This window comes from Arthrobacter sp. D3-18 (assembly GCF_054408525.1).
Map to the genome: position 1 here is coordinate 512,844 of NZ_CP096440.1, position 111,966 is coordinate 624,809.

The 111,966-nt window shown below is 62.4% G+C and carries 111 protein-coding genes, 1 tRNA gene, 1 pseudogene and 2 riboswitches (2 of these 115 running past the window's edge); of the genes and pseudogenes, 45 read left to right on the forward strand and 68 right to left on the reverse strand.

What is annotated here, in order from left to right:
* Nucleotides 1–798, reverse strand: partial view of a LysR substrate-binding domain-containing protein gene (locus tag M1D89_RS04445; RefSeq protein ID WP_024818365.1) — the 5' portion only. Its footprint begins 57 nt before the window's first position; 798 of the gene's 855 nt are visible here — the first part of the coding sequence; the start codon lies at nt 796–798; its stop codon lies beyond the left edge, outside the window.
* Between the two features lie 166 nt (nt 799–964).
* Here M1D89_RS04445 and M1D89_RS04450 point away from each other — a divergent pair, with 166 nt between their 5' ends.
* The gene (locus M1D89_RS04450; protein WP_498648397.1) at nt 965–2,350 is read left to right on the forward strand and encodes an MFS transporter; all 1,386 of its coding nucleotides are present in this window, start codon (nt 965–967) and stop codon (nt 2,348–2,350) included.
* Between the two features lie 48 nt (nt 2,351–2,398).
* Here the strand turns inward: M1D89_RS04450 and M1D89_RS04455 are convergent, their stop codons facing one another.
* From M1D89_RS04455 to M1D89_RS04475, 5 genes are all read right to left on the reverse strand, one after another.
* Nucleotides 2,399–3,571 carry a N(5)-(carboxyethyl)ornithine synthase gene (locus M1D89_RS04455; RefSeq protein WP_498648399.1) on the reverse strand — a complete coding sequence of 391 codons (1,173 nt, stop codon included), beginning with the start codon at nt 3,569–3,571 and terminating at the stop codon, nt 2,399–2,401.
* Complete coding sequence (locus tag M1D89_RS04460) at nt 3,568–3,702, reverse strand: hypothetical protein (protein ID WP_011776304.1); 135 nt, start codon at nt 3,700–3,702, stop codon at nt 3,568–3,570. The genes M1D89_RS04455 and M1D89_RS04460 overlap by 4 nt, the downstream gene beginning before the upstream one ends.
* A 129-nt stretch (nt 3,703–3,831) precedes the next feature.
* Complete coding sequence (locus M1D89_RS04465; RefSeq protein WP_498648401.1) at nt 3,832–4,293, reverse strand: nuclear transport factor 2 family protein; 462 nt, start codon at nt 4,291–4,293, stop codon at nt 3,832–3,834.
* Between the two features lie 172 nt (nt 4,294–4,465).
* A tRNA-Gly gene (locus tag M1D89_RS04470) sits at nt 4,466–4,539 on the reverse strand.
* A gap of 79 nt (nt 4,540–4,618) precedes the next feature.
* Nucleotides 4,619–6,151, reverse strand: a complete 1,533-nt coding sequence (locus M1D89_RS04475) for a M15 family metallopeptidase (RefSeq protein ID WP_498648403.1) — start codon at nt 6,149–6,151, stop codon at nt 4,619–4,621.
* A gap of 242 nt (nt 6,152–6,393) precedes the next feature.
* Between M1D89_RS04475 and M1D89_RS04480 the strand changes: the two genes are divergently transcribed.
* Complete coding sequence (locus M1D89_RS04480) at nt 6,394–6,837, forward strand: SRPBCC family protein (protein WP_498648405.1); 444 nt, start codon at nt 6,394–6,396, stop codon at nt 6,835–6,837.
* A 165-nt stretch (nt 6,838–7,002) separates the two neighbouring features.
* On the opposite strand, the gene M1D89_RS04485 is transcribed toward M1D89_RS04480, so the two are convergent.
* Nucleotides 7,003–8,994: a CAP domain-containing protein gene (locus M1D89_RS04485; protein ID WP_498648407.1), complete on the reverse strand. Its 1,992-nt coding sequence runs from the start codon at nt 8,992–8,994 to the stop codon at nt 7,003–7,005.
* Between the two features lie 134 nt (nt 8,995–9,128).
* Between M1D89_RS04485 and dcd the strand changes: the two genes are divergently transcribed.
* Nucleotides 9,129–9,704: a dCTP deaminase gene (gene dcd / locus M1D89_RS04490; RefSeq protein ID WP_011776299.1), complete on the forward strand. Its 576-nt coding sequence runs from the start codon at nt 9,129–9,131 to the stop codon at nt 9,702–9,704.
* Nucleotides 9,705–9,784: 80 nt separating this feature from the next.
* Here the strand turns inward: dcd and M1D89_RS04495 are convergent, their stop codons facing one another.
* The 3 genes from M1D89_RS04495 to M1D89_RS04505 form a co-directional block, all read right to left on the reverse strand.
* The gene (locus tag M1D89_RS04495) at nt 9,785–10,984 is read right to left on the reverse strand and encodes a cation:proton antiporter (protein WP_498648409.1); all 1,200 of its coding nucleotides are present in this window, start codon (nt 10,982–10,984) and stop codon (nt 9,785–9,787) included.
* Nucleotides 10,985–10,989: 5 nt separating this feature from the next.
* On the reverse strand, nt 10,990–11,472 hold the full coding sequence (locus M1D89_RS04500) for a cation:proton antiporter regulatory subunit (RefSeq protein WP_017199499.1): 483 nt from the start codon (nt 11,470–11,472) through the stop codon (nt 10,990–10,992).
* Nucleotides 11,473–11,536: 64 nt separating this feature from the next.
* Nucleotides 11,537–12,940 (reverse strand): MFS transporter, encoded by a 1,404-nt coding sequence (locus M1D89_RS04505; RefSeq protein ID WP_498648412.1) that lies wholly within the window; start codon nt 12,938–12,940, stop codon nt 11,537–11,539.
* A 203-nt stretch (nt 12,941–13,143) separates the two neighbouring features.
* Between M1D89_RS04505 and M1D89_RS04510 the strand changes: the two genes are divergently transcribed.
* Genes M1D89_RS04510 through mnhG form a run of 6 tightly spaced genes read left to right on the forward strand, consistent with a single transcriptional unit; the run spans nt 13,144 to nt 19,488 of the window.
* Nucleotides 13,144–16,161, forward strand: coding sequence for a Na+/H+ antiporter subunit A (locus M1D89_RS04510; protein ID WP_498648414.1), 3,018 nt, complete (start codon nt 13,144–13,146; stop codon nt 16,159–16,161).
* Nucleotides 16,158–16,658 (forward strand): Na(+)/H(+) antiporter subunit C, encoded by a 501-nt coding sequence (locus M1D89_RS04515; protein ID WP_498648417.1) that lies wholly within the window; start codon nt 16,158–16,160, stop codon nt 16,656–16,658. Before M1D89_RS04510 ends, M1D89_RS04515 begins: the two co-directional genes overlap by 4 nt.
* Nucleotides 16,655–18,268 (forward strand): Na+/H+ antiporter subunit D, encoded by a 1,614-nt coding sequence (locus tag M1D89_RS04520; protein WP_498648419.1) that lies wholly within the window; start codon nt 16,655–16,657, stop codon nt 18,266–18,268. Before M1D89_RS04515 ends, M1D89_RS04520 begins: the two co-directional genes overlap by 4 nt.
* Nucleotides 18,265–18,831, forward strand: coding sequence for a Na+/H+ antiporter subunit E (locus M1D89_RS04525; RefSeq protein ID WP_498648421.1), 567 nt, complete (start codon nt 18,265–18,267; stop codon nt 18,829–18,831). Before M1D89_RS04520 ends, M1D89_RS04525 begins: the two co-directional genes overlap by 4 nt.
* Nucleotides 18,828–19,106 (forward strand): MrpF/PhaF family protein, encoded by a 279-nt coding sequence (locus tag M1D89_RS04530; RefSeq protein ID WP_017199493.1) that lies wholly within the window; start codon nt 18,828–18,830, stop codon nt 19,104–19,106. The genes M1D89_RS04525 and M1D89_RS04530 overlap by 4 nt, the downstream gene beginning before the upstream one ends.
* Nucleotides 19,096–19,488 (forward strand): monovalent cation/H(+) antiporter subunit G, encoded by a 393-nt coding sequence (gene mnhG, locus M1D89_RS04535; protein ID WP_498648424.1) that lies wholly within the window; start codon nt 19,096–19,098, stop codon nt 19,486–19,488. The genes M1D89_RS04530 and mnhG overlap by 11 nt, the downstream gene beginning before the upstream one ends.
* A gap of 70 nt (nt 19,489–19,558) precedes the next feature.
* On the opposite strand, the gene M1D89_RS04540 is transcribed toward mnhG, so the two are convergent.
* On the reverse strand, nt 19,559–19,819 hold the full coding sequence (locus tag M1D89_RS04540) for a DUF4235 domain-containing protein (protein ID WP_017199491.1): 261 nt from the start codon (nt 19,817–19,819) through the stop codon (nt 19,559–19,561).
* Nucleotides 19,820–19,855: 36 nt separating this feature from the next.
* Nucleotides 19,856–20,548 (reverse strand): NUDIX hydrolase, encoded by a 693-nt coding sequence (locus tag M1D89_RS04545; RefSeq protein ID WP_498648428.1) that lies wholly within the window; start codon nt 20,546–20,548, stop codon nt 19,856–19,858.
* Between the two features lie 302 nt (nt 20,549–20,850).
* A riboswitch (TPP riboswitch) is annotated at nt 20,851–20,987 on the forward strand.
* 76 nt (nt 20,988–21,063) lie between these two features.
* On the opposite strand from M1D89_RS04545, the gene M1D89_RS04550 reads away from it, so the two are divergent.
* The 3 genes from M1D89_RS04550 to M1D89_RS04560 are packed head-to-tail and all read left to right on the forward strand — an operon-like array spanning nt 21,064 to nt 24,067.
* Nucleotides 21,064–21,684 carry an ECF transporter S component gene (locus M1D89_RS04550; protein ID WP_498648430.1) on the forward strand — a complete coding sequence of 207 codons (621 nt, stop codon included), beginning with the start codon at nt 21,064–21,066 and terminating at the stop codon, nt 21,682–21,684.
* Entirely contained in the window at nt 21,684–23,276 is a 1,593-nt protein-coding gene (locus M1D89_RS04555; RefSeq protein ID WP_498648432.1) for an ABC transporter ATP-binding protein, read from the forward strand. Before M1D89_RS04550 ends, M1D89_RS04555 begins: the two co-directional genes overlap by 1 nt.
* Nucleotides 23,273–24,067, forward strand: a complete 795-nt coding sequence (locus M1D89_RS04560) for an energy-coupling factor transporter transmembrane component T family protein (RefSeq protein ID WP_498648434.1) — start codon at nt 23,273–23,275, stop codon at nt 24,065–24,067. Before M1D89_RS04555 ends, M1D89_RS04560 begins: the two co-directional genes overlap by 4 nt.
* 84 nt (nt 24,068–24,151) lie before the next feature.
* Here M1D89_RS04560 and M1D89_RS04565 read toward each other — a convergent pair whose 3' ends face one another.
* Together M1D89_RS04565 and M1D89_RS04570 are read right to left on the reverse strand one after the other, a co-directional pair.
* A complete protein-coding gene (locus M1D89_RS04565; protein ID WP_498648435.1) occupies nt 24,152–24,751 on the reverse strand; it encodes a GNAT family N-acetyltransferase in 600 nt (199 codons plus the stop codon).
* 84 nt (nt 24,752–24,835) lie between these two features.
* A complete protein-coding gene (locus tag M1D89_RS04570; RefSeq protein ID WP_498648437.1) occupies nt 24,836–26,962 on the reverse strand; it encodes a penicillin acylase family protein in 2,127 nt (708 codons plus the stop codon).
* Between the two features lie 101 nt (nt 26,963–27,063).
* Here M1D89_RS04570 and M1D89_RS04575 point away from each other — a divergent pair, with 101 nt between their 5' ends.
* Nucleotides 27,064–27,798 (forward strand): siderophore-interacting protein, encoded by a 735-nt coding sequence (locus tag M1D89_RS04575; RefSeq protein WP_498648438.1) that lies wholly within the window; start codon nt 27,064–27,066, stop codon nt 27,796–27,798.
* Between the two features lie 11 nt (nt 27,799–27,809).
* Here M1D89_RS04575 and M1D89_RS04580 read toward each other — a convergent pair whose 3' ends face one another.
* Together M1D89_RS04580 and M1D89_RS04585 are read right to left on the reverse strand one after the other, a co-directional pair.
* Nucleotides 27,810–28,289: a hypothetical protein gene (locus M1D89_RS04580; RefSeq protein ID WP_498648440.1), complete on the reverse strand. Its 480-nt coding sequence runs from the start codon at nt 28,287–28,289 to the stop codon at nt 27,810–27,812.
* Nucleotides 28,286–29,227, reverse strand: coding sequence for a WXG100 family type VII secretion target (locus M1D89_RS04585; RefSeq protein ID WP_498648442.1), 942 nt, complete (start codon nt 29,225–29,227; stop codon nt 28,286–28,288). Before M1D89_RS04585 ends, M1D89_RS04580 begins: the two co-directional genes overlap by 4 nt.
* 212 nt (nt 29,228–29,439) lie before the next feature.
* Between M1D89_RS04585 and M1D89_RS04590 the strand changes: the two genes are divergently transcribed.
* Together M1D89_RS04590 and M1D89_RS04595 are read left to right on the forward strand one after the other, a co-directional pair.
* Nucleotides 29,440–30,963 (forward strand): UDP-N-acetylglucosamine 1-carboxyvinyltransferase, encoded by a 1,524-nt coding sequence (locus tag M1D89_RS04590; RefSeq protein ID WP_091469865.1) that lies wholly within the window; start codon nt 29,440–29,442, stop codon nt 30,961–30,963.
* Nucleotides 30,964–31,099: 136 nt separating this feature from the next.
* Entirely contained in the window at nt 31,100–32,296 is a 1,197-nt protein-coding gene (locus M1D89_RS04595) for a glutamate--cysteine ligase 2 (protein WP_498648444.1), read from the forward strand.
* Here M1D89_RS04595 and M1D89_RS04600 read toward each other — a convergent pair.
* The 6 genes and pseudogenes from M1D89_RS04600 to M1D89_RS04625 all read right to left on the reverse strand — a co-directional run.
* Nucleotides 32,283–32,903, reverse strand: a complete 621-nt coding sequence (locus M1D89_RS04600) for a hypothetical protein (RefSeq protein ID WP_498648446.1) — start codon at nt 32,901–32,903, stop codon at nt 32,283–32,285. The genes M1D89_RS04595 and M1D89_RS04600 overlap by 14 nt on opposite strands.
* A gap of 10 nt (nt 32,904–32,913) precedes the next feature.
* Nucleotides 32,914–34,122 carry an O-succinylhomoserine sulfhydrylase gene (locus tag M1D89_RS04605; protein WP_017200108.1) on the reverse strand — a complete coding sequence of 403 codons (1,209 nt, stop codon included), beginning with the start codon at nt 34,120–34,122 and terminating at the stop codon, nt 32,914–32,916.
* The gene (locus M1D89_RS04610; protein WP_498648448.1) at nt 34,123–34,533 is read right to left on the reverse strand and encodes a rhodanese-like domain-containing protein; all 411 of its coding nucleotides are present in this window, start codon (nt 34,531–34,533) and stop codon (nt 34,123–34,125) included.
* Complete coding sequence (locus M1D89_RS04615) at nt 34,530–34,796, reverse strand: DUF1737 domain-containing protein (RefSeq protein ID WP_054808796.1); 267 nt, start codon at nt 34,794–34,796, stop codon at nt 34,530–34,532. Before M1D89_RS04615 ends, M1D89_RS04610 begins: the two co-directional genes overlap by 4 nt.
* Nucleotides 34,797–34,809: 13 nt before the next feature.
* A riboswitch (SAM riboswitch) is annotated at nt 34,810–34,921 on the reverse strand.
* 83 nt (nt 34,922–35,004) lie between these two features.
* On the reverse strand, nt 35,005–36,129 hold the full coding sequence (locus M1D89_RS04620; RefSeq protein ID WP_498650895.1) for a SulP family inorganic anion transporter: 1,125 nt from the start codon (nt 36,127–36,129) through the stop codon (nt 35,005–35,007).
* Nucleotides 36,130–36,214: 85 nt separating this feature from the next.
* A pseudogene (locus tag M1D89_RS04625) lies at nt 36,215–36,709 on the reverse strand (SulP family inorganic anion transporter); the annotation flags it as partial.
* 154 nt (nt 36,710–36,863) lie between these two features.
* Here M1D89_RS04625 and M1D89_RS04630 point away from each other — a divergent pair.
* The 5 genes from M1D89_RS04630 (at nt 36,864) to M1D89_RS04650 (ending at nt 41,762) form a co-directional block, all read left to right on the forward strand.
* Complete coding sequence (locus M1D89_RS04630; RefSeq protein ID WP_498648450.1) at nt 36,864–38,192, forward strand: NtaA/DmoA family FMN-dependent monooxygenase; 1,329 nt, start codon at nt 36,864–36,866, stop codon at nt 38,190–38,192.
* A complete protein-coding gene (locus tag M1D89_RS04635; RefSeq protein ID WP_498648452.1) occupies nt 38,192–39,733 on the forward strand; it encodes an aromatic amino acid ammonia-lyase in 1,542 nt (513 codons plus the stop codon). Before M1D89_RS04630 ends, M1D89_RS04635 begins: the two co-directional genes overlap by 1 nt.
* 14 nt (nt 39,734–39,747) lie before the next feature.
* Entirely contained in the window at nt 39,748–40,812 is a 1,065-nt protein-coding gene (locus tag M1D89_RS04640; protein ID WP_498648454.1) for a PLP-dependent cysteine synthase family protein, read from the forward strand.
* 314 nt (nt 40,813–41,126) lie between these two features.
* Nucleotides 41,127–41,270, forward strand: coding sequence for a hypothetical protein (locus M1D89_RS04645; RefSeq protein WP_402935985.1), 144 nt, complete (start codon nt 41,127–41,129; stop codon nt 41,268–41,270).
* A 9-nt stretch (nt 41,271–41,279) separates the two neighbouring features.
* Nucleotides 41,280–41,762 carry a carboxymuconolactone decarboxylase family protein gene (locus M1D89_RS04650; RefSeq protein WP_498648456.1) on the forward strand — a complete coding sequence of 161 codons (483 nt, stop codon included), beginning with the start codon at nt 41,280–41,282 and terminating at the stop codon, nt 41,760–41,762.
* 508 nt (nt 41,763–42,270) lie between these two features.
* On the opposite strand, the gene M1D89_RS04655 is transcribed toward M1D89_RS04650, so the two are convergent.
* A complete protein-coding gene (locus M1D89_RS04655; RefSeq protein WP_498648458.1) occupies nt 42,271–43,725 on the reverse strand; it encodes an amino acid permease in 1,455 nt (484 codons plus the stop codon).
* 256 nt (nt 43,726–43,981) lie between these two features.
* Nucleotides 43,982–44,923, reverse strand: a complete 942-nt coding sequence (locus M1D89_RS04660; protein ID WP_498648460.1) for an aminodeoxychorismate lyase — start codon at nt 44,921–44,923, stop codon at nt 43,982–43,984.
* 158 nt (nt 44,924–45,081) lie between these two features.
* On the opposite strand from M1D89_RS04660, the gene cls reads away from it, so the two are divergent.
* Nucleotides 45,082–46,482, forward strand: coding sequence for a cardiolipin synthase (cls, locus tag M1D89_RS04665; RefSeq protein WP_498648462.1), 1,401 nt, complete (start codon nt 45,082–45,084; stop codon nt 46,480–46,482).
* A gap of 22 nt (nt 46,483–46,504) precedes the next feature.
* Here cls and pabB read toward each other — a convergent pair whose 3' ends face one another.
* The 3 genes from pabB to M1D89_RS04680 form a co-directional block, all read right to left on the reverse strand.
* Entirely contained in the window at nt 46,505–48,553 is a 2,049-nt protein-coding gene (gene pabB, locus M1D89_RS04670; RefSeq protein WP_498648464.1) for an aminodeoxychorismate synthase component I, read from the reverse strand.
* Entirely contained in the window at nt 48,550–49,110 is a 561-nt protein-coding gene (locus M1D89_RS04675) for a low molecular weight protein-tyrosine-phosphatase (RefSeq protein ID WP_498648466.1), read from the reverse strand. Before M1D89_RS04675 ends, pabB begins: the two co-directional genes overlap by 4 nt.
* A 107-nt stretch (nt 49,111–49,217) precedes the next feature.
* Nucleotides 49,218–49,823 carry a TetR/AcrR family transcriptional regulator gene (locus M1D89_RS04680; protein WP_498648468.1) on the reverse strand — a complete coding sequence of 202 codons (606 nt, stop codon included), beginning with the start codon at nt 49,821–49,823 and terminating at the stop codon, nt 49,218–49,220.
* A gap of 99 nt (nt 49,824–49,922) precedes the next feature.
* Between M1D89_RS04680 and M1D89_RS04685 the strand changes: the two genes are divergently transcribed.
* Complete coding sequence (locus M1D89_RS04685) at nt 49,923–50,234, forward strand: hypothetical protein (RefSeq protein WP_498648470.1); 312 nt, start codon at nt 49,923–49,925, stop codon at nt 50,232–50,234.
* 79 nt (nt 50,235–50,313) lie between these two features.
* Here M1D89_RS04685 and M1D89_RS04690 read toward each other — a convergent pair whose 3' ends face one another.
* From M1D89_RS04690 to uriH, 3 genes are read right to left on the reverse strand one after another with little or no spacing between them, the layout of a single operon-like run.
* Nucleotides 50,314–51,270 carry a ribokinase gene (locus M1D89_RS04690; RefSeq protein ID WP_498648472.1) on the reverse strand — a complete coding sequence of 319 codons (957 nt, stop codon included), beginning with the start codon at nt 51,268–51,270 and terminating at the stop codon, nt 50,314–50,316.
* A complete protein-coding gene (gene uriT, locus M1D89_RS04695) occupies nt 51,267–52,712 on the reverse strand; it encodes a uridine transporter UriT (RefSeq protein ID WP_498648474.1) in 1,446 nt (481 codons plus the stop codon). Before uriT ends, M1D89_RS04690 begins: the two co-directional genes overlap by 4 nt.
* Entirely contained in the window at nt 52,712–53,737 is a 1,026-nt protein-coding gene (gene uriH / locus M1D89_RS04700) for a uridine-preferring nucleoside hydrolase UriH (RefSeq protein WP_498650896.1), read from the reverse strand. The genes uriT and uriH overlap by 1 nt, the downstream gene beginning before the upstream one ends.
* 200 nt (nt 53,738–53,937) lie before the next feature.
* Between uriH and M1D89_RS04705 the strand changes: the two genes are divergently transcribed.
* The gene (locus M1D89_RS04705; RefSeq protein ID WP_498648475.1) at nt 53,938–54,981 is read left to right on the forward strand and encodes a LacI family DNA-binding transcriptional regulator; all 1,044 of its coding nucleotides are present in this window, start codon (nt 53,938–53,940) and stop codon (nt 54,979–54,981) included.
* An 11-nt stretch (nt 54,982–54,992) separates the two neighbouring features.
* On the opposite strand, the gene M1D89_RS04710 is transcribed toward M1D89_RS04705, so the two are convergent.
* The 4 genes from M1D89_RS04710 to M1D89_RS04725 form a co-directional block, all read right to left on the reverse strand.
* The gene (locus tag M1D89_RS04710; protein ID WP_498648477.1) at nt 54,993–55,349 is read right to left on the reverse strand and encodes a hypothetical protein; all 357 of its coding nucleotides are present in this window, start codon (nt 55,347–55,349) and stop codon (nt 54,993–54,995) included.
* A gap of 77 nt (nt 55,350–55,426) precedes the next feature.
* Nucleotides 55,427–56,050, reverse strand: coding sequence for a LysE family transporter (locus M1D89_RS04715; RefSeq protein ID WP_498648479.1), 624 nt, complete (start codon nt 56,048–56,050; stop codon nt 55,427–55,429).
* Nucleotides 56,051–56,237: 187 nt separating this feature from the next.
* The gene (locus M1D89_RS04720) at nt 56,238–56,693 is read right to left on the reverse strand and encodes a hypothetical protein (protein WP_498648482.1); all 456 of its coding nucleotides are present in this window, start codon (nt 56,691–56,693) and stop codon (nt 56,238–56,240) included.
* A gap of 113 nt (nt 56,694–56,806) precedes the next feature.
* Nucleotides 56,807–57,433, reverse strand: a complete 627-nt coding sequence (locus M1D89_RS04725; RefSeq protein ID WP_498648484.1) for a hypothetical protein — start codon at nt 57,431–57,433, stop codon at nt 56,807–56,809.
* Between the two features lie 501 nt (nt 57,434–57,934).
* On the opposite strand from M1D89_RS04725, the gene M1D89_RS04730 reads away from it, so the two are divergent.
* Nucleotides 57,935–59,008 (forward strand): DNA polymerase IV, encoded by a 1,074-nt coding sequence (locus M1D89_RS04730; RefSeq protein WP_498648486.1) that lies wholly within the window; start codon nt 57,935–57,937, stop codon nt 59,006–59,008.
* 28 nt (nt 59,009–59,036) lie between these two features.
* On the opposite strand, the gene M1D89_RS04735 is transcribed toward M1D89_RS04730, so the two are convergent.
* The 5 genes from M1D89_RS04735 to M1D89_RS04755 form a co-directional block, all read right to left on the reverse strand.
* Nucleotides 59,037–60,020 (reverse strand): aldo/keto reductase, encoded by a 984-nt coding sequence (locus M1D89_RS04735; protein WP_498648488.1) that lies wholly within the window; start codon nt 60,018–60,020, stop codon nt 59,037–59,039.
* An 18-nt stretch (nt 60,021–60,038) separates the two neighbouring features.
* Nucleotides 60,039–61,217, reverse strand: coding sequence for an RNA polymerase sigma factor (locus M1D89_RS04740; RefSeq protein ID WP_498648489.1), 1,179 nt, complete (start codon nt 61,215–61,217; stop codon nt 60,039–60,041).
* Between the two features lie 45 nt (nt 61,218–61,262).
* Nucleotides 61,263–61,637: a YciI family protein gene (locus tag M1D89_RS04745; RefSeq protein WP_091469918.1), complete on the reverse strand. Its 375-nt coding sequence runs from the start codon at nt 61,635–61,637 to the stop codon at nt 61,263–61,265.
* 117 nt (nt 61,638–61,754) lie between these two features.
* Nucleotides 61,755–62,570 carry a methyltransferase domain-containing protein gene (locus M1D89_RS04750; RefSeq protein ID WP_498648491.1) on the reverse strand — a complete coding sequence of 272 codons (816 nt, stop codon included), beginning with the start codon at nt 62,568–62,570 and terminating at the stop codon, nt 61,755–61,757.
* A 29-nt stretch (nt 62,571–62,599) separates the two neighbouring features.
* A complete protein-coding gene (locus tag M1D89_RS04755) occupies nt 62,600–63,136 on the reverse strand; it encodes a MarR family winged helix-turn-helix transcriptional regulator (RefSeq protein WP_498648494.1) in 537 nt (178 codons plus the stop codon).
* Nucleotides 63,137–63,302: 166 nt separating this feature from the next.
* Here M1D89_RS04755 and M1D89_RS04760 point away from each other — a divergent pair, with 166 nt between their 5' ends.
* On the forward strand, nt 63,303–65,477 hold the full coding sequence (locus tag M1D89_RS04760) for an MMPL family transporter (protein WP_498648496.1): 2,175 nt from the start codon (nt 63,303–63,305) through the stop codon (nt 65,475–65,477).
* 3 nt (nt 65,478–65,480) lie between these two features.
* On the opposite strand, the gene M1D89_RS04765 is transcribed toward M1D89_RS04760, so the two are convergent.
* Complete coding sequence (locus tag M1D89_RS04765) at nt 65,481–65,990, reverse strand: GNAT family N-acetyltransferase (protein WP_498648499.1); 510 nt, start codon at nt 65,988–65,990, stop codon at nt 65,481–65,483.
* The gene (locus M1D89_RS04770; protein WP_498648501.1) at nt 65,987–66,337 is read right to left on the reverse strand and encodes an ArsR/SmtB family transcription factor; all 351 of its coding nucleotides are present in this window, start codon (nt 66,335–66,337) and stop codon (nt 65,987–65,989) included. The genes M1D89_RS04765 and M1D89_RS04770 overlap by 4 nt, the downstream gene beginning before the upstream one ends.
* A 112-nt stretch (nt 66,338–66,449) precedes the next feature.
* Here M1D89_RS04770 and M1D89_RS04775 point away from each other — a divergent pair, with 112 nt between their 5' ends.
* Nucleotides 66,450–67,022, forward strand: coding sequence for a pyridoxamine 5'-phosphate oxidase family protein (locus tag M1D89_RS04775; protein WP_498648502.1), 573 nt, complete (start codon nt 66,450–66,452; stop codon nt 67,020–67,022).
* 230 nt (nt 67,023–67,252) lie between these two features.
* Here M1D89_RS04775 and M1D89_RS04780 read toward each other — a convergent pair whose 3' ends face one another.
* On the reverse strand, nt 67,253–67,990 hold the full coding sequence (locus M1D89_RS04780) for an aquaporin (RefSeq protein ID WP_498648504.1): 738 nt from the start codon (nt 67,988–67,990) through the stop codon (nt 67,253–67,255).
* A 45-nt stretch (nt 67,991–68,035) separates the two neighbouring features.
* Here M1D89_RS04780 and M1D89_RS04785 point away from each other — a divergent pair, with 45 nt between their 5' ends.
* From M1D89_RS04785 to M1D89_RS04800, 4 genes are all read left to right on the forward strand, one after another.
* On the forward strand, nt 68,036–68,710 hold the full coding sequence (locus tag M1D89_RS04785; protein WP_498648505.1) for an arsenate reductase/protein-tyrosine-phosphatase family protein: 675 nt from the start codon (nt 68,036–68,038) through the stop codon (nt 68,708–68,710).
* A gap of 132 nt (nt 68,711–68,842) precedes the next feature.
* Nucleotides 68,843–69,277, forward strand: coding sequence for an arsenate reductase ArsC (locus tag M1D89_RS04790; RefSeq protein ID WP_498648507.1), 435 nt, complete (start codon nt 68,843–68,845; stop codon nt 69,275–69,277).
* A 37-nt stretch (nt 69,278–69,314) separates the two neighbouring features.
* Entirely contained in the window at nt 69,315–70,292 is a 978-nt protein-coding gene (trxB, locus tag M1D89_RS04795) for a thioredoxin-disulfide reductase (RefSeq protein ID WP_498648509.1), read from the forward strand.
* Between the two features lie 27 nt (nt 70,293–70,319).
* On the forward strand, nt 70,320–71,693 hold the full coding sequence (locus tag M1D89_RS04800) for an FAD-dependent oxidoreductase (RefSeq protein ID WP_498648511.1): 1,374 nt from the start codon (nt 70,320–70,322) through the stop codon (nt 71,691–71,693).
* Between the two features lie 21 nt (nt 71,694–71,714).
* On the opposite strand, the gene M1D89_RS04805 is transcribed toward M1D89_RS04800, so the two are convergent.
* Nucleotides 71,715–72,572, reverse strand: coding sequence for a prephenate dehydratase (locus tag M1D89_RS04805; protein WP_091471048.1), 858 nt, complete (start codon nt 72,570–72,572; stop codon nt 71,715–71,717).
* A 110-nt stretch (nt 72,573–72,682) separates the two neighbouring features.
* On the opposite strand from M1D89_RS04805, the gene M1D89_RS04810 reads away from it, so the two are divergent.
* A complete protein-coding gene (locus M1D89_RS04810) occupies nt 72,683–73,210 on the forward strand; it encodes a hypothetical protein (protein WP_498648513.1) in 528 nt (175 codons plus the stop codon).
* A gap of 56 nt (nt 73,211–73,266) precedes the next feature.
* Here M1D89_RS04810 and M1D89_RS04815 read toward each other — a convergent pair whose 3' ends face one another.
* A complete protein-coding gene (locus M1D89_RS04815; RefSeq protein WP_498650897.1) occupies nt 73,267–74,679 on the reverse strand; it encodes an aldehyde dehydrogenase family protein in 1,413 nt (470 codons plus the stop codon).
* Nucleotides 74,680–74,840: 161 nt separating this feature from the next.
* On the opposite strand from M1D89_RS04815, the gene M1D89_RS04820 reads away from it, so the two are divergent.
* Nucleotides 74,841–75,494, forward strand: coding sequence for a LysE family translocator (locus M1D89_RS04820; RefSeq protein WP_498648514.1), 654 nt, complete (start codon nt 74,841–74,843; stop codon nt 75,492–75,494).
* Here M1D89_RS04820 and M1D89_RS04825 read toward each other — a convergent pair.
* Nucleotides 75,491–76,081, reverse strand: a complete 591-nt coding sequence (locus tag M1D89_RS04825; RefSeq protein WP_498648516.1) for a TetR/AcrR family transcriptional regulator — start codon at nt 76,079–76,081, stop codon at nt 75,491–75,493. The genes M1D89_RS04820 and M1D89_RS04825 overlap by 4 nt on opposite strands.
* Nucleotides 76,082–76,204: 123 nt before the next feature.
* Between M1D89_RS04825 and M1D89_RS04830 the strand changes: the two genes are divergently transcribed.
* The 3 genes from M1D89_RS04830 to M1D89_RS04840 are packed head-to-tail and all read left to right on the forward strand — an operon-like array spanning nt 76,205 to nt 79,568.
* Nucleotides 76,205–78,184: a primary-amine oxidase gene (locus tag M1D89_RS04830; protein ID WP_498648517.1), complete on the forward strand. Its 1,980-nt coding sequence runs from the start codon at nt 76,205–76,207 to the stop codon at nt 78,182–78,184.
* An 18-nt stretch (nt 78,185–78,202) separates the two neighbouring features.
* Entirely contained in the window at nt 78,203–78,697 is a 495-nt protein-coding gene (locus M1D89_RS04835) for a hypothetical protein (RefSeq protein WP_498648519.1), read from the forward strand.
* 58 nt (nt 78,698–78,755) lie between these two features.
* Nucleotides 78,756–79,568 (forward strand): hypothetical protein, encoded by an 813-nt coding sequence (locus M1D89_RS04840; RefSeq protein WP_498648521.1) that lies wholly within the window; start codon nt 78,756–78,758, stop codon nt 79,566–79,568.
* A gap of 4 nt (nt 79,569–79,572) precedes the next feature.
* On the opposite strand, the gene M1D89_RS04845 is transcribed toward M1D89_RS04840, so the two are convergent.
* The 16 genes from M1D89_RS04845 to M1D89_RS04920 form a co-directional block, all read right to left on the reverse strand.
* Nucleotides 79,573–80,901: an Ig-like domain-containing protein gene (locus M1D89_RS04845; protein WP_498648523.1), complete on the reverse strand. Its 1,329-nt coding sequence runs from the start codon at nt 80,899–80,901 to the stop codon at nt 79,573–79,575.
* Entirely contained in the window at nt 80,898–81,638 is a 741-nt protein-coding gene (locus tag M1D89_RS04850; protein WP_498648525.1) for an RNA polymerase sigma factor, read from the reverse strand. The genes M1D89_RS04845 and M1D89_RS04850 overlap by 4 nt, the downstream gene beginning before the upstream one ends.
* 84 nt (nt 81,639–81,722) lie before the next feature.
* Entirely contained in the window at nt 81,723–82,976 is a 1,254-nt protein-coding gene (locus M1D89_RS04855; protein ID WP_498192335.1) for a pyridoxal phosphate-dependent aminotransferase, read from the reverse strand.
* Between the two features lie 52 nt (nt 82,977–83,028).
* A complete protein-coding gene (locus M1D89_RS04860; RefSeq protein ID WP_498648528.1) occupies nt 83,029–83,958 on the reverse strand; it encodes a PASTA domain-containing protein in 930 nt (309 codons plus the stop codon).
* Nucleotides 83,959–84,072: 114 nt separating this feature from the next.
* Complete coding sequence (locus M1D89_RS04865; protein ID WP_498648530.1) at nt 84,073–84,546, reverse strand: hypothetical protein; 474 nt, start codon at nt 84,544–84,546, stop codon at nt 84,073–84,075.
* The gene (locus tag M1D89_RS04870) at nt 84,539–85,075 is read right to left on the reverse strand and encodes a phage tail protein (RefSeq protein WP_498648533.1); all 537 of its coding nucleotides are present in this window, start codon (nt 85,073–85,075) and stop codon (nt 84,539–84,541) included. Before M1D89_RS04870 ends, M1D89_RS04865 begins: the two co-directional genes overlap by 8 nt.
* On the reverse strand, nt 85,068–87,725 hold the full coding sequence (locus M1D89_RS04875; protein WP_498648535.1) for a baseplate J/gp47 family protein: 2,658 nt from the start codon (nt 87,723–87,725) through the stop codon (nt 85,068–85,070). The genes M1D89_RS04870 and M1D89_RS04875 overlap by 8 nt, the downstream gene beginning before the upstream one ends.
* A complete protein-coding gene (locus M1D89_RS04880; RefSeq protein WP_498648537.1) occupies nt 87,722–88,156 on the reverse strand; it encodes a GPW/gp25 family protein in 435 nt (144 codons plus the stop codon). The genes M1D89_RS04875 and M1D89_RS04880 overlap by 4 nt, the downstream gene beginning before the upstream one ends.
* Before the next feature lie 30 nt (nt 88,157–88,186).
* Nucleotides 88,187–88,525 (reverse strand): hypothetical protein, encoded by a 339-nt coding sequence (locus M1D89_RS04885; protein ID WP_498648538.1) that lies wholly within the window; start codon nt 88,523–88,525, stop codon nt 88,187–88,189.
* Nucleotides 88,526–88,559: 34 nt separating this feature from the next.
* Nucleotides 88,560–90,080 carry a phage baseplate assembly protein V gene (locus M1D89_RS04890; RefSeq protein ID WP_498648540.1) on the reverse strand — a complete coding sequence of 507 codons (1,521 nt, stop codon included), beginning with the start codon at nt 90,078–90,080 and terminating at the stop codon, nt 88,560–88,562.
* Between the two features lie 10 nt (nt 90,081–90,090).
* A complete protein-coding gene (locus tag M1D89_RS04895) occupies nt 90,091–90,849 on the reverse strand; it encodes a CIS tube protein (RefSeq protein WP_498648542.1) in 759 nt (252 codons plus the stop codon).
* 977 nt (nt 90,850–91,826) lie between these two features.
* Nucleotides 91,827–92,306: a phage tail protein gene (locus M1D89_RS04900; protein WP_159708998.1), complete on the reverse strand. Its 480-nt coding sequence runs from the start codon at nt 92,304–92,306 to the stop codon at nt 91,827–91,829.
* Between the two features lies 1 nt (nt 92,307).
* Entirely contained in the window at nt 92,308–93,585 is a 1,278-nt protein-coding gene (locus tag M1D89_RS04905) for a phage tail sheath family protein (RefSeq protein WP_498648545.1), read from the reverse strand.
* 32 nt (nt 93,586–93,617) lie between these two features.
* A complete protein-coding gene (locus M1D89_RS04910; RefSeq protein ID WP_498648547.1) occupies nt 93,618–94,310 on the reverse strand; it encodes a hypothetical protein in 693 nt (230 codons plus the stop codon).
* 88 nt (nt 94,311–94,398) lie between these two features.
* Nucleotides 94,399–95,019 carry a DUF1345 domain-containing protein gene (locus tag M1D89_RS04915; protein ID WP_498648549.1) on the reverse strand — a complete coding sequence of 207 codons (621 nt, stop codon included), beginning with the start codon at nt 95,017–95,019 and terminating at the stop codon, nt 94,399–94,401.
* Nucleotides 95,020–95,119: 100 nt separating this feature from the next.
* On the reverse strand, nt 95,120–96,715 hold the full coding sequence (locus M1D89_RS04920; protein ID WP_498648551.1) for an alkaline phosphatase D family protein: 1,596 nt from the start codon (nt 96,713–96,715) through the stop codon (nt 95,120–95,122).
* A gap of 133 nt (nt 96,716–96,848) precedes the next feature.
* Between M1D89_RS04920 and M1D89_RS04925 the strand changes: the two genes are divergently transcribed.
* A complete protein-coding gene (locus M1D89_RS04925; protein WP_498648554.1) occupies nt 96,849–97,259 on the forward strand; it encodes a hypothetical protein in 411 nt (136 codons plus the stop codon).
* Here M1D89_RS04925 and M1D89_RS04930 read toward each other — a convergent pair.
* Nucleotides 97,241–99,670, reverse strand: coding sequence for an HAD-IC family P-type ATPase (locus tag M1D89_RS04930; protein ID WP_498648555.1), 2,430 nt, complete (start codon nt 99,668–99,670; stop codon nt 97,241–97,243). The genes M1D89_RS04925 and M1D89_RS04930 overlap by 19 nt on opposite strands.
* A gap of 388 nt (nt 99,671–100,058) precedes the next feature.
* Here M1D89_RS04930 and M1D89_RS04935 point away from each other — a divergent pair, with 388 nt between their 5' ends.
* On the forward strand, nt 100,059–100,838 hold the full coding sequence (locus M1D89_RS04935; RefSeq protein WP_498648557.1) for an alpha/beta fold hydrolase: 780 nt from the start codon (nt 100,059–100,061) through the stop codon (nt 100,836–100,838).
* A 50-nt stretch (nt 100,839–100,888) separates the two neighbouring features.
* On the opposite strand, the gene M1D89_RS04940 is transcribed toward M1D89_RS04935, so the two are convergent.
* Nucleotides 100,889–101,821, reverse strand: a complete 933-nt coding sequence (locus tag M1D89_RS04940; protein WP_498648558.1) for an NAD-dependent epimerase/dehydratase family protein — start codon at nt 101,819–101,821, stop codon at nt 100,889–100,891.
* Between the two features lie 153 nt (nt 101,822–101,974).
* On the opposite strand from M1D89_RS04940, the gene M1D89_RS04945 reads away from it, so the two are divergent.
* The 3 genes from M1D89_RS04945 to M1D89_RS04955 are packed head-to-tail and all read left to right on the forward strand — an operon-like array spanning nt 101,975 to nt 104,413.
* The gene (locus M1D89_RS04945; protein ID WP_498648560.1) at nt 101,975–102,718 is read left to right on the forward strand and encodes a TetR/AcrR family transcriptional regulator; all 744 of its coding nucleotides are present in this window, start codon (nt 101,975–101,977) and stop codon (nt 102,716–102,718) included.
* Between the two features lie 17 nt (nt 102,719–102,735).
* Complete coding sequence (locus tag M1D89_RS04950; protein WP_498648563.1) at nt 102,736–103,527, forward strand: oxygenase MpaB family protein; 792 nt, start codon at nt 102,736–102,738, stop codon at nt 103,525–103,527.
* Nucleotides 103,520–104,413, forward strand: coding sequence for a DUF817 domain-containing protein (locus tag M1D89_RS04955; RefSeq protein ID WP_498648566.1), 894 nt, complete (start codon nt 103,520–103,522; stop codon nt 104,411–104,413). Before M1D89_RS04950 ends, M1D89_RS04955 begins: the two co-directional genes overlap by 8 nt.
* Here M1D89_RS04955 and M1D89_RS04960 read toward each other — a convergent pair.
* The gene (locus M1D89_RS04960) at nt 104,388–104,945 is read right to left on the reverse strand and encodes a hypothetical protein (protein WP_498648568.1); all 558 of its coding nucleotides are present in this window, start codon (nt 104,943–104,945) and stop codon (nt 104,388–104,390) included. The two genes, M1D89_RS04955 and M1D89_RS04960, sit on opposite strands and share 26 nt — an antisense overlap.
* A 252-nt stretch (nt 104,946–105,197) precedes the next feature.
* On the opposite strand from M1D89_RS04960, the gene dnaK reads away from it, so the two are divergent.
* The 4 genes from dnaK (at nt 105,198) to M1D89_RS04980 (ending at nt 109,235) form a co-directional block, all read left to right on the forward strand.
* Entirely contained in the window at nt 105,198–107,063 is a 1,866-nt protein-coding gene (gene dnaK / locus M1D89_RS04965; RefSeq protein ID WP_498648570.1) for a molecular chaperone DnaK, read from the forward strand.
* 2 nt (nt 107,064–107,065) lie between these two features.
* Nucleotides 107,066–107,725 (forward strand): nucleotide exchange factor GrpE, encoded by a 660-nt coding sequence (locus tag M1D89_RS04970; RefSeq protein WP_402935870.1) that lies wholly within the window; start codon nt 107,066–107,068, stop codon nt 107,723–107,725.
* Nucleotides 107,726–107,815: 90 nt separating this feature from the next.
* The gene (locus M1D89_RS04975; RefSeq protein WP_498648572.1) at nt 107,816–108,796 is read left to right on the forward strand and encodes a DnaJ C-terminal domain-containing protein; all 981 of its coding nucleotides are present in this window, start codon (nt 107,816–107,818) and stop codon (nt 108,794–108,796) included.
* A 10-nt stretch (nt 108,797–108,806) separates the two neighbouring features.
* Nucleotides 108,807–109,235, forward strand: a complete 429-nt coding sequence (locus M1D89_RS04980; RefSeq protein ID WP_498648574.1) for a heat shock protein transcriptional repressor HspR — start codon at nt 108,807–108,809, stop codon at nt 109,233–109,235.
* Nucleotides 109,236–109,244: 9 nt separating this feature from the next.
* On the opposite strand, the gene M1D89_RS04985 is transcribed toward M1D89_RS04980, so the two are convergent.
* Entirely contained in the window at nt 109,245–109,724 is a 480-nt protein-coding gene (locus M1D89_RS04985; protein ID WP_498648577.1) for a hypothetical protein, read from the reverse strand.
* Nucleotides 109,725–109,991: 267 nt separating this feature from the next.
* Between M1D89_RS04985 and M1D89_RS04990 the strand changes: the two genes are divergently transcribed.
* Nucleotides 109,992–110,294 (forward strand): DUF3040 domain-containing protein, encoded by a 303-nt coding sequence (locus M1D89_RS04990; protein WP_498648578.1) that lies wholly within the window; start codon nt 109,992–109,994, stop codon nt 110,292–110,294.
* Between the two features lie 96 nt (nt 110,295–110,390).
* Here M1D89_RS04990 and M1D89_RS04995 read toward each other — a convergent pair whose 3' ends face one another.
* From M1D89_RS04995 to M1D89_RS05005, 3 genes are all read right to left on the reverse strand, one after another.
* Entirely contained in the window at nt 110,391–110,813 is a 423-nt protein-coding gene (locus tag M1D89_RS04995) for a hypothetical protein (protein ID WP_498648581.1), read from the reverse strand.
* Between the two features lie 83 nt (nt 110,814–110,896).
* Entirely contained in the window at nt 110,897–111,547 is a 651-nt protein-coding gene (locus M1D89_RS05000; protein WP_498648583.1) for a CG0192-related protein, read from the reverse strand.
* A gap of 71 nt (nt 111,548–111,618) precedes the next feature.
* Nucleotides 111,619–111,966 carry the 3' portion of a TetR/AcrR family transcriptional regulator gene (locus M1D89_RS05005; RefSeq protein WP_498648584.1) on the reverse strand. The gene runs 288 nt beyond the window's last position, so the window shows 348 of its 636 coding nt (coding positions 289–636); the start codon falls outside the window, past its right edge — the gene reads right to left on this strand; it ends in the stop codon at nt 111,619–111,621.

A 111,966-nucleotide genomic window follows, 5' to 3' on the forward strand; every position in this document is an offset into this window, starting at 1 on the left:
TTCGGCGTTGGCCAACGGATTCCGGATCAGGGTGAAATCGACGTCGCCTACAGGCGGCAGCCCGAACCGCTGCGTAATGACCTTCAGGTCCTCGGGCACCAGCGACGCCGGCATCACTGCAACTCCGATGCCGGCACGCACGGCCGCGAGCACTCCACTGATTTGCTTGGTGCTGCACGTGATCCGCCAGGTCCGGCCTTCGGCTTCCAGCGCATCAATGGCCAGTTTTCGGCTCAGGCTTGGCGCGGGGTAGGCGATGAGGGGGACGGGTGCCCCGGGTTCCAGCACGGTCTGCTCGACGCCGACCCAGGCGAAGTTGTCGTGCCGGACCACCGTGCCTTCCTTCGCCCCGGCCACCCATTTCACGAACACCAAATCAAGCTGGCCGGCATTGAGTCGTTTGTAGAGCTGGTCGCTTTGGCTGACGGTGAGCTCCAGGTTGATCTGGGGGTACAACTGCCGGAACTCGCGGAGGATCCGGGGGAGGCCGGTAATGGCGAGGTCGTCGGCGGTGCCAAACCGGAGGCGACCTCTCATGGCCGAACCGGAAAAGTAGCGGGCGGCGGAGTCATGGGCGGCGAGGATGCTGCGGGCAAAACCGGCCATGGCGTCGCCGTTGTCGGTGAGCCGGACCTCGCGCGTATCGCGGGCAACCAGCACCCGCTTGGCAGCGGCCTCAAGCTTGCGGACATGCTGGCTGACGGTGGGCTGCGCGAGCCCAAGGCGCTCTGCGGCCTTAGTGAAACTCAGCGTTTCTGCGACGGCCAAAAAGGAACGTAGCTGGACAGGTTCGAACACGGAACTCCTAAAGCGCAGGTCAACGCCGGGCCGGAGTACTGCGCCGATGAAGAGAGCTCATTGCGTTCCGCAATGCTAGTTATAGGCGCAATACGCTTCCATAATTGCTGCTCGCAACCCTAGCGTTAAACGCATCCCACCGAAACTCTCCATCCGAGGACTACCTTTGGCACCCCCACCGCCTTCAGCGGCAAACGTCAGCCAGCCCGTCATCGATTCCCTATCCGCACCTCAGCCCGCGGACACCGTCACCCAGCCACTCGCCGTCGTGAGTGAAAAGCTGCCCTGGCGGCATACCTTCATCTCCCTGAAGGTCCCCAACTTCAGGATCTTCGCGATCGGCCATTTCATTGCGGTGATCGCGATCTGGATGCAGCGCATCGCCCAAGATTGGATGGTGCTGCAGCTTTCCGGTTCCGTCACCGCCGTAGGAATTACTGTGGCATTGCAGTTCATGCCTTCACTTTTCCTTGGCCCGTGGGGCGGCATGATTGCCGACCGCTTTGCCAAGCGAAAAATCCTCATCATCTGCCAATCCGCGGCGGCTGTGCTCGCGGCCGTGTTGGCGGTGCTCTCCCTGAGCCAACGCGTTGAAGTCTGGCATGTGTACGTCATTGCTCTGGTCTTGGGTTTTGTGACGGTCCTGGACCAGCCGGCCCGGCAAGTGTTCGTCAACGAGCTCGTCGGCCCCAAATACCTCCGGAATGCCATCAGCGTTAACTCCACGACGTTCCAGCTCGGCGGACTAATTGGTCCCGCCTTGGCCGGTGTGCTGCTCACCGCCGTGGGTGCCGGATGGGCCTTCGCTGCGAACGCCGTGGCGTGCTGCTCCACTGTTGCGATGCTGATGATCCTCCGCAAGGACCAGTTACACCTCAGCCAGCCGACCCCTCGCAAGAAGGGAATGCTCCGCGAAGGACTCAACTACGCGCTCAGCAAGCCCACTATTTACTGGCCGTGGTTGATGGCCGGCTTCGTGGCAGTTTTCGCCATGAGCCTGCCGGTGCTGCTGGCCGCGTTTGCGGACCACGTGTACGACGCCGGCGCCGGAGGCTACGGCCTGCTCAATGCGATGGTTGCGCTCGGTGCACTGACTGGCGCTGTGGCGTCCACCCGCCGTCGTCAGCTGCGGTTGCGGTCGGTGGTGACGTCCGCCGGGTTGTATGGCTTGATGCTCTGCGTCTCTTCGCTCATGCCAACCATGGTCTGGTTCAGCGTCACCATGGTCCTCGCCGGATTCTGGTGCCTCATGTTCCTCACCGCGGCCAACCAAATGGTGCAGACCAGCTCCAACATGAGCATTCGAGGCCGCGTCATGAGCCTGTACCTCGTGGTGCTGATCGGTGGGCAGGCAATCGGCGGCCCCATGATGGGTTGGCTCGCCGAGCACCTCGGCCCGCACCTGGCCGTCCTGATCTCCGGTGGGGTGCCGGCCATCGCGGCTGCGGTAGTCGCCGTCGTACTGGCCCGGAAGTCATCCCTGCACATCAAAGTGGACCTGCGCGATCGGCGTCGGGTCCTGCGGATCGTGCAGGAGCCGCAGACGGTTTAAAGAGAATGAAGCGCCCCCGGCAGCCGGGGGCGCTTCATTCTTTGTGGACTATCTTGGCTGAAGCTGTGCCACAGGCAGGTGCGGGTACTCCGTTGAGCGTCCCTGGAACTCCAGGACGTCCGGATTGCGGATAACACCTTCACGGATCTCAATGGCACGTGAGACGGTCTCGTTGGCATCCCAGCCCTGCGGTCCCGCCACTACGGTGTCCAGGAACGGAAGCAGGGCTTCGCTGATCTCCCAGCTGGCCGAGTTCCAAAGGTATGACGGGCTGTGGTCAACGGCGTAGTAGTTAACGTGCCCGCCCACACGGAACATGGGCTGGTGGAACGTGGTGGTCCGCGCCCAGCTGAAGCCCATGCCTTCGTCGCAGGACACATCAACGATCAGGCTGTCCGGCTGGAATTCCGCCAGGTCCTCCGTGCGGAGGTAGGTCAGCGGGGCGTTCGGGTCCTGCAGGGTGCAATTGACCACGATGTCCGCCGCGGCCAGGAACGGCGCCAAGGGCTTGCGTCCCTTATCCGTGATGACTTCGCTGAGGAACGGCGCCTTGCTGTCATGGTCGAACTGCACGATCCGCACTGAATGAATCGGGGACCCGACGGCGGCGACGCCCCGGTTGGTGAGCACTTGGACGTCGTGGACGCCGTGGGCGTTGAGCGCGGTGACGGCACCACGGGCGGTGGCCCCGAAACCGATGACCACGGCGCTAAGGCGTCGGCCGTAATCGCCGGTGGAACCAGTCAAGGCCAGTGCATGCAGCACGGAGCAGTAGCCGGCGAGTTCGTTGTTCTTGTGGAAGACGTGCAGGCCGAAGCCGCCGTCGCCCGCCCAGTGGTTCATGGCCTCAAAAGCGATGAGCGTGAGCTTCTTGTCAATCGCCAACTGGGTGATGGCCCGGTCTTGGACGCAGTGCGGCCAGCCCCACAAGGTTTGGCCGTCACGGAGTTCTGCCAGGTCTTGGGCCTGTGGCTTGGGCAGGAGGATGACGTCGTTGTTGGCGATTAGCTCCTGGCGTGTGCCGAGGCCGCCCACCAATGATTCCAGCTTGCTGTCGGGGACACCGAACCGCTCGCCGTAGCCGTACTCAAAATGAAGCTGCTGGCGTACTTCCGGAGCAATGCGTTCCAAATGCTGCGGGTGGATCGGCAAGCGCCGCTCATTGGGTTTCAGCGAAGTAGCAAGGACACCAATGCTCAGCTGGCCGCTTGGTGCGGTCACTTCTTGTTGCCGGTTGAAGGCTTCGCAGCCTCGGTGGCGGAGGACTCGGAAGCCCGCTTATCCGCTCGCTTTTCCTTGATGGATTTGCTGGATTTCTTTGACGCAGTTTGGCGCGGTGATTTGTCGCCCATGATGGCTCCCTTAGAGCGGAGCCGCGATGGCTCCTGACTCCTGACGATACACCTCCCCGGATAGCGTTGTGGTCGGAGTCACGCACGCTGTACCGCGGGCCCCTTGCTGACTGGACAGGCTGCGCCGGTCTACTGGGCTGGCTGAACCGCCGGACGGCCATGCGTTACACGGTGAGTGACACGATCCGCGGTGTCGTCCACGGTCACAACCTGTTCCACAGGCTCCAAGTAGAAGCGGGCACTGCTGATGATGCCCTCTTCTACGCCGAAGATAATGACGCCGGTCATCTCATGCGGGGTGCCGTCACGGCGTGCGCCCTTCAAATGCAACTCGGTCCACACACTGCTCCCCTTCACGCTGTGCGACAACATGCGGGCTGCGATGTCCGGTACGCCGGCGAAAAGTTGCTCCCAATTGCTGCGGATAGTGTCCCGTCCCGTGAATCCCCGGGTTGGGTGGGCCGGTGTTTCATTGACGTAACCCGGCGCGAAACACTCAGCCAGGGCTTCAAGATCATGCTTGTTCGTGGCTTCCAGCAGGCGGTTGATGACGGCGAGTGGACCCGCCTCACCATCGTCGGTGAGAGTCATTGGAGGACCTCCCGGATAGGTGGATGTACGTAAGAGTTTAGGCTTACGAGGCCTCCCGGTCGACGGGTAAGTGGCCCCCTTTGGTGAGTGCCGTCGTCGAGGGTTCACTGCGGGGTGGGGGTTCAGTCCTCGGACAAAGAAAAACCCCGGATCGCTGGACCCGGGGTTTTCTTGGAGCGGGCGACGGGAATCGAACCCGCGTATCGAGCTTGGGAAGCTAGCGCTCTACCATTGAGCTACGCCCGCACTGCCCGGGAGAAACTCACCCGAGCGAGTCCTAGCTTAGCGCAGTTGCAGGACTCCTCATGACCGGCGCACCGGATGCCTACTTGAACAGCTTCATACCATTCCAGCCGTTGCCCACCTGGCGCTGAGCGCCCCAGGCTCCGGTCCCCAGCCTGTAGTCCACGAGGTAGCCGTCCACGGTTTGGGCAGTGATGCTGCGAGTGCCCGGACCGGACAAACCGAAGCTCGGCACGAGTGCCTTCATGGTTCCCCAACCGGAGCCCACTGTGGTGGGCAAGCCAGCGAAGCCACCCCCTCCGTTGCCGGGGTAGCTGAGCAGGTGCCCGGAGGTAGTGGTGGCCAGAATGTCGTTGGCGCCGTCGGCATTCCAGTCGGCCATGGTCAGACCCATGCCCGCCCAGCCGCTTCCGATGTCCACACGGTAGGTCAATGCCCTGCCAGAGGTGTTGGGGTAATACCGGAGCCCGCCATCCGGGAAATAGCCCACGATGCCCGGATACCCCTGCGCGGCTGACCATTTACCCACAGTGATGGTCATCTTGTCCCAGTCACCTGTGCCCACGACGATCTGCGTGGAGAAAGCACCGCCGGGCCAACCCTTGAACAGGCCCAAGGTGCCGTTGTCCCATTGCGCCAAAATGTCGTAGACGCCATCAGCGTCCCAGTCCACCACGAAGGCCTGCTTCAAGCCCTGCCAGTTGGAACCGATCACCGTCGGAATGCCATAGCCGCCACCACCATGTGCAGGGTAGCGAAGCAGCCGCCCGGAGGAGTCCGCAGCAACCAGGTCTGCACCAGAGGTGATGCTCGCGTACGCGGTAGGGTTGCCGGCGAAATACTGCTCCATGGTGGGGAAGCCACGGCGTTTCATGTCGGTGGCGAGGTCCACCCCGACGTAGCGCAGGTGCCACGGCTCATAGCTGTAGCCCGTGACATTCGTGTAGCCGTTGGGGTACCGGACAATGAAGCCGTACTTGTGGGCATTCGCCGCCACCCAGATCCCAGCTGGTGTGTCCCCGAAACAGGTGCTGAGGCCGCAGGAACCATTGGCGTTCCCGACGTCAACGGCCAACCCGGTCTGATGCTCGCTGTGCCCCGGACGCGCGGAGATCAGGTCCGCCTGTGCCTGGCCGTAGATGCTGACGTAATAGGAGTAGACCTGCTGCTGCTGCGCATAGGAACGGTAACCGCTCACCACGGCCAGCCCGCCCGTGCCGGCATCAACCGCACCTTGGAACAGGCCATTGAGCCAGGCCGCAGCCTCGGCCCGCAGATACTGGCCGGAACCGCGGGCATTGACCAGGTCGCCGGGAGCGTAGCTCACAGGATTCAAGGGCCGGGACTTGTTGACCAGGACAGAGAAGTTCGCGGGGTCGCCCACAGGATCGACGCTCGGCAGTGGATTCGCAGTGGTCGGTATCGCTGCTTGCACGACGGCGGCGCTTGCGTTGGCCGGTGCCGCCGTCACGGCCGCGGTGGCTGGCACGGCTGTGGTGGCTTGCACGGCTGTGGTCGGCGCAGCCGTGGCAGGAGCCGCAGCAATGACGCCGCCAGCCACGGCCAGGCTGAAGAAAGCAGCGCAAGCCGCCAGCCGTCGTCGTGCGTTCCTCATGGAACCCGAGTGGATTTGACCTCGCATAACGCCCCCAATTTGCTTGTAGTCAGCCGCAGGCACTCTACCGGGCGCGCGGACTCCTGTCAGCAGTACCCCGGGAAAATCGTGAGATAACCATTCGGTCAAGGCTCGGCAGTCATGTGTTGCTGGCGCGTGCCGCTGACTATTCTGAAGGTGTTAGCTGCAGCGTATGGGGAACCGGGCTACGACACTCGACCGTACGCCGAAAGAGGTTTTCCATGGCATTCGCTGCCAATGAAGTGGTGATCAGCAAGGACGCCATGACCGTTTACGGATTCCTCATGGACGGGATGAACAACTCCCTGTGGCGTTCGGGTGTGCGCAGTATCGCGCTTCGCTCCGGCATTCGCGGCCAAAAAGGCGCCCTCTACCAACAGACGGTTTCCGGCCCCGGCGGCCGCCCCGTGGCCGCCGATTTCAGGATCACCGAAGCCCGCCCGGGAGCCGAAGTCCGTTACGCCGTGGTGGCCGGACCCGCGCGGCCTACCGGAGGTTTTTACCTCAGCACCGAAGGTGACACCACCCGCCTCCGGTTCGCCCTTGAGTACCATCCGAAGGGCCTGCGGAAGCTTATGAATGGCATATTCCAGAAAGCACTGGAGGGCGAAGTGGCGCAGCTGGAACAACTCAAGATTGCCATCGAGTCCCACTCGGACGTTTAGCCGCAGCGGTTGGCGCACGACGCCGGGCAGCGGTTGGCGCACGACGCCGGGCAGCGGTTGGCGCACGACGTCGGGTTGGCGCACGACGCCGGGCAGCGGTTGGCGCACGACGCCGGGCAGCGGTTGGCGCACGACGCCGACATCCGGGTTGGGTGGCAGGCTCTGCTATTGGGCGAACTTCAGTCCGCCCCAACCGATGCCGATGGTCACCGGCGTGGTAAGCCGTCCGGTGTTGAGATCCCAGTATTCAACAACTCCGTTGCGGTCCAGTCCGGCAACACCTGTCGAATCGGGTCCCGTCACGCCGCGCAGCGCCCGCAACCCCGTGTAGTCGGTCCATTCCGCACCCACTACCGGACGGGATTCCTGCTTGGGTGTGCCCAGCCCGCTGCCACGATACAGCCTGAGGGTTCCATTGGCCTCAGTGGTGAGGAGGTCCTGGAAGCCGTCGGCGTTGTAGTCCACCATGCTTAGCCTGATCGCCGGGAAGCCCGTGCCGATTGCCGCTTGGGCACGAATGTAGGCAAGGCCAGCATTCTTATAGAGGTACAGGTTGCCTCCGGAGTCCATGGCAATGATCTGGGGAAGCCGGTTGTTGGCGCACCAAGTGCCCACGGCGATGTTCAGGGTCCCCCAGCCCTGGCCAAGGGCAATGGGATCCTTGAACCCGCCTCCCTGAAGTCCCGGGTACACCAGCAGGGCGCCGTCGAGCCTTTGAGAGATCAGATCGAACACGCCGTCGCGGTCCCAGTCCGTGATGAAGAGGTCCTTGAGCCCTGTGAAGCCGACGCCGATTCTCTTGCCGCCGCCGTACCTTCCGCCACCCCACGATGGGTAGACAACCACAGAACCGTCACCGGCGATCGACACGAGGTCGGCTGCGCTCGTGATGGATGCCGCGCTCAGGTTAAGGGTGGGCGGTTGGTGTTTGCTGCCAGGTTCGCAGACACCCACAGGGTCTGTTGGCGGTGGGACTGTGCCGCCGGGGCTCGTGGTGGTCCCTGCCGGCAAAGATGTGTAGCCAAAGAAATTCACTACGCCCCACAGCGTGTAGCGGTTGGGGGTGGTCTGCCAGTTGCCGTCCGTGTACGTGATGCCGATGCCCATGACGTTGAATCGGGGATCACGCAGAAGGGCGTCGTGACCGGGAGAACCCTTCCACCACTCCACAAGCTGCGCTGCGTCACGGTCCCAGCGGACTGCGATGACTTCACCCGCGCCGTTGTTGGGGTTGAGCGCCCGGGGATCAGTCCAGAAGTTGGCGCGGTGCTGGATCACCTCACGCGTTGCGATGTTGTTGGACCAGTCTTGAGCGAGGCTGGCCACCGTTGCGTGGTACTTCACCGGTGCCAGACCGAGCGACGCACGGTAGCTGTTGATCGCGTTGAACACCGTCAAAATCGCAGCTGTGTTGCTGTCCGGGAGGAGCGCCAGAGCGCCGTTCTCCGGATCCACGTTGCTGCTCGGGCTCTTGCCCGGGAAGGGGGTGGCGGTGGGCGTAGGAGTTACCGTCGGGGTTGGTGTCGCTTCGGGCGTCGCCGTCGGGGTTGATGAGGCTGTTTCGAGTGTTGGAGCAGGGGACGGACTTCCTGTTGGTGCAGGCGTTTCAGTGGGTGGCGATGTTTCGCTGGGGGAAGTTGGTTGAGTTGGTGCCGGCGTTTCGGTTGCAGACACAGACGGACTTGGCCCGGCGGCCTGAGCGGATGGTTTTGGTTCGGCCGGAACAGTACCAACGGTCTCTTGTGGAGACGGCTCCGCTACGGGTGGCTCGGTGGCGCCGGGATCCGAGGGATTGTCAGGCCCCCAGGAAGGCCCGATGTTGGGCACGGGAGGTGGAGTCTCAAACACCGGATCTATAGCGACGGGGCCGCTGTCCGAGTCGCTTCCCGCGCCGGCGCTTGGTGTCGGCTCCGGCGTCCCGGTCACTGGCGCAGGCACTGTGGTGGGGTCCGAGGCGTTGCCAGCCTCGGGGAGGGCCGCTGAAGGTGCGGGGTCCGCCGTCGTGGTTTCCTTTGGTGCCGTCATCCCTGAAGGGACAACGGACGAAGGGGTGACCGTGGGCCCGGGGACCGTCTGCGTTGACGGGAGAATCTGGCTGGAGGCGGCCACCCCGAGAGCCAATACGCCAGCCAGCACGATAGCGGCAGGCGCAGCCATTTTTCTCACAATTACCCCGCGAATGCTCGTTGCCCCCAAGTACGGGCGCGGTTCTACATGTCCGGGAACTATAGTCCCATGGGGCGCCGCGGACAATGCATGGGGTATGTGATGCATGGGGTATTTTTGATGCTGTGCTGATCTCTGACCGCGATATTCGTGCCGAAATAGACTCCCAACGGATTGTTCTTGAACCGTACGACCCCGCAATGGTTCAGCCGTCTTCCGTTGACGTGCGGATTGACCGGTTTTTCCGGCTCTTCGACAACCATAAATATGCCCACATTGATCCCGCCGAGGAACAGCCGGAACTGACCCGACTGGTGGAAGTGGAAGGCGACGAGCCCTTCATCCTCCACCCCGGGGAATTCGTCCTCGGCTCCACGTACGAAACCGTCAGCCTGGCCGACGATATCGCTGCCCGTCTCGAAGGGAAGTCATCCCTTGGGCGCCTCGGGCTGCTGACACACTCCACGGCAGGCTTCATCGACCCCGGCTTCTCAGGTCACGTGACCCTGGAGCTCTCGAATGTGGCAACTCTGCCCATCAAGCTGTGGCCGGGCATGAAAATCGGACAGCTGTGCTTCTTCAGGCTGACGTCCTCCGCGGAGCACCCCTACGGTTCCGGCGAATACGGCAACCGTTACCAGGGCCAGCGAGGACCCACCGCGAGCCGCAGCCACCAGAACTTCCACCGGACGTCCATCTAGCCCCCTTCGGTACCGTGCATCGAGGGGTTAGGTCTCGGGACTTTGGCTTAAGAGGTCGCCCCCTCGGTTCGGGGGGCTCGCTACGCGGGCGCGCGCTCCTGTGTCCGCGGCGGAGCTCCCGGTGTTTTACGGATGGCCTTCACCACGGGCTCCACAAACCGGGCGGCCAGCGGACCAAGGATGGCCATGATCAGGACGTAGGCCGTGGCGAGTGCAGCAAGTTCGTCGGGAACGCCGCCGGAAGCAACAGCCAGGCCCGCAATGACAATGGAGAATTCCCCACGCGCAATCAGGGCAGCCCCCGCGCGGAAACGGCCGGGGACTGCAATGCCGGCCCGCTTGGCAGCCCAGAATCCTGTGAGCATCTTGGTAGCTGCGGTGATGACGGCCAGCACCAGGGCCCAACCCAGGACGGGCGGAATGGATGTGGGATCGGTGTTGAGCCCGAAAGCCACGAAGAAGATCGCCGCAAAGAGATCCCTCAACGGTTCGAGGATCCTGGTGGCGTTGTGGGCGGTGGCACCGGAGATTGCGATGCCCAGCATGAAGGCACCCACTGCGGCGGACACCTGCAGAGCTGACGCGATTCCAGCCACCAACAGTGCGAGACCCAGCACGTTCAGCAGGAAGACTTCGGAGTTTTCGCTGTGCACTGCTTGCGAGACCCGGTGCCCGTGCTTGAGGGCGATAACCAGCACCACGGTGACCACTGCAAGGGCAATTCCCACAGTCTGCAGTCCGCCCAAGAAGCCCACGCCGGCAAGGATCGCCGTGAGGATCGGGAGGTAGATGGCCATTGCGAGGTCTTCAAAAACGAGGATTGACAGCACCACGGGAGTTTCGCGGTTACCGATCCGGCCGAGGTCAGTGATCACCTTGGCGGCGATTCCGGATGACGAGATATAGGTGACGCCACCCATGACGATGGCCCCCACAAGTCCCCAACCCAAAAGCACGGCGAGTCCCGCGCCCGGAAGGAAGTTGAGGACAAAATCCATGACACCGGCCTGCCAGGAGCGCCTAAGCCCGGTGACGAGTTCCGACGCCGTATATTCCAAGCCGAGCATAAGCAGCAGGAGGATAACGCCGATCTCGCCGGAGAGATGGGCGAACTCGTTCATGCCATCCAACTTGACGAACCCGCCGGCTCCGAATGCCAGTCCTCCCACCAAGTAGAGCGGGATGGGGGACATGCCAATTCGGCCCGCTAATCGAGCAAGGAGACCGAGGCAGAAGACGACGGCCCCCAGTTCAACGAGGGCTAGTGCGAGCGGATCCATTCCCGTCAGCCGTTGCGGAGAATGTCGGCTGCCGAGTCAAGACCTTCCTGCGTGCCGACCGCTACGAGCAGATCACCGGTGTGGAGTACGACGTCGGGTGCCGGCGAGGGGACAACCTCACCTTCGCGCATGATCGCCACAATTGAAACACCACTCCGGGTGCGGATCTGCGCCTTGCCCATGGGCTGGTTGACGAAGGGTGAATCAGGGGTGATGGAGAACTGGCGGGTGACGATGCCTGGTATCTCGCGATGTTCTTCCGCCAAACGCATGGCGATGTGCTGGCCGCCCAGGAGGTTCCCAAGCGTCGATGCTTCATCCGCTGTCAACGGGATGGAGGCTTGGCACGTGTCGGGGTCGTCCCAGGTGGACACGAACAGCTCGGTCTCACCCTCGCGAAGTTCAACCACACCGATGCGACGCCCCGATGCCGTGACGAAATCCTTGCGGATCCCGAGGCCCGGGAGTTCAGTCTCATCCACGTTCATAGCTACACCCTAACTCTGTTGTATGGGTCTGGTACGGCGTTCATGCTCAGCCAGTCCTATGTAGTTAACGCTCGGGGACCACGGCTATTTCCACCTTGGCCGGTGGTTTCACTGGCAGGATCACCAACAGGCCGGCGAGCAGGACCACCATGATTCCCATGATGCCCCAGCGCTGGGCTTCACCTTCCGGGACAAGCGGTGAGGCGATGGCAATACACAGCGTGAAGAGCGTTGGTGCGAGGAAGCTGACGGCACGCCCGGTGGTGGCATAGAGCCCGAAAAGCTCCCCGGACTCTCCGTGGGGGGCAAGCCTTGCAAGATACGCGCGTGAGGACGATTGGGCCGGTCCCACGAACAAGCAGAGCAGCAGGCCGAAGACCCAGAACGTAGTGGCACCCGGCCAGTCATTTCCAAAGAAAACGTAGTCGCCGTTACCCAGGACCAGAATGGCTGTGCCTGCGACGAGGAGTCCAATCAGCGAGAGGATAATGACTGCCTTCGGTCCGATCCTGTCGTCGAGGAAGCCTCCAATGATTGCACCGACGGCAGCTACGACGTTGCCGAAAATAGCGAAGAAGATGACGTCCTTGAGCTCGAAGCCGAACGTCCCCGCGGCGATGACGCCGCCGAACGTAAATACTGCCGCCAAGCCGTCACGGAAAATGGCACTGGAAAGCAGGAAGTAGATGGTGTGGGGGCTCGTCCGATAGATGGCTCCAATGCGGCGGAACAACAACTTGTAGGACGCAATGAAGCCTAGCGACGCGGTGCTCTTCTTCACGGAAACTTCAGGAACGGCGAACATCACGGGAAGGGCAAAGATGAAGAACCACAGTGCCGAGAAGATGGCAACGAGCCGGATGTTCAAGGAGTCCTGGGTTGAAGCGCCGAACCACTCGAAGGAGGGCTGCACGAATAACTGCAGAACAAGGAGGAGCGCGACGATGCCGCCCAGATAGCCCATGGCCCAGCCAAATCCGCTGACCCTGCCGATGTTCCGGGGTGTAGAGATTTGGGCCAACATGGCGTTGTAGTTCACGCCGGCGAACTCAAAGAAAATGTTGCCGAGTGCTATCAGGCATACTCCCAGGAGCAGGAACTCCGGCTGGGGGAATACGAAGAAACAGAGTGCAGTAAGAACAGCGGTTGCGGCGGTGTTGACGCCGAGCCACATCTTGCGACGTCCTCCAGCGTCGGAACGCTGCCCGGTGACGGGAGCCAGCAAGGCAATGGCGAGGCCGGCAACGGCGAGGGCAGCACCGAGCGCGGCCGATGCCGCATCTTCTCCGCCGAACGCATTGGACGTGAGGTAAACGGTGAAGACGAAGGTGGTCATCACCGCTTGGAAGGCAGCCGAGCCCCAGTCCCAGGATGCCCAAGCAAGGATCTGTCCCTTCTTGGAAGCGACGGGTCCTGAGGCAAGCTCGGACTTCGAGTGGGAGGCTTCGGGAACTGCGGCCGCGTTCATAGCTTGAATGCTATAGCGACAGCGGAGAACGGCGGGTAGATGACAGACCGCTATGTGGAGAACGCGGCTTTAAGCCATGCGCGCAGTCGGCTTCCCATGCCAAAAACTGTCGGTTCGCCTTGATAAACTAGCTAAACCGAACCCAACGTATGACCGCCTGCTCCAACTTTTGACAATATGTTCCTGACTTTGCGGAGATAACAGTGATCACAGTTCTCGCCATCACCTTTGTAGCGGCAACTGTGGCGCCATTGATCTTCAGCAAACTCGGCAGGAACGCCTTCTACGCTCTAGCAGCGGTTCCCGCAGGCGCCTTTATTTGGTTGCTTTTCCAGTACGGCCCTGTATATTCCGGTGGTGGCATATACGAAGTCATCCCATGGATTCCCAGCCTGAAGCTTGAGCTCGCCTTCCGTATGGATCCCTTGGCCTGGGTGATGTCCTTATTGATCCTCGGAGTGGGATCCCTGGTTTTGGTTTATTGCGCCAGGTACTTCAAGAACAAGGACGCGGGCCTGGGCGGATTTGGCGCTCAACTGCTCGCTTTTGCCGGGGCCATGTTCGGTTTGGTGACCTCCGATGACCTGCTGATGCTCTTCATCTTCTGGGAGCTCACCACCATCCTTTCCTATCTGTTGATCGGCTACGCCCGCACCCGTCTGGCGGCGCGACGTTCGGCACTGCAGGCACTCATGGTCACCACCGCGGGTGGCCTCGCCATGCTTGTCGGCCTCATCATTCTGGGTCAGGCCGCCGGAACCTATCGTATTTCGGCGATACTGGACCAAGCCGGGCCGCTCATGGACGGACCCATGCAAGGAGCGGTGGCCACCGCCGTCGTACTCATCCTGGCCGGGGCGGTGACCAAATCGGCGCTCGTGCCGTTCCACTTCTGGCTTCCGGGTGCCATGGCTGCGCCGACTCCCGTGAGCGCGTACCTGCACGCTGCCGCGATGGTCAAAGCCGGCATCTACATCGTGGCGCGACTTGCGCCCGGGTTTTCTACGTCCGAGTTTTGGCTTCCCGTGGTTCTGGGGCTGGGCTTGGCCACCATGCTCGTGGGTGGTTACCGGGCTCTTCGCCAGACTGATATCAAGCTCATCCTCGCCTATGGCACGGTCAGCCAGCTGGGCTTCCTCACCATGGTGGTGGGATTGGGTCGCCCTGACGCCGCCCTGGCCGGACTCGGACTGCTGCTGGCACATGGCTTGTTCAAAGCCTCACTGTTCCTGGTAGTGGGCATCATCGATCACCAGTCCGGGACCCGCGATATCCGCAAGCTTTCCGGCGTTTTCCGTTCGTCGCGGGCGCTGGGTGTGGTGGCCGCCATCGCAGCGGCGTCCATGGCCGGTGTGCCACCCTTGGCAGGTTTCGTAGCCAAAGAGTCAGTGTTTGAAGCCTTCGTCCACTACGGCACCGGTGATGGCGCTCCAGCGTGGGGCATCTGGATATTGGTGGGTCTGGTGATCGGATCGATCCTGACCTTCGCCTACAGTGCCCGGTTCATGTGGGGCGCCTTTGCCCTCAAGCCCGGCGTGGAACCTACCCCGTTCAAGCCCATCAAGCCGGCGTTCCTGGCAGCACCGGCCATCCTAAGTTTGCTCACTATCGTCTACGGACTATGGCCGACACCCGTGGATACCTGGATCCAGCCTTACGCAGCACTGTTCGCTGACGGTCCGGCCGCGGTCGACGCCGGACACTTGGCTTTGTGGCATGGCGTCACCCCCGCGTTGGGCCTGACAGCGCTGACGTTCGCGGCCGGTGCCGCGATGTTCTACTGGCGTAACCTCGTTTCCCGTGCCCAAAGCCTGGTCCCGGACTGGGTTGACGGTGACAGGGCCTACCAGAACACCATCGGCGCGCTGGACGACATCGCGGTTTGGGTTACAGGCCGCACGCAGCGTGGTTCGCTGTACTTCTACCTTGCGGTGATCCTGACGGTGGCGTTCGCGGTCCCAATGACGGCGCTGATCGTGGCGAACAAGCCCCTGCCGGATGACATGTACTTCATCGACCCGAACTCGCCTCTGCAAGTAGTGGCAGGCATTGGCATTGTGGTGGGTGCCCTGGCTGCCGTCCGGGCCAACAAGCGTTTCCTCGCCGTGCTCATGGTGTCCGTCACGGGTTACGGCATTGCCCTCATGTTCGCCCTTCAAGGCGCCCCGGACCTCGCACTGACCCAAATGCTGGTGGAAACCATCGTTCTGGTTGCTTTCGTGCTGGCCATGCGCAGCCTGCCCGCCGAGTTGAGGGACAGGACCGGGGGAAGGCTCAGGGTAATCCGTGTGATCATTGGTGCGGCCTTTGGCATCACCATGATTTTCGTGGCGATTTACGCCATGGGCGCCCGCGTTGCCACGCCCATCTCACTGGAATTCCCGCGGTTGGCCTATGAAGGCGGCGGGGGATTGAACGTGGTCAACGTGACCCTGGTGGATATCCGCGCCTGGGATACGTTCGGTGAGATTTCCGTGCTGGCGATTGCCGCCACCGGTGTAGCCAGCTTGATCTTCGTCCGCAGCCGCGGCGACCGGATCAAGACCTCGGAGGCCGTGCCCGAAGGCAGCGTTGGGCGACGCACCGGCGTCGACCGCGACTCCCGCGACGGCGCTACCTTAGCCGTTGCGAAGAAGTTCACCGACGTCAGCCGCGATGCGTGGCTGGTTGCAGGCCGCACGCTGGCCCCTGAACGCCGCTCGATCATCTTCGAAGTAGTGACCAGGCTGATCTTCCACTCCATGATCGTGTTCTCCATCTACCTTCTCCTCGCCGGCCATAACATGCCGGGCGGAGGCTTCGCCGGTGGCCTTACCGCCGGGCTCGCACTGACAATCCGCTACTTGGCCGGTGGGCGGTTCGAGTTGAGCGAGGCAGCCACCGTCAGCGCGGGAACCCTTTTGGGGACAGGACTTGCGACGGCGGCCGCCTCCGGTGTCGTGCCGCTCTTCCTGGGCGGACAGGTGTTCCAGAGCGCCATTATCGAGTTCTGGCTGCCGGTCTTCGGTGACGTCAAGTTCGTTACCTCCACCATTTTCGATATCGGCGTGTACATCGTGGTGGTGGGGTTGGCGCTCGATGTCCTCCGTAGCCTCGGTGCCGAGATCGACGAACACTTTGAAGGAAAAGGTGCCCCGCTGGCTGAGGAAGACGCCGCCGGGCATGCTGGCCTTGCCGAGGAAGCCGCCGAATCCGCTGCGTCCGGGAAGGCAAACGCATGAGCATCAACCTGACCCTGCTGATCGTCATGGGTGTCCTGTACGCCTGCGGCATCTATCTGATCCTGGAACGCAGCCTGACGCGCGTGCTGTTGGGCTTGATGCTGCTGGCCAACGCCACCAACATCCTGATCCTGAGCACGGGAGGGTACGCAGGCCTTGCCCCCTTGTTCGACAAGGAAACGAACCCGGAGACGTACAACGATCCTTTGCCCCAGGCACTGATCCTGACGTCGATCGTCATTTCCTTCGCTGTCACGGCTTTCATGCTCGGCATCATTTACCGCACATGGGTCCTGGCTCGCCAGGATGAGATCCAGGATGACCTCGAAGACGTCCGCGTGGCCAAGACTCCCAGCTTCGATGCAGAAGACGACGCAATTGTCCCGCTGGAAACTTCCGAATTCGCCATCACCCCGGCCAGCCCTGCAAGCAAGGACAGGCCCGACGCGACCGAAACACCCAACACGGCTTCAACCCAGGAAGGAGGCAGCGCGTGAATCTCGCAAACCTGTCGCCGCTGGCTGTCCTCTTACCGATCCTGGGTGCTGCCTTGGCGTTCCTGCTGATCCGGCACCACAGCGCACAGCGGGTAGTGAGCATTGGCATCCTGAGTGCCACCCTCCTGCTCGAATGCCTGCTCCTTGTCTCCGTGTGGGACGGCGGCACTACGTCCGTCACGCTCGGCGGATGGCTGCCGCCGTGGGGTGTGGTCCTTGTGGTGGACCAGTTCTCTTCGCTCATGCTGGTGGTTTCCACCGTGGTCAGCCTTGCGGTGCTCATTTATGCGACCGGTCAGGGGATGGCCGACGGCGACCAGGAAGCACCCGTCTCGATCTTCCACCCCACCTACCTCATCCTGGTGGCAGGCGTATCCAACGCATTCCTGACCGGTGACCTCTTCAACCTCTACGTCGGTTTCGAGATCCTGCTGACGGCCAGCTACGTCCTCATGACACTGGGCGGAACCGGACCGCGCATCCGTGCGGGCGTCACCTATGTTGTGGTTTCCGTGGTGTCTTCCGTGCTGTTCCTCATCGCGATCGCCATGATCTACGGTGCCACCGGAACCATCACCATGGCCGACTTGGCCATCAAACTGGCCGAACTGGATCAAGGCACGCAGAACCTCCTGCACGTGATGCTGTTGGTGGCTTTCGGCATCAAGGCAGCTGTCTTCCCCTTGTCCTTCTGGCTTCCGGACTCCTATCCGACTGCGCCCGCTCCAGTCACCGCCGTGTTCGCCGGGTTGTTGACCAAAGTGGGCGTCTACGCCATGGTCCGCACGGAAACACTCTTGTTCCCAGGGGACACCCTCAACGTCCCACTGATGGTGGTGGCGCTACTGACCATGATTGTCGGAATTCTGGGCGCCTTGGCCCAGAGCGACATCAAACGTCTCCTGTCCTTCACGCTGGTGAGCCACATCGGCTACATGGTGTTTGGCCTCGCCATGAGTTCCGTGGCCGGGCTGGGCGCTGCGGTCTTCTACGTTGCGCACCACATCACCGTGCAGACCAGCTTGTTCCTGGTCACAGGACTCATAGAGCGGCGTGGCGGCAGCTCCTCCATTGACCGTTTGGGCGGTCTTGCCAAGCTCTCGCCATTGCTTGCCCTACTGTTCTTTGTTCCGGCGATGAACCTTGCGGGCATTCCGCCGTTCTCCGGCTTCCTCGGAAAGCTTGGGCTGCTGCAGGCCGGCGTGGAGTTGGGGACGCCCCTGGCAATCGTGCTGGTGGTGGGCGGTGTTGTCACCAGCCTTCTGACGCTGCTGGCAATCGCCCGTGTCTGGAACAGGGCGTTCTGGCGCAAACCTGAGGATGCCGAGTATCCGGACCCTGTGCTGATGACCCCAGGAAATGTGGGTGTCCTGCCCCGCACCATGGTTGGCTCCACAGCTGGCCTGGTGGTGTTCGGGGTGGCACTCACTGTGTTCGCAGGGCCGCTCTTCCGCGTAGCTGATGGTTCCGCCGGCATCATGCTGGACCGCTCGGCGTACATCCACTCGGTCTTGGGAGATTCCGTTGAGGTGCCACCGCTGGCACAAACAGACGAACCGCAGCCGGTAAAAGCACCCTCAGGTGAGGCACAGTCGGGTGATGCCAAATGAGCCGCAAACCCATTTCCTTCCGCACGGAGTTGCCGCTCCTCATCTGGTTGGTCATCGTGTGGGGCGCGCTATGGCGGGACTTCAGCCCGGGCAACCTGCTGTTTGGTGCCCTGATCGCTGTGCTGGTGGCCAAACTGTTCTACCTCCCGCCCGTGGAGCTCAGTGGCAGGTTCAACATTCTGCGCGCTATCCCTTTCGCACTGATGTTCCTCGGCAAAGTGGTGGCAGCGAGCTTCCTGGTCCTGTATCTGGCAGTAGTGAAAGGACCCGCGGTGCGTAGCGCCGTCGTCGCCGTTCCCTTGCGGAGCCACTCAGACCTGATGGTGACAGCCACCGGACACGTCATTTCGTTGATCCCGGGCTCCTTGGTGGTGGAAGTGGATCGCTCAACGTCCACGCTGTATCTGCACGCCCTCAACATTTATGAGGAAGCGGACATCGACAAGATCCGCGAGGAAACCCGAGTCATTGAGGCGAGATTGATCCGCATCATGGGCACGCGCGAAGAGGTCGCAGCCCTCAATGCAGAACAGCGTCCGGGAATGGAAGGGGCAACGCTATGAAGGAGTTCGTTCTCGTGGCAACGGCTGTGATCCTAAGCCTAGCCGCGGCAGGAGCCATTGTCCGGATTGCGATTGGCCCGTCCCTGCTGGATAGGGTGCTCGCATCGGATGTGTTGCTGGCAATCCTGGGTGCCGCCCTGGCGATCGATATGGCCATGAACAAGCACCTGAACAACTTGATGTTGTTAGTGGCCCTCGCGGTGATCGGGTTCATTGGCTCGGTGACCGTGGCCCGGTTCGTGGCCGAGCGGAGGGAGCAGAGCAATGAATCCTGATGCCACGGGTATGGATGCCGTGATCGACGCTGTCACTGCGGTGTTCCTGGTGGTGGGCGCACTGATGTCCCTCGGCGCTGCTATCGGCTTGTTGAGATTTCCGGACCTCATGAGCCGCATGCACGCGGCCACCAAGCCGCAGGTTCTGGGATTGTTCCTCATGCTGGCTGCGATCGGCCTCCAGATGCGGACCTGGTGGGTATGGCCAGTTCTTTTGGTGGCGTGGATTTTCCAGCTCCTGACGGCCCCGGTATCCGCTCACATGGTGGGCCGCTCCGCCTACCGCACCAAGCACGGACACCGCGAAATGCTCACCAAGGATGAACTTGAAGCGGTGGTGCAGCGCGCAGCTGCGGGGCAAGAGCCCGAGAGCGAGCGCTAGCAGCAGCTGAAACAGCGAACGCCGGGGTACCCGTCATGGGTATCCCGGCGTTGTTTGTGGTGTCGGAGGCCTAGACGATGTCGTGTGTCTTGGCGAAGCGCGCAATGGCGCGCTGCGTACCCCTGCTCGCCAGCACTTGGATGAGCGTGCTGACAAAGGCTGAGATCAGCGCGAACGTCAGGGCCGAGCGCAGGCTCGATTCCATGTCGTCGTTGCCTAGGGGTGGCTTGTTGCCAGTGGCCTTTTCCCACCCTTTGTTGACGAGTTTGGTACCAACGAAGCCTGCTCCGAGGCTTACTCCGGCGCCGATCAGCTTGAAGAAGAGGTTCATGACCCCAGCCTAGCTGGCTCCGGCTCGTCTCAACCGTTAGCGGCGGTTTTCGCGCTCCTTGAGGAACGCCGCCATGGAACCGACAGGTGCCAGTACCGGAACAACATCGTGCTCGGCGGACCAAACAGCATCCACGGTGGCGAACCCGGCGATTTCTTTGAGCAGGTAATACGTGGGCGGCATCAGTTTCAGGGTGCCGGCAGCCTCCGCGGCAAGAATGTCCGCCACCCGCATCCATAGTGATTGCCAGGCCTCCGTTGTTTGGTGACGGGGTTCGGCGCCGGGGGAGGGCCTGGCCACGTAAAAGTAGGTGTCGAATCGCTTGGGCATATCTGTCGGCGTGATCCAGTTGGCCCATGGGCGGAGGTCCGTGGCCTCGATGCTGAGCCCGGCTTCCTCCCTGACTTCACGGATTGCGGCGGTAAGCACCGTTCCGGCGTTCCTGGTGGCTTCGCCCCGGGCCGTGGAGATGGAGCTGTGCTGCCAGTCAACGGCATGCCTTCGGAGGAGTTCCGCGGGGTAGTCCCACCCGGACTCGTCCGCGGCATCCACCCGGCCTCCAGGGAAGACCACCATGCCCGCAGCGAAGTCCATGGTGCTAACTCTGTGCTGGACGAAAGCTTCGAGCCCGCCCGGCGCGTCACGGAGCAGGATGACGCTCGCGGCGAGCCGGGGTTCGGGCACTGGAGTGTCGCTGGCAGGGTGATCCTGTGTGGGTAGGTCCGTCATGAATTGTGCCCCTTTGCCGCGGTCGAGTCTGCTGGTTCATTCTCTCAGGTCGGTTGTGAGGCCTGGTGTGCAGGGAATGGCGTGGGGGATGGGTGTAGAGCGGGCCTCGCAACGGGCCAGGTTTGGTTGTGGGGCCTGGTGTGCAGGGAAAGGTGTGGGGGATGGGTGTAGAGCGGGCCTCGCAACGCGCCCCCGGGAGCCCTGGAACGCACCACCACTGCCGATTGTGACCGCATGCCGGCAACAGACCAACACCCGCCACAGACTCAGGTGTAAACTGAACCAGCCCATCAGGGCAGATTTGATAACGACAGGGGAGCGCCGCCGTCGGACTCTGCAGAAATGCAGGAGACGCGAGGGCGCTGAGAGTGCGGACAGCCGCAGACCCTCGAACCTGATCCGGTTAGTACCGGCGCAAGGGAGTCGAGCTTCTCAGAGTGTCCGGATCCGGACGGCGCAGGCCAATCGGATTCCGGGGAGCACTTTCCCCTCCTGTAACCTCAGGAGGCAGAAAAATGACCACGGTAAACGTGAAGAAGACCAGTTATAACTGGCGTGTTGTAGACATTGTTGTGGCGGCCTTGATCGCCATCGCGGGCGGCGTGATCTTCTGGGCATGGTCCCAAGGCGCCGCACTGGTATCCATCCCCATGAACGCGACGTATCCGCCGCTCACCGGCCTGATTGCCGGCGGCTGGATGATCCCCGCGGTCCTGGGCATGCTCATAATCCGCAAGCCGGGTGCAGCCCTGTTCTGCGAAACTGTTGCCGCTACCGGTGAGCTCATCATGGGTTCGCAGTACGGCACCACCGTGCTCATCTCCGGCGTTCTGCAGGGCCTGGGCGCCGAACTCATTTTCGCCGCCTTCCGGTACAAGAAGTTCAACCTGCCCACCGCCCTCCTCGCCGGTGCGGGCGCGGGCCTCTTCTGCGGCCTGAACGACTCCTTCCTCCCGTGGGGTTGGAACATCGCCTATGAAGCCGTCGACAAGCTGGCCTACATCACCTTCACCACAATTTCAGGTGCAGTCATCGCGGGCGCGCTCTCCTGGGTGGCCACGCGCGGCCTGGCCAAGACCGGCGTGCTGAGCTCCTTCGCCTCGCGCAAGGCCGCTTCGGAGCCCGTCTTCAGCTGATGCCGGCCACGCATAGCGGCACGGTGAGGCCTGCCGCCATCTCAGCCGAGGGCTGGGGTTGGCGGCATGCCGGCCGGGCCCACCCTGCCATTCAGGGCCTCGACCTTCGGATCGAACCGGGGGAGCGAGTACTGCTGCTCGGACCTTCGGGTGCGGGCAAGTCCACGCTCTTGCATGCCCTAGCCGGGGTGTTGGGTGATGAGGAAGACGACTCGGATGAGACCGGCTCCCTGCTGATTGACGGCGTTGTACCCCGCGAGCAGCGGGGGCGCGCGGGACTGATGCAGCAGGACCCTGAGACGCAGGTGGTTTTGTCCAGGGTTGGCGACGACGTTGCCTTCGGCGCCGAGAACCTTGCCGTGCCCCGTGACGAGATTTGGTCCCGCGTCCATGAAGCGCTCGACGACGTCGGGTTGCGCACCGCTGCCGGCAGCGGCCTGGCGTTGGATCACCCGACGGCGGCGCTCTCCGGCGGCCAGAAGCAGCGCCTTGCGCTTGCGGGCATTTTGGCGATGCGGCCCGGGCTGATCCTGTTGGACGAACCAACGGCCAACCTGGATCCTGCAGGAGTGCTGGAGGTCCGTGATGCTGTAGCGCGATGCCTGGACAAGACCGGGGCAACGCTGGTCGTGGTGGAACACCGCGTGTCCGTGTGGAAAGACCTGGTGGACAGGATTGTGGTTCTGCAGCCGGGGTCGGCTGTAGGGTCCAGCACGGCCGCAGGATCAGGGCGGGCCACGGGCGGAGTCCTCTTGGACGGCCCCCCGGACCAGGTCCTTTCCGAGGCCCGCACCATGCTGATGTCGGCTGGCGTCTGGGTGCCGGGGTACGTCCCGGCAACCCGGCAGCGGCACAATGAACCCGACGCCGCGCAGCTTCTCCTCGCGGCCCAGGACCTTGCTGTTTCGCGTGAAAAGCAGCGGCGCAAAGGCTTCAAGACCATCCCGCCCATTCCGGTGCAAACGGGCATCAGTGCACAGGTCCGGGCAGGCCAAGCATTGACCATTACGGGGCCAAATGGTGCCGGCAAGTCCACGTTCGCTCTCACGTTGGCTGGCCTTTTGGCGCCAGTGGACGGCACAGTGAGTGCCGCCGTCGAGCTTTCCGAGGGTGCGGGAATTGACCCGTTCAAGTGGAAAGCAGACCAGCTGATTTCTCGGATTGGGACGGTGTTCCAGGAGCCGGAACACCAGTTTGTCACGGGCAAGGTCCTGGATGAGTTGATGTTCGGTCCGAAGCATCTGGGTCATGGTGAAGAGCGCGTGGACGAGTTGCTGGAGCGTTTACGGCTCACACATCTGGTAGACGCGAACCCCTACACGCTTTCCGGCGGTGAAAAGCGGCGCCTCTCGGTGGCCACGGTGCTGGCCGCGCACCCCAAAGTCCTGGTGCTCGATGAACCCACGTTCGGACAGGACGCGAATACCTGGGCCGAACTGGCGTCGTTCCTTTCCGAGTTGCTGGACGCAGGGACCGCGGTGGTCTCCGTGACTCACGATCAGGAATTCAGTGCAGTACTCGGCGGAACCGAGTTGCGGCTCGGCCCGATATCGCAGGGCAGAGCAACGCATCAGGAAGCGGGTGCAGCGTGAGGGACGCACTGAACATCCGCGGAAACCACGCCCTTCTGACTCGGGCCAACCCCTTGGCTAAGTTCATGTCGGTCTTCCTGATCTCCCTGGTGCTGGCCTTGTCCATCGACTGGGTCTCTGCGTCCACCGCGCTCCTTGCGGAACTGGCTCTCTTCCCGCTTGCAGGCCTCACTATCAGGCTTCTGTGGCAGCGAGCCTGGCCCCTGATCATTGCGGCCGCGATCGGCGGCTGGAGCACCGCAATAGTGGCGGCGGACAGCGGCGCTGTACTGCTCGACGTCGGACTCTGGTCCATCAGCGAGGGTTCCCTGGAGCTGGGGCTGGGTTTCATGTTGCGCGGTTTGGCGATCGCGTTGCCGGCCATCCTGCTGATGACCTGCACTGATCCCACTGACCTGGCCGATGCCTTGGCTCAGAAGGCCAAGCTGCCGCACCGCTTTGTCCTTGGATCTTTGGCGGCGATGAGGCTTGTGGGGCTCATGGCGGAGGAATGGCAAACCATAGGGATGGCCCGCCGCGCCCGTGGAGTCGGTTCCCAGGGCAGCCCGTTCCAGCGGTTGAAGGCCACGCTTGGCCAGAGTTTCGGTCTGTTGGTTCAGGCGGTTCGGCGGGCATCCCGACTGGCGGTGACCATGGAAGCGCGCGGCTTCGGCGGTGGGCAACGGACGTGGGCGCGCGAATCAGCGTACTCACTGCTGGACGTGTGGGTGGTCCTTGGTGGGCTGGTCATCGCAGCCGGCGCAGTGTTGGCGGCTGTGGGTGCGGGAACCTGGAGCTTCGTCTGGCGCTAGCGTTTTTATGCGCTGGCGAGTCAGGCACCAAGCGTGCAGCCGGCCGGTTGGGGGCACCGGCGGCACTTCGCTTTTGGACCGCAGCTACCGGGTCCGCTGCTCCTGAATCTCATCGAAGCCTGCCCGCGTAAGGAACCCCAATTGGGCCTCCTTCTCGGCGAGCTGAATGATGGGTCCCAGCTCGAAGCATGTCGCTTCCAGCCGGCGAAGGGCCTTGGCATTGCGGGAGTCCGGCTCCACCACGATCCTGTCCTTGCCCGGCAGGGAGAACATGTACTTGATCAAGGACGTGCCCAGCTTCGGGGTGAAATGCGGAATGGGCCGCGTGGCCGGGGCCAGCAGCAGGTGCATGCCGATATCTTCCTCGCGGGCGGGGTAGGCCTCGCCGACGGGATCGTGCAGGGGCTCGTACGTCTGGAAGAGTGCCAACGGCTCCCCGTCAAGGGTGGCCAAAAACGCGTGGTGGGTCTCCAAGGAGTCAAGGAACTCGTAGATCTCCAGGACTTCTTCGCGGGAATTCTCCATCATTCCCCAGAACTTAGCGCGGGGCTGGGTGACCCATTCGAAGATGAGGTCGATGTCCTCGCTGGGAACCAACGGAACAATCCGGAGCGCACCCCATCCTTCGAGCTCTTCGGAGTAGACGGTGGTGCGGACGGAGAAGTCCTGGGTGGTGGTGGTCATGGTTTCCTTCGGGGCTGATGGGGGAGGCTGATGTTGGGGCTGATACGGGAATGGGGTGAGTCAGGGGCGTTTTGGTCCAAGGTTTCATAGCGAGGGAGCGTCTTTGGCCAGAAGCGACCAGTCAGTGACCATCGGGGCGAGTTCCCCGGCCGTCCAGAGCGGGAGTTGATCGGCGAAGTGCTCGTGTCCGGGCACGCCGGAGGCGCCGAATGGCACGATCCAGCGGCTGTTCTGCCGATCGGCCAGGTCCCAAACGTAGCGGGCTACGGGTCCGCGGAAACTCCGGTCTTCGACGCCGGGGAGGCTCTCGGTGCACAGGACACACCCGGTATCTCCACTGAGGTCGGCAGTGGGCGCCGATGAATGGAGCGGGCCGGGGAGGACATGAACGGCCAGGAGCTTGTGCCGGTCACCCCAGGCAGCACCGTTCAGCATGGATTCCTCCAACGCAGCGTCTTCAAGCGCCGCGGCAGCTTCCACTCCAACGCTGATGCCAAGCTCGGAACCGCCAGCCAGCAGGGTCTCAAGGGCGAAACCGATGCGGGACGCCACTGACAACCAGGGCCCGAACAAGGGTGAGTAGCCTGTGGGCTCATTCAATGGCGCAAGCGCGGAATGCCGTGCCAGTCGCTGGACCAGCGCACCACGCCACGCCGCGAAAACGGCAGCGTGATGACTGCCGGCCTCCATCAGGCCGTCCCAGTCCAACAGAAGGGCCCGCAAATCCTTCGCCTCCAAGGACAGGTCCTGGACGTCCATGCCGGAGAGCATTGATCGGAACATCGGCCACGGACCCAGCAGGGTGTCCACGTGGATGGCCTGCATGTCATCCACGGACAAAGGTCCGGGCGTTAGCTCCAGCAATTCCCGGATGCGCCGGGCACGATGCGCAGGTGCAAACTCCATCGCCACTTGATCACCGCCTCCTGCCGCGCGGTCGTTCGCGCTCACGGCAAACTGCTGGACCTCAGCACGGGGCAGGATCACGTACTGGCCCTCCCAGTCATGACGAGCGGAGAAGGCCGGAGCGGGAAGGCGCCGGTTGGCCGGATTGCGCTGCGGGACCAGCCCGGCAAGGAAATGCCTCACAGACCCGTGAACGTCCGCGGCCACCACACTGTTAACCGGCTCAACCCAGGCATCGAAGGCAGCCTCCACCTCGGAGACGTTCCGGCTCCGCAGCAGCGGCAGGAGGGCCTCGAAACCCAACCGCCCCTCAATCCTGGCCGGGAAGCGCAAACTGAGGGCGCCGCCGTCGGGCGTTTCCGAGATGACCGGACCCCGATCGGTCTCGATAATCTCAACGGACACAGCCTCGCCGTCGCGGACGCGGATGGTTTCGAAACTCACGACGACGGGTTCCCAGCCTTCCGCTCCGCGCGCCTCGATGCGCTCACCCGTGAAGTCGCTGACCCGGCGCAACTCCTCGATGAAAAGGTCCTGGTAGTCGGCCATGGCGTTGGTGATGGCCCAAGCGGTGCTGCCTGTATGGGCGAAATGGGGGAGGCCGGGAACACCGGGGAACGCGAATCCGATCGCATCGAATTCCGGGCAGGCGAGCCGTATTTGCTGGTAGACGCCGGGCAGCTCCATGAGGCGGTGGGGGTCGCCGGCAATCAAGGGAAGTCCACTGGTCGTCGTCGAGCCATGCGCTGCCCAAGCGTTGCTGCCTGACCAAACCGGTGCTTCGATGCTGAATAGGCTCACGGCGTCGTCCCCAAGGGTCCGCGCGACGTGGGCCCGGAACAGCTTGTTGGGGAAAGTGGAAAACAGGATGTGGTGCACCAGGAAGACGCCGAGCGGAGTCCACGGATTCCAAGGCTCGGGTAGGCTGCCGGATTCTTCGAACTCGGGCCCACCACGTCGGCCGTCTGCCAGGGCCTGGTTGATGCCCGCCACGTAGTGTCCGCACCAGCGCTGAGTGGCGGCGTCGAGGTTCTCAAAGCAGCGACGTGCGGTGTCATTCAGCCGGGCTTGGCGGGCGAACCGATCCCAGACCACCACGTCGGTGCCCAGTACCTCGGCTGCGCGGCCTTCCGAGCGCCACCGTTCCAGCTCGATCTGCCATGAGCGGTCCTTGGCTGCATTCACGCCTTGCAGAAAGGCGAGTTCATCGGCGGAATCAGCCCACAAATGCGGGATTCCCCACTCGTCACGGTACGCTCCGGGGCCGCCTGCCGGGGCGGACGTGGGCGTCTGGGCAGGCGTCATAATCTCTGGCCGCTTTCGAGCTTAGGTTAGGCTTACTTAAGTTCAAGATAAATGGCTTTGGCCCCGTTCACAAATCGTGGACATTCGTGAAGGAGTGTTGCTTGAAGCGCAATTGGGAAAGCGTCGTCCTCAAAGTCATGGGCGCCAAGGACTTCACCCTGGAGGTCACGGGGCGGGAAGAGATCACCCCGGACTTCCTGCGCGTGCACGTGCGTGATGGGGGACTGCTGGAGCGTAGCGGCCTGCACCCCACTATGTGGATCCGTCTCTGGTTCAACGATTCCGGTAAGGCCCACCAGCGTGCCTACACGCTGGTCAACGCCTCCCCTGCGGATGGTACGTTCAGTTTGGACTTCGCGATGCACCACGGGGTCGCGGCGGATTGGGCCCGTTCCGTCCAGCCCGGAGGCACCATTGATGCCACTGTTCAGGGCAGTTCCTTCACCTTCCCGCAGCCCGCCCCGCGTCGGATCTGGGTGGTGGGCGATCCTGCCTCCATCCCGGCAATTAATTCGCTCCTGGATGAGCGGCGGCGTGTAGCCGCGGGCACGGCTCCAGTGACCGCTTGGCTTGAATACCAGCACGACGCCGACCCCTCGCTTGAGGTGCGTACCTCCGATTCCGACGTCGTCACCTGGATTCCGCGCAAACGCGACGGTGCCGCTTTAGTGGAGGAAGTCTGCGGTGCGCTCACGGCGGACACTGTTTCCGTAGGCGAGGACTTCTTCTGGATCGCATGCGAAGCCTCAAGCACGCGGGCAATCGTCAAGCATCTGCGGAAAGAACTCGGCGTAGACAAGCACCGGATTGATGCCTTGGGGTACTGGCGGGTCTAGTTCTTCGCGGGTTATTCGCGCCAGTTGAGGAAGCCCTTCTGCCCCTCCGGCGGAGTCAGCACCACGTCGCGGCCGTACTTCTTCCTGGCGTCCGCCCCTGAGAATGCGTCCGGGACAATGCGGACCGCCTTGGTGACCTTGCCGTCTTTCAAGAAAACAAAGAGTGCCGGTGAAGCGGTATAGCGGCTCTCCTTGGTGAGGGGTTCGCCAAAGGCCTCCTCAATGTCCTTGGCCGGAGTTCCGGAAGTGACGAAACCTGCTTGGTCCCAGTCGAAGTCCGTAGCGTCGGCTAGCTTGAGTGATGTGCCGTTCTTGGCCGACTCCAGCACTTGATCGTTCAGGTGATCGTTCGTTTCGGGCATGACGGATCCTCCGAGGGAACAGGATGCCAAGGCGCAGGCCAGGACAAAGGTGAGCAAACTGGTAACGGCGACACGGAGCGCGGAAGTCTTGGGGCGGCGTCGTAAGTTGTTGGTGCTTGGAAGAGTCACGATGTAGTCCTGGATTCGTCGTTAAACTCCGGGTCCTCGCCGGGGGCGGGCTCGGCATTGCCGGCATCGCCCGTCTGGTCAGCGGGTACCTGGTTTGACGGGTGCGGCAATAGATCAGGTCCCACCACCACGGTGTCTCCGTTGTTGACGGCGTCCTCGATCAAGTCTGCAAGCTCCTCAGCACTGGCGTCCGGATTGGCAATGGCCACGTTGCGCCCAACTTCATTGTTGTACAGATCCATGGCCTCGCGGGGAGCCGGGTTTCCGGGGAGCTGCTCGTGGGCCGTGGCGTAATCCTCCGCCCAGTCAGCGCCGAACTCTTTCACCATGAGGGCATTCCAGTAGGCGTGGCGGAAGGCATCGTTCTGGTCGTCATTGCGATCTTCGCTGGGGAAGCGCTCGTCGGCAACACTGAACGCGTCGTCGTGGATGCCCTTGAAAGCGTTCAGCTCAAAGGGGCCGAGGCCATTCAGGAGTTCCGCTTCCTTCTCGGTCACCACCTTCTGGTCCACCACGAACCGCAGCGGGTCCCAGTCGCCGGGCCAGTTGGTGGTTTCGGCGTCGCTGACTTGGTACTTATCCAGGATTTCCTGGGGTGTGGGCTGGGTGGGGTCCGTGGCAGCCGCTGTCTTTATTGTTGCGTCGTTACCCGGGTTGCCGGAGTTTCCGCCTTCGGTAGACGCGCCCGACTGCTCGTCGGCATTGGTCAGCACGGACTTGGACGCTTCTTCTATCCCGCGCGAGGTCCTTTCAAGCAGGGGCCGTAGGTGGCCCTGCCAGTCGGAAGCGAAGCGCCTGGCATCTTGTCCCTGCCAGGAACTGCCCTGGGTGATCAGGAAGTCGAGTTCCCGGGCACGGCTGGTCAGCAGAGATGCTCCGCTGGCGAGCGCTTTTGATAGTGCTTTGAGTTGATCGACGTCGGCGCCGTAGAAAGGCATATTTCCCCCTGAGCTTTCCTGTACATCCTTCGCTAGCCCTCGTTGGGGCACAATGGGGAGCTCTGCCCTTGATGATATTGAGGGAAAGCGTTCAGGGAGGGTGACCGAGCGGCGTCGCTCTTTATATCGCACAGAACGGGTACGGTGTGATGTGGGCCGCTGAATCCGCGTTTTGCTCTTCACTTCTAGCTCATTTGTGATATTTTTTGGATATGACGCAACCTACCGCCGAGAATGTAGGCCTCCTGCTCCGCGACGCCCGCGGTGAAAAGGGCTGGACGCAGGGGCAGCTGGCTACTGAGCTGGGAACCAGCCAGAGTGCAATTGCCCGAATGGAACAGGGCAAACAAAATCTTAGCCTCCGGATGATCGAACGCCTTGAAGCCATCTTCGGACGCTCCATCGTCAAAGTGGGCAAGCCGCAGATGACCCACCTCCGCGTGGAGGGTGGCCGGACCCTCTCCGGCGAAGTGGACGTCAACAGCAGTAAGAATGCCGGCGTCGCCCTCTTGTGTGCCAGCCTGATCAACCGCGGAACCACCACTTTGCGTCGGCTGGCACGGATCGAGGAAGTCAACAGGATCGTCGAAGTATTGACGTCCATCGGTGTGGAATGCACGTGGCTCAACGGAAGCGACCTCCGTCTCCGCCGCCCCGAGGTCCTGGATCTCGAATCCATGGACGTTGACGCCGCCCGACGCACACGCAGCGTCATTATGTTGCTCGGTCCGCTCCTGGACGAAACCAGCGAATACCTGCTGCCCTATGCAGGTGGCTGCGATCTGGGGACGCGCACGGTGGAACCGCACATGCAAGCGCTTCGCCAGTTCGGCCTCGAGGTGGAAGCGAAGTCCGGTTTCTACTCCGTGACTGCACCTCCTGGCGACGAACTCCACCGTTCCTTCGTTCTGACCGAACGCGGCGACACCGTGACGGAGAATGCCATCATGGCGGCAGCCCACCGTGAGGGCACCACCATCATTCGGAACGCCAGCCCCAACTACATGGTGCAGGACCTCTGCTTCTACTTGCAGGGCTTGGGCGTGGACATCGACGGTGTCGGAACCACCACGCTGAAGATCACCGGACGCTCAGCCATTGATGTAGACATTGAGTACTTCCCGTCTGAAGACCCCATCGAGGCAATGAGCCTCATCACCGCAGGGATCGTGACCAACTCCGAGGTCACCATCCGCCGGGTTCCCATCGAGTTCATGGAAATCGAGCTAGCAACCCTGGAGCAGATGGGCCAGAACCTCGAGATCTCCGGCGAATACATGGCGCGCAATGGTCGTACCCGGCTGGTGGATGTAACTACCAAGCCCTCCGAGCTCCGTGCCCCGCAGGACAAGATCCACCCAATGCCCTTCCCGGGCCTGAACATCGACAACCTGCCGTTCTTTGCAGTGATTGCAGGCAATGCCGAGGGCCAGACCATGATCCACGACTGGGTCTACGAGAACCGTGCCATCTACTTGACGGAGCTCAACAAGCTGGGCGCCCAAGTGCAGCTTTTGGATCCGCACCGGATCTACGTGAATGGGCCTACCAAGTGGCGTGCCGCTGAGATCGGCTGCCCGCCGGCCCTGCGACCTGCAGCCTGCCTGCTCCTGGCAATGTTGGCGGCTCGGGGAACCTCCGAGCTCCGCAACATCTACGTGATCGAGCGCGGCTATGAGGACCTCGCCGAGCGCCTGAACACCATTGGTGCGAAGATCGAGTACTTCCAGGACTAGGGCCTGCTGCCTTTCGGCTCGCCGTTTTCCGCCATTTGCTCCAAGTAACTCTGGTGCGAAGGGCGGGAACGGGTGCGAAAAAGTCACGGAGACATAAGCCCCTGTCCTCACCAGCACTCCTGACGCAGAATGAAGCATGCGGACTTTCGGGGTTGAGGAAGAACTGCTCATCGTTGATCCTGTGACGGGCGAGCCCTTGGCCCTCGCGGACGCGCTGATGGCGGGCCATGATGAACCCGCAACTGCCACAGGTCTCAGCCACGAACTCAAGCTGGAGCAGATCGAAACCCAGACCCGGCCGTGCCACGGCTACGACGACCTCCTGCACCAGATACGTCGCGGCCGCACCATGGCCAATGATGCCGCCCGTCAGCACGGAGCACGGGTGGCTGCGATAGCCACGTCTCCACTGGCCTCGAATACTCATACAACTCCGGACCCCCGGTATGCCGCAATGCTGGATCGCTTCGGCATCATTGCCACGGAGCAGCTGACGTGCGGATTCCATGTGCACACCTCGGTGGAGTCGCCCGAGGAAGGCGTGGTGGTATTGGACCACATTCGGGACAAACTCGCCGTCCTGACAGCCCTAACCGCCAACTCGCCTTACTGGCGGGGGCTACCCACCGGTTTTGATAGCTACCGCACCCAGGCCTGGAACCGCTGGCCGACGTCCGGCCCTTCCTCAGTCTTTGGCTCCCTTACTGCTTATCGACGCATCGTGAAGCGTCTCTTGGATACGGGCGTGATCATGGATGAGGGGATGATCTACTTCGATGCCCGCATCTCCAGGAACCACCCCACTGTGGAAGTCCGCGTCGCCGATGTCTGCCTTCGTGCTGAGGACGCAGCTCTTATGGCGGTGCTGGTGCGGGCGTTGGTGGAGACGGCTTCCTTGGAAATGCTCGACGGCGTGGAACCCACCGCGGTGCCCACGGCACTCCTGCGGATGGCGAGTTGGCAGGCCAGTAATTCGGGTCTGCGCGGAGATCTCCTGGACTTCGGTGACTTCCTGCCCCAGCCAGCTGCGGACGTCGTGTGGGCGTTGGTTGATTACCTGAGCCCGGTCCTTGACGACCAGAATGAGTTGGAGCTCGTCAAAGCAGGGATTTCCAACTTACTGGAGCGGGGCAATGGTGCACATGAGCAACGGGAAGCCGCTGAACGCTACAACAAAAGGCAGCGCGACGGGCAAACCCAGACGGGAAGTCCACCAACCAAAGAAGCTTTGGCCGCCGTCGTCGGACATGCTGCGAAGGTGACCGTGCGCGGCGCTGCCGCCGATGCCCACAAGGATCCCTCGCCCATGCTGACCCGGGTCAGGCGGCCCTAGGCTTGTCGGCTTCCGGCTCTTCCCAGGCCATCAGGTAGGCGCCGACGGCCCCCTCCACGAGGTAGAAAAAGAGCGGGGGGATGTCCTTCTTGGCCAGAAGGACGGCTCCGTAGATGGGCGCGGCGGCCGCAGCCGTGACCGCGATCCATCGTTTGGCAGGTAAAGAAAGAAGGCTCCCGCCGAGCGCAGCCAACGCCACAACATGCAGCCCGGAATACGCCAGGAACGGAGCGCTGGAACCGCGGCGGTAGGCGAACCCTTCAATGTCGGAAGCCCGCCGGGCAACGCTGGAGACGAAGAGCGGTGCACCGGCCAGCAGCGCGGCCGCCGCGGCGTAGGCCCACTTCTTTGCCCGTCTGCGTGGAATGCCCGAGGCTGGGATGGCGCGGGCGAATGCCGCGAATCCCACAGGCACTGCGACGGTCCCGGCGGCGGTAATGTGCTGGCCTGTTATCCAGCCGCGCTGGCCGGCTTCCAGCATCCGAAGGCGCTCGTCGTCGTCAGGGGTGATGTAGACGCGTGAGACCGGCGAAATTCCGATGAACCACATCGCCGTGCCGGCAACTATTACTGCTCCGGCACGGCGATAGGGATGGTTCCCGCTCATGGCAGCAAGGTTAGACCTGTTTGAGTGCCTTCTCCAGATCCAAGATGAGGTCGTCCACGTCTTCAAGCCCGACAGATAGGCGAACCACGCCATCGGAAAGCCCGATCGCCGCACGGCCTTCCGGCCCCATGGCCCTGTGGGTGGTGGTGGCCGGATGCGTGATGAGGGACTTTGAATCACCGAGGTTATTGGAGATGTCGATGACGCGGAGGCCGTCCAGCAAGGCAAACGCTGCCTCTTTGGCTGAGCGCCCGGCCGAAGGCGAAAGCTCAAATGTCAGCACGGTACCGCCGGCCTTCATCTGCTTCGCAGCGAGCTCATACTGAGGGTGGGACTTCAACAGCGGGTACTTGACCCAGCTGATGGCAGGCTGCTGCTCGAGCCACTCTGCGATCTTCAAAGCAGAAGCCGAGCTGTGGTTCACCCGCAGCCCGATAGTCTCCAAGCCCTTGGTCAGCACCCAGGCATTGAACGCCGACAGGGACGGGCCGGTGTGTCGCATGAGTTGCTTCACCGGGCCATCAATGAATTCCTTGGTGCCCAGGATCGCGCCGCCAAGGACTCGTCCCTGACCATCGATGTGCTTGGTTCCGGAGTACACGATCACGTCTGCGCCCAGCTCACCGCAGCGTTGCAGCAAGGGAGTGGCAAAGACATTGTCTACGACCACTGTCGCGCCAGCGGCGTGCGCGAGTTCGCTGACGGCAGCGATATCGACGATCTCCTGCATGGGGTTTGACGGTGACTCGAAGAACACCGCGGTGGTCGGCTCGGACAGGGCTTCGCGCCACTGCTCCAAGTCCGGGCCGTCCACGAAGACCGTCTCTACACCCCAGCGCGGCAGAATCTCGTTGAGGATCACGAAGCAGGAACCGAATAGCGAGCGGGCAGCAACCACACGGTCGCCGGCAGCCAGCAGTGCACCCAGGGCGGTGAACACCGCGGACATGCCGGACGCCGTCGCAAAGCACGCCTCGGTTCCTTCGAGCAGCCGCAGCCGCTCCTGGAACGTGGCCACGGAGGGGTTGCCGTAGCGGGAGTAGACGAATCGTTCGTCCTCGCCGGTGAAGGCGCGCTCCGCTGCGGCGGCAGATTCGTAGACGAAGCCGGAGTTCAGGAAAACGGGCTCGGACGTTTCCTGGAAGTTGGTACGGTCAAGGCCACCGCGTACGGCCTGGGTGTCAGGGCTCCAGCCAGTGGCGTCGGGATTGAAAGTCACTTACTCGGTCCCCAGATTCGTTGGCAGGCCGCGATTCTTCCATCCGTTGACGGTGCGCTCGCCGTAGCGGTCCGGTTCGCCTTCGAAGCCCTCAAGAACGTTGAAGGCAGTAAAGCCTGCCTGTGTGGCGGCGATGGCCGCCGAAATGGAGCGTTGCCCTGAACGGCACAGGAACACCAGCTCAACGCCGTCGTCCTCGGGAGCTTGCTGCTGAAGGTCCTCAATGAAACGGGAGTTCGGAATGCCGCCGGCCAAGTTCCATTGGATGAACAGGGGGTCGTTCTCGGTGGCTTTGGTATCCGGGATGCCGATGTGGGCCCATTCGCCCTCGGTCCGGACGTCAACCAGAATGGCGCCTTCTTGAAGTTTGGCCCACGCGTCGTGCGGGGTCAGGTCACCTGCGTAGCTCATGCGTGGCCCTCGAACGCTTCTTCGTCGTCGTAGTTCTCCAGCTGATCAACGGCGTTCGCAACGGCGGCATCCGCGGTGGCGATCGCGGTTGGCAGGACAACGGCTTGGGCGACGATGACGTCGGTGCCGTTGAACGTAGCTGCCGGGCTGCCGTGGAGGACATAGCCTTCGGCGAGGGCATTGTGGATGCGCTCGCAGAAGTCGCGGGTATCAGGACCTGTCACCAGGCGGTAGGAGAGTTTTTCTTCAGTGGGTTCAGGCATAGCTGGTGCTCCTCAGTCACGCTTGCAGTACGAATTGTCGATACGCCGAGTAGTCACCTGAGGCACCCCGCCGGAGAGAGGGTTGCCGACCAGCAAGTCAGGGCTTTGCGCTGGTGCTCATTACTCAAGAAAAACGTAACATCCACGGGCATCCGGCCGCACTTGCGGGCGGCTGGGCCGTCGTCATGTTGCGTAATCGGCGGCCGCTTCACTCTTCGTCCTTGAGCGCGCGGACGGCGGCACCCACCGTGGAAAAGAAGTGGTCCGGCGTGAAACGGGCTGCCGTTCCGAGTCGGATCAACTTGTCCTTCACAGGGCCTTTGAGCTCGGCGAACACCAGATCCACACCGTGACGGGCCAACCATTCATCCAGTGTGACGAGGTCGTCCAAAGCGGTGGTATCGATGCCTGTGATGGGTTCTGCAGCCAGGATTACGTGGGAGATTTCATCCGAAGTTTCGTCCAGTTGCTCCCGGACAAAGCTTGCAAGGACCTGTCCATTGCCGAAGAACAGCGGTGCATCGAAGCGGAGGATCAGGAGTCCCGGGATGCGTTCGCCTTCCGGGTGGCGTGCGAGGTCGTGGTAACCGGGGCGTCCCTCCTGTGAACCGAGTTCAGTGCGGTAGGGGTCCCACGCGCGGCGAACGAAGTCCAAGAGTGCCAGAACAATTGCCACCACGATCCCTTGGAGGACACCCACCGTGAGGACGCCCAGGAATGCCGCCAGCATCACCACGGATTCGCTCCTGCTCATGCTCAGGAGCCGCCGGACGCCCGCCGGGTCCGCCAGCGCGATTGCGGCAGCGATCACGACGGCGGCCAAGGTTGCGGAGGGTAGGTACTCGGTCACTCCGGGAGCGAGCAGCATGAACGCCAGTACCAGCACTGAACCCACCACGCCGGTCATCTGGGACTTGGCACCGGCATCCACGGCTACGGGGGTCCTCGATGTACTGCCGGAGATGGGGAATCCGCCCAGCAGGCCCGTGGCAGCATTGGCCGCTCCGAGGGCTGCCATTTCCCTGTTGCCAGAGACCTTCTTTCCTTCCTTGGCCGCCAGCGTTTGCGAAAGGACGCCGGTGTCCGCGAAGGCCATGAGGGCAATACCCGCGGCCGCGGGAAGCAGGGCCACTGCGTCTGCCCAGCCAATGCCGCCGAGAGCGGGCATCGGGAGGCCTTGGGGTAAGACTCCGGTGACCTTGACGTCGTCGTTCAGTCCCAAGAACGCCGTGGCGAGACAGGAGGCGACCACGGCCAGCAGGACGCCGGGTACCTTCCACTTCAGCAGCCTGGGGATCCAGATCAGGGCAAGCGATCCAACACCCAGCAGCAGCGCAGGAAGGTTGACGCCTCCGGTGAGCCCCCCCGGTGGTGACCTTCGCGAGCTTCTGCCAGATGTCGCCGTCGGCCTCTATCCCCAGGAACGCCGGCAGCTGCGAAAGGGCCACCAGCAGCGCGATCCCGTTCAGGTACCCCAGCCGGATGGGCTTGGAGAGCAGTCCGGTGATGGTCCCGAGTTTCATGGCAGACCCGGCCAGCATGATTACCCCGATTAACACGGCCAATAGTCCGGCGAGCGCCACCGACTTTTCGCTGCTGCCTGCCGCCAGCGGCACGATTGCCGCGGCGATCATGGGGGCGAGGGCAGAATCGGGGCCGAGGACCAGGATGCGGGAAGGCCCTACGACCGCGTAAACCAGCAGCGGGACCACAGTGGCGTAGAGCCCGGTGACGGGTGGAAGGCCAGCCGCCTGCGCATAGGCCATGCCGGCGGGCACCAGCAGGGCGAAGAGGGCAGCACCCGCCACGACGTCGTGCCGCAGCCACTCGCGTTTGTAGCCCTTTAGCGCCCAGACGCCCGAAAGTCGGTCCTTGGCGGAAGACTTGGCGGAAGAACGGCTGGGTGAACTCATACAGCGATCATTCCCGACCCATGCTGTTTTCGAAACAATGCGATCGCCGTATGTGGAAAATCCGAGCCGTCATCAGTCCCGCCCAAATGTGACGCCCCGGGAGCATAATTGACGCAGTAGGAACCCCTGTAACTTCGCATGAAATCAGGTCGCGGTGAACGGACAGAGCAGTTCTACACTCAAGCCCATGCTGCACTTTGGATGGTTCGTGGGTCACGGTTTTGGTGTCCAGGGCTGGGGGACTCCCGGCTATATCCTGGGCTACGACTGGAAGAAACCCGCCCTGTATCAGGATGCTGTCCGGGCCTTTGAGCAGTCCGGGTTGGACCTGTTCATCATCGAGGATTCACTCACCGTCCCGGACACTTACGGCGGCACGGCCGAGGTCTCCTTGGCCCACGCGTCTTTCGCTCCGAAGCACGATCCGTTGGCGCTGGTCCCGTACCTTCTCTCAGCAACAGAGCATTTGGGGATCGTCCCGACCGTCAGCGCTTCCTTCTACCCGCCCTTCACCGCCGCCCGGCTCCTGGCCACGCTGCAACACTTCTCTGAAGGGCAGCTTGGCTGGAACGTGGTCACCTCCGGCAGCGACCTCGCAGCACAGAATTACGGGTTGGATCAGCAAATCGAACACGACCTCCGGTACGAGAAAGCGGAGGAATTTGTCGACGTCGTCAGGAGGCTCTGGCGCAGTTGGGAACCTGGCGCTGTGCTTGAGGACGTTGAGACGGGGGTGTTCGCGGACCACAGTAAAGTGCACCCGATCAACCATGAGGGCGACTTCTTCAAGGTCAGGGGTCCGCTGAACACTGCGCCTTTGCCGGAAGAACCCGTGCTGGTGCAGGCCGGGGCTTCACCCAGAGGCAAGGCGTTCGCGGGCGGGCATGCCGACGTCGCCATTGCCTTGGCCCGTGGCGTTGATGGGATGAAGTCCTACCGGGATTCGATCCGCGCTGAAGCTGCGAAGGCCGGCCGCGATCCCGACGACGTCAAGGTACTTTTTGTCCTGAAGCCCACCGTTGTTGGTTCCACGGCCGAGGCTGAGGAGTTGCGGGCACTGAGGCGTGAACTCACCCAACGCGACATCGACAGCCAGCTCAACTCCATCTCCTACCTTTCAGTGATCGACTTCAAGCAGTTCGACCTCGACGCTCCGCTGCCGGAGTTGAGCACCAACAGCAACCAAGGGACGCTGGAGCATTTCGCCAAGGCGGCCCCTCCGGGTTCCACACTGAGGCAGATCCTGCAGGCGCGCAGCGGGGGAGCGGGTGATTCGATCATTGGGACGGTTGGCGAAATCGCCGATTATCTGGAGTCGACAGGGTCTGAAGTGGGCGGCGACGGTTTCCTTTTTTCCGGCTTCGTGGACCCGGTGACCGTGCACGGTGTGTTGGACAAACTCACCCCTGAACTGCGGCGGCGCGGCTTGTTGAGGAGGAGTTACGGCAACGGTGGTTTCCGGCAGAATCTCTTGGACTTCTGATGGTGTCGGCTGAACCACGAACCTTCCTGATTAGTGCGGCTCCGGTGCGGGCGACCGCAGTGGCGTTGGCCGCTGAAAACCGCTCGTTTCACGTGGAACTCAACCAAGAAGCGTTGTCTTTAATGCGTAAGTCGAGGGAACTAGTAGAGCTGACCGCGGCCTCCGGGAAGCGAGTCTACGGGCTCAACACCTTGCTTGGCTCAGGCCGGGATACGGCTGTGGAGGAGAGGTCGCTCCTGGCGTATCAATTACAGGTGGTCAGGTATCACAACAGTGGTGTGGGCTCGTATCTGGACCGGGCTGCTGCCCGAGCGGTAATCCTTGCCCGGCTTTTCGGTTTCAGCCGCGGTGGTTCCGGCGTGCGACCCGAAACAGCAGGCTTCTACGCGGAAATGTTCAACCGTGGAGTCTTCCCCGCCATCCCTCGGGAAGGCTCTGTGGGCTCGTCGGACCTGACCCAACTTGCCGCCGTCGCGGCCGTCGCCTTGGGCGAGGGCGAAGCGTTTGACGCAGACGACACGCTGATCCCAGGCGAGAAAGCGCTCGCCGACGCCGGTCTCCAGCCACTTGTTCTCGCGCCCGGCGAGGCCCTCGCCTTGGTCAGTGCCAATGCGTACTCGGTGGGGGTAGGAACCCTCGCTTTGGTGCGGTTGCAGCACCTGGCCGAGCTGGCCGACGTCGCACTTTCCCTCTCGCTGGAGACGATCGCAAGGTACGACGGCGGCGGGAACCTCAGCCCGTTTTCGCCGGCCATCCAGGCGGCCAAGGCGGTGGACGGGCAGCGGGAGTCGGCTGCCGCGGTCCGCCGTCTTCTGAGCGGTGGGTGGTTGGAGGACGTTCGCCCCGAAGTATCGGTGCAGGATGCGTTATCGTTCCGAGCCGCGCCTCAGACGCACGGGGCTTTCCGAACCCTGGTGACGCAACTCGGTACTGCGTTGGAGGTTGAGTTGAACGGCCGCGGCGATAATCCCTTGGTAGATGTCGACTCCGGGCAGATGGTGTCCGGCGGGAACTTCCAACCGATGCAACTGGCTCTCGCCTTTGAGGGCCTGCGGCTGGCCTTGGCCCACGTCGGGATTTCCAGTGAACGTCGTATCGCCAAGTTGTATCCTCCGCAACGGGCTATCCGGGCCCGCCACCTGCAGGCAGCCTTCGTGGAGGGCCTGGCCAAAGAAGAACTTCCCGGGCTGCTCTGGTACTCGGCCGCAGGACTGTTGGCCGAACTCAAGTTCCTCGCCGCACCGGCGACGCTCGGGGCGCCGACACTTTCTGCCGACGTCGAGGACCATTCGACGCTGGCCCCGCTCGCCCTGCAGCAGCTCGAAAAGTCGTTGGAGGCTGCCGAAAAACTCTTGGTTATCGAGGCGCTGACGGCGTCGTACCTGCTGCTTGAAGCCGGGGCCGCGCAGCCGCTCGGAAAGGGGACGGGCGCCGTCGTGGGAAGACTGGCCGATGTGCTTGCCGACCGCCCGTCGGCTCCTGACTTGGTGGCGCGCGCGCGTGTGGAGTTGCGGGATGCCGTGGCCAGGGAATTTTCGTAGACAGGGGAGGAAACGTGGTGAGTACAGCGTTCCGCAAACATGGTGTTCACGCGGCTGTCCCAATTCCGGACGGATTGGACGCCTCAGTCCTGGACAAAGTGGGGAACACCCCGCTGGTGAAGTTGGAGGCGCTGGGTCACGGCCTGGGCAGCACCATCCACATTAAGCTTGAGTCCGAAAACCCGGGTGGCTCCATCAAGGACCGCACCGCGCTGAGTATGGTTCGGGCGGCGGAAAAGTCCGGCGATCTGAAACCCGGCGCCACGATTGTGGAAAGTACGTCGGGCAACACCGGGATCGGGCTCGCCCTCATCGGACACCTGACCGGGCACCCAGTGGTGGTAGTTACGGGCGACACGATCTCCGAGGAGAAGCTTGCCGCGCTTCACAACTATGGCGCCCGAGTGATCCTCACGGACTGGAACGCACCGTCCGAATCGCCGGAGAACGCCCGCGCCGTGGCAGCACGGATTACCGCCGAGACGCCCGGTGCGTGGCGGCCAATGCAGTTCGACAACCCTGCCAATCCCGCCGCGCACTATGAAACCACCGGGCCCGAGATCTGGGAGCAGACAGGTGGCCTGGTGACCCACTTCGTAGCAGGCATCGGCACAGGCGGGACCATTAGCGGGAATGGGCGGTTCCTGAAGGAACGGGTGGCTTCCTCGCGGCCCGGCGGGCATGTGGAAGTTGTTGGCGCCGACCCCTATGGCTCTGCCTACAGCGGCGGACACCCCGGCGAGATCCTGGTGGACGGTGTGGGCAACTCCTGGCCCGAAGCTGAATGGCCCAAGGCTTTCGACCGTTCCATAGTGGACCGTTTCCTGCGGATCCCCAACGACGAGGTCTACACCACCGTCCACAGGCTTCTGGATGAAGAAGGACTCGCCTTGGGTCCGTCGTCCGGGCTCGCTGTTGCAGCGGCCATGCGGGTGGCCCGGGCTGCACCCCACGGTTCGGTGGTGGTGGCCATAGCGCCCGACGCCGGTACGAACTACCTGAGCAAAGCCTTCAACCCGGTGTGGCTGGCGGAGCACGGCATCCGCCTCCCCGCCGACACCCCCACCGCCCGCGAGTAGACCTTCTCTCACGTCCCTAGGGTTTGGGGCGGATCCTCTCTCACATCCCTCGGGTTTGGGGCGGATCCTCGCTCTCATTCCTCGGGTTTGCGGCGGACGCTCTTTCACGTCCCTCGGGTTTGGGGCGGATCCTCTCTCACATCCCTCGGGTTTGGGGCGGATCCTCTTTCACGTCCCTAGGGTTTGGGGCGGTTCCTCTTTCACGTCCCTCGGGTTTGCGGCGGATGCTCTTTCACGTCCCTCGGGTTTGGCATGAGGGCTGCTAGCATCTGAAACTCTGGTCGGCACCTGCCGGGCCGTACTGGGGGTTTTCTTTGTTTTCAGCTTTTGGCATCCTCTACATCGTGGTGACAGTGGGCCTTGCAGCTTTGGTGATCTATGCCCTGGTGCTGGCGATCATCTTCCTTCGCCTCCGCATTCAGGAGCTGAAGCGGGGACAGGAACCCCCGTTGCGCTAGGCTCCAACCATGCCTGAACAGGAAACAACATCACGTCTGGCCGGCTATCTGGACAAGCAGCAGCCGGATCTTTACGCGACACTAAGCCACTATTCCCAGCAACTCGTGGACGAAGCTGACCGGCTTGGCATCCCGCGCCGCAGCCTTGAACTCATTAACTACTTGTGCTCGCAGATCAACGGCTGCGCGTTTTGCCTGGACCTTCATCACCGGCGCGCCCTCAAATACGGCGAGACGGAACAGCGGCTGTCCCTTGTTGCCGTTTACAAGGAAGTTCAGCTGTTTGAACCCGCTGAGGTGGTGGCGATGGAGATTGCGGAGCAGATTACCCGCATGAGTACGTCGAGGCCCAGCCCTGAGCTTTTCGAACAGGCACGCCAGCACTACAGCGACGAGCAGATCAGCATCATTTGCATGGCGGCAATTGGGATCAACGCCTTCAACCGCCTGTCCATCTTGAGCGAGCACCCGGTACGCGCAGCCAAGAAATAGAATCCCACCGCTGGCAGACTGTGCTGCCGCCACCAACTTTGGGCGTTGGGGGCTGTCTGACACACCCCTTAGCAGGCGTGTCGGAGCCCTCCATGAATCAAAGTGGGTGGTGGCGGCACGAGGCGTGGGGTCGTGACCCCCTTTGTCGTTGGATCAGCCCTTGGGCCACCGGAGACGGTTGCGCAAGGGCTGATGTATTACCAAAGAAGGTCAGGAAACCGCGGAGGCAGGCGGAACGGGGGCCGACGTCGTAATTTCTCGGAGGATCCAGTCAGGGCGTGCCGCCGTCGCCTGCTTTGACCTCCAGCGGGGCTATGACACACCCCTTAGCAGGTGTGTCGTAGCCATTCAAGAATCAATGTGGGTGGTGAGGAATAACCGCGGTGGGCCCTGACCCTCTTTGAAACGAGATCAGCCTCTGGGCAACCACATCGGGTTGCCCAGAGGCTGATTCACTTCCCAATCGGGTCAGGAAGCCCCTTTCCAGGAAGCCACAGACCAGAAGGTCCTAGGCATCCACAGCCTTCTTGAGCGACCGGCGTCGTCCGTATTTGAAGTAGAAGACGGCGTAGCAGGCACCCACGAACGGAACGCCGAACAGGAGTGCAGCCACTTGGTTGGGGTCGAACGCGATGCCGATCAGCGATACCAAGCAGAGCGCGAACGCGAGGATCGGTACCAGCGGGAACAGAGGAGCCTTGTACGGAAGCGTGCTCAGGTCTCCGCCGTTCCTAATGAACGTCCGGCGGTAGATGAAGTGCGATGCGACGATAGACATCCAAACACCCACCGTGGCGAAACCTGCCACGGAAACAAGAACCAAGTAGACGGTGGCCGGGGCAACAACGCTGCTGATGAGCGAAGCCAGGCCACCCAGCATACTGACACACAAGGCCACCATGGGGATCCCGCGTTTGGTCAGTTTACGGAAGGCCTTGGGGGCGTGGCCTTCGTCAGCCAGCGAGAAGAGCATGCGCGCACAGGAGAAAAGCCCGCAGTTGCCGGCGGAAAGCAGTGCCGTGATGATCACAAAGTTCATGATGTCCGCGGCATATGGGATGCCGAGCATGGAGAAGACGGTGACGAACGGGCTCTCGTCCACGCTGACTTGTTCGTAGGGAATGGTGGCTGCGATGACCACGATCGCACCTACGAAGAAGATCATGAGTCGAATGACCGTGGTTCGCATCGCCTTGGGGATGTTCGCACCGGGGTTTGCGGTCTCTCCGGCGGCAACGCCGATCAGCTCGGAGCCCGAGAAGGCGTAAAAGACCGCCAGGCACGTGACGAAGACGCCGGTGAATCCGTTCGGGAAGAGCCCCTCTGGAGTGCTGAAGTTCTCGCCAAAGGACGGGTATTCGCCAGCGGCCAGGGGGTGGAAGCCAGCCAATGCGGCGCCGCCCAGAATGATCAGGCCGACGACGGCGGCAACCTTGATCAGCGCGAACCAGAACTCCGATTCACCAAAGACGCGTGATGAAATGGCATTCAGGGTGAAAAGGACCGTGGCGAAGACGAAGCACCAGATCCAGACGTCTACGTCCGGGAACCAGCGTTGCATGAGCAAGCCCGCAGCGGTGAACTCGGAACCCAGAGCCACGGCCCAGCAGAGCCAGTACAACCAGGCGGTGGCAAAGCCGGTGGCCGGGCCGATGGTGCGGGCTGCATATATGTGGAAGGCACCTGAGACGGGGAACGCGACAGCGAGCTCCCCGAGGCATGCCATCACCAGATAGACCACCACGGCGCCAATGAGGAAGGCGATCACGGCACCCAAGGGGCCGGCGGTGGAGATGGTGTATCCGGAACTAACGAACAGGCCAGAGCCGATGACGCCGCCCATGGCAATCATCACCAGGTGCCGGGCCTCCATGGACCGGCGAAGTCCTGTTTGTGAGGCGCCAGTCTGGGACTGTGCCTCGGTTGCCGATGCTTCGGCTTCTGTGGGGGAGCTGAGTCCCATATTCCCTCCGGGAAGTTAGCCAGCAAAGTCTGAAGTAGTTGTCTTAGTGGGACGTGATCCAACTAACACGAGAACAAGATTCATCACATGACGAATGACCATTTCAAGGAGGATAAGAAACGCGATTGAACGCACGGTGCCCCCATGGTCGAGCCAAAGAGTTTCTAATCATTGAGTCACGCGAGCAATTACTCTACTTGCGGCCTGCTAGGTTCTAGCGGGGCTTCATCAGCGAAAAGTCTTTGAAGCCCGTGATTTACTCGATGCCAGCGAACAGCTCATTCAGTTCGGCCGTGAGCTGCTTCCGAACAGCCGGTGTACCGATTTCCTTGCCGTTGATGTGGTTCACAGGAGCGATCAAACGGATGCTTGAGATAAGCCACACAGCGTCGGCATCAAACAGGTCCTGCGGCACAAGCGGCCCATAGCCGAGCTCCCAGCCGGCAGCTTTGGCAGCTGCGAAGAGCGCGCCCTGAGAGGTGCCGGGCAAAATTCCACTGTCATGTTGAGGTGTGATCAGGCGGCGTACGGTCTTCACGGAACCTTCGCCGTCGTCGACTGTTTCAAGGTGAGCCAGCAACACTGTGGAGGTTGGGCCCTCCAAGACGCGGCCATCGGTGGAAGTGAAGATGGCGTCATCTGCGCCCTGCTTGTGCGCGAAGCGCAGCGCCGCCATGTTTACTGCATAAGAGAGCGTCTTGGCGCCCAGCAAAAGCCACGGCGCGCGCTCGCCGGCTTCGGTGTCGAAGCCACGGTCCAAAAGTACGACGTCGATGCCCGTCTCGCGTTGTCGGCGGCTGCCCGCAGGTGAGGGCGAAGCCTGCACCCAGCATGTGGGGCTGGCTGCGCCTTCGACACCGCGGGTCACGATCAGCTTGACCACAACCTCGTCCTCCTCCTGTGTGGGAGCCGGGTGGACATCGCGGAACTCGTTGATGGCGGTGTCGATCGCCTTGCGCCAGACGTCCTGCTCCGGAAGTACCAGGTCCAAGGCTGCAGCGGAACTGCTCAGCCGGTTCAGGTGGGCCTGGACCTTGCGGGGACGTCCCTGAACAGCGAGGAGTGATTCGAACACTCCATCGCCGCGGGTGGCGCCAAGGTCCGTAGCCATGAGCTGAGGCTGGGTTGAATCGGCAATGCGTCCGTTTTCGAAGGCGGGGTCCAGGAATACCAGGACCGTGGGAGCAGGTGAAGTCATGGTTCCAGCTTAGTGCGGGGCCGTGGTGCGTGACTTTGCCGGATAGGCTGTGGTCACTGTTGTTCTTGGACCGTGGGGGTTTGCAGGTGCTCTTTCCTTTTCCGTTTGGCCAGGAGTGGACCTGGTTATTAGGCGCGTGGGCCATCGCGGAAGTGATCATGCGCATCGTCCTTTTGGGCATCATTCCCGGCAATCGGCGTCCCACCACCGCCATGGCTTGGCTTTTGGCTGTGTTCCTCATCCCATCCGTAGGCTTCGTCCTCTTCCTCCTTTTTGGCAATTTCAAACTGTCCAAGCGCCGGCGTGAGCAGCAGGAAGAAGTTAATCGGCGCGTGCGTGCCGTCACTTCCGACCTTGCGGATCCAGTAAGTGTCTACTCAGGCCCGGAATGGGTGAAGTCCGCGGGTGAGCTGAACCACCGGCTTGGTTCGTTGCCGATGGTGGACGGCAACAAGGTTGAACTGATTCCCGGCTACGAGGAGTCGATCAAGGCCATGGCCGAGGCTGTCAGGGGTGCCAAGGACTACGTCAACGCGGAGTTCTACATCATGAGCAGCGACTCCGTCACCGACGAGCTTCTGACTGAGCTGGAGAATGCGACCCAGCGCGGTGTCACGGTCAGGCTCCTCTTCGACCATATTGGAACGCTCCGCGTCAAGGGATACCGCCGCCTGATCCGAAGACTGAAGGCAAGCAAGATCCAGTGGAAGCGGATGCTTCCGTTGTTGCCCATTCACGGTCAGTGGCGGCGCCCGGACCTGAGGAATCACCGCAAGATCATGGTGATCGACGGACTGGTCGCTTTCACCGGCTCGCAGAACCTGATCGAGCCTTCCTACAACAACCCCAAGCACCACAAGGTGGGACGCAAATGGGTTGAGCTCATGTCCCGGCTCGAGGGACCGATCGTTGCTACCTTGAATGTCGTATTCGCGACGGACTGGCTCAGCGAAACCGACGAGTCCCTTGAAGACCAGCTGCGGCTGCCAACACAACCTGCGCCTGGCCGCGTCACAGCCCAGGTAGTGCCGAGTGGCCCAGGTTTCGCCACCGAAAACAACCTCCGCCTGTTCAACACCCTGATCTATTCCGCGCAGCACACGATTTCCATTTGCAGCCCCTACTTCGTCCCTGACGATTCCCTGCTGTATGCGATCACCACGGCGGCGCAGCGAGGTGTCGCCGTGGAGCTCTTCGTGTCCGAAAAGGGGGACCAGTTCCTGGTTCACCACGCCCAGCGTTCCTACTACGAAGCCCTCTTGGACGCCGGGGTGCGCATCTATTTGTATCGGGCGCCGTATGTCCTCCACGCCAAGCACTTCACCATCGACGACGAAGTGGCCGTTCTTGGTTCCAGCAATATGGACATGCGCTCCTTCTCCCTGAACATGGAGGTCTCGGTCATGCTCCTCGGTGCCGAAACCGTGAACCTCATGCGGGCCGTGGAGTCCACGTATCGCGAGGTGTCCCGTGAGCTTATGTTGGAAGACTGGATGGATAGACCCCCGCTGGCGAAGTATGTGGATAACGTGGCCAGATTGACGGCGACGCTCCAGTAGTCCTCAACGGGGGACTCGGGATTCAGCCCGGGAATTCAGCGCCCAGCGTGGACAGTACGCCGAATGCTTTGGTCCGGATTTCCTCGTACTCGTCGTCCGCAACGGAGTCCGCAGTGATAGCTCCACCCACGCCCAAGGACAGGGTTCGCCCGCCGGGGCCGTCAGGATTGACCACCAGTGTGCGGATTACCACGGCGAGGTCCGCGGCCGCGTTCAACGAGAAGTAGCCGATGGCGCCGGAGTAGATGCCCCTCGGCCCGGATTCGAGTTGGTCGAGGATGTCCATGGTGCTGATCTTCGGTGCACCTGTCATGGAGCCGGCCGGGAAGGCTGCGGCCAGGGCTTCCGCCCGCGGAGCCCCCGGACGAAGGTGCGCGTCTATGGTGCTCACCATTTGGTGGACCGTTGCGTAGCTCTCGATCGCGCACAGCCGGCTGACGGTCACCGAACCCGGGATGGCGAAATGGCTGAGGTCGTTGCGCAGCAGGTCCACGATCATGATGTTTTCCGCGCGGTCCTTCAGCGACGTTTCAAGGTCGTGCCGCAAAGCAGCATCCTCGGAGGGGTCAGAGGACCGGCCCCGGGTGCCCTTGATGGGCTCGGCGCGCATGCCGCCGTCGGACAGTATGCGGAGGAACCGCTCGGGCGACGTACTCGCGACCACTACTTCGCCGAACCGAAGGTAACTGGCGAACGGTGCCGGGTTCCGGCGTCGAAGGCTCAGGTAGCTCGCCCAAGCATCCAAGTCGCCGGCGGGGGCTTCCAACATGGTGGTCAGGCAGATCTCGTAGGAGTTTCCTTCGCTGATTTCGTGCTGGGAGTCAACGATCTTGCGTTTGTAGTCCGTGGCAGAGTCCCGGCTGGTGAATTCGTGAACCGTGCCGGACGAGCCAGAGAAGGCGGCAGCACCGGCGGCGTCAAGATCGGCGGCGGCAGCAGCCTCGACGGCGGCGCGGGCCTCCGGGAACCATTGCTCGGCGTCGGGCGCGTCCAAGGCGAGCAGCCAGACAGTTTGCTCGCGATGATCCAGCACCACAGCCCGGCCGGCAAAGAGCAGGGCCGCATCCGGGGTGTCGGAGGCGACGTCATTGCCACCGGTTTCGCGCTTGAGTTCATACCCCAGGTAGCCGAGCCAGCCGAGCGTGAACTGGCCGTCGTAACCGCGGGGTGCGCGGACGGCGCGGCGGCCCCAAACGGAATCGAGCCAGCGGAAGAACGGCCCGGAGGTGCTCACGGTGGCGGAACCGGCGGTCACTTGCGTAGTGCCGGACCGGTGCAGCACCGACTGGCCGAAAGTCCCGCCGTCGTCCGCCAGAATGCTGAAGCGGCTGCGCGCGGCCGCTTGGGAACGGCCGGCGACCGCGGAGGCATTGGAAGAATCCAGCCACACCGCGTTCGTGGACTGGCCATAAAGGGAAGCGAACAGAAGCGCTGCGTCGGGCGTCGCCTCCAGTCGCTCGGAGCGCAATTGCAGTCCCCGCCGGGCGCTGAGTTCGGGCGACAAGATGGCAGCGACTGAAGGCAGATACATGAGCGCCTGCAGGACATCATCCGGTGCGCTGCCGTCCGCAAGGTTTTGCACGCGTACGTCGGCGGCGCCGATCACCTCATCGGTTGAAAGCCATTCATCTTCTTGGGCTGCCCAGCTGTCCCAGTACGGTTCGTAGGTGCTTCCGTCACGAGTAAGGGCCCGACGACGGCGATCGTCACCGGGGGATTCCACCCACACCACGGCGTCCAGCATGGGCCGGGCTGCGTCCGCCGCCGCTCCTACGCCTTCCACAATGATGATTTCGGCGGGCAGCGTGACGTTCAGGCCGCCGTCGTAATGCTTTTCCCAATCCCAGCTGGTCCATTCCGCCGCCTGGCCGGAGCTGAGCGGCTTCAGGACTGTGCCGACGTACCGCTCGATGCCGGGCATGAGGCCGTTCCAGCCGGGGTAGATGTCCTCCAGATGGAACAGCGAAACCTTGTGGTGCTGCCGCAACCGGGCCGCCAGTTCAACGGCCAGCGTGGTTTTTCCTGCGCCGGACCTGCCGTCAACAGCGATGATCACAGGTGCAGGGGTCATGTCATAGAGGTTACCTGCTGGTGGTCCTGGCCTGCGGCGGCCTCCGCGGAGCTGATAGCTGCCTTGACATGCTGCACGATGCCGGGGATAGCGGCCTTGATGAGCGTCCACGTGCTATCGAAGTCCGCGTGCCCGCCGTACCAAGGGTCTTCTATGCCCAGGTCCAAGGAGCTGCGGCCAGCCATGCGCGGATCGAAGCTGCGGAGCATGCGAACTTTTTCGAGCGAAGAGTGATCCGGCGCGCCCTCCTGGAGCCAGCCGAAATGATCAACGTCCAGTGCGAGGATCAGGTCCCGTTCGGCGTACCATTCCCGCCGCCACTCACGGGCAACGTGGTCCTCCGATGCGAGGTGCTGGGCCGTTAGGACACGGGCGGCGCGGGGGTCAATGGGGTGTCCAACCTCGTACCCTGTAGTGCCCGCCGAGTCCACCACTACAAGCTTGCCGAGCCCTTCCGCTTCGAAGGCCGCGGTAAGCATGAGCGCTGCCATGGGCGAGCGGCAGATGTTTCCGGTGCAGACCGTGATGATGCGGTATGGGCTCGTCGTTGAGTACATGCAGCAAGCATGATTCATGGTGCCCCCTCTTGGCTAGGGGGAACTTCACAAGCGAGTCACTTTTCCTGTCAAAGCTGTCACGCATGTGCTTTAGACGGGCGCTTGCGCTAGGCGGGAGTGGTTTCCCGTGCTTCGGCGTCCAACGCTGCGGCGGCCAGGTAAACGGTGCGCACGACGGCGGCGCGTCGCCTTTCAGCCCTGCCCGGATCATCCCCTGCCATGAGTCCGTCGAGCGCGGGGAGTACCGGGGCGGCGTCGCACAAGCTCACGATAGTGATGAGGAGGTCCCCGGCGTCCTCCCTGGAAATGCCGGGAAGTGCGGCGATGGTGCTATTGACCTTGGACGCGCAGTTGGCCATCCGTTTCGGCAGTCCCACAACCTCCGCGCCCCGTTCGAGTCCTTCCCAAAACAGGAGGCGTGGTGCCGTTGCGTCCTTCTGGTGGTGGTCGAAGAGTCGGCCGGCGTAGTCTGCCATGGCCTCGGGTCCGCTGCCCTCGATGGGTACTTCATCCATGAGTGAGCTCAAGGCGGTGACGATGACGGCGTCGAAAAGCGCATTCTTGTTGCCGAAGTACTGGTAGATCCGCTCCTTGTTGACCCCTGCCTCTGCGGCAATACGGTCAATGCGGGCACCGGCTAATCCGCGCGCGCAAAACTCGGACGTTGCCGCCTCAAGCAGCAGCCCTTTGGTTCGCTCCGTGTCCCACGCCATACGCTTATATTACCAGTTTCCAACTAGATGGTTGTAATTGGCGGCGGGTGGGGTTATTGTGATCCCAAGCCAAAAGCAACCGTTTAGTTGGAGAATGCCATGACCACGCAAACAACCTCCCCGATCACCGCTGAGCCCACAATGCCGGCAGTCCGCCCTCCTATGCCATCCGTGCACGTTCGCGCCGTGATTACGTGGCTGGCCATCTTCCCGCTCGTGTCCATCGGCATGCTGCTGCTCGGCCCGATCATGGACTCGTGGCACCCCGTCTTGCGGGCGCTGCTGCTGACGGCCCTTGTGGTTCCCGCGGCTGTTTATGTCGTAGTTCCCAAGCTCATGGCCGGCCACGGCGCCCTGTCCCGCAAGGCCGTGGAGCGCGCAGCCCAACGCGCTGCCCGCAAGTCCGCTTAACCCAAGTAGGTCGCAGATCAGGTCGTTATGAGAGCTGAAAACGACCTGATCTGCTACCCAGTTGGGTGCAACGCCGGGACTAAGCGTCCCGCAGCTGCTCGACGTCGGCGATGGTCGGGTACGCGGTCTGCGTCCCTTTCTTTGTGGCGGCCAACGCGGCGGCTACCGAGGCGAAGGACGCTGCACCAGCAAGTGACTCGCCGGCAGCCAAGCGCGCTGCCACGGCACCCGTGAAGGCATCGCCGGCACCCGTGGTGTCAACCGCAGAAACACGCGTCGGGGCAATGCGTGTGATTTGGTCTTCAGCCCCACGCGCCAAGGAATCCAGGACTACGGAACCATGTGCGCCGAGGGTCACCAGAACGCGCTGCAAACCGCGGTCCGCGAACTGACTCCGGACCGGCTCCCACGCCTCCACGCTGGCCCCGGCGTCAGGTACGTCGGCTTCTGCGCCAAGGAACAGTGACGCCTCGTGCGCATTCACCAGCAGCACATCGCTCAACCTCGCCAAACGCTCCGGCACCTCGGCGTAAGGCGAGAGGTTCAGCAGAACTGTTGCGCCGGCGTCGTGCCCCGCTTGTGCGGCGGCAATCACCGTATCGGTCCCCACCTCCAGGCAGAGGCACACCACAGCGGCATCCTCGAAGGCGTCCGGCGTAACGTCCGACGGCCTCAGGGTCCCATTAGCGCCGGCCGAGATAATGATGCTGTTCTCGCCGCTGGCATCCACGGAAATGACCGCGACACCGGTGGCGACGTCGGAGCGTTGGACCCGCGAAACGTCCACTCCGGCGTTGGCCGTCGATTCAAGGAGCATGGTGCCGTTGGAGTCGTCACCCACAGCGCCGATCAGGGTTACCTGCCCGCCGAGCTTGCTGGCAGCCACCGCTTGGTTGGCACTCTTGCCGCCGGGATTTACCGCGAAGCCATTGCCGTGGACTGTCTCGCCGGGCTGGGGGAGACGGTCGCAATAGATGGTCAGGTCTGCGTTGAGGGAGCCGACGACGACGATTCCCGCCTTGGGTGCGCTGGTCATGCGGCCACCTTTTCATCCTCGGTTACTTCTGCGTCCACTGGCTTCGGAATGAGCAGCGAGGCCGCGAAGGCGGCGAACGTAATGGCCAGGCCCACCACCACAACGGTCAGATAAGAAGCCTTGTCGTCATTGAGCGAAGATGTGGCCACCAGGACCGCAGGAAGGACAAGGAAGCTCAGCCCGGCGCCGAGGTTGAACGCGCCGGCATTCATGCCAGGCAGGAAGCCCGGGTTACCCTGCGGCGAGAGAACCACGCCCAGTCCGTTCAGCATGATGTTGACCGTACCGGCGTACATGATGCCCAGCAAGGCCGTTCCCAAGATCATCATGGGCAGATTGTTGAGGCCGAAGAAGGCGATGATCGCCAGTGCCACCAAGCTGCCGAGCAGGCCGATGCGCAGCACCTTGGTGTAGCCGAGGACGGGGGCAAGCCGGCCGCTGATGGGGCCGAACAGCCAGCCAAGCAGTGCATAGGGGGTCAGGATGATGAGCGACATCTCGGTGGGCCCAACGCCGAAACCGGGATCAGCTGCCTGAACATAGGCGGGGACTATGCCGTTGATGACGGCGAAGATGCCGGTCATGGTGAGCGTGGTGGTCAGCAGCGGAGCCCACGTGGAGCGCTGGCGCAGGTGCACGGTTTCCACCATGGGCTGCTTGGCGCGCTTTTCAACAGTCCAGAACGCAAAGAACGCGACGACGGCAATCACGGTGAGCACGACCGCAAAGGTAAGGGTGCCGGCGTCGAAGGCCGTGGCCAGTTTGGCGCCCTCGTTCAGGGCGGTCAGCAGGGCGCCCACTGCGATGACAATGAAGAACACGCCCAGCCAGTCCATGGTAGTGCCCGCGGCGGGCTTGCTTTCGCCAGCGAGGACGGCGATCAGAACGGTAGCGATGAGGGCCAGCGCGACCATGAGCCAGAAGATGCTGCGGAAGCCGAAGTTCTCAGCAAAGTAGCCGCCTACGAAGGAGTCGACGCCAGCTACGCCGCCGTTGACTGCCGTGATGAGACCCATGAGCGTGCCGTACTTGCGCGGGTTGGTGACAGCGGAGCGGAGCATGATCAGGCAGAGCGGAACCGTGGGACCGCTGACGCCCTGGATGATGCGGCCCACGAACAGCCAGGTGACGTCCGGGGCCATTGCTGCGATGACGGAGCCGACCGCCATCAGGAGCATCATGCCAACGAGGATCTTCTTGCGGCCAACGATGTCACTGAGGCGCGGGAGGAAGAGGGAGAAAAGGGCTGCGGCGGTGAAGAACCAGGTCTGGGACAGGCCGATAGTGGCTTGGTCTGTGTTGAGTTCATTGCCCATGGTGACCAGGGCCGGACTGAGCATGGACGCGTTGAGTTGGAAGGCCACGCAGGCTGCCAACAACGCAACCATAAGGGCGGTGACGTTGCCGCGGGTGGATTTGGATTCTGTTGCGAGGGAGGACATTATTTGGCTTCTCCTGCCAGAATTGCCTCGGCCGTGGCGTTGACTGCTGCGGTGGCGTCAGCGCCGGCGTCGTGCCCTGGTTCGCCGATCCGTTCAATGGCATCGGTGACCAGGTCCCAGAACTTCTTGTGGTCGAGGTCCACGGCCACCGACGTGTGGCAGTCATCCGGCGCGGGGGCGCGGAAGTCTGCAACGGTCATGCCTAGGGTGAGCTTGCCCTGCAGTTCGATGTCCACGGGGACCTTGCGGGTGGTCATGACGGTGGGGTCGATGACGTAGGCGACTGCGCAGGGGTCGTGGACCGGCGGGAAATCGAAGCCCTGGGCATCCTTGTAGGTCTTTTGGAAGAAGTCCATGAGTTCCATGACGAACTTGGCCGGCTTGGTGCCGATTTTCGCGATGCGGTCCACTACCTCGTCCGTGGCCAGCGCCTGGTGCGTGAGGTCCAGGCCGACCATTACCAAGGGCCACTTTTCATTGAAGACAATGTGCGCGGCTTCGGGGTCGATGATGATGTTGAACTCGGCCACGGCGCTCCAGTTGCCCACGTGGTAGCCGCCGCCCATGAGGACAACTTCCTTCACGCGCTCCACGATGCGCGGCTCCTTGCGGGCGGCCATGGCAATGTTGGTGAGGCCCGCGGTGGGGACCAGAGTGACGGTGCCCGGCTCGTGCGCCATGACGGTTTCAATGATGAGGTCGACGGCGTGGCGCGGGTCCAGCTCGATAGCGGACTCGGGCTGCTCCGGGCCGTCCATGCCGGAATCACCGTGGATGCTGGGGGCCGTTTCGATGGTGCGCACCAAGGGGCGGTCGCAGCCAGCGGCGAAGGGGACGTCCGTGATGCCGGCAATGGTGGCTACGGAGAGGGCGTTGCGGGTGACCTTTTCCAGAGTCTGGTTTCCCACAACGGTGGTCACCGCCAGCAGTTCGATGTCCGGGTTGCCGTGAGCCAGCAGCAATGCCACTGCGTCGTCATGGCCAGGGTCGCAGTCAAGAATGATCTTCTTGCGTGCCGGTGTCATGGTGTTGGGTTCCACGGTTCTCTCCACGTCATTGGGGCCTGCCTGGTACTTGCCCGGGGCAGGGCGCTAAGCATTCAGGGGAATTCTGGCACTGCTTTGCTGGGTACGTCAAACGCTTAACGTTCCTCTGGTGCTCGGCACGTCAAGCGCTTGATGCCTTCTCGCAGGTCAGAGCCGCTTATGAACGCTACGATCGATGCATGGAATCCCTGGATCGGCGCCACGGTCGTGCGCCGCGCTCACCTCGCGTGACGGCCGCGATGGTGGCCGCCCGGGCAGGCGTTTCGACGGCGACCGTGTCATTGGTGGCAAACGGAAAAACGCAAGGGCGGGTATCCGAGGACAACATCTCCCGAGTCCGTTCTGCCATCGCCGAACTCGGCTATGTGGTGGACAGCATTGGCAGTTCCCTGGCCCGCGGTGTCAGCTCGATTGTCATCCTGGTGACACCGGACGTTTCCAACCCCTTCTTTGCCAACGTCATCGCGGGCGTTCGGGAATCACTGGGTGCCCAGTATCAGCTGCTGCTTTCCGTGACCGACGCCGGTGAGTCACCCCAGGCTGATGATGTCCGCAAGTTGCTGGCACTCCGCCCTGCCGGTTTGCTGGTAGGTGCACCCAGCGCGGAATTCCTGGAAGACCTGTCCGCTGCGGGGCCTCTGGTGCTGTTGGACGCCCCGGGCCTCGAGTCCTACGCCCCTTCCGTGAATCTGGATGTTGCCCAAGGTGCGCGGGAGCTCGCCCGGCATTTGGCATCTTCCGGGCACACCCGCGCCGCCTACGTGGACGGCGTGACAGGCACAACTACATTCCAGCTGCGCCGCCAGGCCTTCTTGGCGGAGGCTGCTGCGTGCGGACTTTCCGTGGCCGACGGGCACGTCATCAGCACCCCGATCGACGTCGGTGCTGCCGCCGCTGCCTTCGCCGAAGCCTGGCCGGAGTGGCATCGCGAGGAGGTCACCGCCGTCGTCTGTGGTACCGATACACATGCCTATGGAGTGCTGCAGGAAGCCCGGGTTGAGGGTGTGCGCATCCCTGAGGAACTGGCGGTGGCAGGCTTCGATGATCTTCCCTACTCGGCCACCAGCAATCCCAGCCTCACCAGCGTCCACCTGCCTGCGACGCCCCTGGGACGCAAAGCGGGGGAGCAGCTGCGGGGGCTGATGGAAGGCCTGCCGCTGGAGGAATCGCATGTGACGCTCGAGAGCTCGCTGGTGGTGCGGGGATCTACGTCTTTGAGTTAGGGGTAGCGTTTCTAGCTAGGAGATAGGGGACGAAGCTGGTCCTCCGTCACGGGCAGCAAGACTGTGAAATAGATCTGGGGAGCGGTCATATCGCCCCAATCTTCCTTCTTCACCCGCACCTCAGACGGCGTCACTTCCGCTATCCGCACGCGCAGCCAGTCGCCGTCGTCGAGCCGTAACTCGTGGGGATCGGCGAGGTAGCGCAGCCCGAGTTCGTCAAGAGTTTCCTCGGCGCTCATCCAGTCCACAACGTCGGTCCGCGGACGGCCCAGCAAATCCACGGCAACAAACCCGTCATCGACGGGCCTCATCCAACCCACGTGCTCACCGTCGTCCGCGCGTCGGTGTTCGATCCAGTCCGGTTCCATGCCCTCGACGGTAGCACCGGGGGTCGGCTGGTTGCCTGGCTACTGCCGGATCGCCTCACTATTCCCGGGATGCCTCGCTAGTGAATGACTGCGAGCAGGATGCCCACCAGGACGAACAGGCAGCCGAAGACGCGGTTGAGTACTTTTTGGCCACGCTGGTCGTGGGTGAACCGCTGGAAGGACCGCGCCGCCAAAGCGAAGAAGAACCACATCACCAGGATGTCGATGACCAGGACGGTGACCGTCAGCACGGCATATTGCTGAAGCAGAGGCTGGTCCGGCCTGATGAACTGCGGCATGAAAGCAAGGAAGAACACGATGGCTTTCGGGTTCAGCAGGTTCACCCAGATGCCGCGCTGGAACATGGACAGGGCCGACTCGTTCTTCTTATCCGCAACCTCTTCTTTGTCCAGATCGGGCTTGTGCAGGAACTGCCGGATCCCGAGGTACACCAGATACGCGGCGCCTGCATAGCGAATGACGTTGAAGATGACCGGCGAGTTGGAAACCAGGACGCCCACGCCCAGGGCAACGATGACGATATGGATGACCAGAGCCACCTGCTGCCCGAGAATGCCCCAGATGGAGCGTCGGAAGCCGGAATTGAGCGAGTTGCTCATGGTGAAAATGGCGCCGGCGCCGGGAGTGAAACTGATCAGGGTGCCGGCACCAACCAGGGCCAGCCAAAGTGAAAACTGCACATCTCAGCTTATGCCCGCGAGGTGGGTGCTTCGGACGCGTTGCTTCCTGACCTTGTCTGGCGGCTGACAAGGCGGAATTAACCCGAAGAAGGTTGATTGCGGCAGCGCAAAAGGTCAAACAAGGTCGGGAAGCAACAGTTGCTTGCTGACCCTCGCCAGATCAACGGCTGGGCTGCCAACGATGCCTTTAGCCGCACCCGCCGTATGTCGAATGGCTCCAATGGACACGGGTTTCGGGTAGCTCGTTGTAGTAGTCGTCGAAGTACAGGTGGGGGCTGGACGAGGTGTATCCGGTTTCATCAATGCCGAAGTGTCCAATCATTTCCAAGCCAAGCTCTGCTGAAGCCAGTGCCTTAAGATCTTCGGCCTCTACGAGGATTGGTTCGGTTTCGTCCCGGATCTCAGGCCAACAGCCAGCGTGAGCGATGGCGAAGTACTTGGTGTCCTTGTGTCTCAGGGTGTCGAGAATCTCCTCGAAGTATGGTTTTAGGGACCCGCTGAATTCGTCGCTGATAATGGCAACAATGTCCAAACACATGTCGGCGTCGAGGCCCACGACCACTATCCGTGGAAGAACCCGGTCCACCTGAGCTATGTGTGGACGAGCGAGCAGTGCAAGATCAAAACCAGCTTGAATAATCATGGTTTGACGGTATTACCGGATAAGCCTGTAAAGAACCATGCAATCGCTGTATGTGGACGAATTACAGGCCGGATCCGAAGAGCGCGTGCCCGCGACCTGCATGTAGGTCTCGGCTATAGGAATGGCTCCCAGCCGCTCAGCAACCGCGCCAATACTGGGGCAGCAGCGAGGGAGGTGATCCATCCAGAGGTCTTCAGGACAGCACTGGGCTGGGGAAGGGAGAAACGTCGACTCCTCTGCATGGACATGGAGTGCTCGCCTTGGTAGACCTCTCGGACTAGGTGCCCTATTTCCCTTACCAACAGTGTGTTCACATTTCTGTGCGGATACCGCCCTTGGTCCGAAAGATAGTGGGTGATGCACAAGATGTGGCGGTTCTCGCCGGTAAGGCCCAGACGGAAGGCTGCTTTCAAAAATTTTTGACCAGATGCAGCCATGAAACGTTTCGTGTTTGCAGGGGTGGTCGGACCGTAGTCCTGTGCATTCCTCATGAGAACCAGCGCTGCTTTCAGGAGTTGGCGGCGTCTGGACGAGGCCACCTGCAACCATAAGGTCAGCCCAGCAAGGGCTAAACCGAATAGAACCCCGTAGAACAAAGCAAGTAAAAAGCCATACCAGTTCTGCAGCTTTTCGAACTGCCAGGCAAGGTCAATGAGCATGAAGGAGCAGCCGATGCTCGCCCAGCCGAAGGTGCCGAGTGCGAAAGCAAAGGAAGTGTTGAGTTTCAGGTCGAGAACCATCTCACGTCTGTCGCGTGGCACATCCGGCATGAAAGGCGACAGTCTCGTGTCCCATCGACGGCGGAGTAAGGGATAGTTACTCCACGGATTGGCCACCCCCTCCCGCCGCAGGACAGTCTGTTGAAGAAATCCCGCGAAGAACCAAGGGAGCCAATTATCAATGATGTTGGTAAAAACACTGACACAATTCCGGTCATCAGCTCGCCGTCCGTCGCCCCAGTGGTCATAGTAAAGCCGATCCCCTCTTTTTGCCTGCTACGAGCCCCCAACTCTTATGAGTCTGGCGGAGGGCTCTGACATTGAAGCCCGTCTTGTTTCTCGTGGGCACCACGGACTAGGCCTCTATAACAGTGCAGAAAACGGCTGATCATGACGCGAGCCAGCGTCTTCACCACCTACTTTGGCGGAGGACGGGGTGGAATGCACCCTGAAAAGGTTGATTCCCCGGCCAACTGAGCCCAAAGAAGGTCAGGAAGCCGCGGCTTAGGGCAAACTGGTGCCGTGAGCGGAATCCCGTGGGTACTGCACGTTGACCTCGACCAGTTCATTGCGGCGGTCGAGGTACTCCGTCGGCCTGAGCTCGCGGGGAAACCGATCATTGTGGGTGGTCGGGGAGATCCCACAGAACGGGCCGTGGTTTCCACAGCGTCCTACGAAGCCAGGGCCTTCGGTGTCGGCTCCGGGATGCCTTTGAGGATCGCAGCACGCAAAGTGCCCGACGCCATCATCCTGCCTGTCGATCAAGAGGCCTACCTCGCGGCCTCGGACGTAGTGATGACCACACTCCGCGAACAACATGGCGCCACCGTGCAGGTGCTGGGTTGGGATGAAGCCTTCGTGGGCATTGAAACTGAGGACCCTGAAGGGTATGCCAAGCAGATCCAGGCCGCCGTCCTGGAACAAACCCAGCTGCACTGCAGCGTGGGCATCGGCGACACCTTGGTCCGCGCAAAGAACGCGACGGATTTTGGCAAACCAGCTGGCATCTTTCGGCTGACCAAAGAGAACTGGCTCGATGTCATGGGCAGCCGGCCCACCAAGGAGCTATGGGGCGTTGGAAGCAAAGTCTCGCAGCGGCTGGCGAAGCACCACATCACCACGGTGGCAGAGCTCGCTGCGTGCAATCCCCAGGATCTCGTCCCTGAGTTTGGTCCCAAGATGGGCCCTTGGTATGCGCAGCTGGGACGCGGGGAAGGCTCCAGCGAGGTCGATGACACGCCGTGGGTCGCCCGCGGGCACAGCCGGGAGACCACGTATCAGCAGGATCTCACCGACCCCTCACAAATCGAGGACGCCGTGAAGGAGTTGACGGCGCAGGTCCTGGGAGACGTCGCAGCGGAGGGACGCCCGGTGATCGGGCTGACCCTGAAAGTCCGCTACGCACCGTTCTTCACCAAGACCTACGCCAGGAAGATCCCCGAGACTTTTGACAGGGATGAAGTCCTCACGCAGGCCTTGGACCTCACCGCCAAAATGGAGCCGGACCGTCCCATCCGGCTCCTCGGATTGCGCGCCGAAATGTCCATGCCCGAGGAAGCCCGAAAGGGGCATACGCCGACGCGCAGCGGCTGGTGAAAGCCAACGCCCGACGGCGGCCCGGAAGCTACCAGCGCGGGTGGATCGCTTCGCGGAAGTATCGGTCATAGATATCCCGAACTCCGTCAGCCAACCCTTCCCCGACGGATTGCATCCCACCGGCCTCGGCATTTGCGGCTGCCTGCGAAGCGGATCGTGCACCGGGAATGACCGAGGTGACACCGTCCTGGGCGATGACCCAGGCGAGGGCCGCTTGGGCGGTGCTGACGCCGTCGGGCACTAACCCGCTGAACTCTTGAGCGGCTTTAACACCGGTTGCGAAATCGACGCCCGAGAATGTCTCGCCGACGTCGAAGGAAGACCCGTCGCGGTTGTAGTTCCGGTGGTCGTCCTCGGGGAACTCGGTGTCCTTCGTGTACTTCCCGGACAGCAAACCGGAGGCAAGCGGCACCCTGGCGATAATGCCAACGCCCGCTTCCTTGGCTGCGGGCAGCACCTCGTCGAGGGGTTTCAGACGGAAGGCGTTGAGGATGATCTGCACGGAGGCGGTGTTCCCGCGCTTGATGGCCTCAAGGGCTTCGTCCGTGCGCTCGACGCTGACGCCGTAGTTGCGGATGGCGCCTTCGCTGACCAAGGTGTCCAGGGCGTCGTAGACTTCGTCGCTGCTGTAGACGGATGTGGGTGGGCAGTGCAGTTGGACGAGGTCCAGAGTGTCCTGCTGCAAGTTGCGCCGCGAACGATCCGTCCACGCCCGGAAGTTCTCCAAGGTGTAATTCTCGTGGACTTGATCCACGCGGCGGCCCATTTTGGTGGCAACAGTGAGGTTCAGGTCCGGATGTGCCCGGAGGAAGCGTCCGATGAACTGCTCGCTGCGGCCGTCTCCGTAAACGTCTGCGGTGTCGAAGAAGTTGACGCCGCCTTCAACTGAGGCTTCCAGGACGGCAAAGGCGTCCTCTTCGGTGACCGAACCCCAGTCGGCTCCGAGTTGCCACGTTCCCAGTCCGACAGTTGAGACGGACCTGCCGGTCTTGCCAAGTATGCGCTGTTCCATGATTTCGACTATATGGGGTTATTGCTCGTCCATCCGCGCTACTTTTCCCATTAAGTACTTTCGTTCCGGCAGGCTTCCGGTCTTTTTGGCGGCGGAGAGGTACGCCGTGCGGGCCTCCACGTAGGAGCCCGACATCTCCAGTAAATGGCCCCTGACGGCGTCCAAACGGTGTGTCCGGCCAAGCGCGCCATCCAATCCGGCCAGCAGTTCAAGCCCGGCGGCCGGTCCATGCACCATGGCCACAGCTACCGCCCGGTTCAAAGTGACCACGGGACTGGGTGCAACGGCCTCAAGGACTGTGTACAGGGCGAGGATCTGCGGCCAGTCAGTCTCCTCATCGGACGTAGCCTCCGCATGAACGGCGGCGATGGCTGCCTGTAGTTGATACGGCCCAGCGGCCCCGCGTCCCAGGACGGATGACAGCAGCGCGATGCCCTCCTTGATCTGCATCTGGTTCCAGAGTCGTCGGTCCTGCTCCGCCAACGGGACGGGTGTTCCATCCGGCAACGTGCGCGCCGCGCGCCGGGAATCGGTCAGCAGCATCAGCGCGAGCAGGCCGACGGCCTCCGGTTCCCGCGGCGCGACGGACATCAGCAGGCGCGTCACCCGGATGGCTTCAGTGGTGAGGTCCTCGCGCTGCAGCGACGGACCCGAGCTAGCGGCGTAGCCTTCGTTGAAAATCAGGTACAGGACGTGAAGTACGACGCCGAGCCTTGCCTTGCGCTCGGAAGCGGGCGGCATGCTGAACGTGGCTCCCGCTTTTTGGATCCCTTGTTTGGCACGGCTGATACGTTGTCCCATGGTCGCTTCGGGGACCAGGAAAGCCGAGGCGATTTCCGCCGTCGTGAGTCCTCCGACGGCCCGGAGCGTTAAGGCGAGTTGCGACGGTGCCGATAGCGCCGGGTGGCAGCAGAGGAACATCAGCGTGAGGGTGTCGTCGGCTTCCGGGAGGTAGTTGTAGGAGAAATCGACGTTCATGGCCGCAACTCGTTCCTCACGGGCCCGCCGGGCGCTTTCGCTTCGATAAAAGTCCACCAGCCGACGGGATGCGACCGCCATCAACCACGCCCTGGGGTTGTCCGGCAGCCCGGAGGGCCACTGCAGAGCGGCCTCAAGGAGCGCTTCCTGGACGGCATCCTCGCAAGCATCGAACTGTCCATGCGTCCGCGCCAGCACGCCGAGGACCTGCGGCGCCAACGTGCGCAGCAGGTCCTCGATTCGCGTATCCCGCGGGGAACCCAGTTAGACCTCCGGCAAAGCTTCCTGCGGCGGAGCTTCCTGAACTGCGCGAAGCTCAACCACCTGCGCGTACTTCACGATGCTTGAACAGATCTCCACGGCACGTTCTTCACTGGCCACGTCAACCACCCAGTAGCCCACCAGCGACTCCTTCGACTCGGCGTATGGCCCGTCGGTGGTGATGACGCCATCCGGGGTTTGCTTGACCAGCTTCGCGGTGCTGCCGTCGGCCAGGCCGGCGTTGAACACCATTTCGCCGGACTCCGTAAGGTCCTTGTCGATCTGGATCATGAACCCGATCATTTCCTGGATCCAAGCCGGATCGGCGGTCTCCATCATGCCCTCGGCCGATCCGAACATCATGATCATGTATTTCATCTCAAACTCCTTGTGAGGAGCGCCCTTTGTGGGTGCTTTCACTCATGGGTCGGAACTGCGGCGGGTATTTCTACATGGTTGGCGAACTTTTTGGTGAGGACTACCTTTTTGTGAGGACTAGGCCCGGGCTATGACCTCGCCATTCGGAATGAGGAAGAATCCGTCATCGGTAGCTCCCCAGCGGTGCCAGCCTGCAGCGATCCTGGCGAGGTCGGCCTCGTTGGCGAAACCGTACTCAAGGGCTTGCTCGGCGAACGCGGAGTGCAGCACCCGTTCGCTCCACACCCTTGATTGCCACGCGCGCTGTTGGGCGGTGGCGTAAAGCCAGTTGCTGCTGGTCGGCGCCACCTGGGTGAAACCAGCTTGCTGGGCCCACGAAACCAGGCGACGGCCGGCGTCGGGTTCTGCTCCGTTGCGCCGGGCGATCTTTTGGTAAAGCTCCATCCAGTCGTCCAGCTCGGGGACCTCCGGGTACCAGCTCATGCCGTGGAAATCAGCGTCGCGCACGGCAACGATCGCTCCGGGTTTGGCCACCCGGCGCATCTCGCGAAGCGCGGCGACGGGGTCAGTCAGGTGCTGGAGGACTTGGTGGGCATGGACGAGGTCGAAGGACTCGTCCTCAAAGTCGAGGTCGTAGATGTTGCCCGTCTGGAAGGTCACATTGTCCACGCCGCGTTCGGTCGCCAGCTCAGTGGCTTGAGCGATGATGTCGGCTGACCTGTCCAAACCGATCACTTGAGCGGGCGCAACCAGCGCCGCGAAGTCGCAAGTGATACTGCCTGGTCCGCATCCGACGTCGAGCACTGACGTTCCGGGGGTGAGATGGGGGATCACAAACGCGGCCGAATTCTCGACCGTCCGTGAGGCGTGGGCCCGGACAACCGACTCGTGGTGCCCGTGGGTATAGACATCTTCAGGCTGCTGCGCGTTCATAGGGAAACGCTACAACTTGGAAGGTGAATTTAGGTGGAGCGCGTTGCGTCGGGTTGGGTGGCTTCCTCGCGGGCGGCCAAGGTAGCTTCCACCATGTCAGTCATGAACCGGGTGACAAGCTCCAGTTCCTCAGGGCTGTAAGCGGCCATGGCCTTGCCCATGCGGATAGCCAGTGGCATAAACATTGCGCTGCCATCCCGGTACGCCTTGGGTGTCATCTGCAACTGGACTTGCCGGCGATCGGTCCCAAGGCGTTCGCGCACAACGTGACCCGAGGCATGCAGGCGATCAACCAACGCAGTGGTCGCGGGGGAGCTGAGCCGGAGTTCGGCGCGGAGAACGCCAGGCGTGACAACTTTGCCGGCTGCGGAGTGGCGCATGATGACGGCGAGTGCGTTCAGGTCCGTGCGGTGCATGTCGTTCCGGCCACCTGCTGCGTCCACGTAGTGGTTCGCTTCGAGGGTGAAGTCCTGCAGGAGTCGGACAAGTTCTTGGGGAGCTGCGGTCTCGGGGCGGCCGGTATCCGGGCCCTGCTCCGCGGGGCGCGGGACTGTTGAGTCCGACATGTCCGCCCTCCTGCCAGCGTCGTCTCGTATTTACTGCCTTCCGGATATTACTCCCAGCTGTAGGGGATTCCGGCATTCGCTTCTCAGGACTCTTGGAATAGTTCCATGATAGAGATAATCTATGATGGAATAAAGCCCCTGAAGCATCCCCTAAGAAGAAGGACTCATGAACCCGCAGAAAGTACCGTTCTGGCTGCGCTGGCTGTTGCCCGTGGTGCTGGTCATCACGTGGCTCGGCATCGCAGGAATTGGTGGCCCCACCTTTGGGCGGTTGGAGGAAGTCTCCTCGAACGACCAAGCATCCTTCCTTCCCGCGGGCGCCGAGGCCACGGAAGCTGGCGATTGGCAGGCCAAGTTCCGGGACTCCGAGGAGATTCCGGCTGTGGTCATCGTGGAGAACGACACCGCCTTCACCCCGGCTCAACTGGGCGAGGCAGCCCAACTGAAAGCCGACATTGAGGCACTTAAGCTGGGGAGCGCCGTCGTCGGGCCTATTCCGTCCGAAGACGGCAAGGCCGTCCAATTCATTGTTCCCATGGCGTCTTCCGATGAGCTGCGGGAGAAGGTCCAGGAGCTCCGCGACGTCGTGCAGCCCGGCGCCCCGGACGGAACGCAGGCGTTCGTCACTGGGCCCGCTGGCCTGACCGCGGACCTCGTCAACGCGTTCGGCGGGATCGACGGCATTCTTCTGTTGGTTGCCCTGGGTGCCGTGTTTGTGATCCTGCTGCTGGTTTACCGCTCGGTGGTGCTGCCGCTGGCGGTGCTGTTCACCTCAGTCTTCGCCTTGTGTGCCGCGATTCTGCTGGTGTTCGGCATGGCCAAGCTCGGCTGGATCCAACTGAACGGCCAGAGTCAAGGCATCCTTTCAATTCTTGTGATTGGTGCGGCTACCGACTACGCACTGCTGTATGTAGCGAGGTTCCGTGAAGCCCTGACCCACACCACTAACCGCACGCAGGCAGCCATCACAGCTTGGAAGGCTTCGTTCGAACCAATTCTTGCCTCTGGTGCCACCGTCATCATCGCCCTGCTTTGCCTGCTCTTCTCGGACTTGAACTCCAACAAGGCCCTGGGTCCTGTGGCAGCTGCCGGCATCCTCTGTTCCCTGTTCGCCGCACTCACGCTTCTGCCTGCGTTGATGGCTTTGCTTGGACGGGCCGCCTTCTGGCCCTTCCGGCCCAAGTTGCTGCCCGACGACGAACGCGAACCTGAGATTGTCACTGGACTTGAGGGGCAAAAGGGTCTGTGGCGCGCCACGGGTCGTCTGGTCTCCAAACGGCCGCGCGTCGTGTGGGTGGCTTCCGTCCTGCTGCTCCTCGCAGCCTCTACCGGCTTGATGCAATTGAAGGCTAACGGCGTTCCGCAAACGGACGTCATTCTCTCTGCTTCCGACGCCGTTGACGGCCAGGAAGCGCTGGCGCGCCACTTCGACGCCGGCAGCGGCAGCCCCGCCGTCGTGGTCGCTTCCCAAGCTGCCGCGCAGCAGGTGCTGGAGAAGGTCAAAGCGGCCGACGGCGTGGGTGATGCGTATCTACTGGCCGACGGTAATGTCCCGATCACCGGAGCCCCCGGCGCTCCTTCGGAGCCCGCTGTCCGCGATGGCAGGGTCCTGATCAACGCCACGCTGAACTCGGCTGCAGACTCGATTGAAGCAGAAGAAGCGGTGAAGTCGCTGCGGGTGGCTGTTAAGGACGCCGACGCCGAAGCTCTGGTAGGTGGAGTCACGGCGACCGCGCTGGATACCAATACCACCGCGCAACGCGACTTGGTGGTCATCATCCCGATCGTCCTGGTGGTCATCCTCTTCATCTTGATGCTGCTGCTGCGATCCGTGGTGGCGCCAGTGCTGCTGGTGCTCTCCGTGGTGCTTTCGTACGGTGCCGCGATGGGTGTCTCAGCGTGGGTCTTCAATGGAGTCTTCGGATTCTCCGGCGCTGATGCCACCGTGCCGCTTTTCGGCTTCGTGTTCTTGGTAGCCCTTGGCGTGGACTACAACATCTTCCTGATGAGTCGTGTCCGTGAAGAGTCGTTGAAGCATGGGACACGTCCGGGAATCCTGCGGGGATTGGCGGTTACCGGCGGTGTCATTACCTCTGCCGGCGTGGTCCTGGCCGCTACGTTCGCGGCCCTTGGTGTCATCCCCATCATGTTCCTGGTCCAGCTCGCGTTTATTGTCGCGTTCGGTGTGCTGCTGGATACGGTGCTGGTCCGCTCCCTGTTGGTTCCCGCGCTTGCCTACGACATCGGCAGCAAGATTTGGTGGCCGGGGAAGCTGGCACGTGATTCTTCGTCCGCGCCGGTCGCTCCTCGCGAGGAGGAAGAGGCCTCGGTGGGCCGATAATCGTCAGTCAATGACCGGCGAGCGGCGTTCCAGCAGCAGGGTGTCGCGCCATTGTCCGGCGGCGGGTCCGGTGCTCACGCGAGCGATACGGTTCCGCCGCCCGACGATGGCAAAACCATTGGCCCGATGGAGCCGAAGGCTGGCCTGGTTCTCGGGGAAGATACTGGACTGGATGGTCCAGATTCCCTTCGCCTCGGTGGAGGCGGCGAGTGCCTGCAGAAGCAGTTTGCCAACGCCTTGGCCGCGGGCGGCGCCAGCCACGTAAATGGAGTGTTCAACTACGCCGGCGTAGGCCGGTCGTGAGGAAACGGCTGAGACCGCGGTCCAGCCCAGGATGGTGCCCTCCTTGCTGACTGCCACAAACCGGTGCTCAGGCAATCTGGAGTTGTTGAAGGCGTCCCATTCGGGTGCGGATGATTCGAACGTGGCGAAGCCGGTGTCGATGCCTTCCTGGAAGATCTCCCTTACCGCCGGCCAGTCCCGGGGCTCCATAGCCCTCAGCGCTACTGTCACAGCTTTGACAGGATGCCGGCGACGTCGTCCAAGGCGCCCGGGACCAGGGAATAGTATGCCCATGTGCCGCGCTTTTCCCGGTGCAGTAAGCCCGCATCCACCAGGATCTTCAGATGGTGCGACACCGTCGGCTGGCCGAGACCCAGTGGCCCCGTGAGGTCGCAGACGCAGGATTCGCCCGAAGATTCAGCTTTGACTATGGAAAGAAGCCGCAGCCGGTTGGGGTCGGCGAGGGCCTTGAACACCACTGCCTTCCGTTTGGCTTCCTCGGCACCCAAGGCAGGCTGGCCCGTCGGCTCGCAGCAGTCCTGCACGGCGGCAGGCTCGAGTGTGGGTAGTGCAGTCATGTAACTATTATGCCCGCGTATTGACGATCATCAATGTAATCCCGTTCGACAGCCCATATCGTTCCATGAGACAGGTTTGAACCTGCTCGTGCCTCATGGAAGCGTGATCCCCATGGGCAAGGTATACGGGGCAATCGATCAGCGATTGAGCAAGTTTATTGAACAGCAAGTGGTCTTTTTTGTTGCCACCGCTCCGCTGTCCAGCGATGGGCACGTCAACCTATCTCCCCGCGGGCTTCCGGGCACCTTCGCGGTCATTGATGAGCATACGTTTGCCTGGCTCGACGTCACCGGCAGTGGGAGCGAAACGATAGCCCATTTGAGGGAGAACGGCCGGATTACCGTCATGTTCTGTGCCTTTGACGGGCGTCCGAATATTGTCCGACTCCATGGGACAGGGCGTGTCGTCACCCGCTATGACCATGACTTCGAGTCTCTTGCTCAGCGCTTCGACGACAAACCCGGTGCGAGGGCCGTCATTGTTGTTGACGTCCACCGTGTTTCGGATTCATGCGGGTGGGGCGTTCCCTTGATGAGCTTTGAGGGTCACCGCGATCTGTTGGGTCCGTACTTTGAACGCAAGGGCGTAGACGGAAGTGTTGACTACCGAATCACCAAGAACCGCACCAGCATTGATGGTCTTGCCGCTTACGACTTTGACCCTGCGGAACCAGCAGGCGTCTGAGCAGCGTCAAACCTGCGGGTGCCAGGGTTAACGGCGCCCTGCGGGTACGTTCTGCTTGTGCGCCGACTGCCGCCGTCGGAGTCTGGAAGAGGAGGTGGGACAAGCCGCCTGCCATGAGGACAGCCACGCAGGCTGCGTTGATAAAGAACAGGCGTCGGCCCCCAGCAGATTCTTTACCGTCTTCGCCGCTGCTGTCGCCCTTATTTTGTGGTTCCGGCTACAAGGTTAGATCAAGGCCGCACGTCCACTGTGTGTGGCACGACGACATTTTCCGCGGCGCTTGAACCCGATGGGAAAAGCAGTAGGAGAAGGCCGACTCCAACGGCGGCGCCGATCAGTTGCGCCAAGGCAAAGGCCGGTGCTGAGCTGGGTGCGATGCCCGCGAACGTGTCGCTGAAGATCCGTCCTACAGTCACTGCAGGGTTCGCGAAGGAAGTCGAGGACGTGAACCAATAGGCAGCGCCGATGTAGGCGCCGACTGCGGGGGCGGCCAAGGAGCCCCGCTGGGTGGCAGCCAGGGAAAAGATCAGCAGAATTAGTCCGGCCGTGGCCACAATTTCACCCAGCAGATGGCCAGGCGTTGCGCGGTCCTTGCTGGAGATTGAGGTGCTCACCTCAAACATGGCGTTCGCCAGTACGCTGCCGCCGATCGCCCCCGCGGTCTGCGACACGACGTACGTGCCAAGTTCTTTCAACGACAGGCCGGTGCCGGCTCGTCTACCCAGTATCCAGTCCACCAGGGACACTACCGGGTTAAAGTGCGCCCCGCTGATTGGTCCAAAGATCAGTATGAGGACCGTCAAGCCGAGCACGGTGGCCGTGCTGTTCTGGAGCAACTGCAGGCCGACATCATTGGGGGAGAGCTGCTGCGCTGCGATGCCTGAGCCCACAACTATGGCAACAAGCAGGCAGGTTCCCAAAGCTTCAGCGAGGGCGCGGCGCCACAACCCGTACGAATGAATAGTCATGCGAACAGCTTGACTGATGAAATTAGTTCAGTCAAAATTGAATCAATGAATATTGAGCAAAACTCTAGCCTCTTGGAGAGGGCCGCTAAGTACGCGGCCCTGGCCGATCCTGCCCGGCTGCGCATCGTGGATCTGTTGACCTTGGGGGACTTGTCGCCCACAGAGTTGCAGTCGGAATTGGGCATGCCCGCCAATCTGCTGTCGCACCATCTGCGATCCATGGAGGCTGCAGGTTTGGCGGTTCGGCATCGTTCGGAAGGTGACAAGCGGCGAAGCTATGTCCGGCTGGCTGCCGGTGCGCTGGAAGGTCTCACTCCCGGCCGCGAGCACGGGGCCCGGCGCGTCCTGTTCGTTTGCACCCGGAATAGTGCGCGCTCGCAGTTGGCAACGGCGCTGTGGCAAACCGCCAGCGACATTCCTTCGGTATCGGCGGGAACCCATCCGGCGGAACATGTGGCGCCAGGCGCCTTGGAGGTCGCCCGCCGCCATGGATTGGACCTTGCGGGCGCAAAACCCTGCCTGATAGACCAAGTGGTGAGCGACGAGGATTTGGTGGTCACTGTCTGCGACAACGCCCATGAGGAATTGCCGGGATTGCGCGGCATTCACTGGTCCATTCCGGATCCTGTCCGGCTTGATAGTAAGGAAGCGTTTGAGGATGCATTCGCCGATATCTCACGCCGCGTTCATGATCTCGCCCCTCGACTGCGTGCTGCCTAGTCCCGTTTTTCATATATTGACAATCATCAATCTATAGGCCGATACTCAATGCATCGATGAATATCAATACATCGCGGCATTGCTGCGGAATGATCCCAACCAGACCAACCCAAACCGACACAGGAGAATCCCGTGAGCACCGAAACTGCCAAGAAACCGTCCGTTCTGTTCGTTTGCGTTCATAACGCAGGACGCTCCCAGATGGCTGCCGCTTTCCTCACAACCCTCTCCAAAGGTGCCGTTGAGGTCAGGTCAGCTGGCTCCCAGCCAGCAGACAAAGTCAACCCTGCTGCTGTTGAAGCCATGTCTGAGCTTGGCATCGACATGTCCGCCGAAATCCCGAAGGTCCTCACCACGGAAGCCGTCAAGGAATCCGATGTGGTGATCACCATGGGCTGCGGAGATGAGTGCCCGTATTTCCCCGGCAAGCGCTATGAGGACTGGGTACTCGAGGACCCTGCTGGACAGGGCGTGGAAGCTGTTCGTCCCATCCGGGATGAGATCAAGACCCGCATCGAGAATCTCCTTACGGAAATCCTGCCGGCCCGGCACGTCGACGCCCAGTAATCCCACGCCTGTCACCTGACCCTCGCAAGGAGAAATCGTGAGCACCCAACAGCTGATCATCATCGGGTCCGGCCCCGCCGGCTACACAGCCGCTATTTACGCCGCTCGCGCCGGACTTAACCCCTTGGTGCTGGCCGGCTCGGTCACCGCCGGTGGCGCCCTCATGAACACCACGGAAGTAGAGAACTTTCCCGGCTTCCCGGGTGGGATCCAAGGCCCGGAGCTCATGGATGGGCTCCAGGAACAGGCGGAAAAGTTCGGTGCGCGGATAGTTTTCGACGACGTCACTGAGGTTGATCTCAAGGGTCACGTCAAGCGTGTGGTCACTGGAGGTGGCGAGACTCATGAGGCGCCGGCGGTCATCCTGGCCACGGGTTCTGCATATAAGGAGCTCGGGCTTCCGGAAGAGAAGAAACTCAGCGGGCATGGTGTCTCCTGGTGTGCCACCTGTGACGGCTTCTTCTTCCGGGAACAGGACATCATTGTGGTTGGTGGCGGAGACTCCGCCATGGAGGAAGCTACCTTCCTGACGCGCTTCGGCAAATCCGTGACCGTCGTGGTCCGAAAGGACGAACTGCGGGCATCCCGCATCATGGCCCAGCGAGCCAAGGACAATCCCAAGATCACCTTCGCGTGGAACTCTGCTATCACCAAGATCCACGGAGATACCAAAGTCACAGGTGTCACCCTCACGGACACCCGCACCGGCGAAACCCGTGAGCAAGCGGCCACCGGTATTTTCGTGGCCATCGGTCATCTGCCGCGGACTGAACTCGTGGAAGGGCAAGTGGACCTCGACGCCGAGGGCTACATCAAGGTGGATTCACCCACCACCTGCACGAACCTCTCGGGTGTCTTTGCCTGCGGCGACGCCGTAGACCATCGCTATCGCCAAGCCATTACAGCAGCTGGCACGGGTTGCTCGGCCGCACTCGATGCTGAGCGCTACCTTGCCGCCTTGGACGACGCCCACAGCATTGCCACGGCATTGGTCGAAGAGCCCACCCACTTCTGAGTTCCCCATACCGAGAGACGAGAAACCATGGATAAGCACCTCCCCATCGCAGTCATCGGTGCGGGCCCCGTTGGGCTGGCAGCCGCAGCGCACCTGCTTGAACGCGGACTGAAACCGATCATCTTCGAAGCAGGCAACTCTGCAGGGGCTGCAATCGAACAATGGCGCCACATCCGTCTCTTCTCGCCATGGAGGTTCAATCTCGACGCCGCGGCTGTCCGGCTGCTCGAGCCCAGTGGCTGGGAATCGCCCCGTCCCACCGCATTGCCCTATGGCGGGGAACTCATTGATAACTACCTCACCCCGCTGGCAGAACTCCCCGCCATCGCTTCCCGACTACAAACTGGCGCCCGCGTCACCGCTGTCACCCGCGCCGGGCTCGACAAAACCCATGTGCGCGATCGCGACACCACCCCGTTCATGGTCCGGGTTGAACACACTGCCGGTGAGGTCCGCGATTACACGGTGTCAGCCGTTGTCGATGCTTCCGGCACCTGGGCCACTCGCAATCCGCTCGGAACCTCCGGGTTGCCCGCCATCGGTGAAGATCGTGCAGCAGACCGCATCTCTTCACCCCTGCCCGATGTTTCCGGGCGGGATCGGGATTCGTTCGCCGGCCGACGAGCCCTGGTAGTTGGCGCAGGCCACTCCGCTGCAAACACGCTGATCAACCTCGCCGATTTGGCCAAAGATGCGCCGAACACGAGGATACTCTGGGCCATCCGCGGTGCTTCCGCAGAGAAGGTTTACGGCGGCGGCGACGCAGACGGCCTGCCTGCACGCGGCCAGCTTGGCTCGCGGCTGCGCCGACTGGTCGAATCCGGAACCATCGAACTGCATACGAACTTCGGCATCGCAGCCCTGAAAAATCTTGATTCCGGACTGACGCTGGAATCAGCAGATGGACGGACGCTGGAAACAGATGTCATCGTCCCGTGTACCGGCTTCCGCCCTGACCTTGAGATGCTCCGGGAACTGCGGCTGAACCTGGACCCTGCTGTTGAAGCGCCTACGGAACTGGGGCCGCTGATCGATCCCGAATTCCACTCTTGCGGCACGGTTCCGCCGCATGGCGCGAAGGTGCTCGCCCATCCGGAGAAGGACTTCTATATCGTCGGCATGAAGTCGTACGGGCGCGCGCCGACCTTTCTGTTGGCCACCGGCTATGAGCAAGTCCGCTCCGTGGCTGCCGCCCTATCGGGGGATCAGGTTGCGGCGGACACTGTTCATCTTGAACTGCCAGAGACCGGGGTCTGCTCCTCCAACGCGGGTACTAGCCGTGACGTTCCTGCGGTGGCTGCTTCGGCATGGGACGTAGAGGTTAGCGGGTGCTGCTCGACTCAGGAACCGGTGCTCATCGGCATTCCCACAGGACTGACTCACGGGCGCTCCGGCCTGTAGCGGGCTCGGCCAGCAGCGTGCTTAGGCGCTGACGGTGTTCCTCTCGCGGTAACCGTCTGCGGCATATACGCCGAGGACCCGGACCTCCGTGGTGAAGAACTCCAGTTCCTCCAATGCCCGGCGGAGTCGAGCGTCTTCGGGATGCCCCTCGACGTCGGAAAGGAACATCGTGGCAGCGAACTCATCACCCACCATGTAGCTTTCCAATCGAGTCATGTTGAGGCCGTTGGTAGCGAAGCCGCCTAGTGCCTTGTAAAGGGCAGAGGGAACGTTGCGTACGCGGAAGACGAAACTGGTGATCGCCGGACCGGGTAATTCTTCCTTGCTGGGAAGCTCGCGTTCACGGGCCAGAACAACAAAGCGTGTGGTGTTGGTGGGGTCGTCTTCGACGCCGGAGGCCAGGACCTCGAGGCCGTACAGGCCAGCGGCGAGCGGCGGAGCCAGGGACAGCTTGCGGGGATCGTTCCAGTCCCGTACTTCGCGGGCTGAGCCTGCGGTGTCACCGGCGATGACAGGTTTGAGGCCAGCTTCCCGGATGATCCTGCGGCATTGTCCGAGTGCGTGGATGTGGCTGTGGACCTCCGTGGCGCCCTCAATGGTGCTGCCGGGGATTCCCAGAAGGTCGAAACGGATGGGCAGGAAATACTCGCCCACGATCTGCAGCTTGGACTGGGGGAGCAGGACGTGGATATCGGCCACCCGTCCGGCAATGGAGTTTTCAATCGGAATCATGGCCAGATCGACTTCGCCAGTGGATACCAGTTCAAAGGCATCCTCAAAGCTGGCGCACGGAACGCTTTCGAGTTCGGGAAACATTTCCTTGCACGCGAGATCCGAATTGGCTCCGGGCTCACCTTGATACGCAATCTTCTGGGCCATGCTGCTCATGTTTACACGGTGAGCCCCCGGCCTCCCAACCGCGTCCACCCTGTGACTGGACAAGTGGATGCTTTCGGCTCTAGGTTCGCAGCAAGGATTGGGGGCAGCCGATGGCGACTGCGACAACGTTCCAAGGGAACAAGGCAAACAATGTCAACGACGAGCGGATCGCAAGATTTGCAGGCACAGTCTTCGGACTGTTCACGCTCCTTTGGGCGTTCCTGCTTTCAGGCGAAGTGGGCGGGTACATGCTGGCAGCAGGGCCATTGTCGGTGGCGTCCCACGGGTTGAGCCTTCTCTCAGCGCTCATCGTTTATCTCTATTATCGGAAGGTGGTTGAGCGGAACAGCGCGGCCGGGCTGCTCTGCTTCGTTGCCGTCGCGTTCTTCTTCGCAGACATCGCTTTGGGCTTCCAGTACAGCCCATTTTTCGGAATCGCCCTCGTGGCATGGGCGGCCAGTGCCCGGCGACCCCTCATGGCGGGGGCGGGAGTCCTTGCCTTTGGCGCAGCCATCTTCGCTAGGTTCGAGCACTCTTTGGCCGCCATCGTCATTGCCGCCTCCGGCGTGATCATCCTCGCGGCAGCACTGGCCCTACGCCCGGGCAACCCAACTGGGTCGCAGTTGACGTCGTTCTGAGGGCTCAGAACGACGTCAAATGCGACCCAGTTGGGTAGAACCGGAGAGGGAAAAGATTAGCCGTTGATGACCTGCGGGACGCCCAAAGCCTTGAGACCCTCGGCGCCGAACTCCAAGCCGTAACCGGACTGCTTCGCGCCGCCGAACGGAATACGCGGATCTACTGCGCCGTGCTTATTGATCCATACCGTGCCGGCCTGGATGCGGGAGGCGACTTCGCGTGCGGCACTCACATCGGAGGACCAGACTGAGGCGCCCAGTCCGACGTCGAGCGCGTTCGCTTTGGCGACGGCCTCGTCAACCGTGCTGTATTTGATAATCGGCAGGGCGGGCCCGAACTGTTCCTCGGCGACCAGCGGGTTGTCGTTATCGATGTCGGCCACCAGGGTAGTGGGGTAGAAGTTGCCGGGAGCGTCGGCGTCGGGGTTGCCACCCAGCAGCACACGGGCCCCGGATTCCTTAGCGGCTTCCACCAGCCGCGCCACGATGTCGTACTGCTGCCGGTTCTGTAGAGGGCCCAAGACGTTGTTCTCATCCAAGCCGTTACCCATCGGCATTGCAGCAGCCACAGCAGTGAGCTCTGAACACACAGCCTCGTACTGGGACTCGTGCACGTACAAGCGCTTCAGGGCAGCGCAGGTCTGGCCGGTGTTGATAAAGGCACCCCAGAAAAGACCCTCGGCGATTGCCTTGGGATCCGAATCGGGGAGAACAATGCCGGCGTCGTTACCGCCGAGTTCCAGAGTGAGCCGCTTGACGGTATCGGCCGAGGATCGAATGATCGCCTTGCCCGTGGCGGTGGAGCCGGTGAACATGACCTTGCCGATCGCGTCATGTGCGGCCAGGGCTTCGCCGACGTCGCGGCCACCGGAGACCACGGACAGCAAGCCATCGGGCAGTTCCTGGTTGATGATCGAGGCGAGTGCCAGCACGGAGAGCGGCGTGTACTCGGAGGGCTTGACCACCACTGCATTACCCATGCGCAGGGCGGGCGCGATCTGCCACACCGTGATCATCATGGGCCAGTTCCAGGGACCAATGGCACCGACGACGCCGATGGGGCGGTAATGCATTTCGGCGCGGGTTGCGCCGTCGTCCACCACAGTTTCAGGATCAAGCGGGGTGGCGGCGGTGGCCCGGAGCCACGCGGCACATGCTCCAACTTCGAAGCGCGCGTTCGGTCCGTTCAGCGGCTTGCCCTGCTCGCGCGAGAGCAGTTGGGCGAGTTCCTCGGCAGAACGTTCGACGGCGTCGGCGGCCTTCATGAGCGCGGCGGACCTGGCGTCGTGGCCCAAGGCAGCCCATGCGGGTTGGGCGGCGGCGGCACCCGCGATTGCGGCTTCGAGGTCCTCGACGGTGTGAACAGGGGTTTCGCCGACAGCTTCACCCGTTGCCGGATCAAGGATGGTGCGGCTGTTCTGGCCGGGGGCCGGGGTGATTGAGGCCAGCAGGGCGTCGTAAGTCTCCATTGGTACTCCGCTCGGGTAGTAAGTCTTGGCGGCCAGTGAGGCGCGCGGCGATGATTCCAGTGTGGTCGGCATCACGCGCATGAGCCTTGTCTATGCACGAACAGCCCTTGACGGGAAGCGAACGCTTTCCGTTCAGGGCCCTGTGCCTGATAATCGAGCTTGTGACTCTTGCTTCCCTCGCAGCTTTTGCCGGCCTCTGCCTGGTCCTGTCCGTAACACCCGGGCCGGACACTTTCCTGGTCCTGCGTATCGCGTTGAACCGTCCCAGTGCAGGAATTGCTGCGGCCGCAGGGTCTGCGATTGGCGCGATTGTCTGGGCTGCATTGGTGGGCGTCGGTCTCGCAGCCATTCTTGAGCAGTCCGCGGAACTGTTCCGATGGGTCAAGATCGCAGGCGGCCTGTACTTGCTCTATTTGGGCGTTTCATCGTTCATCAAGTCCCGCAAGGCAGCAAAGGCGGCTAGGTCCGCCGAAGCTGGCGGCACGGCGGAGAACGCGCCCCTCCCGTACAGCCGACTCTCCGCCCTGGGTGCTGGGTCCTTGTCCACGCTGCTCAACCCCAAGGTCGGCTTGTTCTACCTGGCGGTGGTCCCGCAGTTCATCCCACACGGTGGGGACACCATGGGCACCTCGCTCATTCTCGGCGTGGTGGTGGCCGTGATTGCCTTCGCCTATCTGTCGATGATCGCCGTCGTCGCCTTCAAAGCGATGCGCTGGCTCAAGCGACCCAAGGTGAGTACCGTCGTCGAGCGCGTCAGCAGCGGTGTGATCGCCGGGCTGGGTGTGGGCGTGGTGGCCTCCGGCGCCACCAGCTAACCGGCGAGCAGTGCCAGGTAGTTGTCCAATTGCCCCGCAAGGTCCTGCGAGAAATGCTCTGCGGGGGACAATGCCACAACAATTTGCGCGCCCAGCATCATGTTGAGCAGGTGATCGGCGACGGCGGCGTCCCCGATGGGGGCGTTGATCTCGCCTGCCGTGCGGGCTGCTGCGCAATGAGCGGTGATGGTGATGTGCCACTGGCTCATGGACTCGCTGTGGAGGGCTGCCATGTGGGAGTCGTTGAGTGCCTTCTGCCAGAACGGAATCACGATGCGGGCTTCATTGATGCGCTCCTCATCGAGTGGCAGGACTTCTGCGCAGAACGCGCGGAGGGCCGCTACGCCTGACAGTCCGTCGGTCATGGTGGCGATGCGTTGATTGGTGCGGTTGAAGACGTGCCCGAACGCGGACGTCAGCAGCAGGTCCTTAGTGGGGAAGTAGGGCTTGAGGGCACCGTTGGCGAAGCCTGCTTCCTCGGCAATTTCCCGCATAGTGGCGCCTTCCATGCCGAGCCTCGCGATGATCCGCCAGGTTGCATCCACCAGTTCGAGGCGTCGTTGATCGTGGTCCACAATCTTTGGCACTGGAGGGGCTCCCGGGAAATAAATTGGTGGACAGGTCTTGTGACCCATCTTACGTTTTGGTTATTCTCTACACCTATAGAAAATAAATCCTGACCCATCATAGGTCCCGGACAAGAGGCAGCCATGACGCCCACAGCAACTGAGACAGCAACTGACGCCGTGACCCTTGAGGAAACGCAGTACGCCCTTGCAACGGGAGCCGAAATCTCCCAGGTGCAGGGGATCCTGCAGGCCTCCGGCCACCTTGGCCCCGATAAGCGAATCGCCTACTTGGGGTTGGTGGACCCGTCCCGCGGCCAGTCGGAGCAGGACCGCCGTTTCCGTGTCTTCATCCACGACATTTCCGGCGGAGCTCCCAGCGACGTCCTCGTCTCAGCGACCCGCGGCGAGATCATAAAAGCCATCGAACTGGATACCAAAGTTTCAGGCGAACTCCCCGTGCTGGAAGAGGAATTCGAGGTTGTGGAGACTCTCCTGGCAAGCGATGAGCGTTGGCTGGCCGCGCTTGCCGCCCGCGATCTGGACGTAGAAAAAGTCCGCGTCGCACCGCTCTCGGCCGGCGTTTTTGAGTACGACGACGAGAAAGGTCGCCGTATCCTGCGTGGTCTCGCCTTCGTCCAGGACTTCCCGGAAGACAGCGCATGGGCACATCCCGTAGACGGCCTGGTGGCCTACGTGGACGTGGTCAACAAGGAAGTCACCCAGGTCATTGACCTCGGCGTCATGCCCATCCCCACTGAGCACGGAAACTACACAGATCCAGAACTGACCGGTCCGCTGCGCGAAACGCAGAAGCCCATCAGCATCACTCAGCCGGAGGGCCCGAGCTTCACCGTCACGGGCGGCAACCATGTGGAGTGGGAAAAGTGGAGCGTGGACGTCGGCTTCGATGTTCGCGAAGGAGTTGTCCTCCACAATCTGGCCTTCCAGGACGGTGACACAAAGCGTCCCATTATCAACCGCGCCTCCATCGCCGAGATGGTGGTTCCCTACGGCGATCCCTCACCCATCCGGTCCTGGCAAAACTACTTCGACACTGGCGAATACCTGGTGGGCCAGTACGCCAACTCACTCGAACTGGGCTGCGATTGCCTGGGAGACATTACCTACCTCAGCCCTGTCATCAGCGATGCTTTCGGCAACCCCCGCGAGATCCGCAACGGCATCTGCATGCACGAGGAAGATTGGGGCATCCTTTCCAAGCACTCAGACCTCTGGACCGGTATCAACTACACCCGCCGCAACCGCCGTCTGGTGATCTCTTTCTTCACCACCATCGGCAACTACGACTATGGCTTCTACTGGTACCTCTACCTGGACGGCACCATCGAGTTCGAGGCCAAGGCCACCGGTGTCGTCTTCACCAGCGCGTTTCCGGAGGGCGGCTCCGATAACATCTCCCAACTCGCACCGGGCCTCGGCGCACCCTTCCACCAGCACCTCTTCAGCGCCCGCCTGGACATGGCCATTGACGGCTTCACCAACCGCGTGGAAGAAGAAGACGTGGTCCGCCAAGCCATGGGCGAGGGAAATGAGCGCGGCAACGCGTTCTCCCGCAAGCGCACAGTACTGACGAAAGAGTCCGAGGCCATGCGCGAAGCCGACGCCCGCGCCGGCAGGACGTGGATCATTTCCAACCCGGAATCCCGCAACCGACTCGGCGAGCCAGTGGGCTACAAGCTCCACGCCGAGAACCAGCCCACACTGCTTGCCGACCCCGGCTCGTCCATCGCGAAGCGCGCGGCTTTCGCCACCAAAGACCTGTGGGTCACCCGCTACTCCGACGAGGAGCGCTACCCCACGGGCGACTTCGTGAACCAGCACTTCGGCGGCGCCGGCTTGCCGGCCTATGTTGCCCAGGACCGGGAGATTGATGGCCAGGACATCGTCCTCTGGCACACCTTCGGCCTCACACACTTCCCGCGCGTGGAAGACTGGCCGATCATGCCCGTGGACACGGTGGGCTTCAAGCTCCGTCCGGAAGGTTTCTTCGACCGCAGCCCCGTGTTGGACGTGCCGGCCAACGCTTCTGGCTCGAGCTGCCACAGCGCGGCGACTTCCAGCAGCGAAGAACACGGCGAGCCCGCCGGGCACTGCCACTAAAGCGCCCGGGGCACCGAAATGACCATGATCGCAGGACGGGCCCGGGTAGCCGGGCCTGTCCTGCACCCTCGGATCTGCGCAGCACTCACAGCCGTCTCCTGCCTGGTGCACGTGTGGCTCGCGGCCTCGGGACACCACGCTGCCTGGCTCGGCGCACTCATGATTGCCTTGGCGGCCGTGTGCATCCCGTGCACAGTTCACATCTGGCGCCACAGCAGAGTCGGTGCACTTCATCAAGTGACCATATCCGCCTTGGCCATGGTGGGACTCCACGCTGTCCTGCTGCTGGGGGCGGGCGGTGCCGCACATGCGCACGGCGGGGGACCGGCGTCGAACGTTGCTGATGTATCCGGAGCCGCCGGACTTTTGCTGGTGATCGGACTGGAAATCACGACGGCGTTACTCGCCGCAACGCTGGTGGCCCGCCTCCGGCGCTCGCGCCAGAGCCACCGAACTGGCCCATCTTTGCCGGTGGCAAGCCTGATATTCAGCCCCGAAGGGCCCGCCAGCTGAGCCAAAGAAGGGCTGAAAGCGACTGCCCATTTGAAATCTCCGGTGCCACAATTGACCCATGGCCGCAGCGTGGTCAATTCGTGAGGGGTTCCGCAGCGGGCCTGACCCGGGTGCCCTGCGCCGCCCGCTGTTCTACGCGGCCCTGGTGGTCTTCGCCGTAGTAGTCCTGGTTGAGGTGGGGATGTCCCTCCTGTTGGGCCAGACCGCCGTCGAGCCCGTCTCTGCAGCTGAGGCCGGCAAACTGGATGTTCCCTTGGACGTTTTCCTGAAGACACAACAGGCCGACGCCGAGCCGCCCGGGGCCGGAATTGGTTTTCTGGCCTTCCTCGATGGGCTGCTGCTGTTCACCGTGGTGATGCTGGGGCTCAGCTTGATCATGGATCTGCGAACCTATGGGCGGGCACAGGGGGTTGCCACGCTGGTGGTGATGCTGCTGTGGGTGATTGCTTCATTCCTCACGGCGATGCTGGCGTTGGCGAAGCTGTTCCTGATGATCGGATTGTTCGTGTCCGCCCCGTTCGGGACTATCGCGTACCTGGCACTGTGGGGGAGCTTTCCCAAAGGCCAGGCAGCCGCGATCCTTGGATTGTTGCTGGTGCTCAAGATCGTCTTTGCGCTGCTGTTGATCCTGAGCCAGCCGAAGTTCCTTAAGGTCACGGGTCTAGTGGTGCTGCTGGTGGTTTCCGCGCTCCTTCAGGTGATCCTGGGGATCATCCACGGATTCCTGCCCGGGCCGCTGGTGTCCATCGGGGACCAATTCTGGGCGCTGATCACCGTGGTGGTGGCGCTGGTGTGGGCTCTGATCATGCTGATCGCGTCCATCCCGGCGATCATCAACGCCCTGCGCGTGAGTGGTTCGGCGGGGGACTGAGCGGTCAACCGATCTGGCCTGGGGTGGGCGCCAATGGTCCTACGTTGAAAATGACTGGATTGCTCGTTTCATCATCGAGGGAGGCGGTCACACTGGCTCGTCCGTTGCGAAGGCCCCCAACACGACCCGAATTGCTGACGGAGACGACGAGCGGTGGACTGTGGCGCCAGGACACTGGAGCCGTGGTGCTCTTCGTTCCGTTGCTGAAAGTGACTGTGGCGGTCAACTGAAGGGTCTGCTGAAGGCCGATGGAGTGCGGTCCCGCCGGGCTGATGGTTATGGCCGTCGCTACCGGCTCAACTGTTACCGGCACCGAAGCTGGCCATTCCTTACCTTTGGCGTCGACGCATTGGGCGCTTACTGTCGTCTGTCCATGACCGGTGCCTGTCACCGATCCCGAAGTATTTACACTCGCGATCTTGGAATCCTTTGAAGACCACGTGGCGGTGGTGGCAGGTTGTCGCGTGCCGTCCGTATAAGTGATGAAGGCCAACAGTGGTTGTGTTTGGGTGTGCTTGATAGACAGAGCGGTCGGGTCGATGACGCACCCGTTTGGCTCACCCGTTGGAGTGGTGGTGTCCGGGCCGGTGACCGTGACGGCAGCCGTTGCCTGGATGGTCCCTTCCGTGGCAGTGATGGTGGCGACGCCTTGGCGGACCCCAGTCACCAAACCATTACCATCCACCGTGGCAATGTCCTTGTTGAGGGAATCCCAAATTGCAGGCTCGTTGCGGTTACCGATCGAATTATCGCTGAAGGTGCCCTGGGCCGTGAGCTGCGTCGTTCTCACTGCAGGCACTGTGATGTTGTCAGGAACTATGCGAAGGCTGACGAGGCTCAGGCTGGGGTCGGGATCTACGACCTGAAATTCCAAGTTGCCGGAGATCCCACTATGAGCCGCCGTTATTTGTGCAGAACCTGTCTTGGCAGCGGTGGCAACCCCGGTTGTGGAGACGGCGAGCACCTCTGGTACGTCTGAATTCCACGCAAGACCTTCCCGCAAATCCTTTGTCTCGCCGTTGCTATAGGTTCCCGAGGCCTTGAGATCGACAGTGGCGTCAGGATGTAGCCGCTGGCTTGGAGCCGTGATGGTGATTGTCTGCAGGGTCATTACGGGATCGGATGGACTGCCATTGTTCTTGGCTGCGACAACCGCCACCACAGAGGCGGCAATCATTGCAACCGCAACAACCCCGGCAATCACCCACGTGCGAATGATCCGCCGACGAACTGTGGACATCCCCTCCGTCAAGGCAAAGCCCAAATCCGCGGGGTGTGTTTGTGCGTCGAAAGAGGCATCGGCCAGTAATCGCTGCCGCAGCGCGTCTCTCATGGCCGGCCTTCCTCCAGGGCCAGCCGTCCGGTTGTTTCCTCGGCGTGTGCCAGCGATCTGCCGACACTCTCCGCAGGACGCCCCGTCATGCCCGCAATTTCACCGACAGTCAGGTTGGCGAACTCGTGAAGCACGATGGTTATCCGCTCCTCATAGGGGAGCTTTGACAGTGGGCTACCGCCCTGCGGCTTAATCTTCGGCTTCGGCCCCGTCTTCGGCCCCTTCTTCGTCTTCGGCGGGTGCACTTCCCGCACCCACCGCTCATGCTTCCGGAGCATCTCCACAAAAACGCACAACGTATACACGCGCAGCTGGGGAGTCACGGGTCCCTTCCATGCGCTGGATGCCAAGGACCATGATGCCTCGAGCAGTCTCCGGGCCGTCTCCGGGTTATCGCATAGCAAGTGGGCGCAATATTCCATATCGCCCTTCTGCCGCTCGAAGACGCTGCGCAGTTCGTTTTCGCGATCCCTGAGTGCTGGGGCGATCTTGAGCGTAGGAATGGGGCCGAGTTCAACTTCCCTGACCATCGGCATGAAAACGCCGGCAACGAGCAGCACGATTCCAGCGCCTACCGCAAGGGGAAGACCGAAGTCCTGCACGGTGTCGGGTAACTCTTGACGCCACGAAGAGAAAATAACCACGGCTGCAACGATGACCGCGATGCCCAGTGCGGCCAGCACAACCCGTAGAGGAGTGAAAGCGCTGCGGATATGCCGCTTTGGCTGCTCGCACATGCTTTACCAGCTTAGGAATTTGCGCGGAGGAGTATCAAACAGATTTTACGTCTACCGATTGGATTTTTGAACAGATTGCAACTCTCAGCGGGAGAATTCTTCTTCCGATATCCGGTTCTCCGGGCGGTTCCGATAGGCAGCGAGGTAGGTGGAAATGCGGCGCACCGCTTCCTCAATGTCTTCCACAGCCGGCAGGATCACAAACCGGAAATGGTCCGGTGTTGGCCAGTTGAAGGCCGTCCCATGCGAGACCAGAATCTTTTGTTCCTGCAGGAGTTGCAGGACGAATTTCTCGTCGGAGGCGATGGGATAGATCTCCGGGTCCAGCTTGGGGAAGAGATACATGGCGCCGGCAGCCGGGACGCAGCTGACGCCCGGAATCGCTGTCAACAGTTTCCACGCCAGGTCCCGCTGCTCGCGCAGCCGGCCGCCAGGACGTATGAGGGCTTCGATGCTTTGGTAGCCGCCAAGGCACGTCTGGATGGCGTGCTGGGCCGGAACGTTGGCGCATAACCTCAAGGAGGCCAGCAGCTCCAGCGACTCCCGGTAGGCGGCGGTTACGGTCCGGGGGCCAGTCACGGCGACCCACCCGGCCCGGTAGCCGGGCATGCGGTACGCCTTGGACAACCCGCTGAAAGTCAACACGCAGACATCCTCGGCCACAGCGGCCGTGTGGATGTGGGGCGCGTCGACGTAGCGGATTTTCTCGTAGATCTCGTCCGAGAACAGCACAAGATCGTGCTTACGGGCCAGAGCTGCGAACTGCTCCAAAATGTGCCGGGGGTAGACAGCGCCGGTGGGGTTGTTCGGGTTGATGATCACGATGCCCTTGGTGCGCGGGGTGATCTTCGCTTCGACGTCGGCCATGTCCGGCCACCAGTTCTCGTCCTCATCGCACAGATAGTGCACTGCTTGGCCGCCTGTGAGTGTCACGGCGGCCGTCCACAGCGGGTAGTCCGGCGCAGGAATGAGGATCTCGTCGCCGTTCTCCATGAACGCCTGCAGGGTCATGGAAATTAGCTCGCTGACGCCATTGCCAATGAAAACATCCTCGACGCCGATGGTCATCAGACCGCGCGTTTGGTAATACTGCGAGATGGCTGTGCGCGCGGAGAAGATGCCCTTGGAATCGCTATATCCCTGCGCACCGCGAAGGTGGTGGATCATGTCCACCACCACTGACTCCGGTGCTTCCAACCCGAACGGCGCTGTGTCCCCGAGGTTCATCTTGAGGATGCGGTGGCCCTCGGCTTCCATGGCTTTTGCAGCCTGGAGGATGGGACCGCGAAGTTCGTAGCGGACGTTCTGGAGTTTGCTGGAGTGCTGCATCGGACGCATGGTTGATCTTTTCATGTCACCGCCCCCGCCCGGCAAACCCGTCCGAAAATTGTCACTGGCCGAGCCTGTTGGTGCACAGCTGCGGGTTGCTGAGGCAGATGTTCACCGGGTCCAGGATGATTCTGGACCGTAGCTCAGTCCGTACCAGGACCAGGGCATTGATGTTGACTTTGCTGCCGGCATCCGGGACCACCCCCACCACAACGCACCGCTGGATGGAGAACGGAGGCTGCGCCTGGCAGGTGGAACCTTGGGTGAAGTCCAGCTGAATCTGCGCTGTTTGGAAAGCGGTTCGGGCATCTTCAATCCGTTGGCCCAACACGTCAGGCACGGTGGCCCGAACCGGCACGGCAATTTCCAGATTCACTGTGCTGCCGCGGCCCACCTTTTCACCACCGGCAGGCACTTGGTTCACTACCGTTCCCTCCTGGGCAGCGTTTTCGACGTCCGAGGTCGTGGCCTTGAAACCTGCGTCCGTGAGGATCTGTACTGCCTCGGCCTGCGGCTTGGTTTTCACATCAGGCACATTTGCATCCTTGAACATGGTGAAAAGGATCAAGCCAATGGCGGCCAAGAGCACCACGCCACCGATGATTACCCACAGCCACGGGAAGCGCCCGGGTGGTTTGGGTTTTTCTGCGGCGGGCACGGTCAAAGTCACAACATGGGCCTGGTCCGCGTAGTCCTCAGGCGCGTCGTCGGCGGAGTAGGCGATCAACTTCACTGGATAGCTGCCCGCCGAGGCGCCTGCGGTGTCGAAGCTGACAACGTACTGCTCGGTGGCCCCGGCAGCGATGGTCCGCAGTGGGTTGGTGATGGTGGTGTACGTTTTCGACGGCGGATTGGTCACCTGCCCGGGAAAGGCGCCGAGAACCACGCGCTCCTGATCGGGGGAGCCGTTGGTGACGGATGCTGTGAGGGATCCCTTGCCGTCCTTGAGAACAACGTTGGGGGCGCTCAAGGTCATGGTGATGGCAGTCATGGCGCAACAACTCCTGGGATTGTGGTGGCGTAGCTCGTTGGGGAACCGCCATTACGTCGTTGCCCAACAACGTATTCACGGTTTACAGACGTGGTGAGGGTGGTTCGATGCATCTCAGCCGGCTTCCTGGAGTTGCAGCACGCAAGGCTCGAGCGCGAGACAGGCGATGCCCAGCTCTCCTCCTGAGGTTCCAAAGGTGACGTCCACGCCTTCCCCGGGGTCGGCGGCCTGCTCGGCGCGCGTGCCTTGGAGGAACAACGTGACCTTCACAGCTTGTTGAGGGACGAGCCTGGCCCTCTTGGTGGGCGGCCCAAAGGAGAACAAGCCCCCGCCGAACTCCTTCACTTCAAAGACACAGCCACCTGTCACCACCAGCTGCGTATCGGAGGCTGAACACGAGCCGCTTTCCACAGACAAATCCGCCGCAGTGAGCTTCGCGGCCAAGGCTGTACCTGGGAATCCGCTCTGCCAATCCGCGGCGGCATCGTCATTGCCTCCGCCGCAGCTGACCCCGAACACTAAAACCAGGATCGCGATGACAGCACATGAAATCACCACGATGATGGGTTTCCGATTCTCGTCATTCACCGGTCCGCACCTCAATGTGGTCGGTCACGTGCGCCGGTTTCACTCCTTTGACGATCCGCCGGATCAGCTCCAGTTGCCCGGAAGCTTCCGCCGGGACGTGCACTTTGATGTGGAAAGCGCCCGGGACGGATTCGACGTCGAAACCACCCACCCCCGTTGCGAGGTGCAGGAAGCGGGTGAGCCCGTCAACGGTCCCGCGCCGGGAGGAGAGCTGCGCCGCGGCAGCGATCAGATCCCGTTGTCGCGTGATGGGAACCGCGCTGGAAGCTTCCGATTGGCCCTCCGGACCAGGGAGCGTCAACCAGTCCAGATCCACCCAACGTGACAAGAAAGGAATCAGCGACGACGGTGCGCGGCCCGGATCCGGAACGGTATGGATTTGGTCCAAGACCCGCCGGACAGGCTGGTGCATATCCTCAGCTACGCCGAGAAGGGCCTGCATGGGTGCGCTTGAATCGGCCGCTACTTGGAACACTTCGGGCAGGACTTTGAGGAGTTTGAATGCCTCGAAGTCTGAAGACCTAGCCATTTCCGTGGACCACCTCAATTTTGTGGTCCCCTGAGCAGAACAGCCAGGTATCGGGCAACGTCACGACGTCGTCAACCACCCGCCGGGTGCAGCTTTCCCAAGTGAGGGCGTCGTCCTTGCTCCGGAAGACACCTTTGGGTCCTGCAGCCAGCACGAGGACCTGGCCTTCGGCCACAATTGCGCCGGAAACTGAGCGGACGGGCTCGAACCGGGTCCGGTCACGCAAGGGCAGGTTGCAGTTCACGTCCGGCACGCTCCATTGCGCCCCTGCCAGGCCGAGTTGCAGGCGTAGGACACCGCCACTTTGTGTCGCGGCATAGGCTGCTTTGCCCATGACGTGAAGACCCCAACAACTGCCGCCGGTCCATCCTGTGCTGAGCTCCTCCCAGGAGTTCATGAACGAGTCGTCAAAATCGGTGCGGCCCAGTTCGTCGATCCTGAGCCGCAGGCAACCCGTCCCGGTGCCTTCAGGAACTGCACGCCCGAGCCACACATAGCTCGCGCCGCCGTCGTACTGGACTGTCATGCAGCGGATGTCTTCGCCCGCCGCCTTGACCTGTTTGAAGCTGCCGGCCGTCCCGGCGTCGGGAGAGAGCCACACGCCGGCCGACGCCTCCGCGGCCACCACCACGCCTGTCCTGCCGCGGATATCGACGAGGGCGTCCACGGCATAGAAGCCCCGATCGGGCTGGGAGGTGTCCACTACGTTCTGCACCGGGATGGCGCCCTGGCTCACTGGAAGTTCATAGAGACCCCGCTCACCGGCCAGCAGCAGCAACGGCTCACCTTGCCGGTCCACCCAGCACAAGTCCGCTATAACGAAACCCAACTCGGATGCCTTGCGCCAGGACTCCCCGAGGTCGTCGCTGATGTAAACGCGCGAACCAGTGGCCGTAACGGTGCTGACAGCCACCATGCCCGGGTGCGTTCCGGGGCCTACCCGGCCGGGTGCGGGCGAACGGAACGGCGCGATGGCACGGACGGTTTCCTCCCCATTGGCAGGGTCACCAAACTCTGCGCAGGCTTCCCATCCGTCCGCTGCGTTGGTGGTGCGGAACAACGTGCTCTCCTGGGCAACGAACCAAGTATTATCCTGCCCCTCCGCCTGGACCAAGGCCATGGTGTCCGTGTCAGGAACCTTGTCCACTTCCAGCGTGACGCGGTCCACGTATTGCACCCCGGGCTCGGCTTCCTCCATGGCCCGGTACAAATTGGAGACTCGCAGCGGCCTACCGAAACCCGATCCGTAGCTGGAAGAATCCGGGCTCAACGGGCTGATTGCATCAGAGAGCCGCCCCACGATCCGGGACTTCACGGCCTCGGCATCCTCATCGGGACGAACAACGATCCTCGCGTTCACCTGCACCTGCTTGTAAAGCCCCCAACGCACCACAGGCTCGGCACCAACCGTGGAACGCCTGCGAAGATACTGCTCCACTTCGCGGCGCACTTCCTCACGTGCGTACGCTACGAGCTCGGCGGCCTTGAGGGGATGAGCCGCGGCTGCGCCATGCATCGACGACCCGCTGCCGGAGCCCGTGCCGGTTCCGGGGACAAAAGGCACCAGCACAATTTCCACCTCCCCAGGCCGGGCGAACGCCCACAGTTCCTTGCGCGTGAAGGCTCTCGAACGGCCAACACCCCCGTGCCGCCGGGCCAGGACTTCATAGTCACGAACCGTGACGGCCCGGTCGCGGGCATGGAAATCCTGTGGAGCACGCCTGAGCGCGTTCTCGAGTGATTCACCATCGCGACCCCCACTGGCCGGCTCGGGATTGGTGACCTTGGTCCCTGGCACCGGGGAGCGCAAGACTGTAAGCTGGCCGGCCCCGACGTTCCCGCCGGCCCCGCCGCCGCTGCGATACCAAGCGCGGACTTCGGCGCCGGCGCCCGGCACAGGCGCCCTTTCGCCGGACAACGTACGCGATGTTGGCCCTTCGTCCCACCAAGCGAACATGGCGACGCCGGCACTGCGGTCAATCCGCACCGGCACCTCTCCAGGCCTGGCGTCGGCAAACGCCTCCACTTCCTGGCAATACCGGAACGTCTTCCCGTCCACGAGCACTGCCTCACCACTGCTCAGCCGGGTCCCCGTTGGAACCTCGACGGCGATTGCCAGGCCCGCGCCGGAGACGATCGGCGCGTTGGGGATCACCAGGCTCTGGCCGGGCCTGCCGGTTCCCGAACCGATGGGAACGGCGTCGTACAAGGTGACATCGGCCGCCGGGACCAGGACGGTGGTCTTGCCGGGTGCCAAAACGGCAGCCGCCGTCGTCGTAAAGACAGGCTGGGAGGAACCGGGAACGCCGGGCGGGCAACTGACTTGGGTCCCTCGCGGGATGCGGATTTCCTGGTCCGTGGTACCTGTGGCGGATGTGCGGCTGAATTCCAGCATGGTTTCGGCCGTGCTCGGCGGATACAGGGTTGTGCCCAGCAGGTTCAGATAGACCGCGTAGAGTTTGTCCGGGACGCGGTTGAGCCGGTACATGAGTGTGTCCGTGAGGTAGGCAAATGCCTCGATGATGGTGATGCCGGGGTCGTGGACGGAGAGGTCTGTCCATTCCGGGGCGATTTGCTGGATGCGTTCGCGGGCACCGGCAACAAGATCCGCGAAGCTGCGGTCATCCAGGTTCGGTACGGGGATACTCATGCTGCACCTCCGGATTCAACGGGCAGGGCGATGGTGATCTCGTCCTCCAACTGGGTGGTCCGGACCCGGTATTTCAACCTGACCTCCAGCACTTCGGACTCGTCCTGCGACCTCGACGCGTCCAAGGACAAGACCGTGATGCGGCGCTCCCATTGCTCCACTGCCCTTGCCACGTAATGGATGGCGAGGCCGGCCGTGGTGTCGTCGGCAGGTGCGAAAACAAGACGAAACAAGTGGCAGCCGTATGTTGGCCGGTTCACCCGCTCGCCGGGCCTGGTGCTGAGCAGGAGGAGGAGTGCTTGCCTCACGGACGCTGCGTCTGTGACCGCAGCCAAGCTGCCGGACGGCGTGAGCCTGAGTCCGGGGATGCCGGCGGTGGCGTCGAAATCCGGATGGATGAAGGCCACCGACTTGTACCGGGGGGCGCTCATGGCTGGTTCCTTTTCATGGCTGTTGGCATCTCACGAGCCGGCTCCCACCAGCGTTTGCCCCGGACTGCGGACCGTGTACTTGACCGCGCCTGGGGGTGTGCCATTGGTGAAGCCCTCCAAAGTGTCGAGGCAAACCGCTTTGCCGCCTATGGTGACAAACGTTGAATAGCCCCTGATCACGGGCAAGGTCTTTCTGCAGGGCTTGATATTGACGCTGATATGCGGGCACATGGTGATGTCCCTGCCTTGGGGGTCGTCGTCCACCAGGATGGGGGATTCCTTGATGCGCACCCATGCCTGCGAGGGCACGTTCTCCACCTTGCCGTCGTGGCCGCATCGCAGGACGGCTTCCTTGACGAGGATTCTCATGGCTTCCTGGTCCTCACGGCTTAGTCCTCACAGCTCAGGCCTCCTCGAAGTCGACGGTCTTTGCACGGATTTTCATGGCCTTGCCGGGGGCTTCGAGGACCAGGTCCGTGGCGGCAGTGATCTTGAGTCGGTCCGGTCCGAGCTCCACGGAGGAGCCGTGGCCGTCGGTGAAGCTGACGGTGTGCGCACCGCCGTCGAGAATGATCTGTTGACCGTCCGCGCTGCGGAAGGTGTAGCGGCTATCCCTTTCAGTACGGCTCAAGCTGTCCGGCGTCTGCTCGCTCCCGTAGAGGCCGCCGAGGACGATGGCCTGGGCCGGATCAGTGGCCGGTAGGAGGACCAACACGTTATCCCCGGGGGACGGCGGGACCACGAGTCCTTTGCCCGGGCCTGCACCCGCAGTCAGTACAGGGGCCCAGCTTGTTTGGAGATCGGGGTAGGCGGGAAGGCCGACCCGGACCCGGCCCCGGTCCTCGGGGTCATCCACATCGGTGACGGTTCCCAAGGTAAAGACGTCCGGCCGCCGTTCCGGGACGGAGCTCGGCGGTCGGGTGGTCAGCGTAGTTTCGTAGCCGGTTCCGTCCAAGCGGTGCGAGGCGCTCGCGATCAGGTAGATCCCCTCGATGTTGGTTGCCACTCCCTTGATCCTCACCCTGCCGCCAGCCCTGAGCCGGGGGTTTCCGTCAGCGACAAACACCGCTGTGACTTGGCCTGCGACCTTTGTGTCCAGCTCGGCCTTAGATAAGCCGTCCGCGAGCGCCTGTGATTCCAGGACTTCGTTGTCCCGCCTCAGATCCCCACCTGCGCCCACGCTGGCTAGTGCTGGATCTGCTGCGACCTGCGCTTTCGCGTCGCTGCGTGTGGCCCCGGCCTGGTGGACAGAGGCGTCGTTGCTGCGCCAGCCATTGGTCTGAGCGCCACCGTAGGCCGGTTCCTGGCTGAGTTCGATTTCCGCGGAATGAAGGGTGGCCCCAAGGGCGAGCTCCAAAGGTTCGCCTTCGCCGTCGAGTCCTGTGAGCCTGAGTGCGCCGTCGTGCACCACGGGGTAGGCGCCAACGCGGGCACTTTGTTCTACGAGGAGGCTGAGGTCGGTGCGGGCGCACTGGTACACCTGCCCGAGCCGATCAGCGCCGCCCACCACGTCCAAACCGGTGCCCTCGCACAGTATCCGTGCGAGCCCGGCGAGGTCGACGTCCTGGTGGAGCCGGGTGAATTGGCGTTTCCTAAGGCGGTGCAGGGCGTCGTAGGCCCTGATCCGGATCTCTTGTCCGAGATTCGCACTGTAGCTGTACTCCACCACGGTTACCTCGCCAACGAACAGCGGTGTGCGCTGCCCGCCGAGCTCAACTCTCAGTGCGTCTCCCGGTGCTGGATCCACGCCGCCCCTTGCTGCTGCTGTACGTCCAGGGCCGGGACGCCAACTGATGAGGCACTGGGCCGGGCGGGCAAGTGAGCTGAGCACGTTAACTGAGATGATCGCCGCCGTTTCGGCCGTGGTGAGCCTGCGTCGGCCGAGGGTGACGATCAGTTCGGGGAGGCCCTGGACTTGCCTCACGGTGTTGGCCTCATGGTGTCTCACCCATGGGCGGGACGGCGAGGGGGCCGTTGAAGTGCGTGGGGTCGTCGACGTTGTTGTATTCCAGCAGCAGTTTCCATAGCAGGGGTGTGCCGAACGCTGCCACGGACAGTCGCCCCAGCTCAGCCGGCGGTACCTCGGGAAGCAGCTCACCACCGTCGGACATGAGCGCGTCCCACTCCGTGCTGCCGTCACCGGTGACGGACAGCGTGTCTACAGGCGGGGCCGTCAAATCCACCGCAGGGAGGCGTTGTGCGAGTTCGTAGTTCTCGCCGCCCTCTTCATCCGCCGCCTGGCCGACCCTCACGAAGACCATCCGCATCCAGGACCTCAGGGGTGAACCGTCCGGGGCGAAACGATCGAAACGCTCGGCGACTTCCGTCACGATCCCCGGCACGTTCCATGCCCGGCCCCACACAAACCGGACCGACGGCGGCCTGCGCTGCCTTTCGACTTCGGCACTGTTCTCCGCGAGCGCCCATATTGGGCGGGTCATTTGCCGTACGTCCTGAACATGGAGCGACGCCGGCGCGAGGTCGACGTCGAACAACAGATCCAGCCGTAGCTCAGTGTGGCCACCGCCGGTGAAGAGCAGCGGATCGTCAGCCAAACCGCTGCCGCTCAGTTTGCCGCCCGCACTCTTCCGTGTCTCCACGCCGGCCGACCGCTGCATCACCACCGTTTCCGGATTGAGCAGGCAGCCGAGGTGCTCACCCGTGTCCTCGATGAGGAAAGCGACGCGTTCCATGTCAGATCGCCAATTGTTCGTCGTGGAGGCGGGCCTGGCGGGCGATCACGTGTTCCACAGTTTGTGTCGGGGCGACCTGTGTGGGCTGTGGACGCGGAGCGAGTTCGGGCCAGGTCCCAATGACGGGCGACGCGGGTGCGTGATTTACAACGACGCTCGGGTGCCCTTGGGATTCGGGGCGGGTTTGCGGTTCGGGTTGGGGTTGCCTGTGTTGTGGGGCCTGCTCTGCAGGCTTAGTCGGCTCCGAGGCGCGCAAAGCAGGCCTCGCAACGGGGGTGGGTGTGTGTTGTGGGGCCTGCTCTGCAGGCTTAGTCGGCTCCGAGACGCGCAAAGCAGGCCTCGCAACGGGGGTGGGTGTGTGTTGCGGGGCCCGCTCTGCAGGCTTAGTCGGCTCCGAGGCGCGCAAAGCAGGCCTCGCAACGGGGGTGGGTGTGTGTTGTGGGGCCCGCTCTGCAGGCTTAGTCGGCTCCGAGGCGCGCAAAGCAGGCCTCGCAACGGGGGTGGGTGTGTGTTGTGGGGCCCGCTCTGCGCTTCTGGATGGGATCAACAAACGCAAAACGGGCCTGGCAACTGAGGGTGTTGTAGGGGCGGCGGGGGTATTCGCCACGGGGAGGGTTTCGGGAGAAGCGGGAGGTGGAGGTGCAGGTGCAGGTGCAGACCGAGGAATAGCGCCGCGTGGGCTACTTTGTGGGGCCTGGTTTTCGCCCCAAAGACGCCTAAGACGACGCAGAGCGGGCCTCACAACAGGAGGGGCCAGCCCTGCGTCGCGAAGTAACTGAACCCAATGCTCGGGGGCGCCGTCGGTATCAAAGGCGCGAATCGGCGTCGAACTCTCCGGCGAAGTAGCCCCGAAAGTCCCCGAAGAGCCGGAAGCCCTCAAAGAACCGGAAGACCCGGGAGCCCCAGGCCCGCGCTCCAGCCATGCCGCCGCACCACGTAACTGCCGAGCGGCAGCCCGACGCCAGGAAAACCTCGGCTCAGGCGACGGGAGCGCGGGCATCGTCGAGCTCCAAGCGGTCGTACGCGATGCTGAGGGATTCGATGGCGAGGTCCTTGCCCAAGGCGTCAAGGGGTGCGCCAAACCAGTCGCATGGCCAGGCGCCCAGGAGGTTCCAGCGCCGGACTTCCACGGACCCGGCGTCATTCAGCATCGCGATGGAGACGTTGCGGCGTTCCACTTTTCCGTCCACGGCCTTGAACAGCCACTGGAGCATTTCGGTGGAATCGGTGAGCCCGTATTTCAAGGTCACCGGCGTGTACTCCACCTGCCCCGGGATGACGCGCACTGTGCTGTTCTCACCACCGGAGCGGTAGAGAATGCGGTCGATCTTCAGTCCCAGGCCCTCAACCTTGGTGAAGTGGCCTTGGACGACGCCCTGGATGACAAGCTTGAAGTTGTAGGCCCGGTACGGGTCCACCACGTTGCCCGGTTGGGCGGCAGGTGTCGGGGTTGTCATGTCAGGCTCCTGCGCTTTCCGTCTCGCTGGTGTTGTCCGCCGACTGCATGAGCTTGAAGATCACGAATTCGGCCGGTTTCACAGGTGCGATGCCTATCAGCGTGACCACTTGGCCGGCGTCGCGAACCTCCGGAGGGTTTGTTTCCTCATCGCATTTGACGAAGAACGCCTGTTGAGGAGTAGTCCCGAGCAATGCTCCATCCCGCCAGACGTTGGTCAGGAATGCTCCGATGTCGCGCCGGATCGACTTCCATAAGGTGTGGTCGTTGGGCTCGAACACCACCCAGCGTGTGCCATCCGCCACGGATTCCTTGATCATGTTGGTCAGCCGTCGGACGTTCACGTAGCGGTATTCGCTCGCCTCGGGCGCCTTGGTCCGGGCACCCCAAATCCGGATTCCCTCGCCCGGGAAATAGCGGATGCAATTAACGCCGGCCGGGTTGAGGACCTCTTGCTCTCCGCGGCTCACGCGCCGCGCAAGGTCGATTGCTCCTTGAATGGGCTCGTTGGCGGGCGCCTTATGGACGCCACGGGTGGCGTCAACGCGCGCCCACACGCCCGCAATATGGCCCGACGGCGGTTGTGTCACCTTTTTGCCGGAAACGGGGTCGATCATCACGATCCACGGGTAATACAGCGCGGTGTAGCCGCCAGGGGATTGCGGGGCACCGAGGTCCTCCTGATCTGTGGCGTCCTCAGCTGAGTCCCTTGCGTCTTCAGCGTCCGGCGTCGTGTCCTCATCAGAAGACGTGTCTTCGTCCGAAGACGAAGCACCTTCAGGAACTCCCGACGTCGCAGCCCGGGTAAGTGCCCCGACGTCGTCCACTTTCTCAACCGTGTCCATAATCGCCATCCGGTCCTGGCGAAGCGGGTGTTCAACGTGTGCTTGCAGTGCCGCGTAAGATTCCGCATCCGCATAGCCGGGCGCGGCCACCATGGAGATGTCGTCCACGGCCTCAAACAGGGTGAGCCCGGTGGGCTTCGCGGCGGTCCCCGTGAGGCTGCCGTCCTTGCCGATGTTCACCACATAACAACGGCTTCCTCCGTTGGAGAAGAAGCCGTATACAGCGTTCGAAAGCGGTGTACCCGCTGTCGCGTTGCCAACGTATTGATCCACGAACTGTGTCCAGTTGTCCAAGACCCGGAGCTCGTCAACCAACGCGTCCCCGTTAGGGGCGAGGCCGACGAACCCGGCGATGCTCGTGTTGACCTGCCCTATGGCGCGTGCGCCGCTGGGTACTTCCTGTACATAAACGCCTGGCGCCTGATAGTTCGCCATGATGTGCCCCTCTTCTGCCCGTTAAACGGGTGCTAGGTCCACCGGATGATGACCGGCAGGCTGCTGGTGCTGGCCGAGACTTCCCTTTCGGTTCCGTGGACAGCCACGGCAAAATGCTGGAGTTCATCCGTCGAGGCCAGGACCTCAAAGTGGCCGGTGGCATCGCTAACCACGGCCGTGGCGGAGGAATGGGCGTGAATATAGGCGTCGGGGATGCCTTTGTTGTGGACGTCCACCAAGCGTCCGTGGATTCGGCGGGCAACACCCGTCTTGGCGATGAGTGGCTCCAGGACTGGCGGTCCTGAGGGTTCTTCGAAGCGCAGGGCAACAGGGATGCGGACCAGGAAGCCCAACCCTTGCCGGATGGCGCCGGAGTATTCTTCCGGGCGGAATTCACCCGTAGACACCACTGAGTATTGGCTGTGACGTTCCACGGCCAGCAGCAGCTTTTCCATGGTGTCGAGCTGCCCGGGGCCGTGGCATTCCACCGCCACCCGGAGTTCAAGGTCCAGGACGGGTCCGTCGCGCCGTGACCTGCCCACGCGGTTCAAGGTGACGGCATGAACGGTAACGGGAGCGTCCGGTGGGGGTACACCTGCAACTGGGGAGCCGTCGTCGAAGCGCACATGCTCGGGAGAGATGGCGTCGGAAAGTACCCCCAGAAGGTCGGTCAACGACGAACGCACATAGCCCACGGCAGAACCCAGAACTCGAAAGGTGACCACTAATGCAACTGGGATCAGGGTACTCCCGCTGATGCCCGTAGTCACTGGGTCCGGGGGATAATTCCATTCGATTGGCAGCAGTTCTTGGTCAACCGGACTGCCCGAGGCTGACGACGAGGTTGATCGCCACTGCGACCACGAAGGTCCCAAAGAAGTAGGAGAGCAAAGCGTGCCCCAGGGCGATCCTGCGGGAGGGGGTGGATGACTGGTTCACGTTGCTCGCGTTGTATGACATCCCTATGGAGAATGCTGCGTAGGCGAAGTCGCTGTACGACGGGTCTTCGTCCTGGTTGAAGCGGAAACGATGGTGGTAGTACATCCGAGCGTATTTGAACGCGTAGACAGTGTTGACCAGAGCCCAGGCGATCACCACGCCCAGAGCCGCCAGAAGCGCCGCGGCCACACCGATAGGGTCCTTCTCCTGGCTGCGGATCAAGGCAAAGACCACCGCCACGAGACTGATGAATGTCGCGCCGATGATCAGGGAGTCAACGAGCCCTCGAGACTTACCCTCGTGGCTGGCGAGTTCACCCGTGGCCTCTGGACCAGCGGGCCACGCCTTAGTCCACGCCCAGACCAGGAAGACGCAGCCGGCGACAGCCCATCCGATCAAGGGCGCGAGTTCGGGAGCGCCGAGCAACGCCGCAACGAGCGCGATAACCAGACCGATGGCGGTCGAGACTAGAGCCTTGAGATCCATATGCGACATTGAAGAAGTTGCCCTCCACCTTGGCGGCTCGCTTCCCCCGATTCTACGTACAGATAATGCCCCTCAAACACCCTCAGAAGGGCATTATCTGTACACAACACTAGGCGAGGCCGGGGACGCCGTCGTTGATGGTAAACGACTTCTTGGTGCTGACCGGTGCACCCGGCGTGGTGACGTAGTCCAACACGCGGAAGTCCGCAGTCATGGCGTCCTTGGTGATGCGCGTGTTCACGTAGCCGCGGTTGTCGTTGTAGAACTTCAGATGCGGGTTCCAGGCCATGGTGGCGTCGGTGGTGGATCCGGTGCCATCGCCCGTGGATGTAATGGACGAGCACACCAGTTCCGAGCCGACCACAGCTGCCGCCGGGTCCTTGTAGTCCACCTTGAGTTCGGTGGCCCAGTGGCGGTGAACGTCGCCGGTAAGTACGACGGCGTTGCGCACCTTGGCGTCCACCCAACCTTGGGTGATTCGGCGGCGGGAGGCGGCGTAACCGTCCCAGCCATCCATGGAGACATCGTCGACCTCCGGCGCCTTGTCGCGGTCCCGTTCGGCGAAGAAGACCTGCTGGCCCAGAATGTCCCACCGCTGGGTGGAGTTCCTGAAGCCGTCCAGCAGCCACTTCTCCTGCTCGGCACCGGTAATGCTGCGGTTTTCGTCCAAACGCTCGACGATGTTCTTCCGCCAGCCGTCACCAGCGAGCTGATCGTCCCGGTACTGGCGTGTATCCATCATGTGGAAGTTGGCCAGCTGGCCCCACTGGATAGTCCGGTAGATCTTCATGTCGAATCCAGCCGGAACCGAGGACGCTCGCAGCGGCATGTTCTCGTAGTACGCCTGGAACGCTGCAGAGCGACGCTGACGGAAATGCTCCGTGGTGTCGTTGAGCTGAGCCGCGTCATTGTTCTCGGGGATTTCGTCCGCCCAGTTGTTGTCCACCTCGTGGTCGTCCCACACCACCAGCCACGGCGCGATTGCGTGCGCGGCCTGCAGATCGGCGTCGGACTTGTACTGGGCGTGCCGCTGGCGGTAGCCCGCAAGGCTGACGGTTTCCGGGCCCTCATGATCGCGCGGGTTCCCGCCGCCGATCACGTAGCTGTCCTTTTTGTACTCGTACAGGTAGTCGCCCAGGTGGAGCACCAGGTCCGGATGGTCCTCAGCCAGGTGCTTGTATGCCGTGAAGTAGCCGTGCTCGTACTGGGCGCAGCTGGCGAACGCCATGGCCAGTGCCGCCGGGGTTTCACCGGGCGCCGGGCTTGTGAGCGTTCGTCCCACTTCGCTCACTTGCCGCCCGGTACGGAAACGGTAGAAGTACTCCCGGCCCGGCCGGAGGCCCTTGAGTTCGACGTGCACTGAGTGGGCGGTTTCGATCCTGGCATGTTCAACGCCGCGGGCTACTACCCGGCGCATTGCGGGGTCTTCGGCGACTTCCCAGGCAACGGCGACGTTGCGTGAGGGCATGCCGCCCAGGCCATCCTCGGCCACGGGGTTCACTGCCAGGCGGGTCCAGATGACGAAGCCGTTGGGCCACGGTTCGCCCGACGCGATGCCAAGCGTGAAGGGATCGGCGCGGAGACCGGTGTCGTCCGCTGTTGAAATTGCTGCGGCGGTACCAGCGACGGCGGTACTGGGCAGGGCGGCGACGAGTCCTGCCCCGAGGCCGGCTGAGATGAGGGACCGGCGGGAGATGTTTTCCATAAAGCTGAGCCTAGGAAGCCCGGGTTGACTGATTTCAAGAGGGGTGTGAATGAGCGGTTAATTGTGTGACAAAAGGTGTTACCTCTTTCTGAAGCGCTGCCTGTCCCGGTGAGGGCTCGTCTATGCTCAGTTCATGACTAAGGGGGAGAGCCCTAAGCGGCCCGGTGCGGTGACGTTCTCTGTGGTGCTGATGTACATCGGTGGCATCGCGCAGATCCTTCTGGGAATCCTGACCATCTTCCTTCGCTACACACCGGAAGCCCAGTCCGGCGGCATTGCCCTGCCCATCACCTTGCTCGGTGCAGGCATGATCCTGTTCGGTCTGTTGGTGATCGGGCTGGCCTCCGGAGTAGCGCGGGGGAGTGAGGCTGCCCGCCGTGGCGCAACAGCGGTCATGCTGCTTGGCTTGGCCTTTGCGGTGCTGGATCTCATCCTTGCCGCAGACAATGATTGGTCGGCTGTTATTTCCCAGTCCATCGCCACGGTAGCCGTAGTGGTGCCGCTGTGGGTCGGGCGCGGACGCCGCTATTTCGAGACGCGGTGACGCAGCGCTTCCTGGGCATCCCGGTACGCCACCCGTCGGTGGACAAAGCGGACGACCTCGATCAGTGCGATGCAAGCCACGGACGTTCCGAGGACGAGTAGTGCTGTAGGAAACGAGGGATCGGTGAACTGTAGGAAGTCGCGGGCTATGGGCACCGAGTAGACCAGGACGAGCCCGATCATCATCGCCCCGATGACCAGGCCCTTGAAGCGGGTGACCGGACGTGAGAGCACCACCAGGATCCAGATGCCGATAATCGTCAGAATGAGGGTGGACCCCGTCCTGATCTCGGCTTCCGGAATTTGCAGGTTCGCCGCGAGACGGGCGTAGGAGGCGAGCCCCAAGGTCACGGATACGCCCGCTGGTACGGCAAACGTGAGTGACCGCCGTAGGAAACCCGGTACATAGCGCTGGGCGTTGGGTAGCAATGCCAGGAAAAACGCGGGAATGCCGATGGTCAGGCCATCAGTCACGGAGAGCTGCCTGGGAAGGAACGGGAAAGGCAGCAGGAGGATGCCGAACGCGATGGCAAGGAAGGTGGCGTAGGCGGTCTTTGTCAGGAACAGCATGGAGACCCGCTCGATGTTGGCGATCACCTGCCGGCCCTCAGCAACCACGCTCGGCAGGTGGGAGAACTTGCCGTCCAACAGCACCAAACGCGCCACCGCCTTCGTGGCCGCGGCCCCCGAATTCATGGCCACGCCGATGTCAGCTTCCTTGATGGCCAGGGCATCGTTCACGCCGTCGCCAGTCATGGCCACTGTGCGGCCGGCAGCCTTCAGCGTCACGACAATCCGCTTCTTCTGGTCAGGTGTCACGCGGCCGAAGACCAGGTTGTTGTTGATGACTTCCAGGAGCTCTTGGTCATCAACCGGCAACTCACGGGCATCGAAGCCGTGGGGTGCATCCAGGCCAACTTCCCGGGCAATTGCGGCGACCGTTTGTGGGTTGTCACCGGAAATAATCCGGACATCTACATCCTGTGCTGCGAAGTAGGTGAGGGTCTCTGCGGCATCCGGGCGGATGTTCTCCTTGAAAGTCAGGAGGACCACGGGGACAGCGTCCGCGGGAACAGTCTCGTCTTCGGTAGGTGTGCCGTGGGCAAGGACCAGCGTGCGCCGGCCGGTGGCTGCCAGCTCAACGGCTTGGGTGGCAAGTTGTCGGAGCAGCGGATCGCTTGAGTCGCGGCCCGGGAACACCATTTCGGGGCCGCCCAGGATCCACATCCCGTCGTCGAAAATCACTGCGCTCCACTTGCGGGCGGACGAGAAGGGCACCCGGTCAAGTGGAATGCCGGGTGTCTCATTGAAGTGCCCGGCGAGGCTGCGGGCTGTTGCGTTGGCATCCTTCTGCACGCCGTACCAGGAGAGCACGGACTCCCAACCGGGACGGGTAGCCAGTGGGTGAGCGGCGTCGAAAACGATGTCACCTTGGGTGAGGGTGCCGGTCTTGTCGAGGCAGATGATGTCCACGCGAGCCAGCCCTTCGACGGCCGGCAGCTCCTGCACCAGGACCTGTTGACGGGCCAGCTTTACCGCCCCCACGGCGAAGGTAATGCTGGTCATCAGCACCAGCCCCAAGGGGACCATGGCGACGACGGCGGCAATAGTCGCCGTAGCCGCGTCCCGCCACGCTCCACTCGCCGAGGCTTCGGCCCAACCGCCCTGGGCAATCATCTGTGCGTTTAAAACCAGCAACGCCACGGGACCCACGAACCAAGTCACCCATTTGAGGACGCGGTCAATAGAGGAACGGAGCTCAGAGGCCACGAGCGAGAATCGTTTGGCTTCGGCAGCGAGTGAGTTGGCAAAGGAATCGGCACCTACCCGATCCACCACCGCCGAGCCTTCACCGGCCACCACAACGGAGCCGGACAACACGCGGTCACCGTCTTCCTTTTCAACGGCGTCGGATTCGCCCGTCAACATGGATTCATCCACTTGGAGTCCACGTGAGCCGGTCACCACTCCGTCGGCGGGCACCTGATCGCCGGCCCTCAGGACAAGGGTGTCGTCCAGGACCACGTCATCCAGGGCGATCTCTGCCTCTGAGCCTTCGCGCCTCACCCGGGCGTGCGGCGCGTTCAGGAGCGCTAAACGGTCCAATGCCCGCTTTGCCCGGTACTCCTGGACGCTGCCGATTACCGCGTTAGCGACGGCACTGAAGCCGAAGAGCGCGTCCTGCCAGCGGCCAATCGCGAACAGGACAATGAAGCAGGCCAGGATGATGCCGTTGAACAGGGTCAGCACGTTGGCTCGGACGATGCTCCACACACTGCGGCTGGTGTCCTGAACAAAGGCGTTGCTTTGCCCCGCGGCCACTCTCTCCGCCACCTCGGCAGTGCTCAATCCCTGCACCGATGACCCTACGAGCCGGACGGCAGCCCCTGAAAGATCCTTCTCGTTTGGCACTCATGCCCCCGTTTGCTGAGTCGGTGGAGCGATGGGACTGAGTATGCCAGCCGCGGGGCTTTATGTCGCCGTCGTGGATGTTTGGCCGTAAAGGCGAGGTCCTTCGCGTGGAGCCTGTGGAGGAGTGGTTCGCCGCGGGACAGGCGGTGTGCTTCCGGGGATTCGCAACCGCTTGGCCGAATCCACTTGTCCAACAAGCTGTTGGACAAGTGAGTGGCATGGCCGGACACAATTGTGCAGCAAGCCGTTGCACAATGGCTTTGTACCGTTTATTGCCTTCACGACCCGGCCGGTCCGCATCCACGTCGTCATCCTAGCCCGCCAGCTCCGCCGCCGGGCTAGGATGACGCGCAAACGTAGAGATTTCATACGGCGCGGAGGGCAAGCGATGGACCAGTCGGCAGCACCTGACTCCGGGTATGCGCCAGTCAGCGGACTTCAGATGTACTACGAACTGTACGGTTCCGGTGGCACACCCTTGCTGCTCCTGCACGGCGGACTGTTCGACATCGACCAGCAGTTCGGCGCACTCATCCCGGCGCTGTCAGCGGAGCGCCGGGTAATCGCCACGACGGACCTGGCCTCGGACGTCGTTGGTCTTCTGGAGCACCTGGACGTCGGCGAGGTTGACGTCTTGGGCTTCAGCGTTGGCGGGGCCGTTGCACTGCATCTCGCGATCAAACACCCCGAGCTCATCCGGAAGCTCATCGTTTCGTCTGTGTCATTCAACCCCGACGGCGATCGCGGTGGAAACGCTGAGACTGTCTCGGAAATGACCGTGGACATGATCGTCGGCACTCCCATGGAGCAGCGGTATATGGAGGTCTCTCCGCACCCTGACCACGAGCATCTCCAGGGACTCTTGACCAAGCTCGGCGGTTACGATGCCGGTTCAAAGGGATGGACGGACGACGAGATCCGCGGCATTCAGGCCCCCACCTTGATCACCGTAGGGGACTGCGACATGGTCAAGCTTGAGCACGCAGTTCGGTTCCTGCAGTTGCGAGGAGGGGACGTGAACGGTGATTTTGAGGGCGTTCCGGCATCGCAGCTGGCAGTGTTCCCCGGACCCACACACTTCTTCGGTTTGGCCCGGACCAGCCTCGTCTTGGATGTGGTGACGACATTCCTTGATGCGCCACCGCCATCGGGGTGGCAGGACCAGTAGCCTCTCAAGCTCCCTGGCCCAGTCCCCGGAATCGCCGCCGTCCGCCGTCTTCACGTGGCCTGCCGTGCAGCGCCGCGCCACCACGCCACGGTGGCCACGGCAGCTTCAGGCAGGGGAGTGGGTTCAAGCCCGAGCAACCTCTGGCTTTCAGATGAGTCCATTACGAAGGGACGCTCGAACTGGTACAGCATCTCAGCCAGTTCACGCATGTCGGTTGAGAAGACACCCGCTACCCGCAAAATCCAGCCGGGCACTGCGCTCACTTTCGGGGTGACCACCCCAGCAGCGCCTGCGTAGGCCGCCGCAACTTCGCGCTGAGTCATTGGGGAGCCGGTGGGCGCGTGCAGCACGCTATTCCAAAGCTCGGGCTTCTGCGCTGCGACGATCATGGCTGCGGCCAGGTCGGGAACGTAAGTAAAGGAATGCGGCTGATCTGCACTGCCGATTACCTGGATGGGTTTGCCTGACAGGACCAGTGGAACCATCCGTTCGCCGGCATGGGCCATTTTCACACGAGGCCCAAAAAAGTCTCCTGCCACCACGCTGACGGTGTTGGCAGTGTGTGCTTCGCGTGCTTTAAGCAGTTGGGCTCGGATGCCGCGCTTGCCACTGGTAGCTTCCCGCGGGCTCACTTCCGACATGATCCGGTCCGGTTCACTGTACGGGTAATGGCTTTCGGGGAAGACGACGACGGCGCCCGCGGCTCCCGCTGCTTCCATCACCACTTGCTCGGCTTGGGGGAGTTCGGCCGCCCACACTGCTGCCCGATACGCGGAGCCGTGGATGCAATGAAAAACTGCCGTTGCTCCGGTGATGGCTTGGGTGAGCTGGCCTCGATCCGATGCATCCACCCGCATTCGCTCCACCAACGGGTGCTCCGGGCCGCTCCCGGAACGAGTCAGGACGCGCACGTGGTGACCTTGCTCCGCGAGTTGTTCGGCGACGGTGTAACCGACAGGTCCTGCTCCGGTGACGACGTACATGGTGATCCTTCTTTCGGGTTCATTGCGGTCTGTTATCCGCGAAATCTGAATCGAGAGCACTGCTCTCTAAGTCAGCTTGAGCTATCACACTCCCAAAGTCAAGAGCACTGCTCTCATATGCTGCTACCGCTCTCGCTGTGGCAAGCTGTAGTCATGACCTCAGCCCAAGCCGCCGCGGCCAAGCCCAGGGAGAAGCCACCTACTCCCCGCGAACGTGCCCGCACTCGGACCATCGCCGACATCGTTCGGATCGGCCGGGAACACTTGGCTCTCCACGGGGCCGCCGCCCTGTCCCTGCGTGCAGTCGCAAGGGATCTCGGCGTCGTTTCCTCAGCGGTATATCGCTATGTCGAGAACCGCGATGAACTCCTCACGCTCCTGCTGATTGACGGCTACAACGAGTTGGGCGACGAAGTGGACGCAGCTGTGGAAGCGCTGCCGGAGAATGACTTCGCTGGGCGGTTCATAGCGCTTGCAAAGGCTGTCCGGGTGTGGGCCATCCGTGAGCCGGCAAGCTATGCCTTGCTTTTCGGCAGCCCCGTTCCCGGCTACCAAGCTCCCGGTGAGCGCACAACCATCCCTGGAACGCGGGTCATCTACCGCCTGGTGAGCATCTTCGACGCCGCCCACCGGGCAGGTGTCCTGGACGCCGAGGCGACCCCCGGCGTCGTGATTCCACCGGCCCTGGCAAAAGACCTGGTGAGCATCCGGACGGAACTGAATCTCGCTGTGCCCGAAGCGTCACTGGCGCGGGGAGTCTTGGTGTGGACTTCCCTGTTCGGCGCGGTCAGTTTCGAGGTGTTTGGGCAGTATGGCCCAGAGACTTTCAAAGCCCGGGATGAGCTGTTCGAGCATCAGTTGGGTGTGCTGCAGGGCGTCGTGGGGCTCCAAGGCTAGGGCGCTACAGTATTCAGATGGCTCGAGGACTTGCAGACATTGGCGCGGAAGGTGTCCTTCTCGCCGGTGCGGGCCGCGCGATCCTCCTTCAGATTGCCGACCCCCGGGTTGGCCACGGAGTCGCGGACCACAGCGACTTTGCCCACCGGCCGCAGGACAGGCTCCGGGCCACGCTGACCTATGTTTACGCCGTGGTTTACGGTACCGAAGAACAGGTCGCTGCGGTGCGCCGCGCCGTCAATCGTGCCCACGCGCCGGTTCGCCGGAACGCCGACGAGGCTTCAGCTGGTTACAACGCCTTCGACGCCGATTCCCAACTGTGGGTTGTCGCCACCCTTTATGACACGGCAGTCACCGTCTACCAGCAGGTTCATGGACCGCTCGACGACGAAACCGCCGACCGCATGTACGCCGACTATGCGCGGATCGGCACGGCCCTGCAGCTTCCGCCGAACAAGTGGCCCGCTGATCGTGCCGCCTTTGCCGCGTATTGGAACGAGCACGTGGCAACGTTGCAGCCTGACGAGAAGGCCCGCAAAATCGCCCAGGACCTGCTCTACCCGGCCGCGGGGCCAGCCATAATGCGCTTGGCCATGCCACTGGCTCGCTTCCTCACTGCGGGTTTGTTGCCTGAGCACGTTCGTGAAGGTTTCGGCTTCGAGTGGGGTCCCGGTCATGCACGGCGCTTCGAGCGGACCATGCGCATACTGGGACGCGTTTACCCGCGGCTGCCGCAGCGTATCCGTCACTGGCCAAGGGATTACTACTTGAGCCAACTCAAGTCCGGCAGAATGCCCGACCATGCGTAATTTCACCTCCGTTGAGCAGTCCATTGATGACGCCGCCCACCGATATTTGGACCGGCCCCGAGCCGGCCGTATGCGCGGACGACTCACGGAGTTCGTGGTTTTTGGGCTGAAGCAAGCGTGGGCTTGCGTGTTCGGAGCGGCCTTGCTCGCGGTGATCATCGCGGCCCGCCTTTGGTACCCGGACAACGCGGGCCTCGCCCGTAACGACTTCCTCACCATCGCCGCCGTCGTTATTCAAGTATTGATGATCAGCTTCAAACTCGAGACATTGCGGGAGCTGCGGGTGATCCTGCTGTTCCACGTGGTGGGGACGGTGATGGAGTTGTTTAAGACCGACGTCGGGTCGTGGGCCTATGAGGCGGAGGGCGTCCTGCGGATCGGGGCGGTGCCCTTGTTCAGTGGGTTCATGTACGCCGCCGTTGGTTCCTATATGGTGCGTGTCTTCCGGCTGTTCGATCTCCGCTTTGATCGATACCCGCGCCGGTGGATCACCGCCCTTGTGGCTGGCGCGATCTACGTGAACTTCTTCTCGCACCACTACTTCTTCGACGCGCGCTGGGTGCTGCTGGCCGCCGTCGTGCTTGTCTACGGGCGGTGCCTCATGCACTTCAGGGTGTTCCGGCGTCGCTTCCGTATGCCGATCCTGGTGTCGTTCCTTCTGGTGGCCCTGTTCATTTGGTTCGCCGAGAACATCGGCACGTGGTCACGTGCGTGGCTGTACCCGAACCAGCTGGATGGGTGGCAGGCCGTCTCCATCGACAAGCTCCTGGCGTGGTTCCTGCTGATGATTATCTCGGTGGTACTGGTGGCCTGGGTGTACAAGCCGGAGCCGCTTGACGCTCCTGGTGTCGCGGAGACTCCTAGGCTTCGCCGCGTATCGCCTTGAGCGCCGCACGCCGCGCCTCAAGCAAGGGCTCGACGTCGGGGACTCGCCTGAGGCTCATATTTTCAGGCGCGGTTGGCTTGCGTTGCGCATCCATCACGATCCCGAAGCCGTCGAAGGTACCCGCTGCGAGCCATGAATTCGCTCCGCGCCAGAGGGTGAAATGTTCGGGGGTGCCCTCAACTGTGATGGCTATTTGCTCGCTGTGGAGGGCGTTGAAGGCCGCATCCTGCCGTTGAAGCTCCTCCAGGTTGTGCGGTATTCCGGCGGTAGCCCGCCATCGGTTCCTGGCAGTCTCGCAAGGATCCTGGTTTGTTGTGATCACGTCAACCAGAGGGCCTGTTGGCGAGAAGGCATCGCCGTGGACCACGCTGCCCTCACTTCCGTCCAGTTGCCAGGATCCCAGCATCGAGGTCCCGTCCCAGTCTTTAAGCGTGAACAGCGGGAGCAGGTGTGCACCGTCCCGGATCTCCTGTTCCATCCGGTCGCTCGTCGCCCAGAACTCGTCCGGCGGAAGGTATCCCGAGATCTCCATCGCGTCAGTCTGCCAGTTCACCGTAGGCGAAACCAGCCCCTGACCCGCGTGATTCCGCCATCTTTTCAGGGGTAAAAGGCAAACTTGAGCGCACTTCACTCAACTTTGGATTGACTTAAATCTGAGGCTGAGTACAGTTGAGTGCAGAACGCTCAACTAGCCGATTGTTGAGTGGGCTCCCGGCAGTGAAACCGCCCAGCGGAGCGCTGTCAGGTGCAATCTCCAACATCGGCCATTGAAAGGAAACAAGATATGTCACGTGCAGTAGGTATCGACCTCGGAACCACCAACTCCGTGGTCTCTGTTCTCGAAGGTGGCGAGCCCACCGTCATCGCCAACGCAGAAGGCGGCCGCACCACGCCGTCCGTCGTTGCATTCTCCAAGTCCGGCGAAGTCCTGGTCGGCGAAATCGCCAAGCGCCAGGCCGTCAACAACATCGACCGCACCATCGCGTCCGTCAAGCGCCACATGGGCACTGACTGGAACGTCGCCGTCGATGACAAGAAGTACACGCCGCAGGAAATCTCCGCGCGTATCCTCATGAAGCTCAAGAACGACGCCGAGAGCTACCTGGGTGAGAAGGTCACCGACGCCGTGATCACCGTTCCGGCTTACTTCAACGACGCCGAGCGCCAGTCCACCAAGGAAGCCGGCGAAATCGCAGGCCTCAACGTCCTCCGCATTGTCAACGAGCCCACCGCGGCTGCACTGGCATACGGCCTGGACAAGGGCAAGGAAGACGAACTCATCCTGGTCTTCGACCTCGGTGGCGGTACCTTCGACGTCTCCCTCCTCGAGGTTGGCAAGGACGAAGACAACTTCTCCACCATCCAGGTCCGCGCAACCGCCGGTGACAACCGTCTCGGTGGCGACGACTGGGACAACCGTGTCGTCGAGTGGCTCCTGAGCCAGCTCAAGGTCAAGGGCATCGACCTCTCCAAGGACAAGATCGCCCTCCAGCGTCTCCGTGAAGCTGCAGAGCAGGCCAAGAAGGAACTGTCCTCCTCCACCAGCACCAACATCTCCCTCCAGTACCTGTCCGTCACCCCCGACGGCCCGGTTCACCTGGACGAGCAGCTGACCCGTGCCAAGTTCCAGGACCTCACCAAGGACCTGCTGGACCGCACCAAGAAGCCGTTCCAGGACGTCATCGCTGAAGCCGGCATCAAGGTTTCCGACATCGACCACATCGTCCTCGTCGGTGGCTCCACCCGTATGCCTGCCGTCTCCGAGCTCGTCAAGGAACTCGCCGGCGGCAAGGAGCCCAACAAGGGTGTCAACCCGGACGAAGTTGTGGCCGTGGGTGCCGCACTCCAGGCCGGCGTGCTGAAGGGCGAGCGCAAGGACGTCCTCCTCATCGACGTCACCCCGCTGTCCCTCGGCATCGAAACCAAGGGTGGCGTCATGACGCACCTCATCGAGCGCAACACTGCTATCCCCACCAAGCGTTCCGAGACCTTCACCACCGCTGACGACAACCAGCCGTCCGTGGCCATCCAGGTCTTCCAGGGCGAGCGTGAATTCACCCGCGACAACAAGCCGCTGGGCACGTTCGAACTGACCGGTATCGCACCGGCACCGCGTGGCGTTCCGCAGGTCGAGGTCACCTTCGACATTGACGCCAACGGCATCGTCCACGTGTCCGCCAAGGACAAGGGCACCGGCAAGGAACAGTCCATGACCATCACCGGTGGCACGGCACTGTCCAAGGACGACATTGACCGCATGGTCCGTGAAGCCGAAGAGCACGCTGCAGAGGACAAGGCCCGCCGCGAGGCTACGGACACCCGTAACTCCGCAGAGCAGCTCGCCTACTCGGTGGACAAGCTGATCGCCGACAACGACGACAAGCTGCCCGAAGAGGTCAAGACCGAGGTCAAGGCCGACGTCGACGCCCTCAAGTCCGCGCTGGAAGGCACCGACGACGCCGCCGTGAAGACTGCGTTCGAGAAGCTTCAGGCATCGCAGACCAAGTTGGGCGAAGCCATCTACTCGCAGGCTGCCGCATCTGACGCTCCGAGTGCCGGTGCAGAAGGTGCTCCTGCCGGCGACAAGGCTGCTGCTGACGAGGACATCGTCGACGCCGAAATCATCGACGAAGACGAAGCGAAGAAGTAGCCATGCCTCACCACGGCAACGAAGCAGAGCACTCAGAAGGCAACGAGCCGCGCAAGCCAGTTATTCGGGACAACCGCAAGGTTGACCCGGAGACCGGCGAAGCACGTCAGCCTGAAAGCGAAGCTGCGGCTCCCACCGAAGGCAACGCCGCTCCCACGGACGGCGACGCCCTCTCCCAGGCTGAGGAAATCCTCAACGGGGTAGAGGTGCCGGCCGAGGAATCGGTAGCCTCCGGTGCCGCGGCCGAAGCCCAGGCAGCGGAGCTCCGCAACGACCTCCTCCGCCTTCAGGCTGAGTACGTCAACTACCGCAAGCGCGTCGAACGCGACCGCGCCGTAGCAGGAGAGATGGCCGTCATCGGCGTCCTGAACTCCCTGCTCCCGGTGCTGGACGACGTCGATGCTGCCCGCCAGCACGGTGACCTCGAAGACGGCCCTTTCGCCGCCATCGCCACCAAGCTGGAGAACGCGCTGAAGACGTACGGACTGGAACGCATCGCGGATACCGGAGTCGAATTCGACCCCACCATCCACGAGGCACTCATCCAGCAGCCCGGCGAAGACATCGAGGTTGACACGGTCAGCCAGGTGCTGCGCTCCGGATACCGCTCAGGTGAGCGTGTCCTGCGTGCAGCCCAGGTCATCGTGGCTGTTCCGGCTTAGTACCCCTCTCGAGATGGCAGTTCGTGACAGTGTTTGAGTAGAACATTGGCGCGAACTGCCATCTCGTTCCCCAAACGAAAGGAAACGCTCTTGGCCAGCCAGGACTGGGTTGAAAAGGATTTTTACGCGATCCTTGGTATTGCCAAGGACGCGTCCGACGCGGATATCAAGAAGGCTTATCGCAAGCTAGCCCGCGAGCATCACCCTGATACGAACTCAGGGAATGCTGCTGCGGAGAAGAAGTTTAAGGACATTTCCGAGGCTTACTCGGTGCTGTCCAATCCTGAGGACCGGCAGCAGTACGATGCCATCCGCGCCATGGGTGGTGCCCGCTTTGCTCCGGGTGCCGGAGCTGGACGAGGTGGTGCCGGGGCTAACGGTGGGTTCGAGGACCTGTTCGGAGGCTTGTTCGGCGGCGGGCCCGGCGCTCGTCAGCCTGCTGGCGGTGGAATACCTCCGGAGTTCGCTGACCTGTTCGGTGGTGGCTTCGGCGGAGCCGGCCAGACCGGGTTCCAGCGTGCACCGCAAAAGGGCGCGGACCGGACGGCCACCACGTCCATTTCGTTTGCCGGCTCCATCAAGGGGACTACGGTCAGCTTGCGTGAGAGCAACGGCAACGTGATCGACGTCAAGATTCCCGCCGGCATCAAGGACGGGCAGAAGGTCCGTCAGCGCGGTAAGGGCAACGTTGGCCCGGCCGGCAATGGCGACCTCATCATCACGGTAAGCGTGAAGCCCCACGACTTTTTCCAGCGAGACGGCGACAACATCCGCATCCACGTGCCCGTCACGTTTGCGGAAGCGGCGCTGGGCGCCACCATTGAAGTGCCAACGCTCGACGGCGACACCGTCAAGGTTCGCGTCCCGGCAGGCACACCATCGGGCCGGACACTTAGGGTCAAAGGCCGGGGTGTGAAAACGTCCAAGGCGACTGGCGACCTGCTGGTGACCATCGACGTCGCGGTTCCCCAAAACCTGAACAAGGAAGCGGAAGAAGCTGTGAAGGCGTTCGCTGCCGCAACTACCGACGCCAACCCACGTCACGACCTGGCCGCAAAGGCCCGGTTGTAAGGAGGCGGTCATGGCCATCGACGTCAACCAGCCGATCTTTGTCATCTCCGTCGCTGCGGAGCTTGCCGACATGCATCCGCAGACGTTGCGCCAGTACGACCGCCTGGGCATCGTCTCGCCCAGTCGCGCGCCCGGTAAGTCCCGTCGTTATTCGCAGAACGACGTCAACAAACTGCGGGAGGTCCAGCGCCTCTCGCAGTCCGGCGTCTCTCTTGAGGGCATCAAGCGCATCCTCGACCTCGAGAACCAGGTGGCAGCGCTGCAATACAGGGTAACGGAACTTCAGGAAGAACTGTCCCGCCGCCGCTCACCACTGGACGCCCGGATTTTCGCTGCGGGAGCCGCGGGCGACGTGGTCAGCCTGGCCCGTGGTCAGCGGCCCAGGGCAAGGTCCCAGGCAGTTGTGGTGTGGCGGCCGCGGCCAGGGGAGAACCTGTAACTCCAGGTCCTACGGCAGGGTCCGGTCCCAGCTCACCACGACGCGGGCAGCACCTTCTTCGGTTCGTTCCACGTTGGTGACGATCTGCGTTTCTCTCGCTCCCATGTCACGGATCTGCTGCTTGTAATCCTCGATGTGCTCCAAGAGCGACTCTTCAGTCCACTCGCCCGGCCGCATCCTTGTTGAGATCTCGACGGGCTCTTCAGGGACCAGGATTTCCGCCGGCTGCGCCACGTGGGGTTGGGAAGCGTCAGTGGGAGACGTTTCCAGACGTGAGGCTCCCTTTGGCTCGTGCCCACGGTTCCGGACCGGCTCGGGCTCTCCTGGAGGCACGAGCATGCGGAAAGCAAAAGCCCCGCCTGCCACCCCCGCTACGAGACCCATGGCAATGAGCCAGATGGCCCGTCCAGATCGCCGTCGCTTGGGCTGTGAGCCGGGAGCGGGCAGGGGACTAGGCTGTGATGCCTTCTTAGCGCTTCGTCGTGCCATGGGGATTTCAACTTTCCAGTCGGCGGTTGGATTTCCGTACTCGTGGTGCGTCAGGAACCCGCCCTTCCATCGTAAGCATGCTTAGGACCGTTGGTAAGTTGTGAAGTCGCACCTGACGGGAATTGCTCCCGATTGCAGCCCACTTTGCCTGTGGCTAGAAGCCGTGAACGGGCAGATAATGAAGGCATGGCACGGCAAGCAGCGCTCGTGCAGATGTTCTGAGCATCGCCGCAGGTTGCGGCCCTGCTCGTGTAGTGAGGAATTCCGATGTCGTTGTCGGATGAAGAACGCAGGAGCTTGGAAGAGCTGGAGCGGGATCTCGCTGCAACGGATCCCGACCTCGCGTTTGAGTTGAAGTCGGGCCGCCCTCGTGGGGCGATAGCCCGTACGATTTCCGGCGCCCTGGCAGTTCTGATCGGTTTTGTCCTGGTCATTGCTGGGATCGTCACCCAGCTGGTGATCCTGGGCGTTGTGGGCTTCCTGCTAGCCAGCGCCGGAGCGTATTGGCTCCTGGCCGGAACCTCGCTGCGGAGACGGATTGAACGGCGCGACGACGACGCGACCCCTTGACGACGACGACCCGGCCCCTTGTGCGCGACGACGACCCGGCCCCTTGTGCGCGACGACGACCCGGCCCCTTAACGGGGCCGGCGTCGCGTCGAGACGTTAAGGCACCGGAGGGACGGGCTGCTGAAGCGGTGCCTCCGGCTGTTTGACCGGCTCCGGTTCGCCCGGTGGCACCATCATGCGCCAGGCAAACACTGCACCCGCACCCATAACAGCGGCAGCCAACGTGGTAAACCATACGGCTCGGCGGGAGCTGCGCTGCGTGGTCTTGCGGCTGAGAGCCTGGGTGGTCCTCTTCACCGCCCTGGCCGCAGTGCGACGGGCTTCCTTGGCTGCCTTCTTGTTCCCGGTCAGCGTGAGCATGACTCCATGTACCACGGACGGGACGTCTGCGTGGTTGATCCGGGTCAGAGCCCACCTCACCACTGCATCCGTCTGCGCGGAAGTGCCCTCTGTTGCATGAGTTACCCACTCACGGGCAAGGTCCTGGGCTGCGGGAATGATGGTTTGCGCTTTATACATGATGAAACCCCTCACGTAGTTAGACGGCGTCGTTGTCAGCCTACGCCGGAGCTGCGGTGACCAACAGATGCCATTGCTTGCCGTTAGTTCCGAACCACCGATGCCAGCTCCACCGATTCCTCCAGCCCGGACCATTGGCCGTTGAGAGTGAGCTCGCCGTGAAGCTCCTGTGCTGCTGCCGTATTGGCGGACACGTCTGCTGCTACATCCAGGACCCGGGTGATTTTCAACCGCAGCTCGCCCGCATCAATGATCGTCACGCCGCTGCCCGATACCGGCGCGGAGGCACTCAAGGCGGGGACGCCGCCGTCGAGCTTTCCGCTGCCTTTCACCGTGACGGTGCTCGGACGGGGCACGGGCTCGCCGTCGACGATCAGTTCTGCCTCTTTCTGGCCGGTCAATATAGCGGTGGCCAGTGCCTTGACGTAGACGGGATCGGCGCACGCGTCGTACACCCAGCGTTTGCCGAGGACTGAGTGGTCCATGGTTCCCACGAGCCACTCCTCAGCACCGGCCAGTTCGTAGCCGCGGTAGCTGAGGGGAACTTGGTAAACGCGTTCGCCGGCAGCGACAACGTGGGTCTCCAGGCCCACCTCGCCCGCGGGATCGTCAAAGCGGTAGGCGCCGATGAGTTCCGGGGAACCGTCCTGGATGAACCAGGGCTGCTTCGGGAGGTAGTCAGCGATGAGTTCGAGCTTGGACGGGGACAGGGTTGCCTTGTGAATGATCGCCATGATCCCCAGCCTAGGGCAGGGAGGGTGAGGCTCCCGAAGAAGACCGAAGCCCGACGGGTTGTCCGGCTTTCCTAGGCGCTCGGCTGGGTTACCAGGGAACCTCGCGCAGCGCCGACCATTCCCTCGACGGCGTGGGCCAGATGGGTGCCGCGATCGTTGACCCCATCCCAGCGGACCAGGGCTTGGGCGTTCAGGCCGTCAACCATGCCCAAAATCTGCCACGCGACGGCGGCGGCATCGGAAACGTTGAATGCTCCCGTCGCGTTTCCGTCCTCCACGACTCCCTGGAAGACCTTCTGCCAGGCGTCCATTTGCTCGCGTACGGATGCGGCTAAGGTTTCGTTGCGGCGTCCCAGTGTCCAAGCTTCAACCCAGATTGCGGTGACGTCGAGCCTGCTGTTGTCCAGGAGCGTTTCAAC

What these genes read in the sequence shown, in the direction of transcription:
- M1D89_RS04460 (WP_011776304.1), bottom strand. Translation starts at nt 3,702, where the DNA reads ATGGGCGACAAATCACCGCGCCAAACTGCGTCAAAGAAATCCAGCAAA.
- M1D89_RS04465 (WP_498648401.1), bottom strand. Translation starts at nt 4,293, where the DNA reads ATGACTCTCACCGACGATGGTGAGGCGGGTCCACTCGCCGTCATCAAC.
- M1D89_RS04475 (WP_498648403.1), bottom strand. Translation starts at nt 6,151, where the DNA reads ATGAGGAACGCACGACGACGGCTGGCGGCTTGCGCTGCTTTCTTCAGC.
- M1D89_RS04480 (WP_498648405.1), top strand. Translation starts at nt 6,394, where the DNA reads ATGGCATTCGCTGCCAATGAAGTGGTGATCAGCAAGGACGCCATGACC.
- M1D89_RS04485 (WP_498648407.1), bottom strand. Translation starts at nt 8,994, where the DNA reads ATGGCTGCGCCTGCCGCTATCGTGCTGGCTGGCGTATTGGCTCTCGGG.
- M1D89_RS04495 (WP_498648409.1), bottom strand. Translation starts at nt 10,984, where the DNA reads ATGGATCCGCTCGCACTAGCCCTCGTTGAACTGGGGGCCGTCGTCTTC.
- M1D89_RS04500 (WP_017199499.1), bottom strand. Translation starts at nt 11,472, where the DNA reads ATGAACGTGGATGAGACTGAACTCCCGGGCCTCGGGATCCGCAAGGAT.
- M1D89_RS04505 (WP_498648412.1), bottom strand. Translation starts at nt 12,940, where the DNA reads ATGAACGCGGCCGCAGTTCCCGAAGCCTCCCACTCGAAGTCCGAGCTT.
- M1D89_RS04515 (WP_498648417.1), top strand. Translation starts at nt 16,158, where the DNA reads ATGAGCATCAACCTGACCCTGCTGATCGTCATGGGTGTCCTGTACGCC.
- M1D89_RS04525 (WP_498648421.1), top strand. Translation starts at nt 18,265, where the DNA reads ATGAGCCGCAAACCCATTTCCTTCCGCACGGAGTTGCCGCTCCTCATC.
- M1D89_RS04530 (WP_017199493.1), top strand. Translation starts at nt 18,828, where the DNA reads ATGAAGGAGTTCGTTCTCGTGGCAACGGCTGTGATCCTAAGCCTAGCC.
- mnhG (WP_498648424.1), top strand. Translation starts at nt 19,096, where the DNA reads ATGAATCCTGATGCCACGGGTATGGATGCCGTGATCGACGCTGTCACT.
- M1D89_RS04540 (WP_017199491.1), bottom strand. Translation starts at nt 19,819, where the DNA reads ATGAACCTCTTCTTCAAGCTGATCGGCGCCGGAGTAAGCCTCGGAGCA.
- M1D89_RS04545 (WP_498648428.1), bottom strand. Translation starts at nt 20,548, where the DNA reads ATGACGGACCTACCCACACAGGATCACCCTGCCAGCGACACTCCAGTG.
- M1D89_RS04550 (WP_498648430.1), top strand. Translation starts at nt 21,064, where the DNA reads ATGACCACGGTAAACGTGAAGAAGACCAGTTATAACTGGCGTGTTGTA.
- M1D89_RS04555 (WP_498648432.1), top strand. Translation starts at nt 21,684, where the DNA reads ATGCCGGCCACGCATAGCGGCACGGTGAGGCCTGCCGCCATCTCAGCC.
- M1D89_RS04565 (WP_498648435.1), bottom strand. Translation starts at nt 24,751, where the DNA reads ATGACCACCACCACCCAGGACTTCTCCGTCCGCACCACCGTCTACTCC.
- M1D89_RS04570 (WP_498648437.1), bottom strand. Translation starts at nt 26,962, where the DNA reads ATGACGCCTGCCCAGACGCCCACGTCCGCCCCGGCAGGCGGCCCCGGA.
- M1D89_RS04585 (WP_498648442.1), bottom strand. Translation starts at nt 29,227, where the DNA reads ATGCCTTTCTACGGCGCCGACGTCGATCAACTCAAAGCACTATCAAAA.
- M1D89_RS04590 (WP_091469865.1), top strand. Translation starts at nt 29,440, where the DNA reads ATGACGCAACCTACCGCCGAGAATGTAGGCCTCCTGCTCCGCGACGCC.
- M1D89_RS04595 (WP_498648444.1), top strand. Translation starts at nt 31,100, where the DNA reads ATGCGGACTTTCGGGGTTGAGGAAGAACTGCTCATCGTTGATCCTGTG.
- M1D89_RS04600 (WP_498648446.1), bottom strand. Translation starts at nt 32,903, where the DNA reads ATGAGCGGGAACCATCCCTATCGCCGTGCCGGAGCAGTAATAGTTGCC.
- M1D89_RS04610 (WP_498648448.1), bottom strand. Translation starts at nt 34,533, where the DNA reads ATGAGCTACGCAGGTGACCTGACCCCGCACGACGCGTGGGCCAAACTT.
- M1D89_RS04615 (WP_054808796.1), bottom strand. Translation starts at nt 34,796, where the DNA reads ATGCCTGAACCCACTGAAGAAAAACTCTCCTACCGCCTGGTGACAGGT.
- M1D89_RS04635 (WP_498648452.1), top strand. Translation starts at nt 38,192, where the DNA reads ATGGTGTCGGCTGAACCACGAACCTTCCTGATTAGTGCGGCTCCGGTG.
- M1D89_RS04650 (WP_498648456.1), top strand. Translation starts at nt 41,280, where the DNA reads ATGCCTGAACAGGAAACAACATCACGTCTGGCCGGCTATCTGGACAAG.
- M1D89_RS04655 (WP_498648458.1), bottom strand. Translation starts at nt 43,725, where the DNA reads ATGGGACTCAGCTCCCCCACAGAAGCCGAAGCATCGGCAACCGAGGCA.
- M1D89_RS04660 (WP_498648460.1), bottom strand. Translation starts at nt 44,923, where the DNA reads ATGACTTCACCTGCTCCCACGGTCCTGGTATTCCTGGACCCCGCCTTC.
- cls (WP_498648462.1), top strand. Translation starts at nt 45,082, where the DNA reads ATGCGCATCGTCCTTTTGGGCATCATTCCCGGCAATCGGCGTCCCACC.
- pabB (WP_498648464.1), bottom strand. Translation starts at nt 48,553, where the DNA reads ATGACCCCTGCACCTGTGATCATCGCTGTTGACGGCAGGTCCGGCGCA.
- M1D89_RS04675 (WP_498648466.1), bottom strand. Translation starts at nt 49,110, where the DNA reads ATGTACTCAACGACGAGCCCATACCGCATCATCACGGTCTGCACCGGA.
- M1D89_RS04680 (WP_498648468.1), bottom strand. Translation starts at nt 49,823, where the DNA reads ATGGCGTGGGACACGGAGCGAACCAAAGGGCTGCTGCTTGAGGCGGCA.
- M1D89_RS04685 (WP_498648470.1), top strand. Translation starts at nt 49,923, where the DNA reads ATGACCACGCAAACAACCTCCCCGATCACCGCTGAGCCCACAATGCCG.
- M1D89_RS04690 (WP_498648472.1), bottom strand. Translation starts at nt 51,270, where the DNA reads ATGACCAGCGCACCCAAGGCGGGAATCGTCGTCGTCGGCTCCCTCAAC.
- uriT (WP_498648474.1), bottom strand. Translation starts at nt 52,712, where the DNA reads ATGTCCTCCCTCGCAACAGAATCCAAATCCACCCGCGGCAACGTCACC.
- uriH (WP_498650896.1), bottom strand. Translation starts at nt 53,737, where the DNA reads ATGACACCGGCACGCAAGAAGATCATTCTTGACTGCGACCCTGGCCAT.
- M1D89_RS04705 (WP_498648475.1), top strand. Translation starts at nt 53,938, where the DNA reads ATGGAATCCCTGGATCGGCGCCACGGTCGTGCGCCGCGCTCACCTCGC.
- M1D89_RS04710 (WP_498648477.1), bottom strand. Translation starts at nt 55,349, where the DNA reads ATGGAACCGGACTGGATCGAACACCGACGCGCGGACGACGGTGAGCAC.
- M1D89_RS04720 (WP_498648482.1), bottom strand. Translation starts at nt 56,693, where the DNA reads ATGATTATTCAAGCTGGTTTTGATCTTGCACTGCTCGCTCGTCCACAC.
- M1D89_RS04725 (WP_498648484.1), bottom strand. Translation starts at nt 57,433, where the DNA reads ATGGTTCTCGACCTGAAACTCAACACTTCCTTTGCTTTCGCACTCGGC.
- M1D89_RS04735 (WP_498648488.1), bottom strand. Translation starts at nt 60,020, where the DNA reads ATGGAACAGCGCATACTTGGCAAGACCGGCAGGTCCGTCTCAACTGTC.
- M1D89_RS04745 (WP_091469918.1), bottom strand. Translation starts at nt 61,637, where the DNA reads ATGAAATACATGATCATGATGTTCGGATCGGCCGAGGGCATGATGGAG.
- M1D89_RS04750 (WP_498648491.1), bottom strand. Translation starts at nt 62,570, where the DNA reads ATGAACGCGCAGCAGCCTGAAGATGTCTATACCCACGGGCACCACGAG.
- M1D89_RS04755 (WP_498648494.1), bottom strand. Translation starts at nt 63,136, where the DNA reads ATGTCGGACTCAACAGTCCCGCGCCCCGCGGAGCAGGGCCCGGATACC.
- M1D89_RS04760 (WP_498648496.1), top strand. Translation starts at nt 63,303, where the DNA reads ATGAACCCGCAGAAAGTACCGTTCTGGCTGCGCTGGCTGTTGCCCGTG.
- M1D89_RS04770 (WP_498648501.1), bottom strand. Translation starts at nt 66,337, where the DNA reads ATGACTGCACTACCCACACTCGAGCCTGCCGCCGTGCAGGACTGCTGC.
- M1D89_RS04775 (WP_498648502.1), top strand. Translation starts at nt 66,450, where the DNA reads ATGGGCAAGGTATACGGGGCAATCGATCAGCGATTGAGCAAGTTTATT.
- M1D89_RS04780 (WP_498648504.1), bottom strand. Translation starts at nt 67,990, where the DNA reads ATGACTATTCATTCGTACGGGTTGTGGCGCCGCGCCCTCGCTGAAGCT.
- M1D89_RS04785 (WP_498648505.1), top strand. Translation starts at nt 68,036, where the DNA reads ATGAATATTGAGCAAAACTCTAGCCTCTTGGAGAGGGCCGCTAAGTAC.
- M1D89_RS04800 (WP_498648511.1), top strand. Translation starts at nt 70,320, where the DNA reads ATGGATAAGCACCTCCCCATCGCAGTCATCGGTGCGGGCCCCGTTGGG.
- M1D89_RS04805 (WP_091471048.1), bottom strand. Translation starts at nt 72,572, where the DNA reads ATGGCCCAGAAGATTGCGTATCAAGGTGAGCCCGGAGCCAATTCGGAT.
- M1D89_RS04810 (WP_498648513.1), top strand. Translation starts at nt 72,683, where the DNA reads ATGGCGACTGCGACAACGTTCCAAGGGAACAAGGCAAACAATGTCAAC.
- M1D89_RS04815 (WP_498650897.1), bottom strand. Translation starts at nt 74,679, where the DNA reads ATGGAGACTTACGACGCCCTGCTGGCCTCAATCACCCCGGCCCCCGGC.
- M1D89_RS04830 (WP_498648517.1), top strand. Translation starts at nt 76,205, where the DNA reads ATGACGCCCACAGCAACTGAGACAGCAACTGACGCCGTGACCCTTGAG.
- M1D89_RS04835 (WP_498648519.1), top strand. Translation starts at nt 78,203, where the DNA reads ATGACCATGATCGCAGGACGGGCCCGGGTAGCCGGGCCTGTCCTGCAC.
- M1D89_RS04840 (WP_498648521.1), top strand. Translation starts at nt 78,756, where the DNA reads ATGGCCGCAGCGTGGTCAATTCGTGAGGGGTTCCGCAGCGGGCCTGAC.
- M1D89_RS04845 (WP_498648523.1), bottom strand. Translation starts at nt 80,901, where the DNA reads ATGAGAGACGCGCTGCGGCAGCGATTACTGGCCGATGCCTCTTTCGAC.
- M1D89_RS04850 (WP_498648525.1), bottom strand. Translation starts at nt 81,638, where the DNA reads ATGTGCGAGCAGCCAAAGCGGCATATCCGCAGCGCTTTCACTCCTCTA.
- M1D89_RS04855 (WP_498192335.1), bottom strand. Translation starts at nt 82,976, where the DNA reads ATGCGTCCGATGCAGCACTCCAGCAAACTCCAGAACGTCCGCTACGAA.
- M1D89_RS04860 (WP_498648528.1), bottom strand. Translation starts at nt 83,958, where the DNA reads ATGACTGCCATCACCATGACCTTGAGCGCCCCCAACGTTGTTCTCAAG.
- M1D89_RS04870 (WP_498648533.1), bottom strand. Translation starts at nt 85,075, where the DNA reads ATGGCTAGGTCTTCAGACTTCGAGGCATTCAAACTCCTCAAAGTCCTG.
- M1D89_RS04875 (WP_498648535.1), bottom strand. Translation starts at nt 87,725, where the DNA reads ATGAGTATCCCCGTACCGAACCTGGATGACCGCAGCTTCGCGGATCTT.
- M1D89_RS04880 (WP_498648537.1), bottom strand. Translation starts at nt 88,156, where the DNA reads ATGAGCGCCCCCCGGTACAAGTCGGTGGCCTTCATCCATCCGGATTTC.
- M1D89_RS04885 (WP_498648538.1), bottom strand. Translation starts at nt 88,525, where the DNA reads ATGAGAATCCTCGTCAAGGAAGCCGTCCTGCGATGCGGCCACGACGGC.
- M1D89_RS04895 (WP_498648542.1), bottom strand. Translation starts at nt 90,849, where the DNA reads ATGGAACGCGTCGCTTTCCTCATCGAGGACACGGGTGAGCACCTCGGC.
- M1D89_RS04900 (WP_159708998.1), bottom strand. Translation starts at nt 92,306, where the DNA reads ATGACAACCCCGACACCTGCCGCCCAACCGGGCAACGTGGTGGACCCG.
- M1D89_RS04905 (WP_498648545.1), bottom strand. Translation starts at nt 93,585, where the DNA reads ATGGCGAACTATCAGGCGCCAGGCGTTTATGTACAGGAAGTACCCAGC.
- M1D89_RS04915 (WP_498648549.1), bottom strand. Translation starts at nt 95,019, where the DNA reads ATGTCGCATATGGATCTCAAGGCTCTAGTCTCGACCGCCATCGGTCTG.
- M1D89_RS04920 (WP_498648551.1), bottom strand. Translation starts at nt 96,715, where the DNA reads ATGGAAAACATCTCCCGCCGGTCCCTCATCTCAGCCGGCCTCGGGGCA.
- M1D89_RS04925 (WP_498648554.1), top strand. Translation starts at nt 96,849, where the DNA reads ATGACTAAGGGGGAGAGCCCTAAGCGGCCCGGTGCGGTGACGTTCTCT.
- M1D89_RS04935 (WP_498648557.1), top strand. Translation starts at nt 100,059, where the DNA reads ATGGACCAGTCGGCAGCACCTGACTCCGGGTATGCGCCAGTCAGCGGA.
- M1D89_RS04940 (WP_498648558.1), bottom strand. Translation starts at nt 101,821, where the DNA reads ATGTACGTCGTCACCGGAGCAGGACCTGTCGGTTACACCGTCGCCGAA.
- M1D89_RS04945 (WP_498648560.1), top strand. Translation starts at nt 101,975, where the DNA reads ATGACCTCAGCCCAAGCCGCCGCGGCCAAGCCCAGGGAGAAGCCACCT.
- M1D89_RS04950 (WP_498648563.1), top strand. Translation starts at nt 102,736, where the DNA reads ATGGCTCGAGGACTTGCAGACATTGGCGCGGAAGGTGTCCTTCTCGCC.
- M1D89_RS04955 (WP_498648566.1), top strand. Translation starts at nt 103,520, where the DNA reads ATGCGTAATTTCACCTCCGTTGAGCAGTCCATTGATGACGCCGCCCAC.
- M1D89_RS04960 (WP_498648568.1), bottom strand. Translation starts at nt 104,945, where the DNA reads ATGGAGATCTCGGGATACCTTCCGCCGGACGAGTTCTGGGCGACGAGC.
- dnaK (WP_498648570.1), top strand. Translation starts at nt 105,198, where the DNA reads ATGTCACGTGCAGTAGGTATCGACCTCGGAACCACCAACTCCGTGGTC.
- M1D89_RS04970 (WP_402935870.1), top strand. Translation starts at nt 107,066, where the DNA reads ATGCCTCACCACGGCAACGAAGCAGAGCACTCAGAAGGCAACGAGCCG.
- M1D89_RS04980 (WP_498648574.1), top strand. Translation starts at nt 108,807, where the DNA reads ATGGCCATCGACGTCAACCAGCCGATCTTTGTCATCTCCGTCGCTGCG.
- M1D89_RS04985 (WP_498648577.1), bottom strand. Translation starts at nt 109,724, where the DNA reads ATGGCACGACGAAGCGCTAAGAAGGCATCACAGCCTAGTCCCCTGCCC.
- M1D89_RS04990 (WP_498648578.1), top strand. Translation starts at nt 109,992, where the DNA reads ATGTCGTTGTCGGATGAAGAACGCAGGAGCTTGGAAGAGCTGGAGCGG.
- M1D89_RS04995 (WP_498648581.1), bottom strand. Translation starts at nt 110,813, where the DNA reads ATGTATAAAGCGCAAACCATCATTCCCGCAGCCCAGGACCTTGCCCGT.
- M1D89_RS05000 (WP_498648583.1), bottom strand. Translation starts at nt 111,547, where the DNA reads ATGGCGATCATTCACAAGGCAACCCTGTCCCCGTCCAAGCTCGAACTC.